Raw genomic sequence first — 109847 nt, 5'->3', positions numbered from 1 at the left:
CGGCTTGTTCTTCGCGCTGGGCGGCTACGGCATGGGCATGTATCTGATGCGGCAGATCGGCAGCGATGGCGTCTACCAGAGCGCGCTGCCGGATTTCATGGTGTCGCTGGACTGGCGGGCGCTGCCGTGGTTCTGGCAGGGCAGCGAGCACCTGGCCTGGGCCTTGTGCCTGGCGGTGGGCGCGCCGGGGCTGTTGGCGCTGGGCTTTGGCTGGCTGGCTTTTCGTTCCCGCATTCGCGGCGTGTATTTTTCCATCATCACCCAGGCGCTGACCTACGCGGCGATGCTGCTGTTCTTCCGCAACGAGACTGGTTTTGGCGGCAATAACGGCTTTACCGGTTTCAAGCGCATCCTGGGCTTCGGCATTGCCGAGCCGGCCACCCGCGCCTGGCTGTTCTTCCTCAGCGCGCTATTGCTGTCGCTGTCTTTGCTGGGGGCGTTCTGGCTGATGCGCGGCAAGTTCGGCCGCATTCTCACCGCGGTGCGCGACGCCGAATCGCGGCTGATGTTCTGCGGTTATCGGCCGCAAGATTACAAGCTGGCGATATGGGTGTTGTCCGCCATGCTTTGCGGGCTGGCGGGCGCCTTGTACGTGCCGCAGGCCGGCATCATCAATCCGGGCGAGATGTCGCCTGGCAATTCGATTGAGGCCGCCGTCTGGGTGGCGGTGGGCGGCCGCGGCACCTTGGTCGGACCGGTATTGGGGGCCGTCTTGGTCAATGCGGCCAAGAGCTGGTTCACCGTGGCCTTGCCGGAGTACTGGCTGTTCTTTCTGGGCGGCCTGTTCATCGCCGGCACCCTGTTGCTGCCGCGCGGCTTGATGGGTTTGCTGGCGCGAGGCCGCGGCGCGTGAAGCGGCCGCGCGTTTATTTATTTTCCGGATATGCGACATGAATGCAACAAGCGAAAATCCCGTTCCGCGCGGACAGTGGGAGGGAGAGACGGTGGGCTTGTCCCGTCCATTGACACCGGGGCTGGACATCCGGCACGGACAGATATTGTATCTTGACGATGTCATGGTTGATTTCGACGGTTACCGCGCTTTGAACCGCTTGACGTTGTCGATCGCCGTCGGCGAATTGCGGGTGGTGATCGGCCCCAACGGCGCCGGCAAGACCACGATGATGGATGTGATCACCGGCAAGACCCGGCCCGACGCCGGCAGCGTGTTCTTCGGCCAGACCATAGACCTGCGCCGGCACGACGAGGCCGAAATCGCCCAACTGGGGATAGGGCGCAAATTCCAGAAGCCCACGGTATTCGAGGCGATGACGGTGGCGGACAACCTGGAGCTGGCGCTGGCCGGGGACCGATCGGTGCGCGCCAGCCTGCGCGCGCGGCTGGGCGCGGCTCCGCGCCGCCGCATCGACGAGCTGCTGGAACGGGTGCGGCTGCAAGATCAGCGCGGCCGGCTGGCCGGCCTGCTGTCGCACGGCCAAAAGCAATGGTTGGAGATTGGCATGCTGCTTGCTCAGCAACCCAAGCTGCTCTTGCTGGACGAGCCGGTGGCCGGCATGAGCGACGCCGAAACCGAGCAGACCGCGGAGCTGCTGCTGAGCCTGAAGGGCGAGCACTCCCTGATGGTGGTGGAACACGATATGGATTTCGTCGCCAGCCTGGGCGGCAAGGTGACGGTGCTGGCCGAAGGCGCGGTGCTGGCGGAGGGGACGCTGCGGCAGGTGCAGGCGAACGAGCGGGTGATCGAAGTGTATCTGGGGCGCTGACATGCTGGAAATCGACGGACTGGAACAGTATTACGGCGGCAGCCGCATCCTGCGCGGTATCAGCCTGCGCGCCGAGACTGGGCAGATCACCTGCCTGCTGGGGCGCAACGGCGCGGGCAAGAGCACGCTGCTCAAATGCCTGAGCGGGCAATTGCCGATACGCGGCGGGCGCATGCTCTGGCGCGGCGAGGACATTGCCGCGCTGGCCCCGCATCAGCGCGCGGCGCGCGGCATCGCCTATGTGCCGCAGGGGCGCGAAATCTTTCCGAGGCTGACGGTGGAGGAAAATCTGCGTTTGGGGCTGGCTCGCTTCTCCGGCGCGGCGGGCCGGCGCTTGCCGGACAGCGTGTTCGAGATGTTTCCGGTGCTTGACGAGATGCGCGGCCGCCGGGGCGGCGACCTGTCCGGCGGTCAGCAGCAGCAATTGGCGATTGGCCGCGCGCTGGTAGGGCGGCCGTCGCTGCTGATGCTGGACGAGCCGACCGAGGGCATCCAGCCCTCCATCATCAAGCAGATCGGCGCGGCGATCCGCCAACTGGCGGCTGGACGCGAGATGGCCATTTTGCTGGTGGAGCAGTATTACGACTTTGCCGAAGCGCTGGCGGACCGCTATCTGGTGATGGCGCGCGGCGAGGTGGTGCGCAGCGGCCTGGGCGGCGACATGCAGGCGGACGGCGTGCGCGGACTGCTGGCGATCTAAGCGATGCGCCGAGACTCCGCCGCCGTCGGCCTGCCGCCGCCCTGGGCCGCCGAACTGGAGCTGGCTTACCAGCGCCGCGATGGACGCACTATTCCGGTGCGGCGCTGGCATTGCGGCCCTTTGAGGGTGCAACGCCACTTCATCGACGCCGCCGGCCAGTGCCAGCACATCATCGTGCATCCGCCGGGGGGCATGGCGGGCGGCGACAGTCTGAGCCTGACGGTGAGTTTGGAGGAGGGCGCGGACGCGCTGCTGACCAGCCCCGGCGCCGCCAAGTGGTACGACGGATTCGGCCGCCCGGCCAGCCAGCGGCTGGAGCTGAGCTTGGCCCCCGGCGCGCGGCTGGAATGGCTGCCGCTGGAAACCATTCTGTTCGCCGGCGCGAAGGTGAGCTTGCAAGGCCGCGTCCGGCTGCAGGGCGATGCCGCGCTGCTGTACGGCGACGTGCTCTGTCTGGGGCGTCCGGCCTGCGGCGAGCGCTTCGACCGCGGCCATTGGCGACAAAGCCTGGACATCGAACGCGACGGCCGGCTGATCTGGTGCGAGCGCGCCGCCTTGGCCGGCGGCGACCGCATGCTGGACGCGGCGGCGGGGATGGGCGGCCAGACCGTGGCCGGCCTGCTGCTGTGGGCCGGGCCGTCGCTGCCGGCGGACTTGCACCAGGCGGTATTGGCGCTGCCGCTGACGGGCCGCGCCGCCGCCAGCCAGCTGCCGGATGTCTGGCTGGCGCGCTTCATCGGCGACAGCGCCGAAGCCGCCCATCATTGGCTGCGGCGGGCGCGGCGTTTGCTTTACCCGTTCACCCACGGCCGCGCGGCGCAGGAGCCGCGCATCTGGGCGACTTGACCCTTCAATGAGAAATGGGACTTCACGATGGAATTGACGCCCAGAGAAAAAGACAAGCTGCTGATCTTCACCGCCGGCCTGCTGGCGGAGCGCCGCCGCGCGCGCGGCCTGAAGCTGAACTATCCGGAGGCGGTGGCTTACATCAGCGCCGCCATCATGGAGGGCGCGCGCGACGGAAGGAACGTGGCGGAGCTGATGCATTACGGCGCCACCTTGCTGGGCCGCGAGGAGGTGATGGACGGCGTGGCCGAGATGATCGCGGATATTCAGGTGGAAGCCACTTTTCCGGACGGCACCAAGCTGGTTACCGTCCACCAGCCCATTGTATGAGGACGCCGCGATGATTCCGGGACAGATCCAGGCCGCCGAAGGCGAGATTGAGCTCAACGCCGGCCGCCGCACCCTGACGCTGACGGTGGCCAATACCGGCGACCGGCCTATCCAGGTGGGCTCGCACTATCACTTTGCCGAAACCAACGACGCCTTGCAGTTCGACCGCGCCGCCGCCCGCGGCTGCCGGCTGAACATCGCGGCCGGCACCGCGGTGCGCTTTGAACCGGGACAGACCCGCAGCGTGGAACTGGTGGAACTGGCCGGCCTGAGGCGGGTGTTCGGCTTTCAGGGCCGGGTAATGGGGGGCTTATGAAAATCAGCAGGCAGGCCTATGCCGAGATGTTCGGCCCCACCGTCGGGGACCGGGTGCGCTTGGCCGACACCGAATTGTGGGTGGAGGTGGAGCGCGACTACACCGTGTACGGCGAGGAGGTGAAGTTTGGCGGCGGCAAGGTGATCCGCGACGGCATGGGCCAGGGCCAGGGACTGGCGGCGGAGGTGGCCGACACCGTGCTGACCAATGCGCTCATCCTGGACCACTGGGGCATCGTCAAGGCCGACATCGGCCTCAAGGACGGCCGCATCGCCGCCATCGGCAAGGCCGGCAACCCGGATATTCAGCCCGGCGTCGACATCGTCATCGGCGCCGCTACTGAAATCATCGCCGCCGAAGGCATGATCGTCACCGCCGGCGGCATCGACAGCCACATTCATTTCATCTGCCCGCAGCAGATCGAAGAAGCCTTGATGTCCGGCGTCACCACCATGATAGGCGGCGGCACCGGGCCGGCCACCGGCAGCAACGCCACCACCTGCACGCCGGGGCCATGGCATCTGGCGCGGATGCTGGAAGCGGCGGAGGCCTTTCCGATGAACCTGGGCTTCACCGGCAAGGGCAACGCCAGCCTGCCGGAGCCGCTGCGGGAGCAAGTGCGCGCCGGCGCCATCGGCCTCAAGCTGCACGAAGACTGGGGGAGCACCCCGGCGGCGATAGACAACTGCCTGACGGTGGCGGACGAGATGGACGTGCAAGTGGCGATCCATACCGACACCCTGAACGAATCTGGTTTCGTCGAAGCCACGCTGGCCGCGTTCAAGGGCCGCGCCATCCACACCTATCACACCGAGGGTGCCGGCGGCGGCCACGCGCCGGACATCATAAAAGCCTGCGGCTACGCCAATGTGCTGCCCAGCTCCACCAACCCCACCCGGCCGTTCACCGTCAACACCATAGACGAGCACCTGGACATGTTGATGGTGTGTCATCACCTGGACCCGGGCATCGCGGAGGACGTGGCCTTCGCCGAAAGCCGCATCCGGCGCGAGACCATCGCCGCCGAGGACATCCTGCACGACCTGGGCGCCTTCGCGATGATGTCCTCGGACAGCCAGGCGATGGGGCGGGTGGGAGAAACCATACTGCGCTGCTGGCAGACCGCGGACAAGATGCTGCGCCAGCGCGGCCCCTTGCCGGGCGACGGCCCCGGCCACAGCAATTTCCGGGTCAAGCGCTACCTGGCCAAGTACACCATCAACCCGGCCCTGACCCACGGCATCGCCCATGAGGTGGGCAGCGTCGAAGCCGGCAAGCTGGCCGATCTGGTGCTGTGGCGGCCTGCCTTCTTCGCGGTCAAGCCCAGCCTGATCCTCAAGGGCGGCATGATCGCCGCCGCCGCGATGGGCGACCCCAACGCCAGCATTCCGACGCCGCAGCCGGTGCACTACCGGCCGATGTTCGGCAGCTGCGGCGCGGCGGTGGCGCGCGGGAGCGTCACCTTTGTCTCGCAGGCGGCGCTGCAGGCCGACATCGGCGCGGAATTGGGCCTGCGCAAGCGCTTGGTGGCGGTGCGAGGCTGCCGCCATCTGCGCAAGACGGACCTGATCCACAACGATTATCTGCCGCATATCGAGGTGGACCCGCAAAACTATCAGGTGCGCGCCGACGGCCAACTGCTGTGGTGCGAACCGGCCGAGCGCCTGCCGCTGGCGCAGCGCTATTTCTTGTTTTGAGAGGACGCCATGTTGCTGCTGACACGCCGCGCCGACGATGCGAGCGCCTGGGACGATGAGCTGCTGATGAGTTGCGAACTGCGAGGCAAGCGCCGGCTTCGCACCCGCAGCGCCGCCGGAGAAGACTGCGGTCTGTTCCTGGAACCGGGGCCGCCGCTGGTCGACGGCGAAGTGCTGCAGGCCGAGGATGGCCGCCGGGTGCGGGTAGTGGCCGCGCCGGAGGCCTTGCTGCATGTCAGTTGCGCCGACGCCATGGCCTTGACCCGCGCCGCCTACCACCTGGGCAACCGCCATGTGCATCTGCAAGTGGGCGAGGGCTGGCTGCGGCTGTTGGACGACGAGGTGCTGGCGCGGATGCTGGAGCAGATGGGCGCGCAGGTGCGAAAAATCGACGCGCCGTTCCAGCCGGAGTCCGGCGCTTACGGCGGCGGCCACCATCACTCCCACGGCAAGGAGGCGGCTTTCCAGTATCCGCCGCGGCTGCATCAGTACGGCGCGGCATGAGCGCGCTGGCGCGGTTGCAACTGCTGCGGCTGGCCAGCCCGGGCCTGCCTATCGGCGCTTATAGCTACTCGCAAGGGCTGGAGAGCGCGCTGGAATTGGGCCTGGTGTGTGACGCCGCCAGCGCCGCCGCCTGGTTGGGCGATGTGCTGCAAGGGCCGCTGGCCCGTTTCGAGGCCGCGCTGCTGGCTCAGGCCTGGCGCGCGCTGGCCGCCGACGATCAACCGACGCTGGCGCGGATCAACCTGCAATTGCTGGCCAGCCGAGACAGCCGCGAATTGAGGCAGGAAACCGTGCAGATGGGGTATTCGCTGCGCCGCTTGCTGCAAGCGCTGCCGGAGTGCGCCGCTTTGCCGTGGCCGGCCGGCCTGGAGCAGCCGGAGTTGGCGCTGCCGGCGGTTTGGGCGCAGGCGGCGCGCGCCTTGGGCGTGGACGAGGCCGGCGCGGTGGACGCGTATCTATGGGGCTGGCTGGAAAACCAGGTCACGGTTCTGCTCAAGGCGATGCCGATGGGGCAGACGGCCGGCCAGCAATTGTTGTCGGCGCTGTTGCCGGCCGTGGCCGCGGCCGGCGCGGAGGCGAGACGGATGCCGGCGGACCAACTGAGCAATTTCGCCCCTGGCCTCGCCTGGGCGGCGATGAAGCATGAAACCCAGTACAGCAGGCTGTTCCGGTCTTGAGCCGGCGGCCGCGATCTCAAGGAGAAAGCGATGAACACAACAGGACTCACCAAGGGCCGCGGGCCGTTGCGGGTGGGCATAGGCGGGCCGGTGGGCTCCGGCAAGACCCACCTGACCTGGGCGCTGTGCGCGGCGCTGCGCGATAAATACAATGTTGCCGCCGTGACCAACGACATCTACACCCAGGAAGACGCGCAATTCCTGGTCCAGCATCAAGCGCTGGAGGCGGACCGCATCATCGGAGTGGAAACCGGCGGCTGCCCGCACACCGCCATCCGCGAAGACGCGTCGATCAACCTGGAGGCGGTGGCGCGGCTGAACGCCCGCCATCCGGGCCTGGATCTCATCTTTATCGAAAGCGGCGGCGACAACCTGGCCGCCACTTTCAGCCCGGAGCTGTCGGATCTGACGCTGTACGTGATCGATGTGTCCGCCGGCGACAAGATTCCGCGCAAGGGCGGGCCGGGCATCTGCAAATCGGACCTGTTGGTGATCAACAAGATCGATCTGGCGCCGTTGGTGGGGGCCTCGCTGGACGTGATGGCGCGCGACGCCGGCCGCATGCGCGGTGAGCGGCCCTTCGTGTTCTCCAATCTCAAGCTTGGCCAGGGGCTGGCCGACATCATCGCCTTCGTCGAAACCCAGGGCATGCTGCAACTTGACGTCTCGGGAGCTGAAAATGACCATCTTGCGTAAACCTCTGTCGGCCGCGCTGGCGCTATTGCTGGCCAGCGGGCTGGCCCAGGCCCACCCCGGCCACGCCGTCGCCGGCTTTTCCAGCGGCCTGGCGCATCCGCTTGGCGGGTTGGACCACCTCTTGGCCATGTTGGCGGTGGGCTTGTGGTCGTGGCGGCTGGGCGGCGCGGCTCGCTGGCAAGGCCCGTTGACCTTCATGGCCTTGTTGGCCGTTGGCAGCGTCCTGGGCTGGCTGGGCGTGAGCGCGGCGGCGCTGGAAAGCGGCATCGCCGCCAGCGTGATTGCGCTGGGCCTGCTGCTGGCCTTCGCTTTGCAGCCGCGGCGCGGTCTGGCCTTGTCAGCCATTGCCGGCTTTGCTTTGCTGCACGGCATCGCTCATGGTCAGGAGATGCCGCACGACGCCTCCGGCCTGGCTTACGCCGCCGGTTTCGTGCTGGCTTCCGGCCTGTTGCACGCGGCCGGCTTGTTGTTGGGGCGAACGGAAGCGCATTTTGCGCTGGGCGAACGGCTGGGCCGCCTTGTCGGCGGCGGCATCGCCCTGTGCGGAGCGCTGATGCTGGGCGGCTGGGTCTAGCGGCGCGGCAAGGCGGGCGGCGGCGGGTAAGCGGCCATCTTGCCAATGAAAAAACGCCGGCTTGCCGGCGTTTTGCGCTGAGACGGCCAGAGGCCGGTTCAGACCTCCGCGTTGCTGTGGGCGACTACGTTGAAGCCTTCCTGAGGGCTGGGCGGCACGAAGTAGCGGGTGATGTGGTCGAATTCCGCCTCGCTGACGCTGAACGGGTGGGCGCCCTTGGCGTTGCGCTGACGCAGCCGCGCCTTGCAGGCTTCGTCGCTGACGTCCAGAAGATGCAACTCATGGGCGGCGCCGCTGGCGTCGATCAGCTCGCGCATCCAGCGGCGGCTTTCCAAGGTGTTGGCCGGCATGTCCAGCACCACGGACAGGCCTTGGCGCAGCAGGGCGGCGACGTGGGCGGTCAGCGCCTGTTTCAGCGACTGCGAGCGGCGCACGTAGTCGGTCATGGTGCGGATCTCGCCCGGGTAGAGCTGGGCTAGCCATTCGTCCTCGCTGATCAGGACGGTGCGAGCTTGTTTGGCCAGGTTGCGGGTTAAGGTGGACTTGCCTGCGGCGATTTTGCCGCAAACCAGATGCAGCGTCGCCGCGGCCGTGTCTTTGGATTGTTCATTGCTAGGCATGGCAGTCTCCTGGTGGTGGCTCATATGAAAAAACCCGCCGTGCGGGCGGGTTGCCGGGCTTCGTCTGGCCGCGCGCTAACCCGCCCCGAAACGGGCGTCAATCCAATCTTGGCTGGCATAGGGGACGAAACGGCGCATAGTGGGCTTATGGTCGCCGCTTGAGGCGGGCTTGTCAAACCGAGGAGGCGGGCCGGCCGCCGCAATATCCGGTAGACTGCGCCGATGTGCGTCAATTATCTATGCCCCCATCCCGATCAACTGCCGCTGTTCGGCGTGGAGGCCGGCGAGCTGGTTTGGCAGGAAGAAGCCTGGCAGGACTACGCCGCTCCCTTCGTCGTGGCCGGCCGCCAGGGCCTGGAACTGCGGCTGGGCAATTACGGGCTGGTGCCCAAGCGCCATCAACCGGACGGCATGCGGCTGTCCACCACCAACGCGCGCTCGGAAACCGTGGCCGAGCTGAAAAACTTCCGCTACCCGTGGCGGGCCGGCCAGCGTTGCCTGGTGCCGATGCGGGCCTTCTTCGAACCCTCGTATGAAACCGGCCGCGCGGTGCGCTGGCGAATCGGCCTGGCCGACGATGCGCCGTTCGCGGTGGCCGGGTTATGGCGGGCGTGGTCGGAGCCGGATGGCTCGATCAGTCACGCCTTCACTCAGTTGACGGTAAACGCCGAGGCGCACGCGCTGATGCGCCGCACCCACAAGCCGGAGGACGAAAAGCGTTCGCTGGTGATTGTGCGGCCGGAGGATTATCTAGCCTGGCTGACGGCGCGTCGCCCGGACGACGCGCATCGCTTGCTGCGTTTGTTTCCGGCGGAGGAGATGCGCGCGGAGGATGCGCCGCTGGCGCCGCGCCAGGGCGGGCCCAAGCCGACGCCGCAGCCGCTGCCGCGTACCTTGGGTTTGTTCGACTGAGCGACTACCGCCTGTTCATGCTCTTCGCCGCGAGCATCCGCGAGGAAGAGCGTGAACCGGTGTTTAGATCATCGCCTTCGGATCCACCCACTGATCAAACTGTTCCGCCGTCACATAGCCCAGCTCCAGCGCCGCCTGCTTGAGGGTGCCGCCGTTGGCGTGGGCCAGCTTGGCGATGGCGGCGGCCTTGTCGTAGCCAATGTGCGGATTGAGAGCAGTGACCAGCATCAGCGATTGCTCCAGCAATTGCTCGATGCGAGGGCGGTTTGCCTGCATGCCGCGCACGCAATGATGGTTGAGGCTGTCCATGCCGTCGGCGAGCAGGCGCACGCTTTGCTGGAAGTTGTGCGCGATCAGCGGCTTGAACACGTTCAGCTCGAAGTTGCCCGACGCCGCGCCGATGGACAAGGCCACATCGTTGCCCAGCACCTGGCAGCACAGCATGGTCATTGCCTCGCACTGGGTGGGGTTGACCTTGCCCGGCATGATGGAACTGCCCGGCTCGTTTTCCGGAATCAGCAGTTCGCCCAGGCCGCTGCGCGGACCGGACGCCAGCCAGCGGATGTCGTTGGCGATCTTGATCAAGGCGGTGGCCAGTTGCTTGAGCGCGCCGTGCGAGTGCACCAGCGCGTCGTGCCCGGCCAGCGCGGCGAATTTATTGCCGGCGCTGACAAAGGGCAGGCCGCAAGCGCGGTTGAGTTCGGCCGCCACGCGCGGGCCGAACTCCGGGTGGGTATTGAGGCCGGTGCCCACGGCGGTGCCCCCCACGGCCAGTTGGTAGAGGCCGGGCAACGCGGCGCGGACGGCGTGTTCCGCTTGCTCCAGCTGATCCACCCAACCGGACAACTCCTGCCCCAAGGTCAGGGGGGTGGCGTCCTGCAAGTGAGTGCGGCCGATCTTGACGATGTCGGCGAAGGCGGCCGTTTTGTCCAGCAGCGCGGCGCGCAGCCGGCTCAGCGCCGGCAGCAACCGGTCGTGTACCGCGCGCGCGGCGGCCACATGCATGGCGGTGGGATAGATGTCGTTGGAGGATTGGCCGCGGTTGACGTCGTCGTTGGGGTGGACGAGCCGGCCGGGGCCGCGCTCGCCGCCCAGCAGTTCCGAGGCGCGGTTGGCCAGCACCTCGTTCATGTTCATATTGGTTTGCGTGCCGGAGCCGGTTTGCCATACCGACAAGGGGAAGGCGTCCGGGTGTTTGCCGGCCAGCACTTCGTCGGCGGCGGCGACGACGGCGTCGGCCTTGTTCGCCGGCAGCTTGCCCAGCTCGCGGTTGGCCAGCGCGGCGGCGCGCTTGACCTGGGCCAGCGCCAGGATCAGTTCCGGCGGCATGGTTTCGTTGGAGATGGCGAAGTGGCCGAGCGAACGCTGGGTTTGCGCGCCCCACAGCGCATTGGCGGGGACTTCGATGTCGCCGAAGGAATCGTGTTCTATTCTGTGTGTCATGGCATGCCTTTCGCACGGGAATGAGGTTTCGATTGTATGCTAAATGCAAGTTAAGGGCTGAACCATTGACCTGTTTTAGGGTCTGAATACGAGGCGGAGCACCTCGGACAGGCCGCTTTTCGAGGTGCTCCCATCGTTTTCGTCTTTGAGAGCGTGTTTACGGTCTTGCGAGAAAGAGCGAGACAGGGCGAAAACAGCTGAGAAAGCGGAATGTACATGGGGTACATGAGCATTTCGAGGCTGTACTCGCCGCGTCAGATCTGACGAGTCGCATCAGATCGTAAACAGGTTCTTGGCTTGCATCTTGGCTTTCAACAGGAGTCCACCATGTCGCTTCGTTCCGAATCCACTTTGCGTTCCTTTACCCTGGCCTCGGGCCAGTCCTGTCAATTCCATTCGCTGCCGGCGCTGGCGGAGCTGGGCGTCGGCGATGTCGGCCGGCTGCCGGTGTCGCTGCGCATCGTGCTGGAGTCCTTGCTGCGCCATCTGGACGGCCAGCGCGTCAGCGAGGAGCATGTGCGCCAATTGGCCGGCTGGCGGCCGCAGGCGCCGCGCAGCGAGGAGATCCCCTTCGTGGTGGCGCGCATCGTGCTGCAGGATTTCACCGGGGTGCCGCTGCTGTGCGATCTGGCGGCGATGCGCTCGGTAGCCGAGCGCTTCGGCAAGCCACCCAAGCGCATCGAGCCGCTGGTGCCGGTGGACCTGGTGGTGGACCACTCGGTACAGGTCGACCACTTCCGCGAGAACAACGCTTTGGACCTTAACATGAAACTGGAATTCCGCCGCAACGCGGAGCGCTACCGTTTCATCAAATGGGGGATGCAGGCCTTTGACACCTTCAAGGTGGTGCCGCCGGGCATAGGCATTGTGCACCAAGTGAACCTGGAATATCTGGCGCGCGGGGTGTTGAGCAAGGATGGGGTGTATTACCCGGACAGCCTGGTGGGCACGGATTCGCACACCACCATGATCAACGGCCTGGGCGTGGTGGGCTGGGGCGTGGGCGGCATCGAGGCGGAGGCCGGCATGCTGGGTCAGCCGGTGTATTTCCTGACGCCGGACGTGGTGGGCGTGCATTTGAAAGGCAGGCTGCGCGAGGGCGTGACCGCCACCGACTTGGTGCTGACCGTGACCGAGCTGCTGCGCAAGGCGCAGGTGGTGGGCAAGTTCGTGGAATTCTACGGCGCCGGCGCGGCCTCGCTGACCTTGCAGGACCGGGCCACGCTGGCGAATATGGCGCCGGAGTACGGCGCCACCATGGGCTTCTTCCCGCCGGACGAGCAGACCGCAACCTATCTGACCGCCACCGGACGCAGCGAAGCGGAGGTGGACGCGTTCCGTCGCTATTTCCAGGCGCAGCAGATGTTCGGCATGCCGCAAGAGGGCGACATCGATTACAGCAGCGTGCTGGAACTGGACCTGGCCACGGTGGCGCCCAGCGTGGCCGGGCCACGTCGTCCGCAGGACCGCATCGCCTTGCCGGAGCTGAAGCAGCGTTTCACTGAGCTCTTGCATCAGCCGGCCAAGGCCGGCGGCTACGGCAAGAACGAGGCCGGCGGTTTCAGCGGCAAGCTGCGCCACGGCTCAGTGCTGATCGCGGCGATCACCTCCTGCACCAACACCTCCAACCCAGGGGTGATGCTGGCCGCCGGCCTGCTGGCGCAGAAGGCGGCGGCGCGAGGGCTGAGCGTGGCCGGCCATATCAAGACTTCGCTGGCGCCCGGCTCGCGGGTGGTGACGGACTACCTGGGCAAGGCGCATTTGCTGGCGCCGCTGGAGCAACTGGGTTTCCGCGTGGCCGCCTACGGCTGCACCACTTGCATCGGCAACGCCGGCCCGCTGGAGCCGGAGTTGGAGAACGAGGTCAGCGGCCAGGATTTGATCTGCGCGTCGGTCTTGTCCGGCAACCGCAACTTCGAGGCGCGCATCCATCCGGCGATCAAGGCCAACTTTCTGATGAGCCCGCCGCTGGTGGTGGCCTTCGCCATCGCCGGCCGGGTGGATATCGATCTGGAGCATGAACCGCTGGGCGTTGGCGTGGATGGCAAGCCGGTGTATCTGCGCGATGTCTGGCCCAGCCAGCAGGAAGTGGGCGAGGCTTTGCTGCAAGCTACGGACGCGGCCACTTACCGCCGGCTGTACCAGGATTTCGCCAGCGGCAACCCCTTGTGGAACGATATCGCCGCCAGCGTGGGCGAGGTCTACGGTTGGGAGCCGTCCAGCTATATCGCGGAGCCGCCGTTCTTCCAGGATTTCGCGATGCAGCCCACGGCGCAGCCGCCCATCCGCGGCGCGCGCGCCTTGGCGATCTTCGGCGATTCGGTGACCACCGACCACATCAGCCCGGCCGGCTCGATCAAGCCCAGCTCGCCGGCCGGCCTCTATCTGCAGGCGCAGGGCATCACGCCCGGCGATTTCAACAGTTACGGCTCGCGGCGCGGCCATCACGAGGTGATGATGCGCGGCACTTTCGCCAATGTGCGCATCCGCAACCTGATGCTGGCGCCGGATGCGGACGGCAAGCCGGTGGAGGGTGGCCTGACCCTGCTGCAGCCGGACGGCGAGCAGATGTCGATTTACGACGCGGCGATGGCCTATGTGCGCGCCGGCACGCCGACGCTGATTTTCGCCGGCGAGGAGTACGGCACCGGTTCCAGCCGCGACTGGGCGGCCAAGGGCACGCGCTTGCTGGGCGTGCGCGCGGTGGTGGCCAAGAGCTTCGAACGCATTCACCGTTCCAATCTGGTGGGCATGGGAGTGTTGCCGCTGCAGTTCCTGGACGGCGACAGCGCCGCCGGTCTCAAGGGCGACGAAACCTTTGAGCTGCGCGGGCTGGAGGAGGGCATCGCGCCGCAGCAGCGGGTGCGCCTGCTGATCCGCGACGCCGCCGGAGGCGAACGCGAACTGCCCTTGCTGCTGCGTATCGATACGCCGGTGGAGGTGGATTACTACCAACATGGCGGCATTCTGCCTTACGTGCTGAGGCAGTTGCTGGCCTGAGCGTCGTATTTTGAACGGCGCTTAATGAACAACAGCCGCTTTGAGCGGCTGTTGTTCATTGGCGGAGCAGCGGGATTCAGCTGCGGCCCAGCTTGAAGTTCTGCCACAGCCGGCCGTAGATGCGCAGGGTGTCCTGGCCGACGCTGCGCTGGATGAAGCTGTTTTTCAGGTCTTCGGCATTAGGGAAGATCGAGCGCTCATTCAGGTATTGTTTGCCGACGAATTGCCGCGCCGGCAGGCTGCCGGGGGCGAAGGTCACGGTATTGGCGTTGTCCGCGGCGATCTTGGGGTCCAGGCTGTAATTGATGAAGGCCAGCGCGTTGGCCACATTCTTGGCGTCCTTGGGAATGGTCATGCTGTCCACCCAGATCGCCACGCCCTGTTTGGGCATCAGCGGCAGCACCTTGACGCCGTTCTTGGAATCCGCCGCGCGGCGTTTGGCGATGTTGAGGTCGCCGCCGTAGCCCATGGCCAGACAGACTTCGCCACTGGCCATGTCGTTGATGTAGCCGGAGGAGGAGAAGCGGGTGACGCTGGCGCGGATGGCGTTGAGCTGCGGCATGATGGCGCGGTAATCGGCTTCCTTGGTGCTGCCCGGGTCCTTGCCGAAGTAGTGCAGTGCCATCGGGAAGAATTCGGACGGGGAGTCCAGAATGCTGACGCCGCAGGATTTGAGCTTGGACACGTATTCCGGTTTGAACAGCAGGTCCCACTCATTGGCCGGCAATTTGCCGCCCAGCGCCTTTTTCACTTTTTCCTCATTGATGCCCAGGGTGATCACGCCCCAGAAATACGGCACCGCGTATTTGTTGCCCGGGTCCGACACTTCCATCATTTTCAGCAGCGCCGGATCTATGTTCTTGTAATTGGGAAGCTTGCTCTTGTCCAGCGGCTGAAACAGGCCGGCCTTGATGCCCAGGCCTAGCACATTGTTGGACGGCACCACCAGGTCGAAACCGGAGCGACCGGTCATCAGCTTGGCGTTGAGGGTTTCCATGCTGTCGTAGACGTTGTAATTGACCTTGATGCCGGTTTGCTTGCTGAAGGCCGGCACGGTGGTGGGGGCGATGTAGTCGGACCAGTTGTAGACGTTGACGGTATTGGCCTGAGCGAGGCCGGCGCCGGTCAGGCCGAGCGCGAGCAGGCCGTGCTTCCAAGTGTTCATGCTCTCTTCCTTCTCTCTCTTTGCGTGGTTCTTGCGATGCGTGTGGCCGGTGGGCCCGGCTCTAGCGCAAGACGCCGGCGCGGGCCGAATCTTGCCGAGCCAGCATATCGCCCCAAGCGGGTGGCGTCTATTATTTTTGCCATTTGATGTTTTTGTGTTAATTATCTGCGTACTCCATGCAACCCCGCCTGACGCGCGCGGTCCTGCCATAAGCGGGGCCGGCCGGCGGACACGGTGGGACGCGCGCATTCGCGTTGGTGCTTGAGCGCCGACGCGGACAAAGATAACAAGGCGAGGGCCGACGTTGCGACGCGGTCCCGACAAAGGAGATGCACCATGCGTAATGTTGACAACGCGCTGCCGGCCCCGGACGGGGGTGGCTTGAGCGCCAAGGGTTTGCCCGCCGGCTCCATCGGCATTCTCGGGCTGGTGGTGATTGGGATTTCCGTATGCGCGCCGGCGTACACGCTGACCGCGTCCCTGGGGCCGGCAGCCACCCAGGTGGGCAAGCAGATGCCGGCAGTGTTTTTCGTCAGCTTCATTCCCATGCTGTTGGTGGCCATAGGCTACCGCGAGCTGAACCGCGAGATGCCGGACGCCGGGACGTCCTTCACCTGGGCCACGCGGGCCTTTGGGCCATGGATAGGCTGGATCGCCGGCTGGGGGCTGGTGGTGTCCACGGTGCTGGTGCTGTCCAACACCGCCGCGGTGGCGGTGGACTTCATGTATCTGGCGCTGGGCCAGGCCTTGGCGCGGGCGGACATTGCGGCGCTGCCTGACGACGCGGTGGTGAACATCGCCTCCTGCCTCAGCTTCATGGCGGTGGCCACCTGGATTTCCTGTCGCGGTCTGCAATCCACCAAGCGGGTGCAATATGTGTTGGTGTCGTTTCAGGTGTTGGTGCTGGCCTGGTTCGCTTGGGCGGCGTTCAGCGCCGCCGCCGACGGCGGCCATCCGTATTCCATACCGGTGGAGTGGAGCTGGTTCAATCCCTTCGCGGTGGAGAGCTTTTCCCAATTCGCCGCCGGGGTGGCGGTGTCCATCTTCGCCTATTGGGGCTGGGACACGGTAGTGACCATCAGCGAGGAAACCACGGGCGACAAACGCGCCAATCTGTCCGGCAAGGCCGCCACGCTGGTGATGGTGCTGCTGGTGGGCTCTTACGTGCTGATCAGCGCGGCGGTAGTGTCTTTCGCCGGCGTGGGCACCGACGCCACGGGTCTAGCCAACCCGGCCATCGCGGCCAATGTGTTCACCGCGCTGGCCGGGCCGGTGATGGGGCCGGCGGCCATCTTGCTGTCGCTGGCGGTGATGTCCAGCTCCGCCGCGTCCTTGCAATCCACCTTTATGTCGCCGGCGCGCACCATGCTGGCGATGGGCCATTATCAAGCTCTGCCGGCCAAGTACGCGGTGGTGGAGTCCCGCTTCAAGGCGCCGGCTTACGCCACCGTGGTGTCCGCGCTGGTGGCCTCTGTGTTTTACGCGGTGATGCGGGTGGTCAGCGAGAACGTACTGTCCGATACCATTACCGCTCTGGGCATGATGGTGTGCTTCTATTACGGCCTGACGGCCTTTGCCTGCGTCTGGTATTTCCGCAAACAGGCGCTGACTTCGGCGCGCCATTTCCTGTTGCGCGGCCTGTGCCCGGGCTTGGGCGGCATCCTGCTGTTCGTCGCGCTGATCCGCACCACGTTAGACAGCATGGACCCGGCCTTCGGCAGCGGCTCTCATATCGGCGGCCTGGGCCTGGTGTTCATTCTGGGCGTGACGGTGGCGCTGGCGGGCTTGCTGGTCATGTTGTACATGTGTCGTCAATATCCGGCCTTCTTCCGCGGCGAGGTGTTGAAGAAGGGCACGCCGGTATTCAGCTTCGACGAAAAAATCTGAGCGCCGGTTTCGAGCGCGAGCAAATGAAAAAGCCGCCCGGAAGGGCGGCTTCGACATGGTTGGTGAGATGGTTCAGATGCGGAAGAAGCGCACCGCTTGATGCAAACGCTGGGCAATGTCGGACATGGAGTGAGAGCTGTCCGCCACATTGCTGACGATGGCGGTGTTTTCCTCGGCCATCTGCGCCACTTTTTCCATATTCTGCGCGATCTCGGTGCTGGCCAGCTTCTGCTCCTGCACGGCGCTGACGATGGTGCCGGTGCTGTCGGTGGACTTGGCCACCGCTTGTTCGCCCTCCTGCAAGGCGTTCTCCACGGTGGAGACAAAGGCCTGGCTGCTGCTTAGCGAAGCAAGGCTGCTGGTGATGGCGTCTTCCAGCTCCACCGACTGGGTGCCCAGCACGTGAGTGACCTGGTCGATTTCCTTGGCGGATTCCGCCGAGCGCTCGGCCAGTACGCGCACTTCGTCGGCCACCACGGCGAAGCCGCGGCCCAGTTCGCCGGCGCGGGCGGCTTCGATGGCGGCGTTGAGCGCTAGCAAGTTAGTTTGGTCGGCGATGTCGCGCACCTGGCTGGTCATGCTGGTGATCTTGCGGGTGTTGGCGACGAAGTTCTTCACCGCTTCGGCAATGCCGTTGACGGCTTTCTCGACATTGTTGACTTCCTTGATCAGCAAGCTGAGTTGGGCGGTGCCGTTCTTGGCGGTGACCAGGCTGGTTTGCGCGTGTTCGCGCACTTCCTGGGCGGCCTCGGCCACGTGGCTGATGCTGACGGTCAGTTCCTCCACCGCGGCGGCGGAACTGGCGGCGGCCTGGCTTTGCTGGTGGGAGGCGGTCAACACTTGCTCGGCGGATTCGGACAACTGGCTGGCCACGCTATTGGCTTCTTCCGCACCTTGCTGGACGTTGCCGATGGCTTGCACCAGTTGTTTACGCATATCGGCCAGCGCCGCGATGACCTGGGCGGGCTCGTCTTTGCCGTCCGGCGTCAACTCGATGCGCAGATTGCCGGCGGCCACTTCGCGAGCGGCCTCCACCGCGCTGTTCAGCGGGCGGGTGATGGAGCGGGTCAGCAGCCAGCCTATCAGCGCGGCCGCGGCCAGGCAGATGGCGGTGATGGTTAGCGCGGTGGCGCGCACGGCGGTGGCGCTGGCCTCTGCTTCCTTGCGGCTGTCTTGGGCGCGGTCGGCCAGCGCCTTGCTGAGGGCTTCCACCTTTTGTTCCAACTGGTGGATCAGCGGGCGGTGCTCCCCAACCATGAAGGCTTCTGCCTCCTTGTTCTGGTTGGCCATCGCCAGCGCCATCAACTTTTTAGTGGGCGCGTCCAGCGCTTCCTGGGCCTGGCCCACGTCTTTGAGCAGGGCGGCGGTGGCCGGTATTGGCGGAAACTTGGTGAAGTGGTCTTCCAGCGCCTTTTCCGCGTTGTTGAAGGCCTTGATGGTTTGGTCGGTCTGCGCCTTGATCTCGGCCATCTTGGCCGGGTCGGTTTCAATGATCAGATCGCGAGCGCCGATGCGTTGCTGCTGCAGGTGGTGGTCCAGTTGAGCGACTATCAGCAAGGATTCCAGCCGGTTGTCGGTAATGTCCTCCATGCCGTCGCTGATGGAGGAGAGTCCGTTGAGCATGACCACACTCATGATCAGCACCAGGGCGATCAGCGCGCCGAAGGCGAGGGCGAGTCTTTGTCCAATGCGCAGGTTTTTCATCAGTTTGTCCCGTGGTGACTTTATTGTGGTGCTTCCAATTTAATATATTTATGAAGTGATCAAAAAGTGAATAATTACTTATAGGACAGCGGATAAAACTTTTGGAGACGTTTTTGCGATCTTGCGGAAAAACCATGGGCATGAGGCGGTGCGACGGCAAGGCGGGCAGGGGCGCGGCCTGGCGGCGTCGCTTATGCGAGAGGTATGAAAAAAGCGGACCGGGGTCCGCTTGGTCTGCTTTGCCGCGGCGCGCGGCTTACTTCTGGATTTGCGCCTTGGCTTTGAGCTCGGCGATCAGCTTTTCCACGCGGCCGCCCATGATGCGCTGGGTCAGTTGCGGGCGGATGTCGTCCAGCGCCGGCACATTGCGTTGCACGCGGGCGTCGTCCAGCTTGATCACGTGCCAGCCGAACTCGGTTTTCACCGGTTTGGCGGTCACTTCGCCCTTGGACAGCTTGGTCATGGCTTCGGAGAACGGCGCTACGAAGGAGCCGGCTTCCTGCCAGTCCAGATCGCCGCCCTTGTCCTTGCTGCCCGGATCCTGGGACTTCTCCTTGGCAAGCTTGTCGAAGGACTTGCCTTTCTTCAGCGCGTCGATCACCGCCTTGGCTTCGGCTTCGGTTTTCACCAGGATATGGCGAGCGTGGTATTGCTTGGTTTCCGGCACGCTGGCCACCAGCTTGTCGTATTCGGCTTTCAGGTCGGCGTCGCTGACCGGGTTGGACTTTTCATAGTCCTTGATCAGGCGGTTGGCCAGCGCCATTGCTTGCATATTGGCCAGTTCGGCGGCGAATTCCGGCGACTTGTCCAGACCCTTCTTCACGGCTTCCTGGCGCAGCACTTCGGCGGTGACCAGTTGATCCTTGACCATGTCGCGCGCTTGCGGGTTGGCCGGCTGGCCCTGGGCTTCCATCATCTTGACCACGGCGTCGATGCGGGCGTCGGAGATGGCCTGGCCGTTGACGACCGGGCCGGCAACCACGATGGCGCTGCCGGCGAAGGCGGCGACGAGGGCGCTGGTCAGCAGGAGTTTACGCATATTCTTAGGTGTCCTGAAGGTTTGGTTTATTGGATCTTGGCCTTGGCGCGCAGGTCTTCCACTGCCTTGGCGATGGCTTCTTCTTGCAGTTGGCGGCCGATTTGCGGCTTGGCCTCATCCAGCGACGGAAGCTTGGCGTCACGAATGTCTTCCACCTTGAACACGTGCCAGCCCAGCGGGGACTGGTACGGCTTGCTGCTGGTCTGGCCTTTGCGGATGTCTTTCAGCGCGGCGGCCAGCGGCGGGTCCATGCGGTTGAGGTTGCCCCAGCCCATTTCGCCGTTGCTTTGCTTGGCGTTGGGGTCGATGGAGCGGGTTTTCACCAGTTCGTCGAACTTGGCGCCTTTTTTCAGATCGGCGATCGCTTTTTGCGCGTCGGCCTCGCTCTTCAGCGTGATCTGGCGCGCGTGGATCTCCTTGCTGCCGGCCTGTTGGGCGGCGAGTTTGTCGTAGACGCTCTTGATCTGGGTCTCGCTCACCGGCGCTTGTTTGGCGATGTCGGCGAACAGCGCTTCGCGCAGCATTTCATTGCGGATGTCGTCCAGGCGCTGGGTGAACAGCGGCTGCTTGTCCAGCTGGCGCTTGCGGGCTTCCTGCAGGATGACTTCGCGGGTGATCAGCGATGTTTTCAACTGCTCGCGCAATTCCGGGTTGTCCTGGGCCTTGCCGCCGCTGCTTTGCACGATGTTGGCGACTGCGGCGTCCAGTTCTTTCTTGTCGATGGCTGCGCCGTTGACCACGGCGATGGATTCCGCGGCGGCGGGCAGGGCGATGGTGGCGGCCAGCACGACGGCGGCGATGCGGGAAAGCTTCATGGGGTACCCCTTGGATGGAATCAAGTCAGATTTCTTCAGGCGTGAACGCTCTGATGGCCAGAGCGTGCACCTTGGTTTGCATCAAGTCGCCCAGCGTTTCGTAGATCAGCCGGTGGCGATGCACGCGGCTCAGCCCCTGAAAACGGGCGCTGACGATGGTTAGCGTGTAATGCCCGCCGCCGTCGCGCGCGCCGGCGTGGCCGGCGTGCAGCGCGCTGTCGTCCTGAATGTCCAGGTGTTCCGGCGTTAAGGCTTGCAAGGCGGCGCTGAGGAGTTCAACCGTGGCGCTCATTGCGGAAACACCTTGAGGAAGGGTTTGACGCTGACGCCGGCGTAGACGCCGGCCGCCACGTAGGGATCCGCGTCGGCCCAGGCCTGGGCGGCGTCCAGCGATTCGAACTCGGCGACGATCAGGCTGCCGCTGAAACCGGCGGGGCCGGGGCTGACGCTGTCGATGGCGGGACAGGGGCCGGCCAGCACTAGGCGGCCGGCGTCCTGCAGCGCCTGCAAGCGGGCCAGATGGGCCGGGCGGGCCTCCAGCCGGCGCGGCAGCGAATCTTCATGATCTTGGCCGATGATGGCGTAAAGCATTATTTCTTTTCCTCAATGTATTTGGAGAGGAACAGGCTTTGGGCGATGACGAAGCCGAGCATCAGGCCCAGGCCGCCAAACAGTTTGAAATTGACCCATACGTCTTCGCTGAAGCGATAGGCGACGAATAGATTGAGCGCGCCCATGAAGGCGAAGAAGCCCACCCAGGCCCAGGTCAGCTTGCGCCATACCGGCGCCGGGAGCTGCAACTGTTGGCCCATCATCAGCTTCAGGCCGTTTTTGCCCAGGAAGTCGCTGATCAGCAGGCCGGCGCCCATCACCCAGTACAGCACGGTGGGCTTCCACATGATGAAGTGCTTGTCGTGCAGCAGCAGGGTGGCGCCGCCCAGCACCACGATCAGGCCCAGGCTGACCCACTGCATGGTGTCTACCTTGCGGTGGCGCAGCCAGGCCCAGCCCACCAGCAAGGTGGTGGCGACGATGGCGACGCCGGTGGCGATGAACATGTCGCGGCTCAGCCAGTAAGTGGCGAAGAACAGGACGACGGGAAATAGATCAGTGAAGAATTTCATGCGCACGATTATGGGGGCGGCCCGGCGGATATTCAAGCCGGGCAAGGGTTGAAGAGTTCAATGTGAAACGGAGGCTCGCCCGGCGTTCGCGCGCGGGGCGAGCCTGTTGCAAGGCAGCGCCTTCAGCGCTGGGTCTGCTTGACCACGCTCATCGCGCTGGCTACCAGCGAGCTTACGTCGGCCACGTTGGCCGGCAGGATGATGGTGTTGTTTTCCTTGGCCAGCTTGCCGAAGGCGGCTACGTATTGCTCGGCCACTTTCAGGTTGACCGCTTCCAGGCCGCCCTCGGTGTGGATGGAGCTGGCCACGCGCTTGATCGCGTCGGCGGTGGCGTCCGCCACCAGGCGCAGCGCTTCGGCCTCGCCCAGCGCTTTGTTGATGGCGGCCTGTTTGTCGCCCTCGGAGTTGTTGATGGTGGCTTGCATCTCGCCCTGGGATTTTTGGATCGCGGCCTCGCGCGCGCCGTTGGCCAGGTTGATCTGCTCCATTTTTAAGCCCTCGGACTGGGCAATGCGCGCGCGCTTTTCCCGTTCCGCGGTGATTTGCGCCTGCATCGCATGCAGGATGTCCTGCGGCGGCACCAGGTCCTTGATCTCATAGCGCAGCACTTTGACGCCCCAGTTGATCGCGGCCTCGTCCAGAGCGGCCACCACGGTCTGGTTGATCTCGTCGCGTTCCTCGAAGGTCTTGTCCAGTTCCATCTTGCCGATCACCGAGCGCAGCGTGGTTTGCGACAGCTGGGTGATGGCGATGATGAAATTGCTGGTGCCGTAGGAGGCGCGCTGGGCGTCGGTCACCTGAAAGTAGAGAATGCCGTCCACTTTCAGCTGAGTGTTGTCGCGGGTGATGCAGACCTGGCTGGGCACGTCCAGCGGCACTTCCTTCAGGCTGTGCTTGTAGGCGATGCGGTCGATGAAGGGAATGATGATGTTGAGGCCGGGCGCGAGGGTGCCGTGATAGCGGCCGAGGCGTTCGACGATGAAGGCGTTCTGTTGCGGCACCACCGCCAGCGATTTGAACACGAAGACGATGACGGCGGCGAGCAGGATCAGGGGCAGGAGTTCCATGGGTCTTATTGTTCCGGTTGGGTTGAACTGATTTTGAGCAGATTGCCGTCGCGGCCGACGATGTAGGCGGTGGCGCCGTCTTCCAGCGCGGCGCCGTCGACGGGAGACGCGTCCCAGGCCGCGCCGCGGTATTGCACGCGGACATGGCCGGCGGGGGAGGCGTGGAGGATTTGCACCGGCTGGCCCAGGTCCGGGTCGTCGGCCTGCGGCTGGGCGGGGAGGGACGGATGCCGGCGTTTGTAGCCGTATACCAGCGCTACGCCGGCTACACCGGCGATGCTGGCGATCACGTATTGGCTGGCTTCGGGCGCGCCCAACCAGGCGGAGGCGCCGCCGCACAACATGGCGACGGCGACGACCAGCAGGTAAAAGGTGCCGGAGTAGAACTCGGCGATCAGCGCGATCAGCGCGCTGGCAATCCAGATGGCGGTTAGCGGCAAAACAATGCCCTTGTCAAATTGAAGCGCTCATTTTCATGCCATCGCCGCGGAATGACAAGCGAGCGGGCGTCGACCGTCAAAAAAACAGGCGAACGCCTAGAACCGGTTTACGGCCTCGCTCTTGCTCGCGAGACCCTGAACCGGTTCTCAGACATGATCCTTGTCCGGCAGATAATGGGACAGGCGAGCCTCTTCCTCATCATCCAGCCAGAATTTGTCCAGCATGACCCAGATTACGGCAAGCAGCGATGCAAGCACGACGAGCAGGATGATCATGGCTTTGGCTCCTTTAAGGTGAACAAGGCGCATTCCCGTTTTCATTGTAGTGCTTGCCCCGGTGCTTTGCCGGCGATAGGGGTACAATCCACCCCTTCAGACAGCCAGAGGGATGGAATGTTCCATTTGCAAGCGTTGGCGCAGGCCGAGGTTGAAATCAAGAAGAGCCGTTTCATCGGCATCGTGCAAGCGGTGAGCAGCCGGGAGGAGGCGCTGGCCCGGCTGGCGGAGATTCGCGCCCAATGGCCGGACGCGCGTCATTACTGCGCGGTGCTGCTGTGCGGCGCGGACTCCATGCTGGACGACGACGGCGAACCTTCCGGCACCGCGGCGCGGCCAATGTACAACGTGCTTAGGCACAAGGACGTCTGCGATGTGCTGGCGGTGGTGGTGCGTTATTTCGGCGGAATTAAATTGGGTGCGGGCGGCTTGGTCAGAGCCTACACTCAAGCTGTTAACGCCGCGATGGACGCGGCCTGCCTGGTGGCGGTGGTGCCGCGCGGAGATTACGAGGCGACGGTGGATTTCGCCGGCGAGGCGCGGCTGCGCCATTTATGCCAGGAACTGGGGGTGCCGGTGTCGGCCCCCTGTTACGGCGAGCGGGTGAGCTTGAGGCTGAGCTTGCCCCTTGCCGAGGCGGAGGCCCTGTTGGCGGCGTTGACGGACGGGATGGCCGGCGCGCTGGAGGTGTCGCCGGCCGACTGAGGCGCCGTACGGCGCGGGCGGGGCCGCGCCGGCCCTTTACGCTGGAGAGAGGGAACTCATGTCGCAACAGCAATATCGCCTGGTGACGCGCAGCGATTTCGACGGACTGGTGTGCGCGGTGCTGCTCAACGAGCTGAATCTGATCAACGAGATCAAGTTTGCCCACCCCAAGGACATGCAGGACGGCAAGGTGGAGATCACCGAGAACGACATCACCACCAACCTGCCGTACTTGGCGGCGGCGCATCTGGTCGTCGATCACCATCTTTCCGAAACCCTGCGCAACTCCAGCGCGGACAATTACGTGATAGACCCCAAGGCGCCGTCGGCGGCGCGGGTGGTGTACAACCATTTCGGCGGCAAGCAGGCGTTTCCCAAGATCAGCGACGAAATGATGGAGGCGGTGGACAAGGCCGATTCCGCGCAGTACTCCTTGCAGGAAGTGCTGCACCCCTCTGGCTGGGTGCTGCTCAATTACCTGATGGACGCGCGCACGGGCCTGGGACGCTTCAAGGAGTTCCGCATCAGCAATTATCAGCTGATGCTGGACTTGATCCGTTATTGCCGCGATCACAGCATCGATCAGATTCTGGCCCTGCCGGACGTGCAGGAGCGCGTGGAGTTGTACGCCAAACACGAGGCGCTGGCCAAGGAGCAGATCCGGCGCTGTTCCCGCGTCTATGGCAACCTGGTGGTGTTGAATCTGCTGCATGAAGATGTGATTCACCCGACCAACCGCTTCATGATTTACGCGCTGTTCCCGGACTGCAACATCTCCATTCATCAGCTATGGGGCGTCAATCGCCAGAACACGGTGTTCGCGGTGGGCAAGTCCATCATTAACCGCAGCTCGCGCACCAATGTCGGCGCGCTGATGCTGCAGTACGGCGGAGGCGGTCACGAGGCGGCCGGCACTTGCCAGGTGGGCAATGACCAGGCTGATGACGTGCGCGACGAGCTGGTCGCGCGCATCCGCGGTCACGGCTGAGAAAACAGGCTCTAGAACCCATTAACGATCTCGCGGGCCAGCGCGAGGCCGCGCAAGATCGTGAACAGGCGCTAAACGTCGGCCAACTGTCGCAGCACGTCCAGGGCCTGATGCAGGTCCTGGCACACCGCCAGCGCGTGATGGGTCTGGTCCGCCGGCGGGGTGACCAGGTCCGGCACCAGAATCACGCGCATGCCGGCGGCAACGCCGGCATGCAGGCCGTAGATCGAGTCCTCAAGCACTACGCAGCGCAGGGGGTCGACGCCTAGCTTGCGCGCGGCGGCCAGGTAGACGTCCGGCGCCGGCTTGGTGTGGGCCACTTCGTCGCCGGCCACCACGGTGTCGAAATAACGCGAGAGCCCGGTGCGGCCCAGCTTGATGTCCGCCAGTTGGCGCTGGGTGGACGTGGCCACCGCGCGCGGCAGGCCCTGCGCGAGCGCCCAGTTCAACAGTGCCTCGATGCCGCGCTTCAGCGGAATCTCTTCATGCTCCAGCATCTGCCAGTAATGCCTGCGGCCCACGTTCTGCAGCGCGACGGCGTCCTCTTGGCTGCCCAGCCTTTCGCTGAGGAATTCGGTGCAGCGGCGCATGGACAGGCCCACCATGTCCAGCAGCAGCTGATCGCTGAGCGTCATGTCCAGTTCATCGGCGGCGCGGCGCCAGGACTCCATGGAAATTCTTTCGGTGTCTATCATCAAACCATCCATGTCGAACAGAATGGCGTCATAGTTTTGCGGCATGCGGGCTCCTTTTCCGGGCTTCGACCTTACCCCGATAGCCCGGCTGCGGCAAGCGCTCCCCCTCTGGTATAGTGTGCCATCGCAAACGGCAGAGGAGGCGGATGTGCAATCGGTATTGGTAGCCAATCCCAAGGGCGGCAGCGGCAAATCGACCTTGGCGACCAATCTGGCCGGCTATTACGCCGCGCTCGGTAAACGCGTGATGCTGGGCGATGTGGACCGGCAGCAATCCTCGCTGGGCTGGCTGGCGCAACGCGACGCCGCGCTGCCCTCCATCGCCGGCTGGGAGGTCAAGGCCGGCGAGGCGGCGCGGCCGCCCAAGGGCACCGAGGTGGTGGTGCTGGACAGCGCGGCGGGTCTGCGCGGCAAGAAGCTGGCGGCCCTGGTGTCCCGGGTGAGCCGCATCCTGGTGCCTATTCAGCCGTCGCCGTTCGATATGTGGGCGAGCGAGGCTTTTTTCGAGCAACTGCTGGAAGAGAAGGCCATCCGGAAGAACAAGGCCTTCATGGCGGTGGTGGGCATGCGGGTGGACCCGCGGACCCGCTCCGCGCGCGAGCTGGAGAAATTTCTGGCGGACCACGAAGTGCCGGTATTGACCTGGCTGCGCGACACCCAACTTTACGTTCAGGCGGCTTCCAGCGGGCTGTCTCTGTTCGACCTGCCGGCGTCGCGCACCCAGCGCGACCGCGAAGCCTGGCAGCCGCTGCTCAACTGGCTGGGCGAGGAAGACGAAAGCTGGTGCGACAAGTGAAAAGTTTTGTCTTGATCTGAAATAAAATGGCTTGACGTGAAGAAACCGGCGGCGTAAGGTGTGCCGGTAAGTGCGTGCGAGCCAAGCGAGGCGTCGCAGGGGACACTGTAAACGGGAGCCGTCGGGGCTCCCGTTTATATTTGGGGCCCCTCGTTTTTTGACTCTATTTCCGCTTTGGGAGCAAACGCATGATCAAGACAGAACTCAATTACGGCGACGTTTACCTGGTGCCGAAAAAGACCGTAGTGGACAGCCGCAAGGAGTGCGACACCTCGGTGCAATTCGGCCCGCGCCGTTTCGACATGCCGATCTACGCGTCGAATATGAAGTCGGTGGTCTGCGCCGAGACCAGCGAGCTCTTCGCCGCTCAGAACTGGTTCTACACCATGCACCGCTTCAATGTGGACGCGGTGGCTTTCACCCGCGCCATGCAGGAAAAAGGTCTGTTCGCCTCCATCAGTGTAGGCGTCAACGAAGACACCCTCGAACAGCTGGACGCGCTCAAGCAAGCGGGACTCACCCCTGAATACATGACGCTCGACATCGCCAACGCCTGGTGCGTGAAGGCGGAGCGCATGATCAAGCACATCAAGCAGCTCTTCCCCGGTACTTTCCTGATCGGCGGCAACATCGCCACCGCAGAGGCCGCGCGCGACCTGGAAAGCTGGGGCTGCGACGCGATCAAGGCTGGCATCGCCGGCGGCCGCGTCTGCATCACCAAGAACAAGACCGGCTTCCATCGCCCGATGATTTCCACGGTGCAGGACTGCGTGGCCGCGGTCAAAGTGCCGGTGATCGCCGACGGCGGCATCGTCGAGCACGGCGATATCGCCAAGGCATTGGCCTGCGGCGCCAGCATGGTCATGGCGGGCTCGCTGTTCGCCGGTTACGACGAATCCGCCGGCGAGATCGTCGAGATCAACGGCAAACACTACAAGGAATACTTCGGCAGCGCCTCTCAGTTCAATAAGGGCGCCTACGTCAACGTCGAAGGCAAGAAAATCCTGGTGGAGTACAAGGGCAGCATCGGCAAGCTATTGCGCGAACTGAAGGAAGACCTGCAGTCCTCGATCAGCTACGCCGGCGGCAACACCCTGCAGGCCTTGCGCGACGCCGAGCTGATCCAGGTTCGTCGCTGATCCGGGCCGCTCGGCTCAGGCGTGCTGCGTCGCCGGACGGGGCGCGCCCTCTTGCGGCTGGGCGCGGCATTGCGCCCAGATCGAGCACTCCAGTTGCATGGCCACCTCGTCGCGTTGATTGAGGGTGGTCCAGCGCACTTTCACCACGCCGAAGCCAGGCTGGCTGTTGGAGCGGCGCTTGTCCAGCACCTCCACAGCGACGCGCAAGGCGTCGCCGGCGCGGGTGGGCTGCGGCCAGCGCATCTTGTCGATCTGCATGCCGATCAAGCCGTTGGCCATCTTGCCAAGCTCGGTCTGGGTCACTAGCCGCATGCTCAGGCTGCTGGTCTGCCAGCCGCTGGCGGCCAGGCCGCCGAACAGGCTGTCCGCGGCGCTTTGCGGGTTGGTATGGAAATGCTGCGGATCATACTGCCGGGCAAAGCCGATCAGCTCCTCCTCGCTTAGCACGTGGGTGGGGCTGTGGAACAATTGTCCCGCTTTCAAATCTTCAAAATAGAGCATATCGACTTACGTTGGCGTCATCTCGAGCGCGCAGCTTAACGCGGCCGGCGAAACGGGTCAAAATCCGCAAGGCATTCAGCCGAGCAAGGGGGATATTTTGTCGCAAGATAGACAGTTGGAAGTGTGCGCCGGCTCGCTGGCGTCCTGCCTGGCCGCCGCGCGGGGCGGCGCGGCCAGGGTGGAATTGTGGGCCAGCCTGGAAACCGGCGGAGTCACGCCGTCGCCGGGCATGATTGCGCTGGCGCGGCAGAGGCTGGACATCGGCCTGCAAGTGATCGTGCGTCCGCGCGGCGGCGATTTTCTGTATTCCAACGACGAATTCGAAGTCATGCGCCGCGACGTGTTGGCCTGCCGCGAACAGGGAGCGGACGGGGTGGTGCTGGGCCTGTTGACCGCGGACGGCGACGTGGATGCGGAGCGCACCCGCGAGCTGGTGCTGCTGGCCGGGCCGATGACGACCACCTTCCACCGCGCCTTCGACATGGCGCGAGATCCCGAGCGGGCGTTGGAGCAGATCATCGCCAGCGGCTGCCGGCGCGTGTTGACCTCCGGCCAGGCGCCGGACGCGCTGCGGGGCGCGGCTTTGATCGACCGCTTGCGTCGTCAGGCGGGAGAGCGGTTGATTCTGATGCCGGGGGGCGGCGTGCGGCCGGACACGCTGGCCGAGCTGGCGCGGGCCACCGGCTGCCGTGAATTCCACGCCTCTGCCCGGGTTCGGGCGGCCAGCGCGATGCGCCATCGCCAAGCCGGGGTGAGCATGGGGGCGGCGGGCATGGACGAGTACGACAGGATGGAAACCTGTGTCGAAACGGTGAGAGCCATGGCGGATTTGCTGCGCGGCTTGGATTGACGCTTGTCGGGCGGAACGGATTTGCAGGATGATGCTGACATTTCCCGGCGGCGGGCCATTATGAGGCGGAGAACCTGAACCAAGGCGCGCCGACGCAGGCCGTGCTTGAGTACGACAAGAAGGCGCAATGCAGGGGCAGGGGTTTTGTTAGCGGTTTTAAGGAGCGCAAGATGAGCAAGCCGTCGCATGTGGTCAATATTGATCAGGTGGAAGCCGTGGACTACCGGGACGGGGAAGGATGGGGCGGCAGCTATCAGCCGCTGACGCCGGCGCTGGACGCCTTGCCCGGCCGGCTGGGCGCCAATCTGACCCGTCTGCCGCCGGGGCGCGCGGGCTGTCCCTTTCACTCCCATGCCCGAGAGGACGAGATCTTCTATGTGCTGTCTGGACGCGGGGTGCTGCGCCTGGGCGACAGCCTGCAGGAAATCGGTCCGGGAGACTGTATTTCCTGTCCTGCGGGCACCGGCGTCGCGCATCAGATCGCCAACCCTTTCGATCAGGACCTGGTCTATCTCGGCATCGGCGTCAACGATCCGCACGAGGTCTGCGTCTATCCGGACAGCGGCAAGGTGCTGGTGCGCCATCTGAAACAAGTGGGGCGATTGGAAAGCGCGCCGTATTACGACGGCGAGCCGGCGCGCCCCGGCATTTTCGACTTGCTGGAGCGGGAGCAGGCCTTGGCCCGGAAATAGGCGGCTTGGCATGCGGCGGCGGCATGAGCGATAACGGAACCATCGTTCATCAATGGACAAGGCAATGAAGAGGCTGGCATTAAGTCTTGCGACGGCATTGGCGATGGCCTGGCCGCTGAGCGCGGCGGCGGCCGAGCCCTTGCTGCTCTGCTACGAGGACCAGGCCTCCTATCCCTGGCTGGACGGCCGCGGCGGCGGGCTGGACATTCAACTGATCAAACACCTGCAGGGCGCGTTGAAACGGGAGCTGTCCCTGCATCCAATGCCGTGGCGGCGCTGCATCAATATGCTGCGCCAAGGCAAGATGGACGGCGCCTTCGCCGCCAGTTTCGTGCCGGAGCGCTTGCAATGGGGGGTGTACCCCCTGTTGTCGGACGGCGCGCCGGACGCCAGTCAGCGGCTGCATAGCGCCAGTTATTCCTTGTATCGGCTCAAGGGCACCACGGTGGACTGGGATGGCGCGCGCCTGTCCAGCGGCATGGCGCCGATAGGCATGCAGACCGATTTTTCCATCGGTGTTTTTCTGCGCAAGCAGCAGGTGGCGATAGACGACAGCAACCGCGATCCGCTGGCCATTCTGCAGATGTTGCGTTTGCGGCGCTTGAGCGGCGCGGCGCTGCAAACGCCGCGCGCGGAGCAGATTCTGCACGACCATCCCGAGCTGGCGGAGGCGATAGAGCGCTGCCGGCTGCCCTTGGAAGAGAAATCTTATTTCCTGATACTGTCTCGCCAATTGGCGTACCGCGAACCGAGCCTGCCGGGCAGGATCTGGGCGGAACTGGAACGGCAACGGGAAGCGCCGGCTTTTCTCGCCCAGTTGCGGGCGGCGGGAGCGCACCGGGAAGCGGGCGGGACTGCGCGCAAATGAAGACAGAATATTCAGAGACTACTTGCTATCAAACTTAAAGTTTTTGCTTTATTATTTTCCGCTCCATGATTGACTTGGGAATCCCAATGCATAAAAAAACACTTCTGGCCGCAGGCTGTTTGTGGCTGGCCGCCGGACCGGTTTTGGCGGAGGCCTGGTCCTATCCCGGTTGGCAGGACAGCCGCGACACCCGCGTCAAGGCGCTGGCCCTGTTGCAGACCTTGAACGCCACCTTGCTGAGCAATAGCAGCGCCACCCGCACTTTGCAGCAATGGTGCGCCGATCACCGGATGGCGTCGCCGGCGCAGATCCGCGCCTTGCGCAACCCGGCGGATCACAAGGAAGCCAGCGCGGAAGTGCGCGCCCAATTGCAGGCGCGGCCGGGAGAACGCATCGCCTACCGCCGCGTGCAACTGGCCTGCGGCGAGCACGTGTTGTCCGAGGCCGACAACTGGTATCTGCCGTCCAAGCTGAGCGAGGAAATGAACCGCCTGCTGGACAGCAGCGACGTGCCGTTTGGCCGCGCGGTGGCGGCGCTGAATTTCCGCAGGCAGACCGAGGAGGTCAAACTGCTGTGGTCGCCGTTGCCGACGGGCTGGGAAATGAAGGCCGCTGCTCCGGAGACCGCCGCCGCCGGGCTGGACATTGCCCAGCAAGTACTGCAACACCGCGCCGTGTTGTATCGCGGCAGCGATAACGCGCCGTTCAGCGTGGTGGTGGAAACCTATCAGCGCGAAGTCTTCGCTTTCCCGCTGGCCTATTGAAGAATCGGTTCACGATCTGCTGCGCGTCAGCGGATAGCTCGAGCCGGGCGCTGGCAGCGTCCGACGAGTAAACATCACAAGAAAAAAGCAACCATGATGAAGCAAAAACCAATACTGGGCTGCCTGTTGTTGGGCGGCCTGATCGCCGGCCAGCCGGCGCTGGCGGACCGCCTGGACGACATCCTGCAACGCGGCAGCGTGCGCGTGGGCACCACCGGAGATTACCGCCCGTTCAGCGAACGCGACTCCGGCGGCGAATACCGCGGCCTGGATATCGAAATGGCGCAGAGCCTGGCGCGGGCGCTGGGCGTCAAGCTGGAGCTGGTGGCCACCAGCTGGCCGACGCTGATGCGCGACCACGCTGCCGGCAAGTTCGATATCGCGATGAGCGGGGTGTCGATCAATCTGGAGCGGCAGAAGCGGGCGCTGTATTCGCAGCCCTATCTGAACGACGGCAAGACGCCGATCACCCGCTGCGAAAACGTCCAGCGTTTTCAAACCATCGCCCAGATCAACCAGCCTCAGGTCAAGCTGATCGTCAATCCGGGCGGCACCAATGAAAAGTTCGCCCGCGCTCGCCTGCCGGCGGCCGCGCTGACCGTGCATCCGGACAACGTCACCATTTTCCGGCAGATCATAGACGGCAAGGCCGATCTGATGGTGACCGACGCGGTGGAAACCCGTTATCAGCAGAAGCTGCATCCGGAGCTGTGTGCGGTGCACCCGGAGAAGCCGTTCGACTTTTCGCAAAAAGCCTATCTGCTGCCCAACGACTGGCGCTGGAAAGCCTGGGTGGATCAATGGCTGAGCCAGAGCCTGCAAAACGGCGAATTCGCCGGCCTGTCGGCCAAGTGGCTGGGAAACTAAGCGGGATCTAAGAATGTGTTTACGATCTCGCGAGCCAGGGCGAGACAAGGCGAAAACCGCTGAGAAAGCGGAATGGTCAAGAGCTACATCAGCATTTCGAAGGGGTACTCACCGTGTCACGTCTCATAACGCGCGGCAGATCGTGAACAGGTCCTAAGTTTCACTGCCGCGTAGTTGCTCGATATAGCAATTGAACAACTCGGCGTGGCTGGCCACGCCGAGCTTCAGATACAGATTGCGGCGGTGAACCTTGACCGTTTCCGGCGAAATGGCCAGTTGTTGGGCGATGGCCTTGCTGGACAGGCCGCACAGCGTCAGCCGCGCCACTTCGGCTTCGCGCTCGGACAGCCTGCCGTGGCCAAAATGACTCAGCGTCTGCGTCAGTTGGTCTGACAGGCTGGCCGAAGGAGGTGTGGGTGCGGAGCACAACTGCCAATGGCGCCGCATCGCGGACAGCAGCCAGGGCTGCATCACGCGCAGCTTGCCGATGTCGGCCGGCTCGAACTCGCTGGCCTTGCCCAGCGACAATGACAAGACCTGCCCCGCATCGACGCGCAGCAGCACCTGAACCTCGTCCACGCCGACTTCGCCGCTCATGTAACGTTGGAAATATTCGCTTTGGCGGAAGTGGTCCGGCGCGATGTCGGGCAGGTGGTGGATGCCGTCGACAAAAGGCCGTTGCGTGTACTGATAGAAGGGGTCCAGCAGGTACAGCCCCTGGCAGTAAAGCGCCATCGGCGACGCCACGGCCTGATGCTGAAAATCACACTCCTCAAGAATCCGCGGCGGCGCGTCCGCGTGGTAGCAGGCGGCCAGCGCATTGTCCAGCGGCACGCCGCCGCGCAACAGCAGGACCATCTGGCGCCAAAACCCGGGCAGGCCGATTTGCGCCATCAACTGAGCCAGATGATGGTGCAGCGGCAGTTCCTTCAACAAAGCTTCCATCCGGCAATCCCCGCTTGGGGTAACCCATCACGGTGATTGGGCACCTTCCCGCGTCAAAATACACTGTCTTCCGCAAGTCTGACTACAAGACCATAGCGACAAGAGGAGAACAGAATGAGCCAGCCAGCAAGCCGCCCCGGATTGCGCCGCTCGTTGAGCGTGACGGATGTCGTGTTGATTACCGTGTCCGGCGTGACGCCGGCCAGTTCCATTTTCGTGATCGCGCCGTTTGCGCTGCAAGGCGCCGGCAGCGGGGCCTTTCTGGCCTTTGTACTGGCGGCGGCGTTGGCCGTCGTGTTTGCGCTCTGCTACGCCGAGCTGGGCGCGGCCCATCCCAACGCCGGCGGAGAATACGTGATCATCGAGCGGGTGTTCGGCCGCGCGCTCAGCCTGCAAATGTATCTGCTGATTTTATGTCTGTTGTTGTTCATCCCCGCGGTGCTGGCCACCGGCGCCGCGCCCTATCTGAACTCCGCGCTGGGCGCCCGCCTGGACGGCGCCGAAGTGGCGCTGGCCATGATTGTGCTGTGTTTCGGCATTGCAGTGCTGGACATCAAGGTGAACGCCTGGCTGACCGGTTCTTTTCTGCTGCTGGAGCTGGCCGCCTTGGCCTTGATCGCCTGGCTGGGCTTCAGCGAAGCGCAGCAGCCGGCTGCCGTGCTGTGGCAGCCGGTAAAGGCGGCGGCCGACGGAGGCCTCGCCGCGGTGTCCGCCGCGACAATCTTCGCCATGGTGGGGACTGCCGTGTTCGCTTACAACGGTTTTGGCGGGGCGGTGTACTTTGCTGAGGACATGCGAGAAAGCGGGCGGCCGGTGGCGCGAGCGGTGCTGGCGGCGCTGTCCATCGTGGTGCTGGTGGAACTGATACCGGTGACCGCCCTGATCCTGGGAGCGCCCTCGCTGGCGGAAATGAGCCGGCAGGCCGATCCGATCAACTACGTGCTCAGCCATTTGAGCAGCCCGGGGCTGGCGCGGGTGATCAGCGGCGGCATCTTTCTATCGGTGTTCAACGCCATCATCGCCATCGTGGTGCAAAGCGGCCGCTTCTTGTACTCCAGCGGCCGGGACGGCTTGTGGCCGGCGCCGGCGAGCCGGGCGCTGCAACGCATCCATCCGCGCTTCGGCACGCCTTGGGTGGCCACGCTGGCGCTGGCCGTCCCGTCCGCCTTGCTGACCTTTCATTCCAGCCTGGGCGCTCTGGCGTCCTTCACCGTAATCATCCTGATGCTGAACTACTTATTGTTGGCGTTGGCGGCCTTGCGCAGCCGCCTGGGCCGGCACCATCACCCTTATCGCATGCCGGGCTGGCCGTGGCCGCCCTTGTTGGCGGGGGTTGGCAGCCTGGCGCTGTTGTGGGCGGTGCTGCGGGACGCGCCCGCGCGGGATTGGTGGATTATCGGCGGCATCGCGCTGACCGGGCTCTTGCTGGCGGGCCGTAAGCAGCCCGCCGTCGTATTGATCGTTGAAGAACAGAAAGAGAGGTGAGTATGTTGAAACGAGCCAGAGCATTGGGCATTCGCATCGGCCAGGGCGAGCCCGGCCCCTTGAACGCGATTACGGACGTGCCCGGGGTGAGGGTGGGGCACGCCGCCGCCTGGGCGGATTTCGACGACGGCCGCCGCGCGCGCACCGGGGTCACGGTGATCGAGCCGCGGCCGGGCCTGGCGCGGCGCACGCCGTGCTTTGCCGGCGTGCATGTCTTGAACGGCAACGGCGACGCCGCCGGCCTGGAGTGGTTGCGCGAGGCCGGCGTGTTGAGCACGCCGATCGCGCTGACCAATACCCACAGCGTGGGCGTGGTGCGGGACGCCTTGATCGCCGGCGAGCGCGAGGCGGTGGCCGGCGAGCCGCAGCTGTATTGGACCATGCCGGTGGTGCTGGAAACCTTCGACGGCCTGCTCAACGACATCAACGGCTTCCACGTGAGGGCGGAGCACGCGCGCGCCGCGCAAAGCGCTGCCAGCGGCGGCTTGCCGGCCGAGGGCAGCGTGGGCGGCGGCAGCGGCATGATCTGCCACGAATTCAAAGGCGGCATCGGCACCGCCTCGCGGCGGCTGCCGGCGGAGGCGGGGGGCTGGACCGTGGGAGCGTTGGTGCAGGCCAATCACGGCAAGCGAGGCTCGCTATTGGTGGAGGGCTACCCGGTGGGCCGTCATCTGAGCTGCGCGGAGATTCCCTCTCCGTTTGAGACTGGACGGCTGCCGCAGCCCGGCATGGGCTCCATTGTGGCGGTGCTGGCCACCGACGCGCCCTTGCTGCCGGATCAATGCCGGCGGCTGGCGCAGCGCGCCGGCATCGGCATCGCCCGCACCGGCGGCGGCACCGAGGACTCCAGCGGCGACATCTTCGTGGCCTTCGCCACCGGCAATCAGGGCTTGCCGATGACCGATTACGCCAGCAAGGGCGCGCTGACCTGCGCGGTGGAAATGGTGAACGCGGACCATCTCTCGCCCTTGTTCGAGGCGGCGGCGGAAGCGGTGGAAGAGGCCATCGTCAACGCCTTGCTGGCGGCGGGCGATCTGACGGGCAACCACGGTCACGCGGCGCATGGACTTAAGGCCGAGCGCTTGCTAAGCGCGCTGACGGAAAGCGGCTGGCGTCCGCGTTAAGCCGCAGGCCCGCCCGGCTCCGGCGTTGGGTTCGCGCCATGCGATGCAATTATCATTGTGTGGCCGCGCAGGCGGCGAACCGACGTGCTGGAGGCGGGCATGAAAACACCGGATATTTCAGTGGACGAACCGCGGCGTTTGGCGACCCTGCGCGCGCTGGGCGTGCTGGATACCGCAGCGGAGGAGCGTTTCGACCGGTTGACCCGGATGGCCAAGCGCTTGTTTCGGGTGCCCATCGCCCTGGTCAGCCTGGTGGGCGAAAACCGCCAGTGGTTCAAATCCTGCGTTGGGCTGCCGGAGGCGGAAACCGGGCGCGACATTTCCTTTTGCGGCCACGCCGCCTCGGTGTTGGCGGTGACCACGGCGGACGCGCTGAATCTGCGGCAGATGGTGGAGGTGGCGCGTACCTTGAACCCGGAGTTGCGCATCGCGCTGCGCGCGCGCAATGCGGAGGAAGCCGAACTATTGCGCGGGGAAGGCTTGGGCGCGGTGTTTCTGGCGGACGAGGAATTGGCGGGCAGCATAGGCCGGCACGTGCTGCACTGCTTCACCGCCGAAGCGGCGCGGGCGGCGCATTGAACGCGGCCGCTCAGTTCCGTTCCAGCCAGGCTTTGGCCGCGGCCAGATCGCGCGTCACCCAGTCGGCGTCGGCCTCGAATTGCGCGTCGTCGACGCCGGGCTGGCGGAACAGCGTCAACAGCAGCTCGCAACCCTCATCGCGCGCCAGCAGGCGCAAGGGGACGTAGACCTCCGCCTGCCCGGGCGGCGACACCCAGTGATCCAGCACGCCGTAGTCATTGGTCGGCGAAAAGCGCAAGGGCATCACGCCGTGAGGCGTGTCCGCCAGCCAGCCGTCGCCGTCGCGGCGCAGCGCGCCGGCCAAGCCGGACGCCCAGCGCGGGAAGTTTTCCGGCGGCGCCAGCAAGGCGTAGGCGCGGGCGAAAGGGCAGGCAATACTGATGCTGAGATGGCGCGGCGGCGTGGACATGGGATTCTCCAATACGGCGATGCTACTTGAGTGTAGCCGACGTCGGACCATGTGCCGTTGACATGGTCAGCGCCAACGGGCTATGGTCATTCCCGGTGCTCAAAACACCAAACAAACATACAGCGGCTACCGCACCCGTAAGATTCGCGGATTTTTTGCGTCCATGGTTTTGGCAAACTCCCACTTGTGGGACAATGCGCGTCCATGGCCGGGTGTGCGGCTAATACAATACCCGCAAGGGGAATACGCCCGCCGTCTGTATGCGGTTTTGAGCACCCGGCCGCCCTCTCAAAAGGGGCAGAACTCAAAACGACATACAGGAGGCCGCCATGGCCAAGACCGACACCCTCCGCGAGGCGCGTCGCGCCCTCAGGCATATTCGTGCCGCCCAATCCCATTTCAAACAATTGCCCGAGGCGCTGCGCCGGGAGATGTCCCGTCAACCGCCGCGTCAAACCCCGTTCATCGTAGAACTGTCCCCAGAGGTTTTGTGGAGCCTGCTGGAGGCGAGGTATGGCGTGGAATGCGCGTGCGACCGGTTGCGGCTGGTGATTGCTGCGATGCAGGGCAGCACAGCCAAGTAGATTGCCCGGAGACAAGGCGAAAAAGACAAAAGCCCGGACATATGTCCGGGCTTTTGATATTGGCGGAGGCTGTGGGATTCGAACCCACGGACGGTTGCCCGTCGGCAGTTTTCAAGACTGCTGGTTTAAACCACTCACCCAAACCTCCAGCGTCTGGTCATAGCCGAGACGAGCGGAGCGCAAGATCACGGCATGAATCCGGCCTGCTGCACTTCCCGAATCGGTAAGAGGGCGCAATTCTAGCGGGTCTTAGTCGCTTTGGCTAGAGGGCCGGCGCATTTGACGCCAGCATTTCCGCCGCGTGCTCGCGCGTGGTCTGGGTCAGCTCCACGCCGCCCAGCATGCGGGCGATTTCCAGCACCCGTTGTTCGCTGTCCAGCGGCTCGATGCGGCTCTTGACCCGGCCCTTGTGTTCGCTCTTGCTGACCTGCCAGTGATGGCTGCCGCAGGAGGCCACTTGGGGCAGGTGGGTGATGCACAGCACTTGGTAGCGCTGGCCCAGCTGTCGCAGCATGTGGCCGATGACTTCGGCGACGCGGCCGCCGATACCGACGTCCACCTCGTCGAAGATCAGCGTGGGCACGCTGGCCACCTGGCTGATCACCACCTGCATGGCCAGGCTGATGCGGGATAGTTCGCCGCCGGAAGCCACTTTGGCTAGCGGACGCAGGCTGGTGCCGGCGTTGGCGGCCACCAGGTATTCGATGGATTCCAGACCGTGGGCGCCGGGTTCGGGCTGGGGCGCCAGTTCGATGGCGAAGCGCGCGCCGCTCATCGCTAGGTGCTGCATTTCCGCGCCGATGCGCGCGGACAGCTCGCTGGCGGCCTGGCGGCGTTTGCCGGACAGCGCTTCGGCCTGCGTGCGGTAGCGCGCCAACGCGGAGGTTTCCGCCAGGGACAGCGCTTCGATGTCGGCGGAGGCTTCCAGCGCTTGCAGCTGTTGCTGCCAGTCGTCCAGTTTTTCCTGCAGGTCTTGCGGCTGTACCCGGTATTTGCGCGCGGTGCTCATCAGCGCTTCCAGCCGGCCTTCCACTTCGGCCAGCTGGCCGGGGTTTTCGTCGATGTCGCTGGCGTAGTCGCGCAGGCTGTAGACCACTTCGCGCAGTTCGGCGTCCACGGAGTCGAGCAACGACAGGGTGTCCGCCAGCCGCGGGTCCAGATTGGCCAGCTTGCTGAGCCGGGTTTGCACCTGGGACAACATGGTCAGGCAGCTATTGTCCATCTCGGACAGGGTGTCCACCGCCAGCTGGGCGCTTTGCGCCAGTTCGGCGGCGTTGGCCAGCCGGGAGTGGCTTTGGTTCAGCACGCTCCATTCGTCCGGCTGCAGATTGAGTTCGCTCAGTTCGTTGATCTGCCAGTTCAGCCTTTCGCGTTCGACTTCGGATTCGCGCGACAGCCGCTCGGCGTCGACGCGGGCGCGGCGGGCGGCTTGCCAGTCCTGCCAGGCTTTGTGCACGTCGCGGGCCAGCGCGACGGAGCCGGCGTAGGCGTCCAGCAGCTGGCGTTGGGCGTCGGCTTTCATCAGCGACTGGTGGGCGTGCTGGCCGTGGATGTCGACCAGGAATTCGCCCAGCTGCTTGAGTTGGCTGAGGGTGGCGGCCTGGCCGTTGACGAAGCTGCGCGAGCGGCCGGATTTATCCAGCAGCCGGCGCAGCAAGAGCACGTCGTCGTCGCCGTTGAGGCCGTTTTCTTCCAGCCATACGTCGATTTCCGGGCGGCAGCGGGTGTCGAATTCGGCGGTGATCTCGGCGCGTTCGGCGCCTTCGCGCACTTGAGCGCCTTCGGCGCGGTCGCCCAGCAGCAGGCTCAAGGCGTCCAGCAGTATGGACTTGCCGGCGCCGGTTTCGCCGGTGAGCACGGTGAAGCCGGCTTGGAAGTCCAGCGAGATGCTGTCGACGATGACGAAGTCTTTAACGGTCAGCGATAGGAGCATGGGTGTTCGCGTCAGGTGTCAGAGCAGGCGCTCGCCCCAGTGGAGCTTGTGGCGCAGCATGTCGTAGTAGTTGTAACCCACCGGGTGCAGGATGCGCAGCGGGTTGCGGTAGCGGCGGATCAGCACGCGGTCCATTTCCATCAGGTCGCAATGGGATTGGCCGTCGAAGTGCACGCGCGCGTCCAGGCCGCGGGTGAGCATGAATTCCACTTCGCAGGAGTCGTTGACCGCGATGGGGCGGTTGCTCAGCGATTGCGGGCAGATGGGCACCAGGGCGATTGCCTGCAGCGTGGGGTGCAGGATGGGGCCGCCCGAGGCCAGCGAGTAGGCGGTGGAGCCGGTGGGGGTAGAGACGATGAGGCCGTCCGAACGCTGGCTGTAGACGAACTGGTTATCGATGAAGACTTCGAACTCTATCATCGAGCCCATGGCGCCGCGGCTGAACACCACGTCGTTGAAGGCCAGCGCGTTGGCCACTTCGGCGTCTTCGCGTATCACCGCGGCCTGCAGCAGAATGCGGTCTTCCGGCACGAAATCGCCGCGCAGGATGGCGTCCACGGAGTCCAGCATCTCGTGCAGGGGGATGTCGGTCATGAAGCCCAGCCGGCCCTGGTTGATGCCGATCAGCGGCACGCGGTAGGGGGCCAGCAGCCGGGCGATGGACAGCATGGTGCCGTCGCCGCCCAGCACGATGACGATGTCGGCCAGCTTGCCCATGTCGTTGCGGTCTATCAGCGCGTGCGGGCCGGCTTCCTGCTGGGTGGCGCTGTCTTTGTCGATCAGCACGGTGGCGCCGGAGGCGGACAGGTGGTCGGCCAGCCGGCGCAGGGATTCAACGATGGCGGGCTTGCTGTGCCGCGCCACCAGGCAGACGTGTTTGAACAGTCGTTCCATGGCGTTGTTTCAGTAAGGGGTGGGCGTATCGTTCAAAAAACTGTCGTCGTTGGGTTTCTTGCCGGTGGCTTCCAGCGCTTTCAGGTAGAAGCGCACCAGGTCCGCCAGAGAGTCTACACCGAGTTTGTTGAACAGGTTGGCCCTATGTACTTCTATGGTGCGCGGTGACAGGTCCAGCACCCGGGCGATTTCCTTGCTGGACATGCCGTCCGCCACCAGTTCCAGTACTTCGCGCTCGCGGCCGCTGATGCGGGCGAGCAGGCCCATCACTTCCTGGGTTTCTTCTTCCTTGCGGTGTTGCAGGATGCTGAGGCGTATGCCCTTGCGCAGGCTTTCGATCAGCCGCGCTTGGTCTATCGGCTTGGTCAGAAAGTCGATGGCGCCGGTTTGGAAGGCGCGGCGGCATTGTTCGATGTCGCCGTGGCCGGTGATGAAAACGATGGGCAAGGTCACGTTTTTATTGATCAGTTGCTCCTGCAGCGCCAGGCCGTTGATTTGCGGCATGCGGATGTCCAGCACCAGGCAGGCGATGTCGTTGCCGCCGTAGTGGGCGAGAAATTCCATCGCGTTGGGGAAGGTGACGGTGCGCATGCCTTGCGCGGCGATGAGCATGGCCAGCGAATCCAGTACGGCCGGATCGTCGTCGACGATGTAGACGGTTGGCGTGGTGTTTTGCATTGTGTTTTTGACTCCTGCCGGTTACCCCGTTGACGGCGGCGCGTCCCTTTGCGGCAGTTCAATGATGAATTCCGCGCCGCCGGTTGATTTGTTGCGTGCGCTCAGCTTGCCGCCAAACGCTTCTATGGCGGTCTGGCAGATGGCCAGGCCCAATCCCATGCCGCTGGCTTTGGTGCTGAAGAAGGGCGCGAAGATGCGATCCAGCAATTCCGGCGCGATGCCGGCGCCGTTGTCGCCTATGCTGAGCCGGATCCAGCGGCCGTTCAGGCTAGTGGCGATGCTGAGCCGCCCCCAGGGGGCGACGGTTTCCATGGCGTCCAGCGCGTTGCGCATCAGGTTCAGCACCACTTGTTCCAGTTGTATGTTGTCAGCGTAGACCAAGGGCAGATCATGGCAAATATTCTGCTCAATATGAATATCGTGGGTTTTTAGTTCGTATTCCAGCAGGTTGAGCGCATTGTCCACCACCTGGTTCAGATCGATGGGGGTGAATTGCTGGGTTTTTTTGATCACGAATTCGCGCAGGCGCTGGATGATTTGACCGGCGCGGCTGGCTTGGGTGACGGAGGAATCCAGCGCGCGGCGCAGCATGGCCATGTCCGGCTCTTCGTCTTCCAGCAGGCTGAGGCCGGCCTGGCAGTAGCTCATGATGGCGGACAGCGGTTGGTTGATCTCGTGGGCGATGCCGGAGGCCATCTCGCCCATGGTGTTGATGCGGGCGACGCGGGCCAGCTCCATTTCGTGCTGGCGCAGGCGGGTTTCGCTGGCTTCCAGCGCGGCCAGCATGCGGCGGCGGATCGGCGCGGTATCGCGGAAGGTCAGCACCGCGCCCATCAGCCGGCCGTCGCGGCCGGGCAGCGGGGAAACCGAGCCTTCGATCAGCAGTTTTTCGCCGTCGCTGCGCATCAGATAGCAGTTTTGCGCCAGCAGCACGGTTTCGCGGCGCTGGATGGCCTTGTGCACCGGATCCTCCTCTACCTGGCGCGCAAACTCGTAGTTGAGCCTCACCACTTGATGCAGCTTGCGTTGCGCGGCGTCCCGGGCTTTGAGGCCAAGCAGGGTTTCCGCCGCCGGGTTGAGGTAGCGGATGCTCAGGTCGATGTCGATGCTGATCACAGCGTCGCTGATGCCGCTGAGCGCCACCATCGCGTATTCGCGCTCGCGGTGGAGCTTGTCTTGCGCCTGTTCCTGCGCCTGGCGGTTTTGCGCCCGCAGCGCCAGGATGACCAGCAACAGGTAGGCCGGCACCATGGAGAAGACGGCGTTGAGCAGGAGTTCCAGCGGAGCGGTGCGGTCGAAACTGAGCTGGCGGCGCACCGTCAGTTCATAGGGCAGGTAGGGCGTGTCCAGGCTCTTGCGGATTTCCAGGGCCGGCAGCAGCCAGTGCGCCAGCCAGCCGGGCTGGTCCTGTTGCTGATGGCGGTAGATGAGCGGGTCGTAGCCGCTGGGCGCGCTGTCCTTGCGCTGTAAGGCCACGCTGTAGCGCGTCGCCATATTGGGGGTCAGGCTGACCAGCTTGTCCAGCGCCAGCACCTGCACCACCATGCCCGCGGTCTGCTCGCTGCGCACCAGCGGCACTGGCGAGGGCGCTTCGGTATTGTAGATGGCGGAGAAGAAGGCCAGGGCCTGCTTGCCGTTGTTGAGGCGCAGCACCGGGGATACCGCCTCGCCCTGACCCATCGCGCGGTGGACGGAGGGCGCCAGTACGGTGTCGGCCAGCAGGTCCAGGCCCATTTCGCGCCAATCGTCGGAGGCCAGGCCGGGCTCGGCCATGCTAAGCGGCAGGTAGCGTGGCCGTTTAGCCGCCAGCCGCCAGGCTTGTTGCTGGTCCCAGGCGTTGTCCTGCTGGTGCTGGTAGTCGCGGATGCGGTAGGGCTGGCCTTGCAGCTGGCTGCGCATGCGTTCGAATTCGCGGCGGTAAGCGTGGCTGACCAGCGGCTGGTAGCCGATGAAGTAGAGCTGAGGCTGTTCGCGCGCCAGAGACTCCACCAATAGGCGGATGCGCGCTTCACGCAGGCTGTTTTCCTGATCGACGATGTCGACCACGCTTTGTTGCAGCATCTCGCTTTCCTGCAGGCGGGTCTGCAGGCCGGAGAGAATCAGGCTGTGCACCTGTTGGTGTTCTTGATGCTGCTGATTGAGGTCCAGCGCCACCGATTGGCCCAGCAACAGGGCGAAGGTGAGCAGCCACAACACGGCGCAGGCCAGGCGTCCGCGGGGGGAGGCGGTGCGCAACAGGTCCAGGTGACGGGTGAAGGCGGTGCGGAATGCAGTGATGATGCTGTGCTTGTCTGCCATGGGGAGGTTGGGTTCGTCCGGCGCGCAGCCAATCTGGGCATCGCCGCTACTGTGCCGGATTATAGCGGCGATGCCCGGGGCGCGCGAACCAAGCCGGGAGCTGGGTTCGCCCCTGGCAGGGTGTGGCTTATTTCTTCAAGTAAACAGAAAAATGTTGCTGAAACTTGGCCAATTTTGGCGCTACAACCATCTGGCAATAGGGCTCGTGGCCATGTTGATCAAAGTATTGCTGGTGATAGTCTTCCGCCGGATAAAAAGGCGCCGCTGCCTCCAGCCGAGTGACGATGGGCGCCGGGTAGTCGCCGGCCAGGTCCGCCAGCTTTCGTTCCGCCGCCTGACGCTGTTCTTCGTCGTGGTAAAACAGCACCGACGCGTATTGCGGGCCGATGTCGTTGCCCTGGCGGTTGAGGGTGGTGGGGTCGTGCAACGCGAAGAAGGCGCGTAGCAGGGTGTCGTAATCGATCTGGGCCGGGTCGTAGCGGATCTGCACCGCTTCCACGTGGCCGCTGCGGCCGCCGCAGACTTCCTTGTAACTGGGGTTGGCGCCGGGGCCGCCGGTATAGCCGGAAATGGCGCTGTGGACGCCGGCCAAGCGGTTGTAGGCGCTTTCGATGCACCAGAAGCAGCCGCCTGCGAAGGTTGCGGTTTTCATGTTTGGCTCCATTGACGGGTGGGATGAGTATGAGTCGTGTCGGGGAGAGGGATCTGTCCCTCGGCGCCGAAAATTTGCCAAGCCAGGCGCACGGTTTCGGTCTGGATCGCCACGGTGTCCTCAATTGGCACCGCGTAGCCGCCGCCCATGACGACGGCGACAGCGGCCTTGGCCTGGCGACAGGCTTCCAGCACCATGCGGTCTCGTGCGGCCAGGCCGTCGAAGCTCAGCGCCAGCTTGCCCAGGCGGTCGCCGGCGTAGGGGTCGGCGCCGGCCAGGTAGAACACCAGGTCCGGGTCCGCGGCGAACAGGCGCGGCAGTTGCTCGGCCAGAACGGCGAGGTAGGCTTCGTCGTCGGCGCCGTCCGGCAGTTCGATGTCCAGGTCGCCGGGCTCGCGGCGGAAGGGAAAGTTGCCGGCGCCGTGCATGGAGAAGGTGAAGATGCGGTCGTCGCCGCGGGTGATGGCGGCGGTGCCGTCGCCCTGGTGCACGTCCAGGTCCAGCACCAGCGCGCGGCGGGCCAGGCCTTCGTTCAGCATCAGCCGCGCGGCCACGGCGATGTCGTTGAACACGCAAAATCCGCTGCCCATCGCGCGGCCGGCGTGGTGGGTGCCGCCGGCCAGATTGACGCCGCAGCCCCGCGCCAGCGCCCAGCGGGCGGCGGCGATGGTGGCGCCCACCGAGCGGCGGCTGCGTTCCAGCAGTTGCGGGCTCCAGGGCAGGCCGATCTCGCGCTGTTCGGCGGCGCTGAGCGCGCCGTTGAACACCTTGTCCAGATAGGCGTCGTCGTGGGCCAGCGCCAGCTCGTAGCGGCTGGCCGCCGGCGCGGCGTCCATCGCCTCGGCGGCGAAGCTGGCCACCGCCTGCGCCAGCAAGGCGTACTTCTGCGCCGGGAAACGGTGTCCGGGCGGCAGCGGCAGCGGAAATTGATCGGTGCGGAAAATGCGCATGCGCGGGCGCTTAGAACGCTTTGACCAGGGCGAAGCGCGGCAGGGTCTGGCCCTCGTGCGCGACGCTTTCCTCGAACATGCCGGCCGGGCGCGCCCACAGGCCGAACTCGCCGTAGAGCGCGCGGTACATCACCAGCAACTCGCCGGTTTCGGAGTGGGTGGCGGTGCCCAGCACTTCATAGAGCGGGCCTTTGTAATGGCGATAAATGCCGGGAGCGATTTTCATGGGGCCTCCTTGGCTTACGGCAGATGGGCGAGGGCGTCGGCCATCAGTTGGAATAGGCCATCGGCGTCCACCTCGGTCAGGTAGAGCGCGTTGGGCTCGCGGCCGGATTCTCCGTGCCAGTCCACCACGGTGGCGCCGGTAGTGTAGTGGCCGGCCAGTTCCACTACCACGTTGACTTCGCGGCCGCTGAACAGATCGGGGCGCAACAGATAAGCGATCACGCAGGGATCGTGCACCGGCGCGCCGTCCTGGCCCAGCTTCTGCACGTCGTAGCGTTCCAGAGACGTCAGCAGCGAGGCCGCCAGCGGGCCGCAACGGTTGGGCAGCTTGCGCAGCAGCGCCACGCGCGCCGGCGTGGTGGTCGCCTGGTGAGTGACGTCCAGCGGCAACATTACGATGGGCGCGCCGCTGCGCAGCACAATGTCGGCCGCGTGCGGATCGGTATGGATGTTGAACTCCGCCGCCGGGGTCATATTGCCGCCGGCGAAATAGCCGCCGCCCATTAGTACGATGCGGTCGATGCGCGCGGCAATGTCCGGCGCCCGGCGCAGCGCCAGCGCGATATTGCTCAAGGGGCCCACCGGGCACAGAGTGACGCTGCCCGGCGGTTCGCGGCGCAGGGTGTTTACGATGAAGTCCACCGCATGTTCGGCGCGTACCTGCATGGCGGGTTCGTGCAGCGGCGCGCCGTCCAGACCGCTGGCGCCGTGCATGTGTTCGGCGCCTTGAAAGGGCTGGACCAGCGGCCGGTCTGCGCCGGCGTAGACCGGCACATCGTTGCGACCGGCCCATTCGCAGACGATGCGGGCATTGCGGGTGGTCAGTTCCACGCCGACGTTGCCGGCCACCGTGGTCAGGCCCAAGAGCTCGATGTCGGCGCGCGCGCCCAGCAGGAACAGGATGGCGACCGCATCGTCAAGGCCTGGGTCGGTGTCGAAGATGACGCGGTGCTGTTTCATGTCGGCTCCATTGGGCAATGTCATCAAGGGGGCGAAGGATGCCGCAGCGCTTGGCGGCGCGTCAAGGCGCGGCCGGCTGCGGCGAGGGCGCGCTCCATTCATAGACTCTGAATTCGGTATCCAGTTTAAACCCTGATCGTTCATACAGTCGCTGCGCGCTCAGGTTGTCGTGTGCGGTTTGCAGCGTGAGGCCGCCGCCCAGCGCGGCGACATGGGCCTGGCAATGTTCCAGCAATAGTTGGCCGACGCCGCCGCCGCGACAGGCCGGCGATACGAACAAGTCGTGCAGCAGCCAGTGCGGGCGCAGGGCGAGCGAGGAGAAGCCGGGATAGAGCAGGGCGAAGCCTTGGACGCCGGCCGCGTCTTCAGCTAGAAAAACCACCGCTTCGCCCATGCGCAGCCGCTGTTCCAGGAAGGCGGCGCAGGCTTCCGCCGGCTGCGCTGTCCGATAAAAATCGAGATAGGTCAGAAATATGGGCAGCCATGAGCGGACGGACTCCGCGTCGGCCTGGCGAACAGCGATTTGCATTGAATGCCTTTCCCCGCTTTGCGGTACAATATTTGCCTTTTTTCCGGCGATGTTTGCAATGAAATTGGTTCTTGCCCCGATGGAGGGCCTGGTGGACGAGGCGATGCGCGATGTGCTGACCCGGGTGGGCGGCATTGATCTGTGCGTCACCGAGTTTGTCCGCGTCACTTCGGCGCTCTTGCCCACCCGTACTTTCATGCGGCTGGCGCCGGAGCTGGCGCGCGCCGGCAAGACCCGCGCCGGCGTCACGGTGCGGGTGCAGTTGCTGGGTTCGGACCCGGCCTGTCTGGCCGAGAACGCGGCCAAGGCCGCCAGCCTGGGCGCGCCGGGCATAGATCTGAATTTCGGCTGCCCGGCGCCCACTGTCAACCGCCATCGCGGCGGCGCCATTCTGCTCAACGATCCCGAGCAGTTGTTCCAGATCGTGCAGGCGGTGCGCGCGGCGGTGCCGGCAGAAATACCGGTCACCGCCAAAATGCGGCTGGGCTATGAAGACAAGAGCCGGGCCTTGGAATGCGCGCGAGCTCTGGAGGCCGGCGGCGCGCAGGAGCTGGCGGTGCATGGCCGCACCAAGGTGGAGGGTTACCGGCCGCCGGCGCACTGGGACTGGATCGCCCGCATTCGCGAGAGCGTGGCGGTGCCGGTGGTGGCCAACGGCGAAGTGTGGACGCTGGACGATTACCGCGCCATCCGCGAGCAAAGCGGCTGCGACACGGTGATGATAGGCCGCGGCCTGGTAGCCTGTCCGGACCTGGCTTTGCGCATCAAGCGCCAGGACGGCGCCGAACCCATGCCCTGGAACGAGATGCAGCCCTGGGTGCTGGACTTGTTCCTGCAGTGCCGCGTTCAGTCCGAGGATGGACGCTACCCGGTGGCGCGCACCAAGCAATGGCTGGGGCAGCTCAAGCGAAGCTGGCCGGAGGCCGGCGCCTTGTTCGAGCGCATTCGCAGGCTGACCACGCCGGACGAAGTGGAGCCTGTACTGCGAGACATGCTTTCTAAGTAAATGTACTCATATCTAAATGCTATGGGGATGTGTAACATTCAATTGCGCGCTGCACTGGTATAGCAGGGCGCTGTGATTCCGGCGGCTCCCCAGCTCCGGCGATTACACTTCCCCGATACCTTGCAGCCCTCCCTATACGGGAGGGATTTTTTTTATCCGCTGCGATGGGCTATCAATGAAAAGCGGCCGGCCTGTTGTTTCCTCTTCCTTCCCTGCCGCAACGGCGCCGCCATCGGCGGTTTCCCATCAAGACTTCATCGCGGAGGCGGCATGGATACGGCCCCGACGGTTAGCTGGCTGGAAAAGCTGATCCCTCAGGCGTGGCACGATAGTTTGACGCTGTTTGTGGCGTTGACCGCCGCCTGTGCCGCCTTGCTTTATCTGTTGCGGCCGGAAACCCGCAAATCGACGCTGCGCTCCTTGTTGGCCGCCGCCCTTGCCTTGGTGGCGATCAATCTGGGGCCTCAGGACGGCCAGGCGGTGGCGGAGTGGGTCAAGCAGGTGGCCGTCATCGTGCTGGGGCTGGCCTTGATCCGGTTATGGGCGATGATGTTGATGCGTTTGTTCCTTCCCTTGCTGCGCCTGCATCCGCCGCGCATCCTGGAGGACATTCTGCTGGTACTGGGCTGCGTAGGCTGGGGTCTGGTGCTCTTGCGCCTGGCCGGCCTGGATCTGAGCCATATCGTCACCACTTCGGCGGTGATTACCGGCGTGCTGGCGTTCTCCATGCAGGATACGCTGGGCAATATTCTGGCCGGCCTGTCGTTGCAACTGGACAATTCGGTGGAGGTGGGCGACTGGATCAAGTCCGGCGAGTTGTCCGGCAGGGTGGTGGAAATCAATTGGCGGGCCACGCTGGTGGAAACCCGCAACTGGGAAACCGTGGTGATTCCCAACAGCCAGTTGATGAAGGGACAGTTCGCCATCCTGGGCAAGCACCAGGGCGCGCCGCTGCAATGGCGGCGCTGGGTGTGGTTCAACATTAATTGGGATACCTTGCCCAATCAGATCATCACCGTGGTGGAGCGCTCCTTGCGCGAAGCCCAGCTGCCCGGCGTGGCCTTGTCGCCGGAACCCAACTGCATTCTGATGGGCTTTGAGAACGGCTATAGCAAGTACGCGGTTCGCTATTGGCTGACCGATCTCGCCGCCGACGATCTGACCGATTCCGTGGTGCGTACCCATATCGACGCCGCCTTGCGCCGCCACAACCTGAAAATGTCTTCGCCGCACTACAATGTGCTGACCATCAAGGACAATGAAAAGTATATGGAAGCGCGGATGAAGAAGCACCTGGAAGAGCGGGTGCAGGCGCTGCGCAAGGTGGAGCTGCTGACCAGCCTCAACGACGAGGAAATGGTGGTGTTGGCCGATCAGCTCAAGTTCACGCCCTTCGTCACCGGCGACATCATCATGCATCAGGGCGCGGTGGCGCACTGGCTCTACATCATGCTTAGCGGCGAGGTGGAGGTGTGGGTGAACCTGCCGGACGGCAGCCGCAAGCTGGTGGATGTGCTGGAGGGCGGCAACTTCTTCGGCGAAATGGGCTTGATGACGGGCGAGGCGCGCAGCGGCACCGTGATCGCGCGTTCCAATGTGGAGTGCCTGCGGCTGGACAAGGAGTCTTTCCAGTCCATTCTGAGTTCGCGAAAAGAATTGGCGGAGGCGATCTCGTCGATTCTGGCGGAACGCTTGGCGGAGCGCACCCGCAAGCTGCCGCAGGATTGGCAGGAGGGCCATGGCGCGCCGCAGCGTGCGGAATTGGTGGACAAGATCCGGCGCTTCTTTGGCCTGGGCAAGCACTGACCGTGCTGAAGCGCAAGCCATACGCGGTTTTGTGTCGACTCGCCGCGCTAAATGAGGCGCCCACGGCGGCCCCAAGCAAGGGGCCGCGCGGCCTAACTTAATCCAGCGGGTGGAAGTGCTTTAGGATGCTGGAGAAATCCAGCTTGCCGAAGCCGGCCTGAGCGTGTTCCTCGTAGAGATTGCGCGCCAGCGAGCCCAACGGATTGGCCGCGTGGCTGTGCAGCGCGGTTTCCTCGGCCAGCCCCAGGTCTTTCAGCATCAGTTCGGTCATGAAGCCGCCGCTGTAGCCGCGGCTGGCCGGCGCGTTCTCCATCACGCCGGGCCAGGGGTTGTACAGCTCGGTGGCCCAGTTGCGGCCGGAGCTTTGGCTGATGATGTCGGACAGCACCTTGGGATCCAGCCCGTTTTTCACGCCTAGCGCCAGCGCCTCCGCGGTGCCGGCCATCAGGATGCCCAGCAGCATATTGTTGCAGATCTTGGCGGTCTGGCCGGCGCCGGCGGCACCGGCGTGGAAGATGTTCTTGCCCATGGCTTGCAGCAGAGGCCGCGCCCGTTCCAGCTCGGCGGCGGCGCCGCCGACGATGAAGGTCAGCGTGCCGGCGGCGGCGCCGGCGGTGCCGCCGGACACCGGCGCGTCCAGCATTTTGAGGCCGGCGGCGTCGGCCGCGGCGGCCACTTTCCGCGCGGTGGCGGCGTCTATGGTGCTGCAGTCCACCACCAGGGCGCCGGCCGGCAGCTGCGCGAACAGGCCGGACTCTCCCAGGTACAAGCCTTCCACGTGGCGGCCGGCCGGCAGCATGGAAATCACCGCGTCGGCGCCGCGAACGGCGTCGGCGGCGCTGGAGGCCGCGCGCGCGCCGGCGGCGGCCAGCTTGGCCAGCGCGTCGGCGGACAGGTCGAACACGTTCAACTGATAACCCTGCTTCAGCAGGTTGGCGGCCATGGGGCCGCCCATATTGCCCAGGCCAATGAAGGCGATGGTTTGCATCTTCTCTCTCCTCGATTGTTATTGGAGCGCGGCCAGCGGGTGGTCGGCCTCAGTCCACGGCGAATCGAAATGGCTGTCAACCCAGCCCGGCGGAATGTCGCCCAGCTCGCGGCAATGCCATTGCGGCGCGCGGTCCTTGTCCACCAGCAGCGCGCGCACGCCTTCGCGGAAGTCTGGCTTGGCGCAGAAGTTGACCGACAGCGCCAGCTCCATGCGCAGGACCTCGGCCAAGGACAGGTGTTTGGCGCGCTGGAAGATTTCCCAGCAGACGGCGGCCGATGTCGGGCAGCCGTGAGCGAAGCTCTTGGCGGCGGCGGCCAGCCACGGGTCTTCAAAGGCGGTGTCGCGCAGCGCGGCGGCCACCGCTTCCAGGCTGCCGCGGTTCATCAATTGGTGCACCGCCAGCAGATTGCGGCCGGCGTTGGCCTCCGGCAGCGCCACGTCGCGCTCCATCTCGTTGAGCAGGGCGCTGACCAGGCCGTGGTGGCGCTCCGCCGGCTGTTCCCAGGCCAGATCGCGCAGCGCGGTCAGCAGCGGGGCCTGGCCGTCGGCCGGCAGCACATGGTCGGCCAGATTGCACAGCAGCGCGTCGCCGGCGTTCAGCGGCGCGCCGGTCAGGCCCAAGAACAGGCCGAGCTTGGCCGGCATCCGTTGCAGGAACCAGCTGCCGGCCACGTCCGGGTACAGGCCTATGGTGATTTCCGGCATGGCGATGCGGGTGGCCGGGGTGGCCACGCGGTGGCTGGCGCCGGCCATCAGGCCCAGGCCACCGCCCATGACGATGCCGCCACCCCAGACGATCAGCGGCTTGCGGTAGCGGTGGATGTGGTAGTCGAGCCGATATTCCTCGCTGAAGAAGGCGACGGCGTGCGGGTTGGGATAGACGTCGCCGTCTTCCAGCAGCGCGGAGCGCAGCGAGCGCACGTCGCCGCCGGCGCAGAAGGCCTTGTCGCCGGCGCCGCGCAACAGCACGGCTACCACGGCGTCGTCGTTCGCCCAGGCGTTCAAGCGCGCGTCCAACAGCCGTATCATCTCCAGCGTCAGCGCGTTCAGCGATTTTTCCGCGTTCAGCGTGGCGATGGCGATGCGCTGGCCGCCGCGGACCGGCAGTTCTTCAAACAGTAGCGGGTGGGACATGGCGGATTCGTCCTTGGGTGAAGGTCAGGCGTTCTTCCACTGCGGCGCGCGTTTTTCCAGGAAGGCGCGGGTGCCTTCGCCCTGATCCTGGGTGTCGAACAGCTTGATGAAGCCTTCGCGTTCGTGGATCAGATTGTGCGCCGGCGGCTGCAGCCGCGCGCGTTGCACCAGCTGCTTGCACACCGTTACCGACGACGGCGATTGGCGGTCGACTTTTGCCGCCAGCGTGAGCGCGGCGTCCAGCGCCTGGCCCTTGGCCACCACTTCTTCCACCAGGCCGATGCGCTCGGCGGTGCGCGCGTCGATGCGCTCGCCGCACAGAATCATGCGCTTGGCCCAGCCTTCGCCCACCAGCCAGGGCAGGTTCTGGGTGCCGCCGGCGCAGGGCAGCAGGCCGACGCCGGCTTCCGGCAGCGCCATTTGCGCCTGTTCTTCGGCGATGCGGATGTCGCAGGCCAGCGCGCACTCCAAGCCGCCGCCCATCGCATAGCCGTTGACGGCGGCGATGCTGACGCCGCGGAAGGCGGACAAGGCCTCGAAGGCCTCGCCGAACAGCATGGTCATCTCGGTGGCCACCTTTTTGTCGCCGTCGGCGAACAGCTTGAGGTCGGCGCCGGCGGAGAAGAACTTCTCACCCTGGCCGGTGATCACCAGCGCGTAGATGTCGCGGTCCGCGTTCAGGTCCGCCACCAGTCGTTTCAGTGAGCTCAGGCTGTCGCGGTTCCAGGTGTTGGCCGGCGGGTTGTCTATGGTGACCACGGCGGTGTGGCCGCGTTTTTCCACGTTCAGGTGGGCGTAGTTGTTCATAGCGTTTGCCTTTATGGATTCGGTTTTGATTGAGCGAGGCCGGAAAAGTCCAGCAAAGCGGCTGGGGCAAGGCGACGCAAGGCCGCATCTTGGATTTTCCGGCTTCGCTCAGCGCAGGGTTTCCAGCGCGCCGTCTTGCAGCAGTTTGCGCGCCACGATCATCCGCATGACTTCATTGGTGCCTTCCAGAATCTGGTGCACGCGCAGGTCGCGGACATGGCGTTCCAGCGGAAAGTCCTTCAGATAGCCGTAGCCGCCGAACAGTTGCAGCGCGTTGTTGGCCACATTGAAACTCAAATCCGTGGCCAGCCGCTTTGCCATGGCGCAATAAGCGCTGGCGTCCGGGCTGGCCTGGTCCAGTTTCCATGCCGCCAGGCGCACCATCTGCCGCGCGGCCACCAGCTCGGTCAGCATGTCCGCCAGCCGGAATTGCACGCTTTGCAGCTCGGCCAGCGGCTGGCCGAATTGCTGGCGCTCCTGCACATAGCGCTGGGCGGCGGCCAACGCGGCTTGAGCAGTGCCCACCGCGCAGGTGGCGATGTTGATGCGGCCGCCGTCCAGGCCCTTCATCGCGAAGGCGAAGCCCTGGCCTTCCTCGCCCAGGCGGTTGGCGGCGGGGATTTCCACATTGTCGAAAGTGATGGCGCGGGTGGGCTGGCTGTTCCAGCCCATTTTTTTCTCTTTCTTGCCGTATTGCACGCCGGCCGCGTCCGCCGGCACCACGAAGGCGGATACGCCTTTGGGACCAGGGCCGCCGGTGCGCGCCATCACCACCAGCACCTGGGTGCTGCCGGCGCCGGAGATGAACATCTTGGAGCCGTTGAGCACGTAGTGCTCGCCCTTGCGCTCGGCGCGAGTCTTCAGCGCGGCGGCGTCGGAGCCGGCGCCGGGCTCGGTCAGACAGTAGCTGCCCAGCAGCTCGCCGCTGACCATGCGCGGCACCCAGCGCTCGGCCAGCTCCTGGCTGCCGAAGCTGGCTATCATCCAGGTCACCATATTGTGGATGGTCAGATAGGCGGCGGTGGAGGTGCAACCGGCGGCCAGCTCTTCGAAGATGATGGCGGAGTCCAGCCGCGGCAGGCCCAGGCCGCCGTAGGCTTCCGGCGTGTAAAGGCCGAGAAAGCCCATTTCGCCACCGCGGCGGATCACGTCCAGCGGAAAGGTTTCCTCTTCGTCCCATTCGGCGGCGCGCGGCGCGAGCTCGCTGGCGGCGAAGTCGCGGGCGCTGTCCTGAAAGGCGATTTGTTCTTCGGTCAGTGCGAAATCCATGGCGGGCTCCCGGTCAGCGCAGCGAAATGGTGGTGTTGACCTTGCCGCCGCTGGCGGCGTCGTCGAACCAGCGGCTGGTGACGGTCTTGGTCTGGGTGTAGAACAGCACGACCTGCTTGCCGTAAGGACCGAGGTCGCCCAGCTTGGAGCCGCGCGAGCCGGTGAAGCTGAACAGCGGCACCGGCACCGGGATGGGCACATTGACGCCCACCTGACCGACGTCGATCTCCTCCTGGAATTTGCGCGCTGCCGCGCCGCTCTGGGTGAACACCGCGGTGCCGTTGCCGTTGGGGTTGGCGTTGACGATGGCGATGGCGTCGTCCAGCGAGTCCGCCGCCATCAGGCACAGCACCGGGCCGAAGATTTCCTGGTGGTAGATGCTCATTTCCGGTTTGACGCCGGAGAAGATGGTTGGGCCGACGAAGTTGCCGCGCTCGTAGCCGGCCACCTGGATGTCGCGGCCGTCCAGCTCCAGGCGCGCGCCTTCTTCCACGCCGCGGCCGATCAGGCCGGCCACGCGTTCGCGGGCGGCGCAGGAGATCAGCGGGCCCAGGTCCGGGTTGTCCTTGCCGGCGCCCACGCTCAGGCCGCGCGCCTTGGCCACCAGCTCCGGAATCCACTGCTGGGCCTCGCCCACCAGCACCGCCACCGACAGCGCCATGCAGCGCTGGCCGGCGGCGCCGAAAGCGGCCCCGGCCAGCTGGTTCAGCGCCTGTTCCTTATTGGCGTCCGGCAACACGATGGCGTGGTTCTTGGCGCCCATCATGCACTGGGTGCGCTTGCCGTTGAGGCTGGCGCGCTGGTGCACATGGGTGCCCACCTTGGTGGAGCCGACGAAGGACACCGCCTTGATGTCGCGGTGGTCGCACAGGGCGTTGACCACCTGTTCGCCGCCGTGCACCACATTGAGCACGCCGGGCGGGATGCCGGCTTCCAGCGCCAGTTCCACCAGGCGCATGGTTACCATCGGGTCTTGTTCCGAGGGCTTGAGCACAAAGGTGTTGCCGGTGGCGATGGCCATCGGGAACATCCACAGCGGGATCATCGCCGGGAAGTTGAACGGGGTGATGCCGGCGCAGACGCCCAGCGGCTGCAGCACGGTATAGGTGTCGACGCCGCCGGCGACGTTCTCCGCGTATTCGCCCAGTTGCAGATTGCCGATGGCGGACGCGTGCTCCACCACTTCCAGGCCGCGGAAGATGTCGCCCTCGGCGTCGGCCAGGGTCTTGCCTTGCTCGGCGGTCAGCAGCGCCGCCAGCTCCTTCATGTGCTCGCGGATCAGCTGCTGGTATTTCAGGAAGATGCGCGCGCGCGCGCCGATGGCGGTTTTCTTCCAGCCGGCGAAGGCGGTCTTGGCGGCGCTGACGGCGGCGTCGACTTCGTCCTGGGTGGCCATAGGCACCCGCGCCAGCACTTCCTGGGTGGCCGGGTTGACGATGTCACGCCATTCGGCGCTGCGGGATTCGACGAATTCGCCGCCGATCAGCAATTTGATGGTGGGGACTGCCTGGGTCATGGTGCTGCCTCCGTCTGATCTTGATAAAGCCCGTTGCCGGCGGCGCCGGCTCAGGCGTAGCTGTAAAAGCCCTTGCCGCTCTTGCGGCCCAGGTGGCCGGCCTGCACCAGTTGGGCCAGCAGCGGGCAGGCGCGGTATTTGCTGTCGCGGAATTCGGTGTAGAGGATGTCCATGATGGACAAGCAGGTGTCCAGGCCGATCAGGTCCGCCAAGGCCAGCGGGCCGATGGGGTGGTTCATGCCCAGCTTCATCACGGTGTCGATGTCCTCGGCGCTGGCCAGGTTTTCGTACAGCGTGAAGGCGGCCTCGTTGATCATCGGCATCAGCACCCGGTTGGAAACGAAGCCGGCGGCGTCCTTGACCGTGACCGGGGTCTTGCCCAGCGCCTGGCTCAATTCGTAGACCAGCCGGTAGGCGGCTTCGCCGGTTTGCAGCGCGCGGATGATTTCCACCAGCTGCATCACCGGCACCGGGTTCATGAAATGCATGCCCACCACGCGCTCCGGCTGGCTGACCCAGCTGGCGATGCGGGTTAGCGAAATCGACGAGGTGTTGGACGCCAGCACCGCGTCCGGACGCACCACGGCGGCCAGTTCGCGGAAGATGCTTTCCTTGACGGCGGCGTTCTCGGTGGCGGCTTCCACCACTAGGTCGCGGTCGGCCAGGTCGGCAAGGCGGGTCGTGGTCTGGATGCGGGCGAGAATGGCGGGGACATCGGCTTCGGCCAGTTGGCCTTTCTTCACCAGCCGCGCCAGGCTGGAGGCGACGGCGGCCAGGCCCTTGTCCAGCGCGGCCTGGCTGACGTCGGCCAGGCGCACGTCGTAACCATGGGCGGCGAAGACCTGGGCGATGCCGTTGCCCATGGTGCCGGCGCCCACCACTGCGATTTTGGCTTGCATGTTGTTTCCTCGACTATTTGCTCTATGCTGTATTCAAGATAGCTTGACGTTTACGTTAACGTCAATCAACAATGACAAGCGCAACGGGGAATGTTGCGCGAATGGTCCGGCGGCGCCGGGGAGGGCGGGAGAGGAAGATGGCGGAGCAGACTTACAGCATTACCGAGTTGGCGCAGGAGTTCGACGTGACCACGCGCACCATCCGCTTTTACGAAGATCAGCAGTTGCTGGAACCGTTGCGGGCAGGGCAGCGCCGCATCTACAGCCGGCGCGACCGGGTGAGGCTGATGCTGATTCTGCGCGGCAAGCGCATCGGCTTGTCCCTGCAGGAAATCCGCGAGCTCTTCGCGCTCTACGACGCGGCCAGCGACGACGCGCCCCAACTACACGAATTTATCCGCATCCTGCAGCGCAAGGAGCAGCAGTTGCAGGAGCAGATGGAAGACATCAAGGTGGTATTGAGCGAAATTTCCCAATTGCGGCATCAGTGCGAGAAAACGCTGGACAAGCGCGGCGCGGATGCCCCGCAATCGACTTGAGGAGTGAGCAATGCAACAGCAAGACATCGTGATCGTGGGCATGGCGCGCACCGCCATGGGCGGCTTCCAGGGCGCTTTGGCGGCCAAGACGGCGGCGGAGCTGGGCGCGGCGGCGATCCAGGCCGCGGTGGAGCGCGCCGGCGTGCCGGCGGCCGACATCGACGAAGCCATCGTCGGCTGCGTGCTGCCGGCCGGCCAGGGCCAGGCGCCGGCGCGTCAGGCGGCGCTGGGCGCGGGCCTGCCGCTGGCGGTGAACTGCACCACGGTCAACAAGATGTGCGGTTCCGGCATGAAGGCGGCGATGCTGGCCCATGATCTCTTGCGCGCCGGCAGCGCGCGGGTGATGGTGGCCGGCGGCATGGAGAGCATGAGCAACGCGCCCTATCTGATGACCAAGGCGCGGGCCGGTCTGCGCCTGGGCCATGGCGAGATCAAGGACCATATGTTCCTGGACGGCCTGGAGGACGCTTACGACAAGGGCAAGCTGATGGGAGTGTTCGCCGAATGGTGCGCGGAGAAGTACGGCTTCAGCCGCGAGGCCCAGGACGCCTTCGCCATCGCCTCGCTGAACCGCGCCCAGGCAGCCATCCGCGACGGCCTGTTCCGCGAGGAGATCGCGCCGGTGACGGTGAGCGGCCGCGGTGGCGAGCAGGTGGTGGATACCGACGAGCAGCCCTTGAAGGCCAACGTCGACAAGATCCCGACGCTGAAGCCGGCGTTCAAGAAGGACGGCACGGTGACGCCGGCCAACGCCAGCTCCATTTCCGACGGCGCCGCCGCGCTGGTGTTGATGACGGCGGAGGAGGCGGCGCGCCGCAGCCTGCGCCCGCTGGCCCGCATCGTCGGCCACGCCACCCACGCCCAGGAACCAGGCTGGTTCACCACCGCGCCGGTGGAGGCTATCCGCAAGTTGCTAGCCCAGGCGGGCTGGAGCGCCGGCGATGTGGATCTCTACGAGATCAACGAAGCCTTCGCCGTGGTGACCATGGCGGCGATGCAGGACTTGGGCCTGCCGCACGACAAGGTCAACGTCCACGGCGGCGCCTGCGCGCTGGGCCATCCCATCGGCGCCTCCGGCGCGCGCATCATCATCACCCTGCTGTCGGCGTTGCGCCAGCGCGGCGGCAAGCGCGGCGTGGCCAGCTTGTGCATAGGTGGCGGCGAGGCCACCGCGATGGCGCTGGAACTGCTCTGAAACGTAGGCGAGCCGGCATTCGGCTTTGATGAAACGGTCCTGTCGGCTGCCGCGCCGCCAGGACCGTTTGTCGTGAGGGCAGGTGAGACCGGCAATGGATTTTTTCTTGCTAAACACAGAAGCGACCGCACTTTATTACGTTAGGATAATTGCGTTAGCATGGTTCGATAACCCAACCATAAGAGAATTCTGCGATGAAGCTTACCTTGATCTCGCTGGCTTTTGTCGCCGCCAGCCTGGCCTTGCCGGCGCAGGCGGCCTCCGCTCCGGTTGACGGCCACGCGCTGCCGCCCGGCATTGCCTGGCTGCAGGGCGATGTGCCGGCCGCTTTTGCCAAGGCCAAATCGGAAAACAAGCCGCTGTTCCTGTACTGGGGCGCGGTATGGTGCCCGCCGTGCAACCAGGTCAAGGCCACCATTTTCAACCGACAGGACTTCATCGCCCGCACCCGCCAGTTCGTGCCGGTCTATCTGGACGGCGACAGCCCGGACGCGCAAAAGCTGGGCAGCGAGTTCAAAGTACGCGGCTACCCAACCATGATTCTGTTTCGGCCGGACGGCACGGAGATCACCCGCCTGCCGGGCGAGGTGGACCCGGAGCGCTATCTGCGTACGCTGGAACTGGGCTTGGCGGCGGCGCGGCCGGTGAAAATCTTGCTGCAGTCGGCCCTGGCCGGCGACGCGTTGGCGGACGGGGACTGGCAATTGCTGGCGGACTATTCCTGGGATACGGACCAGGCGCAGATCGTGCCTGAGAAACAAGTGGCGGCAACTTTGGCGCGGCTGGCGGACAAGGCGCCGGCGCGACCGGCGGGCACCGCCTTGCGGCTGAAGTTGAAAGCGCTAGCCGCCGCGGCCGGCGAGGAGACGCCGGTGACGGACCGCGCGCAAGGGCTGGCCGTCGCGCGCGCCGCCTTGGCCCAGCCGCGCGTCAACGCCGACATCCTGATCAACAGCGCCGCCGACATCGTCAAGGTGCTGAGCGCGGACGAGGCGGAGCGTCAGGCGTTGACGGCGCAATGGGACGCCGCCCTGGACAAACTAGCTGTGGACGCGGGCTTGTCCACCGCGGATCGCCTGGGCGCCTTGTCGTCGCGGCTGGCGCTGGCGCGTTTGAACCAGCCCAAGGGCGAGCTGCCGCGGTCCTTGCGCGAGGAGGTCAAACAGCGAGTGGCGGCGGCGGACAAGGCCACTGGAAATCCCTACGAACGCCAAGCGGTGATCACCGCCGGCGCGGACCTGCTGACGCAAGCGGGCTGGCTGGACGAGTCCGACGCGCTGCTGAAGGCAGAGTTGGGCCGCTCCCACGCGCCGTATTACCACATGCTGATCCTGGCTTCCAACGCCAAGCAGCGAGGGGACAAGGCCGCGGCGCTGGATTGGTATCGTCAGGCCTATGAAGCCGCCAACGGTCCGGCCACGCGCCTGCAATGGGGCGTCAGCTATCTGAGCGGGGCGATTGAGTTGGCTCCGGGGGACGAGAAACGGATAGAGAGCACCGCCAGCGCCATTTTCAAGGAAGCGGGCGGCACGCCCAGCGCCTTCTACGAGCGCAATCGGCGCTCGCTGGAAAAAGCGGTGAATCGGCTCAAGGGCTGGAGCCGGCAGCAACAGCAGGCGGCGGCGCTGGCGCGGCTGGCCGGACAGCTGGACGAGGTGTGCGGCAAGCTGCCGGCAGGCGATCCGCAAAAGCCTGTTTGCGAGGGCCTGGCGCAGTCCGCTCGCTCTTGAGTCAGCCGGCGACCGGCAGCGCCGACAGCATCACCTTGTCGCGGCCATGATGCTTGGCTTGGTAGAGCATGGCGTCGGCCTCGCAGAACAGGCTTTCCAGCGAGGCGTGGCTGCTGTTCAGGCAGGCCACGCCCAGGCTGGCGGTGAAGCGCAGCCGCGCGCCGGCGTCCGGCAGCGGCAATTCGATGCGGGCGATGGCGGCGCGCAGCCGCTCCGCCACCTGGCCCGCCTGTTCTCGGCCGGTATCCGGCAGCAGAATGCAGAACTCTTCGCCGCCGTGGCGGCCGATCAGGTCCGTCTGCCGCGCTTGTCGGCGCAGACAGTCCGCCAGCGCGGTCAGCGCCTGGTCGCCGGCCAGGTGGCCGTGGCGGTCGTTGATGCTTTTGAAATGGTCCAGATCCAGCACGATCAGCGACAAGGCGCGCCGCTCGCGCTGGGCTAGACGGAACGCGGCTACCGCCTCTTCGTCGAAGCTGCGCCGGTTCAACAAACGGGTCAGGCTGTCGCTGCGCGATTGTTGCAACAACTGATCCATCGCCCGTTCGTACACCAGATAGAGCTGGCACACCACCACGCCGTAGCCAGACCACTGCGTCATCAGCAGCAGCAGGTTCTGACGCTGGCCAACCACTTCGATGTCCGGCTGCATGGCGGACAGCGCCAGCGCCAGCCGCGTCAGTTCCAGCAGCAGGGTCAGCACCGCCAGCGCCGAAGCCAGCGACTTGCCGGCGCGCGGTGAATCCTGTTCCGCCTGCCACAATCGCCAGGCGATCAAGCCCCATAGCAGACAAGCGCCCAGCGAGAAGATGGCGTGGCGGGCCAGCGCCGAATGCGCGAGGCCGTCGTGGATGAACAGCAGCAGAGGAATGAAGACCAGGGCTAGGCCCAAGGGCAGGCTGTAGTGGCTGGAGTGCTTGTAAAAACGCTCGATGCTGATCAGCACGTGCAGCGCCGCCAACTGGATCAGCAGCTTGGCGCTGATGGAGATCAAGGCGGGGTCCAGCTCCAGCGGCGCCAGGTAGAGCATGCCGGCCGCCGCGTCCAGCAAACCGCCGATGGCGAGCGCCAGCACCGCGGGTTGGCGTTGGCTGCGCTGCCAGAACAGGAAGGTGACCAGGGAGATGACCAGGCTGTAGCCGGCGGTGCAAGCCAGTGTTGTCCGAGGGTCGAGAAAAAATGACATCGTGTTCTATGGGCAAAGAGCGTCTGGCAGGGTATCGGCCAGGCAAGCGCACGACAATAGCAGTCTATTGATATCCATACAATTTCACTCTGAAATAAAACGCCGCCCCATGCCAAGGTATGCGGCGCGTGCGCTACAATTATCTCTTTTGACTGTTGGTCTGCATCATGGACAAGCCGCGGTATCCGATCAGCGAGCGCGAAGTGGAATTCAGCGCGATGCGCGCGCAAGGCGCGGGCGGGCAAAACGTCAACAAAGTGTCGTCGGCGGTGCATCTGCGCTTCGACGTGCGGGCTTCCTCGCTGCCGGAATGGCTGCGGGAGCGGCTGCTGGCCCAGCCGGACCAACGCTTGAACAAGGATGGGGTTCTGGTGATCAAGGCGCAGCAGCATCGCACCCAGGAATTGAACCGCGCGGACGCGCTGCAGCGCCTGCAGGCCTGGGTCGATGCCGCCAGTCACATCCCCAAGGCGCGCCGCGCCACCAAACCCACTTACGGCTCCAAGCAGCGGCGGCTGGCCGGCAAGACGCGGCGCGGCGAGGTCAAGTCCCTACGCGGCAAAGTGGATCTATAGCCGGCCCAATTGCTTCGGCGGAATCCCTGGAATGTATTAGTGTTAATGCTGTGGGCATTAATATTGAGGCAAGGGGGCCGCGATGCAAGGCTTGACGATTAGGGCGCAGCTGCAGCTGCTGGCTTTCGGCGTAGTGGTGTCCTGTCTGCTGATCGGCGCGGTTGACTACCAAAGCACGGCGCATCTGGTGCGCAGCATCAACGAGTTGCTGGACAGCCAGGGCGCGGTGCGGCGGCAGATGGATGCCGACATGATGCACGACGCGGTGCACGGCGACGTTCTGGCGCTGATGTTGGCGCAGAAAAACGGCGATCGCGCCGCGCTGACCGAAATCCGCAAGGACGTGGACGAGCACAGCAAGCGCTTTCTCGGCGCGATGAAGGAAAACCAGGACAAGATCAGCGATCCCGAAGCCCGTTCCTTGCTGCAGCAGATACTGCCGGTGGTGGAACGCTATACCGGAGCGGCCGCCGCCATCGTAGCCGCCGGCTTTGACCAGCCGGAGCAGGCCACGGCCAAGTTGAAGGACTTCCAGCAGGACTTTGCGCTGTTGGAGGACAAGATGGAAAAACTGGCCGACGCCATCGACAGCGGTTCGAGGCGGCAGAACGATAGCACGGTGGCGCAGGTTGGCGTGGCTGCCGTGATCATCATTGTGGCGGCGCTGGTTGCGGCTTTGCTGATGGCCCTGCTGTGCTGGTGGGTAGCGCGGTCGGTGCTGCCTCCCATCGAGCGTTTCAAGGACACGGCGCAGCGCATCGAACGCAGCGGCGATCTGTCCATCCGTGCTCAAGTGGGACGGCGCAATGAGCTGGGCGCGGCCATCGGCGAATTCAATACCCTGATGGACACTCTGCAGGGCATTGTGGGCAAAGTGGGCCAGACTTCGGGCGCGCTTGGGGGTTCGGTCGACGAGATCGCCCAACTCACCCAAAACGTGGAACAGGCCAGCCGGCTGCAAACCGATTCGGCGCAGTTCATGGCCGGCGCCATTCAGCAACTGGCCGACCATCTGGCCAGCGTGGCCGAGCACGCCGACAGCACTTTGCGCATCGCCGGCGAAGTGGGGCAATGCTCGAGCGAAGGCAGCAAGGCGGTGCAGCAGACCGTGGGCAATATCGGCAACCTGGCCCAAACCATTCATCATAGCGCCAACAGCGTGCAACTGCTGGAAGGCGACATCCGCAAGATAGGCGGCATGGTGGATTCAATCCGCAGCATCGCCGATCAGACCAATCTTTTGGCCTTGAACGCGGCCATCGAAGCCGCGCGCGCAGGCGAATCCGGCCGCGGCTTCGCCGTGGTGGCGGACGAGGTGCGCGCGCTGGCGGAACGCACCGCGCAGGCGACGGCGGACATCGTCAACGTCATTTCCCAGTTGCAGGCCACCTCGGTGCAAGTGGTCAGCGGCATGGAAAACGGCGTGGGCCAGGTGGAGCAGGGCGTGGAACTGGTGAAGCAGCTGGGCGGCATGGTGGGCCAGATCGGCCGCCAGGCCGGCGTGGCGGAGGAGCGCATCCGCAATATCTCTCGGCTGCTGGACAATCAGAAGGCGGCCGGCGCGCAAATTCTGGCCAACGTCGACGAAGTGACCCAGCACGCCGGCACCACCAGCCGTTCGGTTGAGCTGGTGCAAGACGAGTTGGTGCAGCTGCGCGGCCATTTCGGCGAGCTGAGCGAATCCATCCGCCATATGCGGGTGTGAGCGGTTTGGCCGCCGCGGCTTGCGCGGGTAGAATGCGCAGTTTTCGGCACGCGGAAGCGATGTGAGGATACGGCCATGGCCAAGAAGCAAAAACAAGACGAGTTGGACGAGGAAACCCGCGCGCTGCTGGAGTGGTGCGCCGAGGTGGAAACTCACCTGGTGGCGGCCGGCGCCACCGTGGCGGAGGCGCAGGAGCATATCGAGGAACAGGCGGAGTGGTACACCGATCAGTACTACGACGGCCTGAGCCCGGAAGAGGCGGCGCGGGCGGCGCTGAAATGAGTAGACGCATCGCCGTCATCGACTTTGAAACCAACGGCGCGTCTCCGGGGCGCGATTGCCGCGCCACCGAAATCGGCGTGGCGCTGCTGGAGGACGGCCGCATCGTCGGCCGCTATCAAAGCCTGATCAACGCCGGCGTGTGGATTCCGCCGATGATCGAGCGCCTGACAGGCATCAGCAACGCGATGTTGCGCGACGCGCCGCCGCCGGCGGTGGCGATGGCCGAAGCGGCGCGCTTCGTCGGCGACACGCCGCTGGCCGCTCACAACGCCAGCTTCGACCGCAAGTTTTGGGATTACGAGCTGGCCCAATTGGGCCTGGGGCGCCAGCAGGACTTCGCCTGCACCCTGTTGTTGTCGCGCCGGGTGTTGCCGCAGGCGCCGGACCACAAGCTGGGCACTTTGGCGCGCTGGCTGAGCTTGCCGGACACCGGCCGCGCCCACCGGGCGCTGGCCGACGCGGAAATGGCCGCGCAACTGTTGTGCCATTTGCAGGGCGAGCTCAGCCGCCGTTACGGCGCGCGGCTGGCCGATCACGGCCAGTTGTGCGGCATGCAGAAGATCAGCGCGGCCAAGATAAGTCAGTATCTGCAAGCCCAGGCCGGCTGAGCCGCTGTCGCGCGTCGCGAGACGCGGTGGAAGTCTCATCAGCCTTCGTCGGGCGCGCCGACGCCAAACGCGGGCCTGGCCGTGAACCAGTCCAGCGCCCGTTCGCGCAGCGCGGCGACGGCCGGCGTTTCCGCCCGCTCGCGCAGGCAGGCCAGCACGATGCGTTGTTCCGGCAGCGGCTCGGCGATGGGACGCAGCGTCAGCGGCCGGCCGTCGTAGCTGTGATCGCCGCTGGGGCGGGTGTAAGCGATGGCCACGCCCAGGCCGTGGGCCACCATGCCGCGCTGTAGTTCAAAACTGCGGACCGACTCCAGCCGCGCCGGCCGTAACCCGTGCATGCGTAGCAAGTCCAGAAAATGCGAGCCGCTGTGCGCTTGTTCGGTCAGCAACAGCGGCCATTCGCACAACTCCTTCAACATTACCCGCTCTGTCCGCGCCAGCGGATGATCGACCGCCAGCAGCGCGTGAGGCGCCAGCGTGCGCAGTTCGGTCAAGGCCAGCGTGGGCGGCAGCGCCAGATCATAGCTGATGGCGGCGTCCAGCCCGCCCTGAAGCAGCTGCGGGCCGATCAGGTCGAACCCACATTCGCGCACCTCCACGCGTAGAGACGGATGACGTTCGCGCAGCGCGCGCAACACAGGCGGCAAGCAGTAGGGCGCCAAGTCCTCAAAGCAGCCCAGCGCCAACTCCCCGGCTAGCGCGTCCGCGCCGTCGGCCAGCCCCTCCAGCGCCATTGCGGCTTCCACGGTCCATCGCGCTTGCGCCAAAGCCTGCCTGCCAAACGGCGTCGTCGCCATTCCGGCGCCGCGGGTGCGGATAAACAGGGCCTGGCCCAAGATGTTTTCCAGCTCGCCTACGGCGGCGGACACAGCCGGCTGAGACACGTTCAGTCGTTCGGCCGCCGCGCTGATGCCGCCGTGACGGGCCACGGCCAGCGCGTAGCGTAATTGGCGCAGGGTTAACTTCATCGTTTTTTCCGAGGAGAACAATCAAAACATATTATTTTATTTTGGCATGGATTTGCGGCGATAGTGAGGGCAGCCGCCCACAGTGGCGGCGCCCACCCGCATCAATCGAGAGGAGAACGTCATGCTTGCCTGTCCCGAGATTTCCGCCGCCGACGTCGCCGCCTTCCAGCGCGACGGCGCAGTCTGCCTGCGCGGCCTGTTTCGCGATTGGGTGGACGTCATCGCCGCCGGCATCGAGCGCAATCTGCGCGCGCCCGGCTCCTACGCCGGCAATGTGGTGGCGGCAGGCGAGCCGGGGTCCTTTTTTGAGGATTATTGCAATTGGCGGCAGATTCCCGAATTCGAAGCGGTGGTGAGGGAGTCGCCGTCCGCGGCCTGCGCCGCTGCCTTGATGCGTTCGGCCAGCGCGCAATTCTTCCACGAGCATGTGCTGGTCAAGGAGCCCGGTACTCACAAGCCCACGCCCTGGCATCAGGACATCCCGTATTACTTCGTCGACGGCGAACAGACCGTCAGTTTCTGGATTCCGGTGGACCCGGTGGATGAGGCGACGCTGCGCCTGATCGCCGGTTCGCACCGCTGGGAGGAATGGGTGCGGCCGCTGCGCTGGAAAGATGAATCCAGTTTTTATCAAGGCGACGCGCGCCGATATCGAGACGCGCCGGACCCGGATCGCGAGCCGGGCATGGAGGTGTTGGAATGGGCTTTGGAGCCGGGCGACGCAGTAGTTTTCGACTTCCGGACTGTGCACGGCGCGCGGGGCAATCCCGGCGGAGGTAGGCGGCGCGCCTTGTCCTTGCGTTGGCTGGGCGACGACGCGCGCTACGCCGAGCGTCCGGGCCGCACTTCGCCGCCCTATCCGGAACATGGCATGCGGCCGGGCCAGCGCTTGCGCGAGGATTGGTTTCCGGTGCTGTGGCCGGCGGCCTGAGCAAGAAGCTGTTGAATGCCAAACGGCCCGCCAGGGCGGACCGTTTGACCGGATCAGGCGTCCAGCCCCTGCTGGGCCAGCGCCGCGGCGCGCAGCACTGCGCGCGCCTTGTTCTGGGTTTCCTGCCATTCCATTTCCGGCGAGGAATCGGCGACGATGCCGGCGCCGGCCTGCACGTAGAGCATGCGGTTTTTCAATACCGCGGTGCGGATGGCGATGCACAGATCCATATCGCCGTTAAAGCCGAGATAGCCGACTGCGCCGCCGTAGATGCCGCGCTTGCTGGGCTCGAACTGGTCGATGATTTCCATCGCCCTTACCTTGGGCGCGCCGGACAGGGTGCCGGCCGGAAAAGTGGCCTTGAGCACGTCGATGTTCGACACCTCGGGGCCGACCTTGCCCTCCACGCTGGACACGATGTGCATCACATGGGAATAGCGTTCGATGGCCATATTGTCGGTGACGCGCACGCTGCCGGTGGCGGCGACGCGGCCCACGTCGTTGCGGCCCAGGTCCATCAGCATCACGTGTTCGGCGATTTCCTTGGGGTCGGCCAGCAACTCGGCGGCCAGCGCCTCGTCCTGCTCGCGGGTTTGGCCGCGCGGGCGGGTGCCGGCGATAGGACGCACGGTGACGGTGTCTTGCTCGCGGCGCACCAGGATTTCCGGCGAGGCGCCCACCACGTGGAAGTCGTCGAAGTGATAGAGGAACATATAGGGCGAGGGGTTCAGGCTGCGCAGGGCGCGGTAGAGGCTGAGCGGGGTCTCTGCGAACGGCATTTGCATGCGTTGCGACAGCACCACCTGCATGATGTCGCCGTCGTGGATATAGCGCTTGCAGGCGGATACCGCGTCTTTGAAGGCCTGTTCGCCGTACTCGGACGCCGATTGCGTGCCTTGGGCAGGCAAGGACAAGGGCGCTTCCAGCGGCTCGCGCAGGCGGGCGCGCAGTTGCGCCAGCCGCGCTTCGGCTTTGAGCAGCGCGTTGGGCACTTCCGGATCGGCGTAGACGATCAGATAAAGCTTGCCGGACAGGTTGTCCACCACGGCCAATTCCTCGGACACCATCAGCAGCATGTCCGGCGTGCCTATGGTGTCGGGCTTGCTGGTTTCGGACAGCCGCTTTTCGATGTGGCGGATGGTGTCGTAGCCGAAATAGCCCACCAGGCCGCCGGTGAAGCGGGGCAAGCCGGGTTGAGACGGAGTGTGGAAGCGTTGTTGAAAGGCTTCGATGAAGGCAAGCGGGTCGCCGCTGTGGCGCTCGATGACTTTGTCGCCGTATTCCACCTGTACCTGCTGGCCGTTGACTCGCAGCCGGGTGGTGGACGGCAGGCCGATGAAGGAGTAGCGGCCAAAGCGTTCGCCGCCGACAACGGACTCCAGCAGATAGGAATAGGGCTGGTTGGCCAGTTTCAGGTAGACCGACATCGGGGTGTCGAGGTCGGCGAACAACTCCAGGCTGACCGGGATGCGGTTGTAGCCGGCGGTGGCGAGGCGGTTGAATTCTTCATGAGTCATGGCGGGTCCTGCGCTTTTGTGGTCGTGGTGAGGTCGAATGCGGCTTGTTAAACAGGCATTGAGCGACGCCATCGGCATCCAAGCCGGTATCCTTGCTTGTTCATGAAGTTGTCATCCGTAAAAGAAGTTATCAGCTGATCAGCTATTCTTCATCAAATCGTATAGTTCGGCAATATTAGCCACGACCAAGTCGGCGCCCAGGCTCGCCGCATCGGCATAGCCGTAGCTGACGGCGATGGCGGCGCAGCCGGCATTGCGAGCGGCCAGCACATCGTTGGCGGAGTCGCCTACCATCGCCATCTGTTCCGGGGCGATGCCCAGCACTTGGCAGACATGTTGCAGCGGCAGCGCCGACGGCTTCTTTTCCGCCAGGGTATCGCCGCCGATGAGCAGGCTGAAGTGGTCGCGCAGGCCCAGTTGCTCCAATAACGGCAGCGCCAGCCGTTCGGACTTGTTGGTGATGACCGTCAGCGGCAGTTGCAGCGCGCGCAACAGGCCCAAGCCCTCGCTAACGCCGGGGTAGATAGTGGTGTGGTCGCTCAGGTGTTCGCGGTAGTACTGGATGAAGAAGACGTAGCCGCGCTCCCACAGCGCCGGATCGGCCTGACCGTCGCGTTCATTGGTCAGCGCGCGGTGCACCAGGCTGGCGATGCCGTCGCCGACATGCTCCTGAATGCGCAGGGCCGGCAGCGGCGGCAGGTCCAGGTGTTCGCGCATGGCGTTGGCGGCGGCGGCCAGATCGGGGATGGAATCAACCAGGGTGCCGTCCAGATCGAAGGCGACGGCTTTGATGTGTTTCAGGTTCATAGGCGTTTCAGTGCGGCGGCCTTGGCCGCCGCCGGTTTGGTTTAGTTTAAGGCGGGCTTGCCGTGTCGCGCCTCGCTACGCGCGGCAGGTTTTGAACCGCTTCTCAGAACGTGTTTACGATCTCGCGAGCTAAGGCGAGACAAGGCGAAAACGGTTGAAGAAGCGGAATGTACAGGTGGTACATGAGCATTCTGAAAGCGTTTTCAACGCCGTATCGCCGACGCGCAGCAGATCGTAAACAGGTTCTCAGCCCAGGTTGCGGATGTCCACCACGGCTTGCAGGCCAAAGGCCGGCGACAGCAGGTGATCGACGATGCGGCGCGCGGCGGCGGCCGGGGTGCTCAGTTCGCCGTCCGTTTTCAGCGCGTCGAAACGCGATTTTTGCGGAAACTGTTCGGCGTCGCTGCCGCGTATGCTGGCCTGCATGTCGGTGTCGACCACGCCGGGATAGAGCGAGACGATTTGCGCGGCCTTGTCCTGGCCGGCCTGTTCCGCGGCCACGCTGCGGCTGAAGTGGTCCAGCCCGGCCTTGGTGGTGCAATACACGCTCCAGCCCGGGTAGGGTTTGGCGGCGGCGCCTGAGGAAATGTTCAGGATGCGGCGGCGGGCCTTGAGGCCGGCGCTGGCGCGCAGCAGCGCGTCCGTGGCCAGCATCGGCGCCGCCAGATTGATCGCCAGCGCGCGGACCAGGTCTTCGGCCGGGTAATGGCCGGCCTGGGCGATGGGCGTCACCACGCCGGCGTTGTTGATCAGGTTGAGGCTGGCGCAATCGGCCGGCTTCAATTGTTCCACCGCGGCGACGATGGCCGGGGCCACCGCGGCGGCGTCGGAGAGGTCGACGTCTAGGGCGATCAGGCGTTCCGGATAGCGGCGCGCCAGCGGGGCCAGCGCGTCCACGGCGCCGCGCGCCAGGCCGGCGACACGGTAGCCGTCGGCAAGCAGGGCTTCGGTCAGCGCCAAGCCGAGGCCGCGGGAGGCGCCGGTCACGATGAAGGCATGCATAGTCTGTGCTCCTGGGAAGAGGGCCGGCTTCAGCGGAGCTGGGCCAGCTCGGCGCGCATCGCGTCGATCACGGTTTTATAGTTGGCCTGGCCGTAGATGGCGGAGCCGGCGACGAAGGTGTCGGCGCCAGCCTCGGCCACCGCGCGGATATTGTCGGCCTTGATGCCGCCGTCCACTTCCAGCCAGATTTCGCCGCCGTGCTTGGCGGTGTATTCATCGATGCGGCGGCGCGCCTCGCGCACTTTGTCCAGCGCGTGCGGGATGAACTTTTGGCCGCCGAAGCCCGGGTTCACCGACATGATCAGCACCATGTCTATCTTGTCCATCACATGGTCAAGGTAGGACAGCGAGGTGGCGGGGTTGAACACCAGGCCGGCCTTGCAGCCAGCATCCTTGATCAGGCCCAGCGTGCGGTCCACACGCTCGGAGGCTTCTGGGTGGAAAGTGATGATGTCCGCGCCGGCTTTGGCGAAGGCGGCGGCCAGGCTGTCCACCGGCTTCACCATCAGATGGACATCGATGGGCGCGGCGCTGTGCGGGCGGATGGCTTCGCACACCATGGGCCCTATGGTCAGGTTGGGCACATAGTGATTGTCCATCACATCGAAATGGATGATGTCGGCGCCGGCGGAGATGACATCGCGAACCTCTTGACCAAGACAGGAAAAATCGGCGGAAAGAATGCTGGGAGCGATACGGAAAGTGCGCATAGGGCGTTGCTTTGGGCAAGGATGAACACGGGATGGCCACATTCTACCGCGCCAAAAGCGTCCCGGCGGGATAAAATGAAGCACAAACAACAAAAGGAGCGCTGAACATGGCGGAAAAAACCTACCGTGTCGAAGTGGAAGCCGAACCGCATTACATCGAAGAACAGTCCAATATGGCCAACGACATTTATGTGTTCGGCTATCGCATCCGCATCACCAACACCGGCAGCGAACCGGCGCAACTGGTCAGCCGCCACTGGATTATCGCCGACGCCAACGAGCAGGTGCAGGAAGTGCGAGGCATGGGCGTGGTGGGCGAGCAGCCGCGCATCGAGCCGGGGCAGTCTTTCGACTATTCCAGCGCCACCCATCTGAAAACGCCCTACGGCTCAATGAAGGGCAGCTATCAGTTCCTGGCCGACGACGGCAAGCGTTTCGAGGCGGAAATCCCCGAGATGAATCTGGTGGCGCCGCGCGTGCTGCATTGATGGCCCCTTCGAATGTCCGTTACGCGTTGGCGAGGCGGCGTTGAAACCGGCTCCGGCATGCTCATGCGTCGCTTGACCATGCCGTTTCCGCCAGCCGCAACGCCTTGCCTTGCTCCATGCCGCTAGGCTTTGAACAGGCTCCGGGACTTCACAAAGCCGGCGGCGTTATTTTTCCCTTGGCCAGGTCCACCATACGATGAAGGTGGCCAATCCGCCGGCAATCGCCGCTTCCAGCAATAATATCCACATGTCCGCGCCCCCTGGCGAGCGTTGATGATGTTTGCAAAACAGCTCAACTCTCACTTTGGAACAGCTTGACGCAACAGGCAATCCCAAATATGCGTTTTACCCATTCCGGCCCGGCTCCGGCCCGTCGCAACGATGTCGCCACCCTCAAGACGCTTGTGCCCTATTTATGGGTGTTCAAGTGGCGGGTGCTGCTGGCGCTGTCCTGTATGATTTTGGCTAAGGTGGCTGCGGTCAGCGTGCCCTTGTACCTGAAGGACATTGTCGATCAACTCTCGGTGCCGGCCACTCTCTTGGCCTTGCCGGTGCTGGCTCTGGCCGGCTACGGCTGTGCCCGCTTGCTGTCAAGCGTGCTGGGCGAGCTGCGCGACGCGGTGTTCGCGCGGGTGATCCAGGGCGCGGTGCGCAGCGTGGCCCGCGGCGTGTTCCAGCACCTGCTGCGGCTGTCGCTGCGCTTTCATCTGGAGCGCCAGACGGGGGGCATGAGCCGCGACATCGAACGCGGGACCAAGGGCATAGGCTTTTTGCTGAACTTCACCGTGTTCAACATCCTGCCCACGCTGCTGGAAATCGGCATGGTCACCGCCATCCTGCTGCACCGTTACGCCTGGCCGTTTGCGTTGGTGACCTTCGGCACCATCGCCGTCTACATCGCGTTTACCCTGGTGGTGACAGAGTGGCGCACCGTTTACCGCCGCAGCATGAACGACCTGGATTCCAAGGCCAACGCCAAGGCGATAGACGCGCTGCTCAATTACGAGACGGTTAAATACTTCAACAACGAAGCTTATGAGGCGGAGCGCTACGACAAGAACCTGGCGGCTTGGGAGGCTTCTGCGATCAAGAACCAGGTGTCGCTGTCCATGCTCAACGCCGGTCAGGGGCTGATCATCGCCAGCGGCGTCACTTTGATCATGGTGTTGTCCGCGCGGGAGGTGGTGGCCGGGCGGATGACGGTGGGCGACGTGGTGCTGGTGGCCACTTTCATTACCCAGTTGTACGCGCCCTTGAACTTCCTGGGCTTTGTCTATCGCGAGATCAAGCATTCGTTGGCCGACATCGAGCGCATGTTTGTGCTGCTGGGCGCCAACGAGGAGGTGGCGGACGCGCCGGAGGCTGCGGTCTTGGCCGCGCCGGCGGCCGGGGTGCGCTTTGAACAGGTGGGCTTCGCTTACGAGAGCAAGCGGCGGATTCTGAACGAGGTCAGCTTCGATATTCCGGCCGGCAAGACGCTGGCGGTGGTCGGCGCCAGCGGCGCGGGCAAGTCGACGCTGTCGCGCTTGCTGTTCCGCTATTACGATGTTGGACAGGGGCGGATTCTGGTCAACGGCCGCGACATACGCGAACTGACTCAGGACAGCCTGCGCGCCCATATCGGCATCGTGCCGCAGGACACCGTGCTGTTCAACGACACGGTGTATTACAACATCGCTTACGGCCGGCCGGGAGCCAGCCGCGAGGAGGTGATAGAGGCGGCCAAATCGGCGCACATCCACGATTTTGTCAGCAGTCTGCCGGACGGTTACGACACTATGGTGGGCGAGCGAGGCCTCAAGCTGTCCGGCGGAGAAAAGCAAAGAGTGGCGATTGCGCGCACCATTCTGAAAAATCCGCCCATTCTGATTTTCGACGAGGCCACCAGCGCGCTGGACTCCCGCACCGAGAAGGCGATCCAGCGTGAACTGGCAGAAATATCCGCCAATCGCACTACCTTGATCATCGCCCACCGGCTGTCCACCATCGTCGACGCCGACCAAATCCTGGTGATGGAGGCCGGGCGCGTATTGGAGCAGGGCGCGCACCGCGAACTGCTGGAGCGCGGCGGCCGCTACGCCGAGATGTGGCGCTTGCAGCAGACAGAGCAGCCGGCGGCCGACGAGGCCTGAGAACCTGTTCAGAGTCTGCTGCGCTTCGGCGCTACGGCCTTGAACAGACTCAGGGCTGGCGGCGACCGGCGGCCTTCAACTCGCTCATCGCCGCCAAGACGCCGTCGGCCAGCGCCAGCATGCGCTGGCAGTCGGCCGCCTGCGGCAGGGAGGCGAAGTCCAGCGTTGGAGCCAAGGCCTGCAAGGCGCGGCGTGCGCTGGCGGCCACGTCGGCGGCCAGATTGAAGTCGCCGGGGGACAGCACCCGGCCATTGCGGATTTTCTTGTAGTACACGGCCGCCATCTGCGCGTATTGGACCGAGGTTTGCTGCGCGGCCAGGCTGGGCTCCAAAGCCTCCAGCAAGCTCATGATTTCGCGGCAAGCCTGTTCCGCAGCGTTCCAGCGCTTGTCCTGTTGCTGGCGTTGCTGCGCCTGGGGCTTGGTCGCGGCTTTCTTGCTGGCCATCTTGAACTCCTGGGATAAAAGACAGAGCGCCGCATTCTAGCCATCCCGGCCGCGGCGCGCCACCATCGCGCTATTCGTGCAGGTGGAAGCCTAGCAGGGCGTCATCTTCGCTGGGCAGCGACAGTTCGACGAAGTCGTTCAGGCAGAACAGGGTCAGTTTGCCGCCGTAGACGGCGCCGGTATCCAGGTTCAGCACATTGTCGAAGCGGGTGGCGCTGGTTTGCGGGGTATGGCCCACCAGCAGCAGATCCACGCCGCGCACGACGCCGCCGCGGCCATGCCGCGCGCGTTCCCGCGACCATAAGGTGACGTTGCGGCCTGTCTCCGGCAGCGTGCCGTTCGCGAGGCCGGAGGTCAGCGCCTCCCAGTCGTTGTCCGGGCAGTCGGCGTGCACCACGCCGATTTTGCCGCCATCCGCGGCGGCGATTTCAATGGCGTATGGCAGGCGCTGAAAAGCGGTCAGGCAGGCTTGCCGCTGAGGAGCCGGCAGCGTCAGCAACCAGGAGCCTCCGTTGTTGACGTGGCGGACTTCGGCTTGTTTGTCGCCCAGCAACGAGTCGATCGCCAGCTGTTCGTGATTGCCGCGCACCGCGTAGAACCATGGTTGCGCCAACCACTCCAGCACTGCTGCGCTGTCGGCGCCGCGATCTATCATGTCGCCAACCGACAGCAGGCGATCGCACTCGGGATTGAAGGCGGCCATTTTCAGCAGGCGCGATAATTGGCGGAAGCAACCGTGAATGTCGCCAACCGCCCAGTCTCGGCCTTGGATATTGCGTTGCAGCTTCAGAATCATGCTTGAACTCGGGGGTGGGGAGCGTTTATTTTGCGCCATGCCCATGGTTTTGTCATTGTGTTGATAGTTTCAAAACTAGAATTGTTTTGGTTTGACTATCAATGGCTTACCGAGTTCGGCATCGTCCGGGCTTAGCCGGTTCGCCAATCCTGGCAAAACTGCCGGCGGAAGTCGCGCAACCATTGTAGCCGCAGTTCCGCCATCTTTCTGCCGGCTTCTGTCTGCATCATGGCCGGCAATTTGGCGAGCTTGACCTCGATGTGGTCCAGCGCCCAGCGACGGTCATCCAGCTCGCGGGCCTCGCCCAGAGGGTCCAGCGGGTGGGCCAGCGCGGAGTCCATGCGCCCGGCGGTGTAGAACAGCCGCGCCAAGCCGACGGCGCCCAGCGCGTCCATGCGGTCGGCGTCCTGCACGATGCGAGCTTCCAGGCTTTGCGGCGGGATGGCGGCGCTGAAGCTGTGCGCCTCGATGGCGTGGGCGACGCCGTCCAGCCGGTCCGCCGGAAAGTCGCTGGCGGCCAGCAGCGCGCGGGCGCGCGCGGCGGCCTGGCGCGAGGCCAGATGGCGTTCCGGGTGGTTTTTCGGCAAGTTGACCAGATCGTGCAGATAACAGGCGGCCAGCACGGTCAGCGCGTCGGCGCCGGGGTGGGCGTCCAGCAACTGCCGGGCGCAAGCCCAGACGCGGTGGAAATGGTTCAGGTCGTGGGCGCCGTCGTCGTCGCCAGGCTGTTGTTGCAGCAGGTCGATCAGGCGGGCGCGCCAGACATCGATAGTCGCATTGGGGAGGGTGGCGTTCATGGCGGCGGCAAGGATTGGGGCAGGGGATTACAGCCCCAATCCGCGTTGCCGTCAAGCCGGCCATTTAACAGGTGTTTAGCCTGCGTTCATCTCGCAGTAGCGCGCGGCGATCGCCGAGGCCAGGCGGGCGTTGTTCAGCACCAGCTGGATGTTGGCGGCCAGGCTGTTGCCTCCGGTCAGCTCGCAGACGCGGGCCAGCAGAAAAGGGGTGGACTCCTTGCCGGCTACGCCTTGCTCCTCGGCTTCGCTCAGCGCCTGCTCAATGGCGGCGTCGATCTTGTCGCGCGGCATCGCGTACTGTTCCGGAATCGGGTTGGCCACCACCACGCCGCCGCGCAGTTCCAGGCTCCACTTGGCCTGCATCGCGGCAGCGATGTCGGCTGCCTCGTCCAGACGGTGGTCCAGTTTGAAGGCGCTGTCGCGGGTGAAGAAGGCCGGCAGATGGTCGCAGCGGTGGCCGATGACCGGCACGCCGTGGGTTTCCAGGTATTCCAGCGTCAGGCCCAGGTCCAGGATGGACTTGGCGCCGGCGCAAACCACGGCCACCGGAGTTTGCGCCAGCTCCTGCAGGTCGGCGGACACGTCGAAGCTGCGCTCGGCGCCGCGGTGCACGCCGCCGATGCCCCCGGTGGCGAACACGCGGATGCCGGCCATCGCGGCGATGATCATGGTGGAGGCCACGGTGGTGGCGCCGCTGCGCTTGCCGGCGACGATGAAGGGCAGGTCGCGGCGGCTGACCTTGGCGATGTCGCGGCCGCCCTTGCCCAGGTATTCGATCTCATCCGCGCTCAGGCCGGCTTTCAGACGGCCGTCTATGATGGCGATGGTGGCCGGCACCGCACCGTGGGCGCGAATTTCCGCTTCCACCTGCAACGCGGTTTCCACGTTCTGCGGATAGGGCATGCCGTGGGAGATGATGGTGGATTCCAGCGCCACCACCGGACGGTTGGCGGCGAGGGCGGCGGCAACTTCGGGATGGATGTCGAGATGGGCGTTGTGCATTGCGTGCTCCTTGTTGATGACGAGATCAGGCGTTCAGATAGGCGTCCACCGCCGCGCGCGACAGCGAGGGATTATTGGTGGCGGCGCAGGACAGCGTCAGCGCGGCGCAGCCGCGGGCAAAGCGCACGCTGTCCGCCAGCGACAATTCATTGAGCCAGCCCCAGGCGAGGCCGGCCATCAGCGCGTCGCCGGAGCCGGTGGTGTTGACGATGGCGCAGTCCGGCGCTTCCAGCCAGCCGTCTCCGGCTTCGCCGCTGTAATAGATGCCGGCGCCGGCCATGCTCAACACCACGCGGCACACGCCCTGGCCATGGAACCAGCGCGCCGCCTCCGGCGCGTGCTCCGCCCGCTCCAGCGGCAGGCCGGACAGCGCGGCGGCTTCCAGGCGATTGGGTTTCAGCGTGTGAATGCGGGGCAGCCAGGGGCGGATGCGTTCGGCCTTGAACGCGGACACCGGGTCGACGAACAGCGGCTTGTCGCCGCTTTCGGCGATCAGCCAGGCCAGCGCGTCCGAGCTCAGATTGGTGTCGGCCACCACCGCGCCGGCATGGCGCACCAGCTCGCGCTGCGCCTGCAAGCGCTCCGGCGTCAGCCGGTTGAGGATGTCCATGTCGTTGATGGCCAGCGCCATGTCGCCGTCGGCCTGCTGGATGGACAGATAGGTGGAGGTGGCGGCGTCCGGCAGCGTCAGACAGCCGCGGACGTCGACGCCGGCGCGCTGGGTGGCCTCCAGCAGCGAGCGACCGTGAATGTCGTCGCCCACCACCGATATCAGCCGGCAGTCGGCGCCCAGCCGCGCCAGGTTTTCCGCGACGTTGCGCGCCACACCGCCGGGCGAACAGCGCACCCGGCCGGGATTGGAGTCGCCGTGGCGCAGCGCGGCGGCGGCGCTGCCAACGATGTCCATATTGGCGCCGCCGACGGCGGCGATATAGCGCTGCTCGGCCAGGATGTAACCTTTGCCGCGGATGTGTCCCTTTTGCACCAGGTTCATGATGTGCCCGGCCACCGCCGAGCGGCTGATGCCCAGTTGATCCGCCAGCTCCTGCTGCGGGATCAGCGGATCCAGGCGCAGCAGTGAGAGGATTTGTTGCTCCCGCTCAGTCATCAAACATTTGTCCGTTTTGCAAACATTTGTTTGATGTTACGGCTTTGGCATGTTGCGGGTCAAGGGGGTCGCATTTCCCATTGCGATAACCACAGCTTAGCGCCGCAAGAATGCAGCAGACCGGCGCCGGCGGCGTCGTCTGAGTCGAGATTGTTGACGGCCAGCGCGGGAGCGGAGGTTTCCCGCTGCACGGCGGCCAGCAGCGAGCGGGCGACGCCTCGGCGCCGATGCGGCGGAGCCACCGCCAGTTCCGCGATATCGCCAGCGTCGGAATAAAGCGCGTAGCCCAGCAAATCGCCATCCTGTTTCGCCGCCAGCAATAGCAGCGGCGGCTGTGCGCGCTCAAGGCTGTCGCGGCTGTTGGGCACGGCGGGTTCGCTATGCAAAGGCCAGCGAGGCCAGAGCGAGCGATCCGTCGGCGCGCAGCGCCAGCCGGGCGCGGCATCCACGGCCAGTGCCTGTTCTATGCGGTAACAATCCAGTCGCCGGTGCGGGCGATAGCCGAGCCGTAGATAAGCAGCCATGGCCGCGGCGTTGTCGCTGATGACTTCCAGCCGCTGACGCTGGATGCCCCGGCTGGCCAGTCTTTGCTTGATTGCGGCGGCCATGGCCTGCAGCACGCCCTGGCGGCGCGCGTCGGGCCTGACGCCGGTGGCGATGCAATAGCCGATCGGGCCGGCCTCGTCGCAGTGCACGCCGGTCAGCCACAGACCGACGAGCGCGCCGTCACGCCAGGCGCCGACGCTCAGTTCCGGACGCCAGCCGCGTCGATGCAGCATGGCGGACAGTTGTTCTTCGTCTATTTTCATGGGCAGCAGATAGTCGCTGAACGCCAGCGTGAAGGCTTGATGGATGAGGGGAAAATCGATCAGGGACAGGCTGTGCAGGCGCATGGACGGGCTCGGGTAAATAGGGGTTGGGCTGATTATGCGCGGCGACGACGCGGCGTGGTCGGCGCTGTCGTGAATTGGATACAAAAGACAGAATTCAGCAATGACAGCTGACGACGATGCGACTAGACTATAGCCATGCGCATTGTGCGTGTTTCAAAGGGAGGCGAAGTATGGATGGATTGAGTCAGATCAGCGGGCAGGGCGTGTCCAACAGCATCCAGATCTACGCATTGAAAAAAGCCATGTCGGCGCAGTCGCAGTCGGCTTTGAGCTTGGTGCAAGGCGCGTCCGACACTATGGCGCAGGCCCAGGCCAGCAATCCGGCCCATCTGGGGCAGAACATCGATACCCGCGCTTGATCCGGCGCGGGAACTGAAAAAGCGGCCTAGGCCGCTTTTTTTATTGCGAGGTTTCAGAACCTGCTCACGATCTAGCGAGCTAAGGCGAAAAAAGCTGAGAAAGCCGAATGGTCAAGTGGTACATGCGCATTTCGAAGCTGTACTCACCATGCCGCGTCTCATGATGCGCAGCAGATAGTAAACTGGTTCTCAGGCGCTGAGCGCCTGATCCGAGTCTTCCGGGAATTGCCGCTCCAGCCAGTTAGCCAGCCATTCCGCCGCGCTCTCCCAGCGCGTGTCCAGCATCATCATATGGCCAAGATGGGGCAGGATGTCCGCCGCCACGTCCAGACGCCGCGCGGTGGCCACCACGTCTTCCGGCCCCACCAGTCGGTCTTCCGCCGCGCCCAGCACCAGCGCCGGCAGCCGCGCCAGCGGCCGGTTGGCCAGCGGGTTGACCAGGGTCATGTCCATCAGTGCGCGCTGACTTTCCTGTTGGCAACGGCTGATCAGCAGTTCCACCGCCGATTCGGGCGCGTCCGGCGACAGCAGCATGTCTTTCAGCTCGATGAACTCCGGATCGTACAGGCCGTGCTGGTACATATTGAGCTTGAGAAACAGCGCCGGCGCCTGCGTCAGCAACCGCAGGCTGGAGGAGGCGAGCCCGCCGGGCGGCACTGAGGCGAGCAAAGCCACGCCGGGCAGTTTGTGGCGGCTCAGATATTGCTGCGCCACGTAGCCGCCCATCGAATGGCCCACCATCACCGGCGCTGTCGACAATTGTTTGAGCGCGAAGTCCAGATTGCGCACATAGTCGTCGACGCCGATGGCGGCCAGGTAATCCCGACCCTCGCTGTCGCCGTGGCCTTCCAGGCTCAGCGCCCAGCAATCGTAGCCTTGCTGGGAGAACCAGGGCATGAAGTTTTCCCGCCAGCACCAGGCGCCGCAAAAGGCGCCGTGAACGAACAACAACGGCGGCGCAAGGCGCGCCGCCGTTGTGGCCGGGGCTTGATGAAGCAGCTCCAGGCGCGGGTGCATCACAGGACTTCTGCAGCGTGGTCGGCCAGCCGCGAGCGTTCGCCGCGCTGCAGGGTGATGTGGCCGGAATGGCCCCAGCCCTTGAAGCGGTCCACCACATAAGTCAGGCCGGAACTGCCCTCGGTCAGGTAAGGGGTGTCGATTTGCGAGATATTGCCCAGGCAGACCACCTTGGTGCCGGGGCCGGCGCGGGTGATTAGCGTCTTCATCTGCTTGGGCGTCAGGTTCTGCGCCTCGTCTATGATCAGGTATTTGTTGAGGAAGGTGCGACCGCGCATGAAGTTCAGCGATTTGACCTTGATGCGGGAGCGGATCAGGTCGCGGGTGGCGGCTCGGCCCCAGTCGCCGCCGTCGTCGTCGCTTTTGTTGAGCACGTCCAGATTGTCCTCCAGTGCGCCCATCCAGGGCGCCATCTTTTCCTCTTCGGTGCCCGGCAGGAAGCCGATGTCCTCGCCCACCGGCACGGTGACCCGGGTCATGATGATTTCGGAGTACAGCTTCTGCTCCAGCGTCATCGCCAGGCCGGCGGCCAGCGTCAGCAGCGTCTTGCCGGTGCCGGCCTGACCCAGCAGGGTGATGAAGTCCACCTCCGGATCCATCAGCAGGTTGAGGGCGAAGTTCTGCTCGCGGTTGCGAGCGGTGATGCCCCAGACATTGTTTTTGTGGTGGCTGTAGTCCTTCAACGTCTGCAGCACCGCGGTCTTGCCTTCCACCTGGGTTACCCGCGCTTGCAGCGGCTGGGCGCCCTCCTGCCACAGCATCTGGTTGACGTAGAGGTTCTGGCCGTCCGGGCCCTTGACCTGGTAGTAACTGCGGCCCTGTTCCTGCCAGGATTTCATGTCCTTGCCGTTGCGCTCCCAGAAGCTCTCGTCGATCTCGCGGGTGCCGGTGTAGAGCAGGTCGGTGTCTTCCAGCACCTTGTCGTTGAAATAGTCTTCCGCGTCCAGGCCCAGCGCGCGGGCCTTGATGCGCATATTGATGTCTTTGGATACCAGGATCACCGAGCGGCCCTGCTGCAGTTCCTTCAGCGCCATCACGATGCCGAGGATCTGATTGTCGGCCTTGCCCACCGGCAGCGACGGCGGCAGCACGCTGTGTATCGCCTGAGTCTGCAGGATCAGCTTGCCGGTGGCGGCGTCGCGGCTGGCGTTCTTCAGCGGAATGCCGGATTCGATTTTGGCTTCGGCGCCGCTGACGATCTCATCGAGGAAACGGCTGGCTTGGCGCGCATTGCGCGCCACTTCGGACATGCCCTTCTTGTGGGTGTCCAATTCTTCCAGCGTGATGATGGGGATGAACACATCGTGTTCTTCGAAACGATACAAGCAGGTGGGGTCGTGCAGCAGCACGTTGGTGTCGAGAACAAACAGCTTGCTGGCGCTGATTTTTTTGCGGCTGGCCATAATGATCCCCTGGTTTTATCGCGGGGCGGTCCGGTGGCCGGCCGCCCCGACGCGGTTTTAGAGCGTCTTAACGAAGTCCAGCACCGCCGCGGCGTGGCCGGGCACTTTGACGCCGCGCCATTCGCGCGCGATGTCGCCGTTCCCGTCAATCACGAAGGTGCTGCGTTCAATGCCTCTGACTTGTTTGCCATACATATTCTTCATCTTGATGACGCCAAACAAATTGCAGATGGTCTCCTCTGTGTCGGACAGCAGTTCAAACGGCAGCTCCAACTTGGCCTTGAAATTTTCATGGGATTTCAGGCCGTCGCGGGAAATGCCGACGATGGCGGCCCCGGCGGCGGCGAATTCGGCATGGAGGTCGCGGAAGTCTATGCTTTCATTGGTGCAGCCGGGGGTGTTGTCTTTGGGGTAGAAGTAGATCACCAGCGGTTTGGGGCTGGAGGACAGCTGAAACGAGGCGCCGGCGGTGCCGGGCAGGGTGAAGTCGGGGCAAGCAGTGCCGGACATGCAGTAACTCCTGTGGTGGAACTGGGTGGTGCGTCCGCCTTATTTTGAGATTAGCGGATTCCCGCCCGGTTAGACAATGGGAATGGGTAACGAAATTTTCACGGCGCGTGTTCGCGCCGCAGCAGCACCAGAAGCGCGCCGGCGCCGCCCATGGTTTCGCCGGCCTCGCAGAAGGCCAGTACGTCGGGGTGGTGCTTGAGCCAGGCGCGCACCATGCGTTTGAGCACCGGCTGGCCGTTGGAGCCGAAACCCTTGCCGTGTATCACCCGCACGCAGGGGCCGTGGCGCCGCGCCTGGTGCAGGAACAAGGCCAGCGCATCCTGTGCCTGGTAGCGGTCGCAGCCGTGCAGGTCGAGCTGGCGGCAGACCGGCCAGAAGCCTGCGCGCAGCTTTTTCAGCGTGGCGGAGGGCATGCCGGGCCGGGCGAAATGGGCGTCGATCTCGGCTGGTTCGAACCAGCCCACCATCTGCTGCAGCAAGGCCTGTTGCACCGCTTCCGATGTCTGGCCGTGCTGATGGCGCCGGCGCGGATGTGGGCTGGGCTTGGGGCGAGGGCTGGCATGTCGGTCGTCCGGCTTCACGGGCTTGACGTCGCGGAACAACTGGCGGAAATCCGGTTCTGGTTCGGCCGGCGGCGCGGCGGAAACGGAAGCGCCAGCAGGCGCGCGTGAGTCGCGCACCTGCTGGCGCAGGCCTTGCAAGGCTTTCTTGAAGGCTTTCAAGCGTTTACTTCAGGCTGTCCAGATAGCGTTCCGCGTCCAGGGCGGCCTGGCAGCCGGAGGCCGCGCTGGTCACCGCCTGGCGGTAGATGTGGTCCTGCACGTCGCCGGCGGCGAACACGCCCGCCGCGCTGGTGGCGGTGGCGTTGCCCTCGCGGCCGCTCTTGGTGATCAGGTAGCCGGTGCCGTCCATTTCCAGCTGGCCTTTGAAGATTTCGGTGTTGGGCTGATGGCCGATGGCGACAAACAGGCCCATCACCTTGATCTCTTCCGTGGCGCCGTCCTGCATCGATTTCAGGCGCAGGCCGGTGACGCCGGAGTTGTCGCCCAGCACTTCGTCCAGGGTGGCGTTCAGCTTCAGGCTGATCTTGCCTTCCTTGACGCGGTCCATCAGCTTGTCGATCAGGATTTTCTCGGCGCGGAAGGTGTCGCGGCGATGGATCAGGGTTACGTGCTTGGCGATATTGGCCAGGTACAGCGCCTCTTCCACCGCGGTGTTGCCGCCGCCGATCACCGCCACGTCCTGGTTGCGATAGAAGAAGCCGTCGCAGGTGGCGCAGGCGGACACGCCCTTGCCCTTGAAGGCCTCTTCGGACGCCAGGCCCAGGTATTTGGCCGAAGCGCCGGTGGCGATGATCAACGCGTCGCAGGTGTATTCGCCGGCGTCGCCCACCAGGCGGATCGGCTTTTCGTGCAGATGGGTGGTGTGGATGTGGTCGAACAGGATTTCGGTGCCGAAGCGCTCAGCGTGTTGCTGAAAGCGCTGCATCAATTCCGGGCCCATCACGCCGGCGGCGTCCGCGGGCCAGTTGTCCACGTCGGTGGTGGTCATCAGCTGGCCGCCTTGCGCCAGGCCGGTGACCAGCACAGGCTTCAGGTTGGCGCGCGCCGCGTAAACGGCGGCGGTGTAGCCGGCGGGGCCGGAGCCAAGAATCAGCAGGGGGCTGTGGCGAGTCGTGGTCATGATGTTTTCCTGTGTGAGAAGCGGTAAGAGAGCCGATGGCGTCGGTCCGGGGCGGAGTGCTTGGAGCCGCGAATGCGCCGTTCAGTTCTGAAGTATGGAGCCAAGCCGACGGAATCCAAGTTCCGGACACCCGCCGACGTCGGCCGCGCCTGCGCGGCGACGACCGTTTCGGCTGACAATATACAAGAGCGGAGGGGCAAGGTTAAGGGTCGGCGTGATTGGAATATTCAACATTGCTGATTGAAATCCTTTATCACCCGTCCAGACCGTCCTATCGGCCGGGCTTGGTTCAGATCAAAATCATTTGCGCATTCACGCGTTGATTCAAAAGCTTGCCGTTTTTCGGGGCGCAGTCATGCCGGAATCCGCGGCGGGGCTAGGCCCGCTTGGCCTGCAGCGGCCGCGTGGCGGCTACTTGCCAGCGCCGGCTGCGTGCTATACTGTCCGCTTTCGCGTTGGGTGCGTGGTGTAACTCCGCGCAGCGCCACTCAAGGTGAGGCAATGTCCGTCGAGTCTGCCAATCCGTGGCGTCGTACCGTCCCAGATGACTAAACCTGTCACACACTTAAGGATTTAACATGCAAGTACAGCTGGAAACATTGAGCAATCTTGAGCGCCGCATGAATATCGCCCTGCCGATGGCGGCTATCGATACGCAAGTGGCCGAGCGCCTGAAGCGCGTAGCCCGCAACGCCAAGATTCAAGGTTTCCGCCCGGGCAAGGCTCCGCTGAAGATCGTGGAAATGAACTACGGCGCCCAGGTGCGTGAAGAAGTGATGGGTGAACAGGTTCAACAGGGTTTCTACTCCGCCGTGAGCGAGCAGAAGCTGCGCGTTGCAGGTTACCCGCGCTTCGAGCCGGTAGCCGCCGGCGACGACAAGGAAAACTTCAAGTTCGCAGCCACTTTCGAGATTTACCCGGAAGTGAAGGTAGGCGAACTGGCCGGCAAGGAAGTGGAAAAGCCGCTGACTCCGGTGACCGACGCCGAAATCGAGAAAACCATCGATATCCTGCGCAAGCAGCGCACCCGCTACAACCGCGTTGAGCGCGAAGCCGCCACCGGCGACCGCGTGATCATCGACTTCAAGGGCGCCATCGATGGCGTGGCCTTCGAAGGCGGCTCTTCCGAGAACTTCCCGTTCGTGCTGGGCCAAGGCCAGATGCTGGCCGAGTTTGAAGCGGGCGTTGCCGGCATGAAGGAAGGCGACATCAAGAGCGTGGAAGTGAGCTTCCCCGAGGATTACCACGGCAAGGACGTAGCCGGCAAAACCGCCGTGTTCGAAATCCTGCTGAAGAATGTGGCTGAAGCCGTGCTGCCGGAAGTGAACGAAGAGTTCGCCAAGCTGCTGGGCATCGCCGACGGCGACGTTGAGAAAATGCGCGCTGAAATCCGCAAGAACGTGGAACGCGAAGTGAAGCGCCGTCTGCAGGCCCGCACCAAGGAAAACGTGATGCAGGCGCTGTTGGACTCCACCGAAATCGAACTGCCGAAAGCCCTGGTCAGCCTGGAAATCGGCCGTCTGGTCGAGCAAGCTCGTCGCGACATGCAGCAACGCGGCATGAACGTCAAAGACATGCCGTTCCCGCCGGAACTGTTTGCTCAGCAAGCCGAGCGCCGCGTGGCTCTGGGCCTGATTCTGTCCGAAGTCGTGGAATCCAACAAGCTGGAAGCCAAGCAGGACCAAGTCAAGGCCATGATCACCGAGTTTGCCGACAGCTACGAAGATCCGGCTGAAGTGCTGACCTGGTACTACGCCAGCCCGGACCGCCTGGAAGGCCCGACTTCCATGGTGCTGGAAGATAATGTGGTTGAATTTGTGCTGTCCAAGGCCAATGTTGTAGAGAAAGAACTGTCCTTCGACGCCCTGATGGGCAACAACGCCTGATAACAGCTGGAGTGGCCGATGAAATCGATGATGGAACCTCAAAGTCTGGGCCTTGTGCCCATGGTGGTGGAACAAAGCGGCCGCGGCGAGCGCGCGTATGACATCTACTCGCGTCTGCTGAAGGAGCGCATCGTGTTCCTGGTGGGCCCTGTCACGGATGAGTCGGCCAACCTGGTTGTGGCGCAGATGTTGTTCCTTGAATCGGAAAATCCGGACAAGGATATTCACTTCTACATCAACTCGCCGGGTGGGTCGATTACCGCGGGCATGTCCATTTACGACACGATGAACTTCATCAAGCCGGATGTTTCCACCTTGTGCATCGGCCAGGCCGCCAGCATGGGCGCCTTCCTGCTCGCCGCTGGCGCGCCGGGCAAGCGCTTCGCGCTGGCCAACAGCCGGGTGATGATTCACCAGCCGCTGCTGTACGGCGGCGGCCTGTCCGGCCAGGTCACCGATATTGAGATTCACGCTCGCGAACTGGTCAAGGTCAAGGCCAAGATGAACGAGTTGCTGGCCAAACACAGCGGTCAGCAGCTGGAGCGGGTGATGGCCGACACCGAGCGCGACAACTTCATGTCCGCCGACGAGGCACAGGCCTACGGCTTGATCGATAAAGTGCTGACGTCCCACAAGGACGTGAAAGCTTAAGGAGTGATGGAATCCGCAAATGGCTGACAAGAACAGCAATGAAAAGCTTCTCTACTGCTCTTTCTGCGGCAAGAGCCAGCATGAAGTCCAACGCCTGATCGCCGGGCCGCAGGTCTTCATCTGCAACGAATGCGTCGAGTTGTGCAACGATATCATTCGCGAGGAGCTGGAGAAGGGCGTCGGCGATGTCGCGTCCGCCTCCGAAGACAGTCCGCTGCCTACGCCTCAGGAAATCCGGGCGGATCTCGACCAATACATCATTGGTCAGGATTTCGCTAAGAAAACCCTGTCGGTGGCGGTGTACAACCACTACAAGCGCCTGAGCAGCCCGGCAAGCAAGAGCGACGTCGAGCTGGCCAAGAGCAATATCCTGCTGATCGGTCCGACCGGTTCCGGCAAGACCTTGCTCGCCCAGTCGCTGGCTCGTCTGCTGGACGTGCCCTTCGTCATCGCCGACGCCACCACGCTGACCGAAGCGGGTTACGTGGGCGAGGATGTCGAGCACATCATCCAGAAGCTGCTGCAAAAATGTGACTACGACGTGGACAAGGCCCAGCGCGGCATCGTCTACATCGACGAGATCGACAAGATTTCGCGCAAGTCGGAAAACCCGTCCATCACCCGCGACGTATCGGGCGAGGGCGTGCAGCAGGCGTTGCTGAAGTTGATCGAGGGCACCGTGGCCTCGATTCCGCCGCAGGGCGGCCGCAAGCATCCGAATCAGGAATTCATTCAGGTGGACACCACCAACATCCTGTTCATTTGCGGCGGCGCTTTCGACGGCCTGGAGAAGATTATTCGCCAGCGCTCGGAGAAAGGCGGCATCGGTTTCGGCGCCGACATCAGCTCCAAGGACGACGGCAAGAGCTTGTCCGTGTTGTTCCAGGAAGTGGAGCCGCAGGATCTGATCCGTTTCGGTCTTATTCCCGAACTGATTGGCCGACTGCCGGTGGCGGCCACGCTGGAAGAGCTGGACGAGGAAGCGCTGGTCACCATCCTGACCCAGCCGAAGAACGCGCTGATCAAGCAGTATCAGAAGCTGTTCTCGATGGAGTCGGTGGAGCTGGAGGTTCGTCCGTCCGCCTTGCGCGTGATCGCCAAACAGGCGCTGATCCGCAAGACCGGCGCGCGCGGTCTGCGCTCCATTCTGGAACGGGCGCTGCTCGACACCATGTACGAACTGCCGTCCATGGCCGATGTGGAAAAAGTGGTTGTGGATGAAAAGGTTATCGACAAGGGCGACAAACCGTTGTTCATCTATCGCGACAAGGACGACAAGGCGCAATCGGCCTGATTGTTCGCCGCGACTCCGGAGACCGCCCAAACCGGGCGGTTTTTTATTTGTAGAGCCGGAAATCTGATTTAGTATGGGGGTGTTGAATTTTACTGTCCGCCCCCCATCTCCCAAGCATTGTTTCACAAGCAAGGTTAGGTGATATGCCGCAACCCGCAGAACTCAAAGAAGAAGCCACGCTGCCATTGCTGCCGTTGCGCGACGTGGTGGTCTTCCCCCATATGGTCATCCCGTTGTTCGTCGGCCGCGCCAAGTCCATCCGCGCGCTGGAACTGGCGATGGACGAGGGCAAGCAAATCCTCTTGGTGGCGCAGCGTTCCGCCTCTAAGGACGAACCGTCCGCCGACGATCTGTACCAAGTCGGCACCATCGCTTCGGTATTGCAGATGCTCAAGCTGCCGGACGGCACCGTTAAGGTGCTGGTCGAAGGCCGGCAGCGCGCGATGATCGAATCCGTAGGCGAGGAAAACGAGTGCTTCGTCGGCGCCTTCAAGCCGCTGAGCCCGGAAGCCGAGGAATCGACCGAGACCGAGGCGATGCGCCGCGCGCTGCTCGCTCAGTTTGAGCAGTACGTCAAACTGAACAAGAAAATTCCGCCCGAGGTCTTGAACTCGCTGGCCGGCATTGACCGCGCCGGCCGCATGGCCGACACCATCATCGCGCACCTGCCGTTGAAGCTGGAGCAGAAGCAGGAAGTGCTGGAGATGTTCGACGTGCAGCAGCGCCTCGAGCACCTGATGTCTCAGCTGGAAGGCGAAATCGACATCCTGCAGGTGGAAAAGCGCATCCGCGGCCGCGTCAAGCGGCAGATGGAAAAGAGCCAGCGCGAGTACTATCTGAACGAGCAGGTCAAGGCGATTCAGAAAGAGCTGGGCGAGATGGACGAGGTCAGCGACCTCGATGAGCTGGAAAACAAGATCAAGGTCGCCGGCATGAGCAAGGAGGGTCGCGAGAAGGCGATGTCCGAGCTCAAGAAGCTGCGCATGATGTCGCCGATGTCGGCGGAAGCCACTGTGGTGCGCAACTACATCGACACCCTGCTCGAGCTGCCGTGGAAGAAGAAGACCAAGATCAGCAAGGACGTGGCCAAGGCCGAGGAAGTGCTGGACGAGGATCACTTCGGCCTGGAGAAGGTCAAGGAGCGGATTCTGGAGTACCTGGCGGTGCAACAGCGCGTCGACAAGCTCAAGGCGCCCATTCTGTGCCTGGTGGGGCCGCCGGGCGTAGGCAAGACCTCGCTGGGCCAGTCCCTGGCGCGCGCCACCAACCGCAAGTTCGTGCGCATGGCGCTGGGCGGGGTGCGCGACGAGTCCGAGATCCGCGGCCATCGCCGCACCTATATCGGCTCCATGCCGGGCAAGGTGCTGCAGAACATGAGCAAGGCGGCGGTGAAGAACCCGCTGTTCCTGCTGGACGAAGTGGACAAGATGGGCGCGGATTTCCGCGGCGATCCGTCGTCGGCGCTGTTGGAGGTGCTGGACCCGGAGCAGAACCACTCCTTCATCGACCACTACGCCGAAGTCGAGTTCGACTTGTCCGACGTGATGTTCGTGGCCACCGCCAACTCGCTGAACATTCCGCCCGCGCTGCTGGACCGGATGGAGATCATCCGTCTGGCCGGCTATACGGAGGACGAGAAGGTCAATATCGCCATCAAATACCTGCTGCCCAAGCAAATGAAGGCCAACGGCGTGCAGGAGGGCGAGCTGGCGGTGCAGGAGTCCGCCTTGCGCGACATCGTGCGCTATTACACCCGCGAGGCCGGCGTGCGCAGCCTGGATCGCGAGATCGCCAAGATCTGCCGCAAGGTGGTGACCAGCGCCTCGCTGAAGGCGGGCAAGGCGGCCAAGGTGACGGTTAGCGGCCGCAATCTGGACAAATACCTGGGTGTGCGCCGCTTCGACTACGGCATCGCCGAGGACGAGAACCGCATCGGCCAGGTCACCGGCCTGGCCTGGACCGAGGTGGGCGGCGAACTGCTGACCATTGAGGCGGTGTCGCTGCCGGGCAAGGGCAATATCATCCGTACCGGCCAGCTGGGCGAGGTGATGCAGGAGTCCATCACCGCGGCGATGAGCGTGGTGCGCAGCCGCGCGCGTTCGCTGGGCATCAAGCCGGACTTCTACGAGAAGAGCGATATGCACATCCACGTGCCGGAAGGCGCGACGCCCAAGGACGGGCCCAGCGCCGGTATCGCGATGACCACGGCCCTGGTGTCCATCCTGACAGGCATTCCGGTGCGCGCCGATGTGGCGATGACTGGCGAGATCACGCTGCGAGGCGAGGTGTTGCCCATCGGCGGTCTGAAAGAGAAGCTGCTGGCGGCCCATCGCGGCGGGATCAAGCATGTGTTGATCCCCAAAGGCAACGAAAAAGATTTGGTTGAAATTCCCGCCAATATCAAGCATAAAATCGAAATCCATGCCGTTAAGTGGATAGACGAAGTCTTGGCCTTGGCGTTGGAGCGGCAGCCGGAGCCTTTGTCGGAAGAAGAAAAGCCGGCGGAGGAGTTGCGAGCGACGCAGGAGGCTGGGCAGGGCGTGTCCGTGATGAAGCATTAAGAATCATGGCCTTAGCCAAACGTTGAATAACTTGTGTTCATGCGGCTTTTCAGCATGCTTGCGAAATGGCAAAATGCCCGTCAAAGCCGCTTGACACAAGGATTTCGCCCTTGCTATAAAGCAAGCGGTTTTTATCCGAATTACGTAGACCGAGAACGACGAAAGGGGACTTACGTGAACAAGTCTGAACTGATTGACGCTATTGCCGCTGAGGCCGATATCTCCAAAGCCGCCGCCGCCAAGGCGCTGGATGGCATGGTGGCCGCTGTAACCGACGCTCTGAAAAAGGGCGACACCGTGACGCTGGTGGGCTTCGGCACCTTCTACGTTGGCGAGCGCGCAGAACGCAGCGGCCGCAACCCGAAGACCGGCGCCACCATCAAGATCCCGGCAGCTCGTTCGCCGAAGTTCCGTGCTGGCAAGGCACTGAAAGACGCGCTATAATTAGCGGCCTTGGCAGCCCTAGCGGCTGGCAAGGTGTTTCGAGGGGCGTTTAGCTCAGTTGGTAGAGCGTCTGCCTTACAAGCAGAATGTCGGCGGTTCGACTCCGTCAACGCCCACCACAGTCCGGAGCGGTAGTTCAGTTGGTTAGAATACCGGCCTGTCACGCCGGGGGTCGCGGGTTCGAGTCCCGTCCGCTCCGCCAGAACTCACAAAAAGGTGAACGAAATACAGCGTTCACCTTTTTTTTTGACAAGGGTGGCTCAAGCCAATCGCCATGTTCGAGTTTGTCCAGAACAATAAAGTCTTCATTCAGGTTGTATTGGGAGCTGTTGCGTTGACCTTCGTGGGCTTCGGCGTGGGCAGCTATGAAGCAGCTTCCGACGACCCTTATCTCGCCAAGGTAGGTTCCGCCAAGATTTACAAGCGCGATCTGGATCGAGCCTTGGAGGGCCAGCCCACCGATCCGGCCAACCGTCAGGCCGCGCTGGAAAACCTGATCCGTCAAGAACTGCTGCTGTCCGACGCCCACGACCGCGGCGTCACCGTCAGCCCCGAGCAGTTGCGCAAAGTCATCGCCTCCATTCCGGCCTTCCAGGACAACGGCAAGTTCAGCCCGGAACGCTATCGCGAATTCCTGCAAAACCGTTACCCGTCGCCTGAAGCATTCGAAATCCAGGTCAAGCGCGACCTCGTGCTGCAAAGCCAGCTGACCGGCATCGCCGGGACCGAGTTCGTCGCGGGCACGGTGGTTAACCGCTTGGCCGGCTTGTTGGGCGAGGGCCGCGAAGTGCGCTCCCTGCTGTTGAAGCCGGCGGACTTCGCCGCCGAAGTCAAGACCGACGACGCATCGCTCAAGGCCTTCTACGACGCCAATTTGAAGCGTTTCCGCGTACCGGAGCGGGTCAAGCTCGACTATGTGCTGCTGTCTCAGGACGCCTTGGCTCAGGGCGTCAAGCCCAGCGACGCCGAGCTGCAGAAGTACTATGAAGAACATAAGGCCGAGTTCAGCAATGAGCAGCGCCGCGCTTCCCACATCTTGCTGACGGTGGCCAAGGACGCCAAACCGGAGCAGAAGGCCAAGATCAAGGCTGAAGCCGAAGCGTTGCTGAAGGATGTGCGCGCCAATCCGGCTCGTTTCGCGGAACTGGCCAAGGCCAAGTCGCAAGACCCGGGTTCCGCGGCTAATGGCGGCGATTTGGGCTTCTTCGGCCATGGCATGATGGTGAAGCCTTTCGACGACGCGGTGTTCCGCATGAAGCCGGGCCAGATCAGCGAAGTGATCGAGACCGAGTTTGGTTATCACATCATCAAGCTGGATGAAGTCAAGGCGCAGGACTTTGCTGAAGTGAAGGCGGCTATTGCCGAGAAGCTGCAGCGTCAGCTGGCGGGCAGCCTGTTCCGCAGCCAGGCCGACAAGCTGACCGAACTGGCCTACCAGCAGGGCGATTCGCTGAAGGCGCTGCAAGAGCAGCTGAAGCTGCAGCCGCAGCATTCCGATTGGCTGAGTCGCGGCAAGCCGGCGGCGGACCCTCTGCTCAACAGCCCCAAGGTGCTGGAGGCGGCGTTCAGCGAGGACGTGCTGAAGAAGAAGCACAATAGCGAGCCTGTGGACATCGGCAACAACCGCCTGTTGGTGGTGCGCGTGGCCGAACATCAGCCGGAGCGTCAGCAGACGATGGACGAGGTGCGTGAGGTGATCAAGGCCGAGCTGGTGGCCAAGGAAGGCGCCAAGCTAGCCGAGAAGAAGGGCCAGGCGCTGTTGGCCGAGCTCAAGGCGGGCAAGGGCGAGGGCAAGGCTTGGAGCGAAGCCAAGACCCTGCTGCGCCGTGATCCGGGCGGGTTGCCGATCGCCGATGCGCGCGCCGTGTTCGCCGCTCAGGCGGGCAAGCTGCCGGCCTTTGCCGGGGCCAAGCGCGATAACGGAGAATACGCGCTCTATCGCATCGACAAGGTGATTCCTGCGCCGGCGGCCAGCGAGGCCGAACGCGGCCAGCTGAGCGCCATTCTGGGCGAGATGAACGCCAATGCTCAGTTGTCCAGCTATCTTGACACGCTGCGTCAGAAGTACAGTGTGACGATGGGCAAGCAGGGTTTGTCCGACGCTCAATAAACCCGCGTTGATTCTGTCAGATCGCCGCCGCCAGCGTTTGCTGGCGGCGGTTTTTCATATGCTTTTTGCTGATTTGTTTATGGCTATTCTCTCTAAGAGAGGTTGATTTTTGAACTGGATAAGACAATTTCAATGTTTTTTTGGGTGGAGCTATTGACTGAAAACGAAAAAAGATATTCAATCATAAACAAATTTAGTCGCCGATTTGAACACAGCTTGCGGGCGTAAAACAGCTAAAGCGTGGGTGAGCAGACCCAGGAAGCAATTCAGCATCTGCTTACAGTAATCTCGATTCAGCAGTGATTCCGAAGATTCCCATGCAAGGCCCGCCAAGTTCATTGGCGGGCCTTGTGTTTTTGGAGTATTTGGAATGATTCATCTGCAAAATGTTCGTAAGCGTTTCCGTCATCCCGAGGGTGGCTGGTTCAACGCGGTCACGGACACCTCTCTTACCATTCGTCCGGGTGAAGTCTTCGGACTGATCGGCTTTTCCGGCGCCGGCAAGTCCACTTTGCTGCGCCTGATCAATTTGCTGGAGCGCCCGGACCACGGCGCGGTCATCGTCGACGGCGAAGACCTGACCAGCTTGTCCGCCAAGGCTTTGCGCCGCGCGCGCCAGAATATCGGCATGGTGTTCCAGCAATTCAATTTGATGGCCAACCGCACGGTGGCCGGCAATGTGGCCTTCCCGCTGGAAGTGGCTGGCTGGGCCAAGGCGGACATCGACAAGCGCGTCAAGGAATGCCTGGAAGTGGTGGGCTTGCTGGACCGCGCCAATCACTATCCGGCGCAGTTGTCCGGCGGCCAGAAGCAGCGCGTCGGCATTGCCCGCGCACTGGCGCCCAATCCCAAGGTGATTCTGGCCGACGAGCCCACTTCGGCCCTGGACCCGAAAACCACTCAAGCCGTGTTGGAGTGTCTGAAAGACATTAATCAACGCTTTGGCGTCACCATCGTCATCGTCACCCATGAGATGGGCGTGGTGCGGGCGATCTGCCATCGCGCGGCGGCCTTGGACGCCGGCCGGGTGGTGGAAGTGGTGGATGTGTCGAATAACGAGGTGGCGGCGGATTCCGATCTGGCGCGCTCGCTGCTGGAGGCCGCGTAATGGATGCCGCAACCTTGAATGAAGCATTGCAAAACCTGGTGAGCATGGGGCCAGAAATCTGGCAGGCCTTTCAGGAAACGCTGGTGATGCTGGGCATAGGCCTGAGCGCGGCCATTTTGCTGGGCGGCCCGCTCGGCATTGTGCTCTACCTGACCCAGCCGGGCCAGCAGTTCGCCAACCGCGCGCTGAACGGCGTGCTGGGCTGGGTGGTGAACCTGGTTCGTTCCTTCCCTTTCATTATTCTGATGGTGTCTTTGGTGCCGCTGACGCGGGTGCTGGTGGGCAGCACCATTGGTCCGGTGGCCGCTTCGGTGCCGCTGGCCTTCGCGGCGATTCCATATTTCGGCCGTCTGGTCGAGCAGACCCTGCGCGAGATTCCGCGCGGCGTGGTGGAGGCGGCCGAAGCGATGGGCGCCAGCCCCTTGCAGATCATCTGCAAAGTATTGCTCAACGAGGCTCGCTCCGGTCTGATTTCCAGCCTGACCATCCTGACCATCAGCTTCCTGAGCTATACCGCGGTGGCGGGGGTGGTGGGCGGCGGCGGCATCGGCGACCTGGCCATCCGCTACGGCTACTACCGTTATCAGACCGATGTGATGGTGGCCATGGTGCTGATGCTGGTGGCGCTGGTGCAAGTCATTCAGCTGCTGGGCAATCGCCTGGCGGCCAAGCTGGACAAGCGTTGACATTTGCCGGCGCTTGGCGCCGGCATGGCGGACCTTTTACCTATCAATGGACAAGCAGGAGAAATAAATGCGCAGATTCGTGATCAAGGCAGTGGCGGCTTCGGTATTGGGATTGGCGGCGGCGGGCGCGGCGCTGGCGGCGGACCCGGCCAAGAAGGACATCGTGATCGGCACCACCGTCGGCGATTTCGGCGACATGGTCAAGCAGTCGATCAAGCCCATCCTGGAAAAGCAGGGTTACAAGGTTAAGCTGGTGGAGTTCACCGACTATGTCCGCCCGAACCTGGCCTTGCAGGAAGGCGCGCTGGATGTGAATGTATTCCAGCACAAGCCCTATCTGGACAACTTCGTCAAAGAGCACAAGCTGAATCTGAAAGAGGCTTTCCAAGTGCCGACCGCACCGCTGGGCATTTACGCCGGCAAGATCAAGGCGCTGAAAGACGTCAAAGTGGGGTCCACCGTGGCAGCCCCCAATGATCCGTCCAACTTTGCCCGCGCGCTGGTGATGCTGGCCGATCTGGGCTGGGTCAAGCTGAAGCCGGGCATCAATCCGCTGACCGCTTCCGAGCGCGACATCGCCGTCAATGTGAAGAAGATCAAGATCATTCCGCTGGAAGCCGCGCAACTGCCGCGTTCGCGCAGCGATGTGGACTTCTCGGTGATCAACGGCAATTACGCCACCAGCTCCGGCATCAAGCTGACCGAGGCGATCTATCAGGAAAAGAGCTACGCCTACGTCAACTGGGGCGCGGTGCGCACGGCGGACCTGGCCAAGCCCTGGGCCAAGGACGTGGTGGCGGCTTACAACTCGCCGGCGTTCAAGGCTTTCGCCAAGCAGAAGTACGCGGGCTACAAGCTGCCGCAGAACTGGAACTAAGCGCAGGCGCTTATTCGCGCGCCGGCAGACGGCCGGCGGCGCAGGATTTCTTGTAACACTCCTGGCTACAAGACTTGATGGGAGGGCTTAGCCCTCCCAATTTTTTTGCGCGCTTAGAATGTGTTTACGATTTCGCGAGCTAAGGTGAGGCAAGGCGAAAACAGCTGAGAAAGCGGAGTGTACACACGGTACATGAGCATTTTGAAGCGGCACTCACCGTGTGACGTCTCACGACGCGCAGCAGATCGTAAACAGGTTTCTCAGGCCCGCTAACAAAACCCCTGATCCTGCGTTGCGCCTCCTTGTCGTACTGGTGCTGTCTGCGTCGGCGCGCCTTGGCTCAGGTGCGCTGCGCGGTTTTGTTAGGGGCCCTTATTTCAGATAGGAGCGCAGCACGCCTGTCACCTGCTCCAAGTCCTTGCTGCGCTGTGCGGGATCGACGGCCTCCGGGCCCAGATGCTCGCGCAGATGGCCTTCTATCACCTCCATCATCAGCCCATTGACGGCGCCGCGCACCGCGGCGATCTGTTGCAGCACGGCCGAGCAATCGACTTCCTGTTCCAGCGCGCGTTCCAGCGCTTCCGCCTGGCCCTTGATGCGGCGGACGCGGGTCAATAACTTTTTCTTGTCTTTCACGGTATGTGGCATGCGAGTGGACGTTCCTTATTGCAGATAATATACTGGGGTATAGTATATGGACGCAGCTTTGCTGCGGTGGCGCCGGTTTGCCCCTCCGTTGGCTGGGGAGGCCGGCATGAACGTATTGTAAAAGAAGGCTGAAGATGCCGCCAATCGCTGAACTGATTCAACAAGGAAGCATTAATCTCTGGTTGTTCATTCCTTCCGCCATCCTGCTGGGAGCGCTGCACGGGTTGGAGCCCGGGCACTCCAAGACCATGATGGCCTCTTTCATCATCGCCATCCGCGGCAGCATCGGCCAGGCGGTGCTGCTTGGCCTGTGCGCGGCCTTGTCGCACTCGCTGATCGTCTGGCTGTTGGCTGCGCTGGCGCTCAAATACGGGAATCAGTTGATTGCCGAGCAGGCGGAGCCTTATCTGATGTTGTTTTCGGCCGCCGTGGTCATGGTGGTGGCTGCCTGGATGCTATGGCGAACATGGCGGGACAATCTAGCCGCGTGGGCCATGCGGAAGCCGCCGCAGGGTGGCCGCATGATAGACACCGGCCATGGCCTGATGGAGGCGCTGCCCTTGCGGGAGGAGGGCCTGCGCGTGGCCTTGTACCAGTACGACGCCGGTTTGCGTCGGCTGAAGCCTGATGGTCGTGGTTTATCGCTGGCATGGCGGCGCGGCGAAGAGGAAGGGGAGCTAGGTTTTAAAACTGGAGGGGAGTATCTAATCAGCTCGTATTTGCCCGCCGGAGCGCTTGTAAGCGCTTTGCTGTTGAGTCACGGCGGTCACGCTCATCGCTACCCTTTGCAGCTGGCGGCAGTGGGCGGCGCTGAACGCGTCGGAGCCTACCGTCGGGCTGAGGCCGCGGGGCCGGCAAAGCGAGCTTGTCGAGCGCCGGCGGCGTTGCCCGTTTATCAGGACGCGCATGAACGCGCGCACGCGGAACAGATTCAGCGGCGTTTCGCCGGCAAGGAGGTAGGCAACGCGCAGATTGCGCTGTTTGGCCTGACTGGGGGCTTGATACCGTGTCCGGCCTCGGTAACCATTTTGCTGCTGTGTCTGCACCTGAAGCGCTTCTCCCTGGGGGCCACCATGGTGGCTTCCTTCAGTCTGGGGTTGGCCTTGGCTCTGGTCAGCGTTGGCGTGTTGGCGGCCTGGGGCGTGCGCCAGGCGAGCGCCCGCTTTGGCGGGCTGGGCGAATGGGCGCGGCGCGCGCCCTATCTCTCGGCCGGTTTGATGTTGCTGGTTGGGCTGGCGATGGCCGCGCAAGCAGCGCGCGGCCTGGCCGCTTAGAGCCTGTTTACGATCTGCTGCGCATCTGCGATACGGCGTTGAAACCCGCTTCGAAATGCTCATGTGTCCCATGTTGATTCCGCTTTCTCAGCCGCAACGTCTTGTCTCGCTTTTGCCCGCGAGAGTTTGAAGGGCCCCTAGGATGGCTGCCGCGCGGCGCCGGCGCGGCCCAGGTATCGCCCCAGCCAGCGGTCCTGTTCCCACAGCATGTGCAGGATGGATTCGCGCGCGCGGTAGCCATGGCTCTCCGCCGGCAGGGTGACCAGCCGCGCCGTGGCGCCTAGCCCCTGCAGCGCTTGATACAGCCGTTCGCTCTGTAGCGGGAAGGTGCCGGGGTTATTGTCCATCTCGCCATGAATCAGCAAGAGCGGGTCTTTGATCTGATTGGCGAAGTTAAACGGCGACATGGCTTGATAGACCTCTTTTGCCTGCCAGAAATTGCGTTCCTCCGATTGGAAGCCAAAGGGCGTCAGCGTGCGGTTGTAGGCGCCGGAGCGAGCGATGCCGGCATGGAACAGCCTAGTGTGAGCCAGCAGGTTGGCGGTCATGAAGGCGCCGTAGGAATGACCGCCGACGGCGATGCGGGCAGGGTCCGCCACGCCCAGTCGCACCACTTCGTCCACGGCGGCCTGGGCGTTCATTTTCAGCTGCGGCAGATAGCTGTCGTTCGGTTCTTTGTCGCCTTCGCCGACGATGGGCATGCCTGGGTCGTCCAGCACCGCGTAGCCGCGCGCCAGCATGGCTAGCGGTCCCCAATAGCTGACGCGGTTGAAGCGGTAAGGCGACTCCGTCACCTGGCTGGCCGCGGCGGCGGTTTTGAACTCGGTGGGATAGGCCCACATCAGCAGCGGCAGCGGACCATCGCGTTTGGCCTCGTAGCCCGGAGGTAGGTAGAGGGTGGCGCTCAGCTTCACGCCGTCGGCGCGTTGGTAGCGCAGCAGCTTTTTGGAGACATTTTTCAGCTGTGGGGTTGGGTGGAGCATATGCGTTAGCGCAAGCGCTTCGGCGGCGTGCCCCAGCGTCAGACGGTAGAGATTGGGCGGCTGGTCGACGGATTCGCGGCTGAGCAGAAGCTCTTGGCCGGCGTCGTCCAGCAGCGCCGCCGGCTGTTCGAACCAGGGCGCTTGCGATTGCCACAGCCGCGTGGCGCGTTTATCGGCCAGGGCGTAGCGGTCGACGAAGGGACGGTCGCCATCGGGGCCGGCGCCTTCGCCCAGTAGATAAACGGACTTGCCGTCCGGCGTGGTTTGCAGCACGGATTGGCCGTTGGCGTTGCTGACCATGGCCGCCTCGCCTGGGTCGCTGTAGCGGTCTTCCGATTTGCGGCTGCTCAACAACTCCGGTGCGACGTCCTGATCGGGACGGGCGCGCCAGACTTTCAGTTCGCGGGTTTTCCACCAGTGTTCGCGCACCAAGGCCAGGTCGCTGCGGCCCCAGCGGACATCGGCGAAGCGGCTGGCCAGCCGCAGCAGCTGCCGCGGCGCTTGCTGAAACGGCGCGGCTTGCAGATAGAGCGCGTCGCGTTCGGCGGCGGCGCGGCCGGGGTCGCCTCCGTCCAGCGCTTCCACCCAAAACAGGGTGGCCGGCGCGTCGGCGCGCCAGGCGACTTCGCGAGGACCGGCCTCCACCGCGTCGTTGCCGGACGGCATGCGCTCTAGCAGCGGCCGCTGGGCCACGGTGTGGGCAATGCGGCCTTGCCGGTCCAGCACGTCGATGCGTTTAGGAAAGCGGGATATCGGCACCAGGCCGGAGTAGGGGCGCTGCAGGCGGGTGGCCAGCAGGTATTGGCGATTGGGTGAGCCGCTGACGCTAAGATAGCGGTCGGCTTGGCCGATCGGGCTGAGCTTGCCGTCCAGGCCGACCAGCGCCAATTGGCTTTGCAACTGATAGTCGAGCAAGTCGGCGTCGTACGGGGTCTTGAGCAGGTCGGGATAGGTCCGGGTTTGGGACAGGATGCCGCCTTCGCTTTGCTGGATGTTGGGGCCGCTGGGCGCCTGGGGTTGCCGTGGCGCGAGGCCTTGCTTCGCGGGTACGCGCTTGATCAGCAATTGTTCGCCGAACCAGGCGAAGCCGGGGCCGGTGGAGGCGTTGAGGTGGAAATCGCCCAGCCGGTGGGCACGGGCGCCGGCGACATCCAGCAGCCACAGTTCCACGCCCTTGGCGCCCCACAGGCTGAAGGCCACTCGGCTTTCGTCGGCGGACCAGGCGCTGTCCGCGATGCGGGCTCCGGCCGGCAGACCGCGCACCGTGCGGGCGCGGCCTTGTTTCACGTCCAGCAGGGTCAGCGCGTTGCCGAAGTCGAAACGGCTGGCGGCGCGCATCGAGGGGTTCAGGCGCAGGCCGGCCAGCTTGAGTTCAGGTTGAGCGACGTCGGCGATGCCGGGCAGTCCGGGGCGGTGGATTTGCAGCAAGGTCCGGCGTTTGGGGCCCAGATTTTGCAAGGGCGGACGCGGCGCGTCCACTAGCGCTTGCAGTTCCGCGGGCGGGGTCTGATAGCCGTGCTCGGCGGCGCTAAGCGGCGCCGCGGCCAACAGGCCGACAATCAGCGGCGCGCCGATCAACAGCGGGGAACGAAGGGACATGCGGGACTCCTGGCGAAGAATGGCGGGCAAGTCAAAAAACTTGCCCTAGTCTCGCCGGAGCGTCAAGGCGCGCCGCGCGCGGGCGGCGGCGGCCGAGTGCGCGCTAGAGCGGCGCGGCGGCGCTAAGCAGTTCTTTTTGCTGCGGATTGGCCGGTGTCACCGGGTAGTCGAAGAACTGCAGCGTCAGGCCGCCGCCGTCGGCGCTGAAGCGGGCCGGGAAGCCCAGCGGCAGCGTGGTCTTGTCGTGGACATGACCAAAAGGAATGCCAGTCAGTACCGGAAGGCCGGTCAGGCGGCGGATTTCCGCCAGCACCGCCTCCAGGTTGTAGCCGGGATCGTAGATGTCGATCTGACGATTCATATTGAAGTCGCCGATGAAGATGGCGCGTTGCTTGGCCAGCACGCCGGCTTGATGAAGCTGCTGCAACATGCGTTCGATGCGGTAGGGCTGTTCGGCGACATCCTCCAGGAACAGCAGGCCGCCCTTGATGTCCGGCAGGTAGGGGGTGCCGACCAGGCTGCTGAGCACGCTGAGGTTGCCGCCCCAGAAAATGCCCTCGCCGCTGGCGTTGTGGCGCTGTGGCGCGTCGATGCGCAACTGGCGGTTGGCGGTGGTGGTGGTGGTGAGGAATTCAGTCAGGGTGAAGGCGCTGGGCTGCTTGGCGCCGAAGTCGCTGACCATGGGGCCGGCGAAGCTGCCCAGCCCGCCCTTGGCCAGCAAGGCCAGCTGGATGGCGGTGAAGTCGCTGTAGCCTATCAGCTGGCTGCCGGATTCGCGCAGCAGAGGGCAGAGCCGGCCGTAGTCGATATGCGGCAGCAGGCGGGTAGCGCCGTAGCCGCCGCGGCCGGCCACCAAGAGTTGCGGCGCGCGGCGGCGCGCAATCAGCTGGTTGAGATCGCTCAGCCTTTGCGCGTCGCTGCCGGCGAAGCGCTGATCGCGGCGGTCCAGCGCCTGGACGTTATCCAGTTGGTAACCGGCCTGGCGCAGCCGCTCCACCGCCAGCTGCTTTTGGCGCGCGTCAGGCAAGGGGCCGGAGCAGGCGGTGAAATAGAGGCTGCTGCCGGCGGAGACCGGAGCGGGAAGGGTTTGGTCAACCATGGTGCGACATCCTTGCAAGAGGCCAAGGCCGGCGCTGAGCGCGCCCATTTGGAGTAGTTGGCGACGAGAGTATTGAATGCGGGCAGTCATTGAATCCGGGGCCGATAAGGGCTGGTGCAAACGAGGTTCGACAGCGCGAGGCTGCGTGAGTTGCGCCAGTATACGGCAAACGCGGCGACGATGCTGAGCGCCGCCGCCGTAGTGAACTTGGAACAGTTTACGATCTCGCGAGCTAGAGCGAGACAGGGCGTTGCGGCTGAGAAAGCGGAATGTACACGTGGTACATGAGCATTTCGAGGCCGGTTTCAACGCCGTGTCGCCGACGCGCAGCAGATCGTAAATAGGTTTTTAGGCCAGTAGATTGGCCAGGCTGGAAGTGGACTGCTGCATGGCGGACAGTTCGCTGTTCAGCGTGGTGTACTGGTTCAGTAGCGAGCTCTTCTCATTGGCCAACTGGTTGTTGAGCCGGGACTGGAGGTTGTTCTCGTCGCTGATCTTGGTGTTGATGTCGCCTTGTTCGGTGGTGATCATGCCGTTGGGCCCCAGCAAATTGTTGATGGCGGTATTGAAGGCGTTGGCGTAGCCGTTGTTCTGGGCGTTGCCGAACAGATTGGCCACGGCGCCGGGGTCGGCGTTCAGCGCGGTGGTGAAGGCGGTGGAGTCCAGTTTCAGTGTGCCGTCCGCCTGCTGGGTGATGCCGACCTGGGCCAGATAAGCGTAAGAGGAGGAGGCGTTGACGCCCGGCACCGGGGTGCTGAGCAGGCCGGCTAATTGCTCTTGCAGGCCGATGACGTCGCTGCTGTTCTTCATGCTGCCGCCCAGCGCGGAGTTGCTGGCGCTTATCACCTGGTTGTAGGCGCTGACGAAGTTTTGCAGCGTCGAGGTGACATTGGCGGTGTTCTGGCTCATGTTGAGCGTTGCCTGGCCCAGTTTGTTGAGGTTGACTGTGGCGCCGTTGATTACATTGTTCAGGGTGTTGCTGCTGCTGGACACGTTGACGCCGTTGACGGTAAGCAGCGCGTCCTGAGCCGCCGCGGATTCGCTGGCGGCCGCGCTGCTCTGGCCCAGGCCGGCCAGGGTGTTGCCGGAGGTGGCGCCGCTGTCGCTGCCACCGGCGGAAATGCTGAAGGCGTTGGCGGGGCCGGATTGCGAGGAGGCCAGCACCAGCGAGTAATGGTTGTTGTACTCCACCACCGACGCGTTGACGCCGATGCCGGCGCTGTTGATATTGTCGGCGATGGAGGACAGCGAGATGGTGGAGCCGTTCTGGCCCAGTTGCACGGTACTGGTGGTGCCGTTGACGGTGAAGCTCAGCGCGCTGGGGGCGCCGGCCAGCGCCGCGTTCTGGTCGGTGATGGCTTGTCCGCCGGAAGTTTGGTCGAACACCAATTGCCGCGGCTGCGCCAGTTGGGTGACGTTAAGCGCGTAATTGCCGGCCACGCCGCCGGAGGTGGTGCTAGCGGTGGCGATGGTGTTGTCGGTGGAGGTGACCTGGAATTGTTGCAGGAAACTGCCCGAGGCCATGGCGGTGACCGAGGTCTGCAAGCCGGACAGCGCCGAACTGATCTGGCCGATGGAACTGAGTTGGGACTGATAGTTGCTGACCCGGGTCTGGCTTTGGGTCAGCGGCTGGGACTCAATCGACATCAGCTGACTGACGATGCTTTGAACGTCCAGCGGTCCGACGCTGGTGGTAATGGATGCCATGACGACTTCTCCTCGCGCGATCCGCTGCCATGGGGCGCTGCAATGCTAGAGATTCAAAAATTTTGTTGTCGTAATGCGTCCATCACGGTCGCGGTTCCGGCTGCCAGGCCGAGGCGGGCTTGCGCCGCAGCTTCCATTGTAGAAGGCGGCGCGCAGTGCGCTGATGAATCGTTATCGACCACTCCCGTCCGGACTTTAGCGCGGCGCGCGCGAGTGTGTCGGCGGGTCGGTTTCCGTCATAACGCGGGCCGCGGCGGCGGGTTGACGTCGCCACGGCCCGAGCTGTCACGAACCGTTCTTGAGCTCGGCGGCTTCGCCGGTTTCGCCGCTGTCTTCCGGCGGCGGGCTCTTGGGGGGCAGGAAGAAGGACAGCGGCGCGCTGAGGAAGCGCTTGAGCAGCATGGGCACCAGCGGCCACAGCAGGCTGCCGGACAGCTTGCGCGAGCGCAGCGCTACCCATAGAGCCAGCGAGAAGCTGACCGCCAGATTGGTCAGGCCGATCAGCGCCACGCCGGCGCAGCCCAGCAGCACGGTGGCCAAGGGCAGCTGGAAGTCCTGCGCCACGGTGGCGAAAGCCAGGTTGGCGGCGGAAAAGGTGATGTGGCGGATGTCGATGGGCAGGCCGAGGATGAAGCCTATGGTACCGGTCAGGCCCAGGAACATGCCGAAGTAAAAGTTGCCGGCCAGCGCGCCCAGATTGTGCTCGATATAGCTGCCCAGTTTCCAGGCGCGGTGCTCGCCCAGCAGCCGCTTCAGCCCGGCATGGGAGGCGATGCGCTCAGGGATGCGGCGGTAGATCGCCTTGTTGTCGTAATAGCCGGCGATCAGGCCGGACAGAAACAGGAAGACGCCGGCGATGGCGGCGTGCGGCAGCGCCAGGCTATGGAGGGGGTCGATGTCGTGCATCAGGCTCTGGGCTTTGGCCACGTTCACCACCGGCGCGCCAAAGGCGGCTTGCCAGGCGAAGGCGATCAGGCCGGCGGTGGGGATGGCCAGCAACACGTTGCCGAGGATGGCGACGAACTGAGTGCGCATCACTTTGACCACCAGGTCGGCCAGGTCTTCCAGCTGTTTCTTCTGGCCGTGGTTTTCATGCAGCACCGCGGCGATGCGGGCGGCGGTCATCGCAGGCTGCTTGGTGGCGATGGTCAGGTGCAGGATCTGCACGATGATGAAGCCGATGGCGTAGTTGAGGCCGAAGGCGATGCCCTCCCACAGCGGCGGCAGATGGCCGCGGCTGAGCATCAGCTTGATCAGCGCCATGAAACCGACGATGAGGCCGGCGCCCATCGCCGCCTTGGCCATGGTTGACCATTCCTGGCGGCTCTCGGCGATATAGTGTTCGCCGTGGCGGCCGGCGTGCTCGGTGACTTGCAGCGCCAGCAGCTCCACATTGGACTTGAACAGATCGCGCAGGCTGTATTTGCGGTTTTCCGCGCGCGCGAAAGTGACGATGAGCTGGAACAAATGCGGTTCCGCGGCCGGGTCGTGCTCCGGATCCAGGATGGCCAGCAGCGCGCGGATGCGGGCTATGCTCTGCGCCAGTCGCAGGCCATGGTAGGTGAGGTTGACCGAGATGCCGAAGCGGCGCGCGTTCTTGCGCACTTTGTTGAGAATGCTTTCACACTGATCCAGCAGCACCAGCACGTGCTTGTCGTCCTCGGTGCGCGGCATGCTCTCCACCAGATCGCGGCGGTAGCCGTCTACATAGCGCTGAACCTCGGCGTTCAGGTTGAGGAACGGGGATTCGAAGCGTTCGATGTCCGGGTTGATGCGCACCAACTCCGGCTCCAGGCCGATAGCGGTGATCTGGGCCGACAGCACTTGCACCGACTCCAGCAATTGCAGACGGGTCTGCTGCCAGCCGTCGGCGTTGTCGTTCTCCTGCCAGGCCATCGCCCGCCACAGCGCGTGCCAGGTGGCGTTGGGGATAGCGGCCAGCCAGATGTAGTCCTGCTTCCAGCTGAACAGGCGGCTGAAACGGTCTTGCAGCGAGTCCGCCTTATAGGGCATGGGCAGGATGCGCTCGCCGACGCGGCGCAGCAAGGTGGAGCCGAAACCTTCGTTGGCCAGGATGCCGCATTCGGTGTACAGCGGAATTTGCCGGGTTTCGGTCAGTAATTGCAGCAAGGCCTTGCGCAAGGCCGCGCGGTAATCGGAGTGGTGCTCCAGCAGATAGGACAGCGCTTGCAGATTGACGACCGCTTGTTGCGGTTTGCCGGCGTCGTCGGGGCGTAGGCACTGCAGCAGGGCGGACAGGGCGTCGAGCTGGGCCGGTGCTTGGCTGATTTGGCGCAAGGCCTGTTCCAGGCTGGGAGACTGAATGTTTTCGCTCATCTAGGGTGCTGGTTTGGATGCAAGTGAGTGGTGGGGCGCGACTCCGGCCTACAACCTTAATGGTAGGCGCAAGCGGCTTGATTTTCCGGCGCGGCGCGAGCGCCTGCTTGGCGGCGCGTGGAATCGGCGTCAGGGTTTAGAGATGGGGACGATTGATTCAGTTTCCAGCTTTGCTTGCAAAATCGCGTAATTGACACCTTACTGACCAGTAAGTAAAGTGCTTTGCATGACTCAAAGCGCCGATCCCAAGACCGACACCCGCAAGCGCATTCTGGACATCGCGGAGCAACTGCTGCTCAGCCGGGGCTTCAACGCTTTCAGCTACCAGCACATCAGCTCGGAGCTGGGCGTGCGCAACGCCGCCATTCATTATCACTTTCCCAAGAAAAGCGATCTGGGCGTGGCCTTGATCCAGCGTTACCGCCGGCGTTTCCAACGCTTCATCGACCAGCAGGCGGCGCAGGATCCCAGGGCGCAGCTGGAGGCGTATTTCGGCTTGAGCGACAGCTATTACCGGCAGCACCGGCAGATCTGCCCCAGCGGCATTCTCAGCACAGAGTTCCTGACGCTGCCGGAGGACATGCAGCAAGAGGCGGCGGCCTTCATTGACGAGATGCGGCTATGGGCGGTGGACATCACCCGGCGGGGCGCGGCCTGCGGCCAGATGCGTTACGCCGGCACGCCGGAAGCCATCGGCATGATGTTGTTTTCCGCCTTACAAGGCGCGCTGCAACTGGCGCGCATCGATCCGCACGCGCTGGAGACCATCAAGCAGCAGGTGCGCGCGGTGCTGGGGCTGGACGGGCATTGAGTGTCGAAATCACGACAACAACAGAGGGGCGCTACATGGAGTACAAGAAAAACAGCATGAGCCGCATTGCCGACAAAGTGGGCAAGTTGCCGGCGGGAATGCGCAGCACGGTATTGAGTTTGATGTTCGGCAAGATCGTGCCGTTTCTGTCCACGGCCGGCCTGCGTTTCGAGGAGGTGGGCCATCAGCGCTTGACGGTGTCCATTCGCAACCGCAAGAAGGTGCAGAACCACATTCGCGGCGTGCACGCCGCGGCGATGGCCTTGCTGGCGGAGACTTCGACCGGCTTCGTCGTCGGCATGAACATGCCGGACGACAAGCTGATGCTGCTTAAGTCGATGAAGGTCAACTACGTACGTCGTTCGCAAGGGGATATGCGCGCGGTGGCCAGCCTGAACGCGGAGCAGATTCAGCTGATGCACGACACGGAAAAGGGCGAGGTGCTGGTGCCGGTGCTTGTCACCGACGAATCCGGCGAATCGCCGATCGAATGCGAAATGCTGTGGGCGTGGATTCCCAAGAAGCGCCCGGAACAAGGAGCGGCGGCATGATCAATCTGGAAACGATGCGGATCGAACTGAACGAGCATGTAGCGCTGATTCGCCTCAATCGCGCGGATAAGGCCAATGCCTTGAACCGGCAAATGTGGCAGGATTTGCGCGCCGCTTTCGAGTGGCTGGACGACACTCCCGAGGCGCGCGTGGGCGTACTGGCCGGCGAAGGCAGGCATTTCTGTTCCGGCATCGACCTGGGCATGCTGATGGGCGTGCAGGCGGAGATCGCCGACGATTGCGAGGCGCGCAAGCGCGAGAAGTTGCGTAGGCTGATCCTGGATCTGCAGGACTGCGTCAATAGTCTGGAGCATTGCCGTAAGCCGGTGATCGCCGCGGTGCACGGCGCTTGCGTCGGCGGCGGCCTGGATATCGCGCTGGCCGCGGATTTCCGCTTCGCCGCCGCGGACGCGGTGTTCTCCGTGAGGGAGATCGACGTGGGCATGGTGGCGGATGTGGGTTCGCTGCAACGGTTGCCGCGCGTGGTGGGCGAGGGCCTGGCGCGGGAACTGGCCTTGACCGGCCGCGACGTGGCCGCGGAAGAGGCGCTGGCGATGCGTCTGGTTAACCGCGTGTTGCCGGATGCGGAGGCGGTGCTGGCGGCGGCGCTGGAATCGGCGCGGTTGATCGCCGGCAAGTCGCCGTTGGCGATGCGCGGCTGCAAGGAAGTGCTCAACTACAGCCGCGACCATTCGGTGGCGGACGGCCTTAATTATGTGGCGAGCTGGAACGCGGCGATGCTGATCTCCGAGGATATCCAGAAGGCCGGCATGGCCATCCTGACCGGCCACGCGGCGCAGTTCCGCGACTGAGCGCGGTTTGTCTTTCCCAATGGCGCCTGCGGGCGCCATTGTCGTTGGCGGCGGGCAAAGAAAAAGAGGCGCGGAGCGCCTCTTTCGGTTCAAGCGGTAGGACTGGGCTTACTGGGCGGCGCTGGCGGCCGGCGCGGCGGCGGCTTCGCCGCCGACGGTGGACACCACTTCCCACTTGCCGCCCTTGACCTGATACACGGTGACCGCGCCGTTCTTGATGTCGCCCTTGTCGTCAAAGGCGATCTTGCCGGTCACGCCGGTGTAGCCGGTCTTGCCCACTTCGGCCAGATAGGTTTTGGGATCGGTGGATTTGGCGCGCTTCATCGCATCCACCAATACCATCACCGCGTCGTATTCATACGGCGCGTAGATCTGCACCTCGGTGTTGAACTGCTTCTTGAACTTGTCGTTGAACGCGGCGAAGCCGGGCATCTTGTCGCGCGGCACGCCGCAGCTGGACGCGTACTGGCCGTCGGAGGCCTCGCCGGCCAGCTTGATGAATTCCGGTGTCTGCCAGCCGTCGCCGCCCATCAGTTTGGCCTTGAGGCCCAGGCGCTGCATCTGCTTGGCCAGCGGGCCGGCTTGGGCGTCCATGCCGCCGTAGAAGATCAGGTCCGGCTTGCTGGCCTTGATCGAGGTCAGGATAGCGTTGAAATCGGTGGCGGTGTTGGTGGTGAACTCGCGCTTCACCACTTCGGCGCCCTTGCCCTTGACCGCAGCCTCGAACTGGTCGGCGAGGCCTTGGCCGTAAGCGGTGCGGTCGTCGATGATGGCGATCTTCTTGGCCTTCAGCCCGGTGGCGGCGAATTCGCCCAAGGCGCGGCCTTGCTGCACGTCGTTGGCGATCACGCGGAAAGTGGTCTTGAAGCCTTGCTTGGTGTAGTCCGGGTTGGTGGCGGAGGGGGAAATCTGCGGAATGCCGGCGTCGGAGTAAATCTTGGACGCGGGGATGGTGGTGCCGGAGTTCAGGTGGCCCACCACGCCTGCCACACCGGCGTCAACCAGGCGCTGCGCCACTTGGGTGCCGATCTTCGGATCGCCTTGGTCGTCTTCCGACACCAGTTCGAATTTGAGCTTCTTCCCGCCGATCTCCACGCCGGCGGCGTTCAGATCGGCGATGGCCAGCTTGGCGCCGTATTCGTTGTCCTTGCCCAAATGGGAAATGGGACCGGACATCGGCGATACCTGGCCGATCTTGACGACGGCGCCGTCGCCTGCGGCTTGAGCCGGGGCCGAAGCCGCCTGATTGGCGGCCGGTTGCTCTTGCTTGCCGCAGGCGGCCAGGGTCATGGCGGCAGCGGCAATGACGCTGAGGCGGACATATTTGTTCATGTGATGTATCCCCTGATTCTCTATTCTGTAGACTCTAGTCATCTCTTTGTGGCCAACGGCATTTTGGTGAAATGACCGTTGGTTGCGTTTGATTATGGGTAGCTGTTTGCGCGAGTGTCAATGTCAAAACCGGGGAGGGATGCAACTATTTGTAAACTTCTTCGCCGATGGTGTGTCTAAAGCGCAAACGCCCCCTGGAATAATTGCCAGGGGGCGTTTCTTGTATTTCAAGTTTTTGAATTTAAATGACTTGTTCGGATTCTTGCCGGCAGTCTTGTTTCAGGTCTTGGCGCCCAAAGCCTGGGCTCGCTGCTGGCGCAACGGGGCGTTTTCCTCCGGCGCCTCGCACCATCCCGACAGATTCTGTTTGATCATAGTCGAGATGGCGAGAATCCATTGCGGGTTTTCATTCAAACACGAAATGTATCGATATTCGCCGCCGCCGTGGCTGAGGAAGGTTTCCTTGCCTTCCATCGCGATTTCCTCCAGCGTTTCCAGGCAGTCGGCGATAAAACCGGGACAGAGAATATCCAGCTTGCCGGTCTTGTCCTTGCCTAGTTGAGTCAATACTTCGCTGGTATAAGGCTGCAACCATTCCGCGCGGCCGAATCGGCTTTGGAAGCACACTTGGTACTCCTGTTGCGTCAAGCCCAATTCTTCCGCCAATAAGCGGCCGGTTTTCTGGCATTCGCAGTGATAGGGGTCGCCCTTGTCGCGGGTGAGCCGCGGCACGCCGTGAAAACTCATCACCAGTTTGTCGCCGCGGCCGTGTTGGCGCCAATGCGCGCGCACTTGTTCCGCCAGCGCGCGGATATAGCCGGGATCATCGTGAAAATGACGAACGGTGCGCAGCTCCGGCATATTGCGCAGTTTCATCAGCGAGCGGAATACCTGATCCAGCGCAGTGGCGCTGGAAGAGGCCGCGTATTGAGGATACAAGGGCAGCACCAGCAGGCGTTCCACGCCTTGCTCGCGCATGCGGGCGATCACGTTTTCCACCGAGGGTTCGCCGTAGCGCATGGCGAAGTCCACGACTAAGTTGCGCAGCCCCATTTCACCCAGCTGGCCTTTGATCAACGCAGTTTGTTTGCGGGTATGGGTGTAAAGCGGCGAGCCGTCCTTTTCCCAGATCGCCGCGTATTTCTTGGCGGATTGGGCGGGGCGGGTGTTCAGGATGACGCCGTTGAGGATCAGCCACCAGAGCGCGCGCGGGATTTCGATCACGCGGCGGTCGGACAGAAACTCTTTCAGGTAGGGGCGCAGCGCCTTGGCGGTGGGAGCTTGCGGCGTGCCCAGATTCATCAGCAGCACGCCGGTCTTGGGCGCGTAATCGTGGCGAAAAGGGGGTTCGGGCTTGAAATCCGCCATGCGGGACCTCTTGGTTGAGGCCGGGCGGCATGGCGCCCGGCCGGGTTTGGGGGCGGCTGGCTTGTCTTAGTCTTCGCGGGACGGCGCCAGCACTGCGCGGTTGCCGTTGCTTTCCATCGCCGAAACCAGGCCGGCGGATTCCATCTGCTCAATCAGCCGCGCGGCGCGGTTGTAGCCTATGCGCAGATGGCGCTGCACAGAGGAGATCGACGCCTTGCGCGTCTTGAGCACAATGGCGACGGCTTCGTCGTAAAGCGGATCGGCTTCGCCGCCCGCCTCGCCGTCAAGGCCGGAGGGCGAGCCGTCTTCGCCGTCGCTCTGGCCGGTGAGAATGCCTTCCACATAGTCCGGCCCGCCGGTGCTTTTCAGGAACTCCACCACATGGTGCACTTCTTCGTCGGCGACGAAGGCACCATGAACCCGGACCGGATAGCCGGTGCCAGGCGGCAGATAGAGCATATCGCCTTGGCCGAGCAGGGTTTCCGCGCCCATCTGGTCCAGAATGGTGCGGCTGTCTATCTTGCTGGACACCTGGAAGGCGATTCGCGTCGGGATATTGGCCTTGATCAGGCCGGTGATCACGTCCACGGACGGCCGTTGGGTGGCCAGGACCAAGTGAATGCCGGCGGCGCGGGCTTTCTGCGCCAAGCGCGCGATCAGTTCTTCTATCTTCTTGCCGGCCACCATCATTAGGTCGGCCAGTTCGTCTATCACCACCACGATCAAGGACAGGGAGTCCAGCGGCTCCGGGGTTTCCGGGGACAGGCTGAAGGGGTTGGGGATTCTCTCGCCGGCCTTGTCCGCGTCCTTGATCTTCTGGTTGAAGCCGGCCAGATTGCGCACGCCCAGCTTGGACATCAGCTTGTAGCGGCGCTCCATCTCCGCCACGCACCAGTTCAGCGCGTTGGCCGCTTGTTTCATATCGGTGACCACCGGGGCCAGCAGATGCGGAATGCCTTCGTAGATCGACAGCTCCAGCATTTTGGGGTCGACCATGATCAGCCGTACTTCTTTGGGTGTGGACTTGTACAGCAGGGACAAGATCATCGCGTTGATGGCTACTGATTTGCCGGAGCCGGTGGTACCGGCCACCAGCACGTGCGGCATCTTGGCGAGGTCGGCGGACACGGGTTGTCCTGCAATGTCCTTGCCCAGCGCCATGGTCAGCTTGGAGGCCATGTTCTGGTAGCCGTCGGAGCCGACGATTTCCGACAGACGCACGATCTGGCG

General features: G+C 64.1%; 109 protein-coding genes and 3 tRNA genes (2 of these 112 running past the window's edge). 55 read left to right on the top strand and 57 right to left on the bottom strand.

From position 1 onward, the window contains the following. The 11 genes in view from urtC to B0T39_RS03320 are tightly spaced (at most 37 nt apart) and all read left to right on the top strand, a layout consistent with a single transcriptional unit that may run on beyond the window. On the top strand, positions 1-853 hold the 3' portion of the coding sequence (urtC, locus tag B0T39_RS03370) for an urea ABC transporter permease subunit UrtC (RefSeq protein WP_081544803.1). 248 nt of this gene lie to the left of the window's left edge; 853 of the gene's 1101 nt are visible here — the last part of the coding sequence; its start codon lies beyond the left edge, outside the window; its stop codon occupies positions 851-853. A 37-nt stretch (positions 854-890) separates the two neighbouring features. After that, the gene (gene urtD, locus B0T39_RS03365; RefSeq protein WP_081544802.1) at positions 891-1724 is read left to right on the top strand and encodes an urea ABC transporter ATP-binding protein UrtD; all 834 of its coding nucleotides are present in this window, start codon (positions 891-893) and stop codon (positions 1722-1724) included. Position 1725: 1 nt separating this feature from the next. Continuing rightward, positions 1726-2424, top strand: a complete 699-nt coding sequence (gene urtE, locus B0T39_RS03360) for an urea ABC transporter ATP-binding subunit UrtE (protein ID WP_043592229.1) — start codon at positions 1726-1728, stop codon at positions 2422-2424. A 3-nt stretch (positions 2425-2427) separates the two neighbouring features. After that, complete coding sequence (locus B0T39_RS03355; protein ID WP_081544801.1) at positions 2428-3270, top strand: urease accessory protein UreD; 843 nt, start codon at positions 2428-2430, stop codon at positions 3268-3270. 27 nt (positions 3271-3297) lie between these two features. After that, complete coding sequence (gene ureA, locus B0T39_RS03350) at positions 3298-3600, top strand: urease subunit gamma (RefSeq protein ID WP_081544800.1); 303 nt, start codon at positions 3298-3300, stop codon at positions 3598-3600. Between the two features lie 10 nt (positions 3601-3610). Next, a complete protein-coding gene (locus tag B0T39_RS03345) occupies positions 3611-3916 on the top strand; it encodes an urease subunit beta (protein ID WP_081544799.1) in 306 nt (101 codons plus the stop codon). Then, positions 3913-5613, top strand: a complete 1701-nt coding sequence (gene ureC, locus B0T39_RS03340; protein ID WP_081544798.1) for an urease subunit alpha — start codon at positions 3913-3915, stop codon at positions 5611-5613. Before B0T39_RS03345 ends, ureC begins: the two co-directional genes overlap by 4 nt. A 9-nt stretch (positions 5614-5622) precedes the next feature. Beyond that, entirely contained in the window at positions 5623-6117 is a 495-nt protein-coding gene (gene ureE / locus B0T39_RS03335; RefSeq protein WP_081544797.1) for an urease accessory protein UreE, read from the top strand. Next, positions 6114-6794 (top strand): urease accessory protein UreF, encoded by a 681-nt coding sequence (locus B0T39_RS03330; RefSeq protein ID WP_081544796.1) that lies wholly within the window; start codon positions 6114-6116, stop codon positions 6792-6794. Before ureE ends, B0T39_RS03330 begins: the two co-directional genes overlap by 4 nt. Positions 6795-6824: 30 nt before the next feature. Next, complete coding sequence (gene ureG / locus B0T39_RS03325) at positions 6825-7490, top strand: urease accessory protein UreG (RefSeq protein ID WP_081544795.1); 666 nt, start codon at positions 6825-6827, stop codon at positions 7488-7490. Next, positions 7474-8064 carry a HupE/UreJ family protein gene (locus B0T39_RS03320; RefSeq protein WP_081544794.1) on the top strand — a complete coding sequence of 197 codons (591 nt, stop codon included), beginning with the start codon at positions 7474-7476 and terminating at the stop codon, positions 8062-8064. The genes ureG and B0T39_RS03320 overlap by 17 nt, the downstream gene beginning before the upstream one ends. Before the next feature lie 98 nt (positions 8065-8162). Here B0T39_RS03320 and B0T39_RS03315 read toward each other — a convergent pair whose 3' ends face one another. Further along, complete coding sequence (locus B0T39_RS03315) at positions 8163-8684, bottom strand: AAA family ATPase (RefSeq protein ID WP_081544793.1); 522 nt, start codon at positions 8682-8684, stop codon at positions 8163-8165. A 222-nt stretch (positions 8685-8906) separates the two neighbouring features. Between B0T39_RS03315 and B0T39_RS03310 the strand changes: the two genes are divergently transcribed. After that, positions 8907-9596: an SOS response-associated peptidase gene (locus B0T39_RS03310; protein ID WP_081544792.1), complete on the top strand. Its 690-nt coding sequence runs from the start codon at positions 8907-8909 to the stop codon at positions 9594-9596. A 63-nt stretch (positions 9597-9659) separates the two neighbouring features. On the opposite strand, the gene fumC is transcribed toward B0T39_RS03310, so the two are convergent. Continuing rightward, on the bottom strand, positions 9660-11039 hold the full coding sequence (gene fumC, locus B0T39_RS03305; protein ID WP_081544791.1) for a class II fumarate hydratase: 1380 nt from the start codon (positions 11037-11039) through the stop codon (positions 9660-9662). 327 nt (positions 11040-11366) lie between these two features. Here fumC and acnA point away from each other — a divergent pair, with 327 nt between their 5' ends. Continuing rightward, positions 11367-14039: an aconitate hydratase AcnA gene (acnA, locus tag B0T39_RS03300; RefSeq protein ID WP_081544790.1), complete on the top strand. Its 2673-nt coding sequence runs from the start codon at positions 11367-11369 to the stop codon at positions 14037-14039. 76 nt (positions 14040-14115) lie between these two features. Here the strand turns inward: acnA and B0T39_RS03295 are convergent, their stop codons facing one another. After that, positions 14116-15204 carry a polyamine ABC transporter substrate-binding protein gene (locus tag B0T39_RS03295; protein WP_081544789.1) on the bottom strand — a complete coding sequence of 363 codons (1089 nt, stop codon included), beginning with the start codon at positions 15202-15204 and terminating at the stop codon, positions 14116-14118. Between the two features lie 336 nt (positions 15205-15540). On the opposite strand from B0T39_RS03295, the gene B0T39_RS03290 reads away from it, so the two are divergent. Next, positions 15541-17091, top strand: a complete 1551-nt coding sequence (locus tag B0T39_RS03290; RefSeq protein ID WP_081544788.1) for an APC family permease — start codon at positions 15541-15543, stop codon at positions 17089-17091. Positions 17092-17163: 72 nt separating this feature from the next. On the opposite strand, the gene B0T39_RS03285 is transcribed toward B0T39_RS03290, so the two are convergent. From B0T39_RS03285 to B0T39_RS26095, 9 genes are all read right to left on the bottom strand, one after another. Next, positions 17164-18795, bottom strand: coding sequence for a methyl-accepting chemotaxis protein (locus B0T39_RS03285; RefSeq protein WP_081544787.1), 1632 nt, complete (start codon positions 18793-18795; stop codon positions 17164-17166). Positions 18796-19051: 256 nt separating this feature from the next. After that, the gene (locus B0T39_RS03280; RefSeq protein ID WP_081544786.1) at positions 19052-19834 is read right to left on the bottom strand and encodes a peptidylprolyl isomerase; all 783 of its coding nucleotides are present in this window, start codon (positions 19832-19834) and stop codon (positions 19052-19054) included. 26 nt (positions 19835-19860) lie between these two features. Then, positions 19861-20649, bottom strand: a complete 789-nt coding sequence (locus B0T39_RS03275) for a peptidylprolyl isomerase (RefSeq protein ID WP_081544785.1) — start codon at positions 20647-20649, stop codon at positions 19861-19863. A gap of 25 nt (positions 20650-20674) precedes the next feature. Continuing rightward, positions 20675-20941: a BolA family protein gene (locus B0T39_RS03270; protein WP_081544784.1), complete on the bottom strand. Its 267-nt coding sequence runs from the start codon at positions 20939-20941 to the stop codon at positions 20675-20677. After that, entirely contained in the window at positions 20938-21240 is a 303-nt protein-coding gene (locus B0T39_RS03265) for a YciI family protein (protein WP_081544783.1), read from the bottom strand. Before B0T39_RS03265 ends, B0T39_RS03270 begins: the two co-directional genes overlap by 4 nt. Next, positions 21240-21773: a septation protein A gene (locus B0T39_RS03260; RefSeq protein WP_081544782.1), complete on the bottom strand. Its 534-nt coding sequence runs from the start codon at positions 21771-21773 to the stop codon at positions 21240-21242. The genes B0T39_RS03265 and B0T39_RS03260 overlap by 1 nt, the downstream gene beginning before the upstream one ends. Positions 21774-21895: 122 nt before the next feature. Continuing rightward, complete coding sequence (locus B0T39_RS03255; RefSeq protein WP_081544781.1) at positions 21896-22840, bottom strand: SPFH domain-containing protein; 945 nt, start codon at positions 22838-22840, stop codon at positions 21896-21898. Positions 22841-22845: 5 nt separating this feature from the next. Further along, positions 22846-23280 carry an NfeD family protein gene (locus B0T39_RS03250; protein ID WP_081544780.1) on the bottom strand — a complete coding sequence of 145 codons (435 nt, stop codon included), beginning with the start codon at positions 23278-23280 and terminating at the stop codon, positions 22846-22848. A gap of 147 nt (positions 23281-23427) precedes the next feature. Further along, positions 23428-23556 (bottom strand): hypothetical protein, encoded by a 129-nt coding sequence (locus tag B0T39_RS26095; protein WP_254894480.1) that lies wholly within the window; start codon positions 23554-23556, stop codon positions 23428-23430. A gap of 117 nt (positions 23557-23673) precedes the next feature. On the opposite strand from B0T39_RS26095, the gene B0T39_RS03245 reads away from it, so the two are divergent. Next, positions 23674-24261 carry an IMPACT family protein gene (locus B0T39_RS03245; RefSeq protein ID WP_081544779.1) on the top strand — a complete coding sequence of 196 codons (588 nt, stop codon included), beginning with the start codon at positions 23674-23676 and terminating at the stop codon, positions 24259-24261. Between the two features lie 58 nt (positions 24262-24319). Continuing rightward, positions 24320-25249, top strand: coding sequence for an exopolyphosphatase (locus B0T39_RS03240; RefSeq protein WP_081544778.1), 930 nt, complete (start codon positions 24320-24322; stop codon positions 25247-25249). Between the two features lie 71 nt (positions 25250-25320). Here B0T39_RS03240 and B0T39_RS03235 read toward each other — a convergent pair whose 3' ends face one another. Continuing rightward, a complete protein-coding gene (locus tag B0T39_RS03235) occupies positions 25321-25989 on the bottom strand; it encodes an HAD family hydrolase (RefSeq protein ID WP_081544777.1) in 669 nt (222 codons plus the stop codon). Between the two features lie 103 nt (positions 25990-26092). On the opposite strand from B0T39_RS03235, the gene B0T39_RS03230 reads away from it, so the two are divergent. Together B0T39_RS03230 and B0T39_RS03225 are read left to right on the top strand one after the other, a co-directional pair. After that, positions 26093-26740 (top strand): ParA family protein, encoded by a 648-nt coding sequence (locus B0T39_RS03230; protein WP_254894479.1) that lies wholly within the window; start codon positions 26093-26095, stop codon positions 26738-26740. 188 nt (positions 26741-26928) lie between these two features. Then, positions 26929-27879 (top strand): GMP reductase, encoded by a 951-nt coding sequence (locus B0T39_RS03225; RefSeq protein ID WP_081544775.1) that lies wholly within the window; start codon positions 26929-26931, stop codon positions 27877-27879. 15 nt (positions 27880-27894) lie between these two features. On the opposite strand, the gene B0T39_RS03220 is transcribed toward B0T39_RS03225, so the two are convergent. Continuing rightward, positions 27895-28380 (bottom strand): MaoC family dehydratase, encoded by a 486-nt coding sequence (locus B0T39_RS03220; RefSeq protein WP_081544774.1) that lies wholly within the window; start codon positions 28378-28380, stop codon positions 27895-27897. Between the two features lie 97 nt (positions 28381-28477). Between B0T39_RS03220 and B0T39_RS03215 the strand changes: the two genes are divergently transcribed. The 5 genes from B0T39_RS03215 (at position 28478) to B0T39_RS03195 (ending at position 32421) form a co-directional block, all read left to right on the top strand. Next, positions 28478-29230, top strand: coding sequence for a copper homeostasis protein CutC (locus B0T39_RS03215; protein WP_081544773.1), 753 nt, complete (start codon positions 28478-28480; stop codon positions 29228-29230). Positions 29231-29400: 170 nt separating this feature from the next. Further along, positions 29401-29922: a cupin domain-containing protein gene (locus B0T39_RS03210; protein ID WP_081544772.1), complete on the top strand. Its 522-nt coding sequence runs from the start codon at positions 29401-29403 to the stop codon at positions 29920-29922. A gap of 64 nt (positions 29923-29986) precedes the next feature. Beyond that, positions 29987-30790, top strand: a complete 804-nt coding sequence (locus tag B0T39_RS03205; protein WP_176219470.1) for a transporter substrate-binding domain-containing protein — start codon at positions 29987-29989, stop codon at positions 30788-30790. Positions 30791-30876: 86 nt separating this feature from the next. After that, positions 30877-31554 (top strand): hypothetical protein, encoded by a 678-nt coding sequence (locus tag B0T39_RS03200; RefSeq protein WP_081544770.1) that lies wholly within the window; start codon positions 30877-30879, stop codon positions 31552-31554. A 93-nt stretch (positions 31555-31647) separates the two neighbouring features. Further along, positions 31648-32421, top strand: a complete 774-nt coding sequence (locus B0T39_RS03195) for a transporter substrate-binding domain-containing protein (protein ID WP_303245575.1) — start codon at positions 31648-31650, stop codon at positions 32419-32421. Between the two features lie 153 nt (positions 32422-32574). Here the strand turns inward: B0T39_RS03195 and B0T39_RS03190 are convergent, their stop codons facing one another. Continuing rightward, entirely contained in the window at positions 32575-33366 is a 792-nt protein-coding gene (locus B0T39_RS03190) for a helix-turn-helix transcriptional regulator (protein ID WP_081544769.1), read from the bottom strand. Positions 33367-33480: 114 nt separating this feature from the next. On the opposite strand from B0T39_RS03190, the gene B0T39_RS03185 reads away from it, so the two are divergent. The 3 genes from B0T39_RS03185 to B0T39_RS25795 all read left to right on the top strand — a co-directional run bounded on the left by B0T39_RS03185 (position 33481) and on the right by B0T39_RS25795 (position 36554). Next, positions 33481-34851, top strand: a complete 1371-nt coding sequence (locus tag B0T39_RS03185) for an APC family permease (RefSeq protein WP_081544768.1) — start codon at positions 33481-33483, stop codon at positions 34849-34851. A gap of 2 nt (positions 34852-34853) precedes the next feature. Continuing rightward, positions 34854-35975, top strand: coding sequence for a DmpA family aminopeptidase (locus B0T39_RS03180; protein WP_081544767.1), 1122 nt, complete (start codon positions 34854-34856; stop codon positions 35973-35975). Positions 35976-36074: 99 nt separating this feature from the next. Further along, positions 36075-36554, top strand: a complete 480-nt coding sequence (locus B0T39_RS25795) for an NAD-binding protein (RefSeq protein ID WP_217806187.1) — start codon at positions 36075-36077, stop codon at positions 36552-36554. A 10-nt stretch (positions 36555-36564) separates the two neighbouring features. On the opposite strand, the gene B0T39_RS03170 is transcribed toward B0T39_RS25795, so the two are convergent. Continuing rightward, entirely contained in the window at positions 36565-36963 is a 399-nt protein-coding gene (locus B0T39_RS03170; RefSeq protein WP_081544766.1) for a polyketide cyclase, read from the bottom strand. Positions 36964-37292: 329 nt separating this feature from the next. On the opposite strand from B0T39_RS03170, the gene B0T39_RS25545 reads away from it, so the two are divergent. Next, positions 37293-37547 (top strand): hypothetical protein, encoded by a 255-nt coding sequence (locus B0T39_RS25545; RefSeq protein ID WP_081544765.1) that lies wholly within the window; start codon positions 37293-37295, stop codon positions 37545-37547. Between the two features lie 60 nt (positions 37548-37607). Here the strand turns inward: B0T39_RS25545 and B0T39_RS03160 are convergent. From B0T39_RS03160 to B0T39_RS03115, 10 genes are all read right to left on the bottom strand, one after another. After that, positions 37608-37695: transfer RNA gene (locus B0T39_RS03160), tRNA-Ser, on the bottom strand. A gap of 114 nt (positions 37696-37809) precedes the next feature. After that, positions 37810-39480 carry a DNA repair protein RecN gene (recN, locus tag B0T39_RS03155; RefSeq protein WP_081544764.1) on the bottom strand — a complete coding sequence of 557 codons (1671 nt, stop codon included), beginning with the start codon at positions 39478-39480 and terminating at the stop codon, positions 37810-37812. A gap of 18 nt (positions 39481-39498) precedes the next feature. Next, positions 39499-40374 (bottom strand): NAD kinase, encoded by an 876-nt coding sequence (locus B0T39_RS03150; RefSeq protein WP_019103054.1) that lies wholly within the window; start codon positions 40372-40374, stop codon positions 39499-39501. Positions 40375-40383: 9 nt separating this feature from the next. After that, on the bottom strand, positions 40384-41052 hold the full coding sequence (locus B0T39_RS03145; RefSeq protein ID WP_043641750.1) for a response regulator transcription factor: 669 nt from the start codon (positions 41050-41052) through the stop codon (positions 40384-40386). A 21-nt stretch (positions 41053-41073) separates the two neighbouring features. Next, positions 41074-43350, bottom strand: a complete 2277-nt coding sequence (locus B0T39_RS03140; RefSeq protein ID WP_081544763.1) for an ATP-binding protein — start codon at positions 43348-43350, stop codon at positions 41074-41076. Between the two features lie 127 nt (positions 43351-43477). Beyond that, positions 43478-44002, bottom strand: a complete 525-nt coding sequence (gene msrA / locus B0T39_RS03135; protein WP_081544762.1) for a peptide-methionine (S)-S-oxide reductase MsrA — start codon at positions 44000-44002, stop codon at positions 43478-43480. Next, complete coding sequence (locus tag B0T39_RS03130; RefSeq protein ID WP_081544761.1) at positions 43999-44952, bottom strand: histone deacetylase family protein; 954 nt, start codon at positions 44950-44952, stop codon at positions 43999-44001. The genes msrA and B0T39_RS03130 overlap by 4 nt, the downstream gene beginning before the upstream one ends. A 10-nt stretch (positions 44953-44962) precedes the next feature. Next, positions 44963-45178 carry a DUF1653 domain-containing protein gene (locus B0T39_RS03125; protein WP_043593565.1) on the bottom strand — a complete coding sequence of 72 codons (216 nt, stop codon included), beginning with the start codon at positions 45176-45178 and terminating at the stop codon, positions 44963-44965. A gap of 14 nt (positions 45179-45192) precedes the next feature. Further along, positions 45193-46137: a nucleoside hydrolase gene (locus B0T39_RS03120; protein WP_081544760.1), complete on the bottom strand. Its 945-nt coding sequence runs from the start codon at positions 46135-46137 to the stop codon at positions 45193-45195. A 61-nt stretch (positions 46138-46198) separates the two neighbouring features. Next, entirely contained in the window at positions 46199-46666 is a 468-nt protein-coding gene (locus B0T39_RS03115; protein WP_081544759.1) for a GNAT family N-acetyltransferase, read from the bottom strand. 58 nt (positions 46667-46724) lie between these two features. On the opposite strand from B0T39_RS03115, the gene B0T39_RS03110 reads away from it, so the two are divergent. Further along, the gene (locus B0T39_RS03110; protein ID WP_081544758.1) at positions 46725-47672 is read left to right on the top strand and encodes a tRNA dihydrouridine synthase; all 948 of its coding nucleotides are present in this window, start codon (positions 46725-46727) and stop codon (positions 47670-47672) included. 270 nt (positions 47673-47942) lie between these two features. Then, on the top strand, positions 47943-49478 hold the full coding sequence (locus B0T39_RS03105) for a mechanosensitive ion channel family protein (RefSeq protein ID WP_081544757.1): 1536 nt from the start codon (positions 47943-47945) through the stop codon (positions 49476-49478). 97 nt (positions 49479-49575) lie between these two features. On the opposite strand, the gene mmsB is transcribed toward B0T39_RS03105, so the two are convergent. The 6 genes from mmsB to B0T39_RS03075 form a co-directional block, all read right to left on the bottom strand. Continuing rightward, on the bottom strand, positions 49576-50466 hold the full coding sequence (gene mmsB / locus B0T39_RS03100) for a 3-hydroxyisobutyrate dehydrogenase (protein ID WP_081544756.1): 891 nt from the start codon (positions 50464-50466) through the stop codon (positions 49576-49578). 18 nt (positions 50467-50484) lie between these two features. After that, the gene (locus B0T39_RS03095; protein ID WP_081544755.1) at positions 50485-51603 is read right to left on the bottom strand and encodes an enoyl-CoA hydratase/isomerase family protein; all 1119 of its coding nucleotides are present in this window, start codon (positions 51601-51603) and stop codon (positions 50485-50487) included. A 24-nt stretch (positions 51604-51627) separates the two neighbouring features. Then, positions 51628-52410, bottom strand: a complete 783-nt coding sequence (locus B0T39_RS03090) for an enoyl-CoA hydratase (protein WP_081544754.1) — start codon at positions 52408-52410, stop codon at positions 51628-51630. Positions 52411-52518: 108 nt separating this feature from the next. Continuing rightward, on the bottom strand, positions 52519-53679 hold the full coding sequence (locus tag B0T39_RS03085) for an acyl-CoA dehydrogenase family protein (RefSeq protein ID WP_081544753.1): 1161 nt from the start codon (positions 53677-53679) through the stop codon (positions 52519-52521). Between the two features lie 13 nt (positions 53680-53692). Then, the gene (locus B0T39_RS03080) at positions 53693-55195 is read right to left on the bottom strand and encodes a CoA-acylating methylmalonate-semialdehyde dehydrogenase (protein WP_081544752.1); all 1503 of its coding nucleotides are present in this window, start codon (positions 55193-55195) and stop codon (positions 53693-53695) included. Between the two features lie 50 nt (positions 55196-55245). Continuing rightward, positions 55246-56094, bottom strand: a complete 849-nt coding sequence (locus B0T39_RS03075) for a 3-hydroxybutyryl-CoA dehydrogenase (RefSeq protein WP_081544751.1) — start codon at positions 56092-56094, stop codon at positions 55246-55248. A gap of 137 nt (positions 56095-56231) precedes the next feature. Between B0T39_RS03075 and B0T39_RS03070 the strand changes: the two genes are divergently transcribed. The 3 genes from B0T39_RS03070 (at position 56232) to B0T39_RS03060 (ending at position 59558) form a co-directional block, all read left to right on the top strand. Then, entirely contained in the window at positions 56232-56633 is a 402-nt protein-coding gene (locus B0T39_RS03070; RefSeq protein WP_081544750.1) for a MerR family transcriptional regulator, read from the top strand. Positions 56634-56643: 10 nt separating this feature from the next. Further along, positions 56644-57828: an acetyl-CoA C-acyltransferase gene (locus B0T39_RS03065; protein ID WP_081544749.1), complete on the top strand. Its 1185-nt coding sequence runs from the start codon at positions 56644-56646 to the stop codon at positions 57826-57828. Between the two features lie 194 nt (positions 57829-58022). Further along, positions 58023-59558: a thioredoxin family protein gene (locus tag B0T39_RS03060; RefSeq protein ID WP_081544748.1), complete on the top strand. Its 1536-nt coding sequence runs from the start codon at positions 58023-58025 to the stop codon at positions 59556-59558. Between the two features lies 1 nt (position 59559). On the opposite strand, the gene B0T39_RS03055 is transcribed toward B0T39_RS03060, so the two are convergent. After that, on the bottom strand, positions 59560-60741 hold the full coding sequence (locus tag B0T39_RS03055) for a GGDEF domain-containing protein (RefSeq protein WP_081544747.1): 1182 nt from the start codon (positions 60739-60741) through the stop codon (positions 59560-59562). Between the two features lie 167 nt (positions 60742-60908). Here B0T39_RS03055 and arfB point away from each other — a divergent pair, with 167 nt between their 5' ends. From arfB to B0T39_RS03035, 4 genes are all read left to right on the top strand, one after another. Further along, positions 60909-61316 carry an alternative ribosome rescue aminoacyl-tRNA hydrolase ArfB gene (gene arfB / locus B0T39_RS03050; RefSeq protein WP_081544746.1) on the top strand — a complete coding sequence of 136 codons (408 nt, stop codon included), beginning with the start codon at positions 60909-60911 and terminating at the stop codon, positions 61314-61316. Positions 61317-61398: 82 nt separating this feature from the next. After that, complete coding sequence (locus B0T39_RS25540; protein ID WP_081544745.1) at positions 61399-63021, top strand: methyl-accepting chemotaxis protein; 1623 nt, start codon at positions 61399-61401, stop codon at positions 63019-63021. 75 nt (positions 63022-63096) lie between these two features. Then, the gene (locus B0T39_RS03040; protein ID WP_019101381.1) at positions 63097-63303 is read left to right on the top strand and encodes a hypothetical protein; all 207 of its coding nucleotides are present in this window, start codon (positions 63097-63099) and stop codon (positions 63301-63303) included. After that, positions 63300-63911 (top strand): 3'-5' exonuclease, encoded by a 612-nt coding sequence (locus B0T39_RS03035; RefSeq protein ID WP_081544744.1) that lies wholly within the window; start codon positions 63300-63302, stop codon positions 63909-63911. The genes B0T39_RS03040 and B0T39_RS03035 overlap by 4 nt, the downstream gene beginning before the upstream one ends. Before the next feature lie 38 nt (positions 63912-63949). Here B0T39_RS03035 and B0T39_RS03030 read toward each other — a convergent pair whose 3' ends face one another. Continuing rightward, on the bottom strand, positions 63950-64879 hold the full coding sequence (locus B0T39_RS03030; protein WP_081544743.1) for a LysR family transcriptional regulator: 930 nt from the start codon (positions 64877-64879) through the stop codon (positions 63950-63952). A 121-nt stretch (positions 64880-65000) separates the two neighbouring features. Here B0T39_RS03030 and B0T39_RS03025 point away from each other — a divergent pair, with 121 nt between their 5' ends. Further along, a complete protein-coding gene (locus B0T39_RS03025; protein ID WP_081544742.1) occupies positions 65001-65810 on the top strand; it encodes a phytanoyl-CoA dioxygenase family protein in 810 nt (269 codons plus the stop codon). A gap of 53 nt (positions 65811-65863) precedes the next feature. Here the strand turns inward: B0T39_RS03025 and trpE are convergent, their stop codons facing one another. From trpE to rpe, 4 genes are all read right to left on the bottom strand, one after another. Continuing rightward, positions 65864-67327 carry an anthranilate synthase component I gene (trpE, locus tag B0T39_RS03020; RefSeq protein ID WP_081544741.1) on the bottom strand — a complete coding sequence of 488 codons (1464 nt, stop codon included), beginning with the start codon at positions 67325-67327 and terminating at the stop codon, positions 65864-65866. 138 nt (positions 67328-67465) lie between these two features. Further along, on the bottom strand, positions 67466-68134 hold the full coding sequence (locus tag B0T39_RS03015) for a phosphoglycolate phosphatase (protein WP_081544740.1): 669 nt from the start codon (positions 68132-68134) through the stop codon (positions 67466-67468). Between the two features lie 246 nt (positions 68135-68380). Then, positions 68381-69136 (bottom strand): SDR family oxidoreductase, encoded by a 756-nt coding sequence (locus tag B0T39_RS03010; RefSeq protein WP_081544739.1) that lies wholly within the window; start codon positions 69134-69136, stop codon positions 68381-68383. Positions 69137-69165: 29 nt separating this feature from the next. Then, positions 69166-69846, bottom strand: coding sequence for a ribulose-phosphate 3-epimerase (gene rpe / locus B0T39_RS03005; protein ID WP_081544738.1), 681 nt, complete (start codon positions 69844-69846; stop codon positions 69166-69168). Between the two features lie 107 nt (positions 69847-69953). Between rpe and apaG the strand changes: the two genes are divergently transcribed. Both apaG and B0T39_RS02995 read left to right on the top strand, forming a co-directional pair. After that, complete coding sequence (apaG, locus tag B0T39_RS03000; RefSeq protein ID WP_019101389.1) at positions 69954-70334, top strand: Co2+/Mg2+ efflux protein ApaG; 381 nt, start codon at positions 69954-69956, stop codon at positions 70332-70334. Positions 70335-70672: 338 nt separating this feature from the next. Beyond that, positions 70673-72466: an ABCB family ABC transporter ATP-binding protein/permease gene (locus B0T39_RS02995; RefSeq protein ID WP_081544737.1), complete on the top strand. Its 1794-nt coding sequence runs from the start codon at positions 70673-70675 to the stop codon at positions 72464-72466. Between the two features lie 49 nt (positions 72467-72515). Here B0T39_RS02995 and B0T39_RS02990 read toward each other — a convergent pair whose 3' ends face one another. From B0T39_RS02990 to B0T39_RS02965, 6 genes are all read right to left on the bottom strand, one after another. Then, the gene (locus B0T39_RS02990; RefSeq protein WP_081544736.1) at positions 72516-72911 is read right to left on the bottom strand and encodes a hypothetical protein; all 396 of its coding nucleotides are present in this window, start codon (positions 72909-72911) and stop codon (positions 72516-72518) included. A gap of 70 nt (positions 72912-72981) precedes the next feature. Then, entirely contained in the window at positions 72982-73707 is a 726-nt protein-coding gene (locus tag B0T39_RS02985) for a metallophosphoesterase (protein ID WP_176219469.1), read from the bottom strand. 131 nt (positions 73708-73838) lie between these two features. Beyond that, positions 73839-74504, bottom strand: a complete 666-nt coding sequence (locus B0T39_RS02980; protein WP_081544734.1) for an HD domain-containing protein — start codon at positions 74502-74504, stop codon at positions 73839-73841. A 75-nt stretch (positions 74505-74579) separates the two neighbouring features. Beyond that, on the bottom strand, positions 74580-75506 hold the full coding sequence (locus B0T39_RS02975) for a pseudouridine-5'-phosphate glycosidase (protein WP_081544733.1): 927 nt from the start codon (positions 75504-75506) through the stop codon (positions 74580-74582). 25 nt (positions 75507-75531) lie between these two features. Continuing rightward, on the bottom strand, positions 75532-76614 hold the full coding sequence (locus B0T39_RS02970; RefSeq protein ID WP_081544732.1) for a PfkB family carbohydrate kinase: 1083 nt from the start codon (positions 76612-76614) through the stop codon (positions 75532-75534). A gap of 59 nt (positions 76615-76673) precedes the next feature. After that, positions 76674-77507, bottom strand: coding sequence for a GNAT family N-acetyltransferase (locus tag B0T39_RS02965; RefSeq protein ID WP_081544731.1), 834 nt, complete (start codon positions 77505-77507; stop codon positions 76674-76676). 170 nt (positions 77508-77677) lie between these two features. On the opposite strand from B0T39_RS02965, the gene B0T39_RS02960 reads away from it, so the two are divergent. Beyond that, complete coding sequence (locus B0T39_RS02960) at positions 77678-77866, top strand: putative motility protein (protein WP_166450753.1); 189 nt, start codon at positions 77678-77680, stop codon at positions 77864-77866. A 189-nt stretch (positions 77867-78055) separates the two neighbouring features. On the opposite strand, the gene B0T39_RS02955 is transcribed toward B0T39_RS02960, so the two are convergent. From B0T39_RS02955 to trxB, 5 genes are all read right to left on the bottom strand, one after another. Then, complete coding sequence (locus tag B0T39_RS02955; protein ID WP_254894478.1) at positions 78056-78883, bottom strand: alpha/beta hydrolase; 828 nt, start codon at positions 78881-78883, stop codon at positions 78056-78058. After that, the gene (locus tag B0T39_RS02950) at positions 78883-80286 is read right to left on the bottom strand and encodes a PhoH family protein (protein WP_043593601.1); all 1404 of its coding nucleotides are present in this window, start codon (positions 80284-80286) and stop codon (positions 78883-78885) included. Before B0T39_RS02950 ends, B0T39_RS02955 begins: the two co-directional genes overlap by 1 nt. Before the next feature lie 57 nt (positions 80287-80343). Beyond that, positions 80344-80796, bottom strand: a complete 453-nt coding sequence (locus B0T39_RS02945; RefSeq protein ID WP_081544728.1) for a peroxiredoxin — start codon at positions 80794-80796, stop codon at positions 80344-80346. A 98-nt stretch (positions 80797-80894) separates the two neighbouring features. Continuing rightward, positions 80895-81518, bottom strand: a complete 624-nt coding sequence (locus B0T39_RS02940; protein WP_081544727.1) for a Smr/MutS family protein — start codon at positions 81516-81518, stop codon at positions 80895-80897. Positions 81519-81522: 4 nt separating this feature from the next. Continuing rightward, entirely contained in the window at positions 81523-82479 is a 957-nt protein-coding gene (trxB, locus tag B0T39_RS02935) for a thioredoxin-disulfide reductase (RefSeq protein ID WP_081544726.1), read from the bottom strand. Between the two features lie 578 nt (positions 82480-83057). Here trxB and tig point away from each other — a divergent pair. The 11 genes from tig to B0T39_RS02880 all read left to right on the top strand — a co-directional run bounded on the left by tig (position 83058) and on the right by B0T39_RS02880 (position 94096). Then, a complete protein-coding gene (tig, locus tag B0T39_RS02930; protein ID WP_081544725.1) occupies positions 83058-84365 on the top strand; it encodes a trigger factor in 1308 nt (435 codons plus the stop codon). Positions 84366-84383: 18 nt separating this feature from the next. After that, a complete protein-coding gene (clpP, locus tag B0T39_RS02925) occupies positions 84384-85016 on the top strand; it encodes an ATP-dependent Clp endopeptidase proteolytic subunit ClpP (RefSeq protein ID WP_081544724.1) in 633 nt (210 codons plus the stop codon). 19 nt (positions 85017-85035) lie between these two features. Then, a complete protein-coding gene (clpX, locus tag B0T39_RS02920) occupies positions 85036-86310 on the top strand; it encodes an ATP-dependent Clp protease ATP-binding subunit ClpX (RefSeq protein WP_081544723.1) in 1275 nt (424 codons plus the stop codon). A 143-nt stretch (positions 86311-86453) separates the two neighbouring features. Continuing rightward, on the top strand, positions 86454-88871 hold the full coding sequence (gene lon / locus B0T39_RS02915) for an endopeptidase La (protein ID WP_081544722.1): 2418 nt from the start codon (positions 86454-86456) through the stop codon (positions 88869-88871). Between the two features lie 174 nt (positions 88872-89045). Then, positions 89046-89315 (top strand): HU family DNA-binding protein, encoded by a 270-nt coding sequence (locus tag B0T39_RS02910; RefSeq protein WP_019101406.1) that lies wholly within the window; start codon positions 89046-89048, stop codon positions 89313-89315. A gap of 43 nt (positions 89316-89358) precedes the next feature. Further along, a tRNA-Val gene (locus tag B0T39_RS02905) sits at positions 89359-89434 on the top strand. 6 nt (positions 89435-89440) lie between these two features. After that, positions 89441-89517 (top strand) — tRNA-Asp (locus B0T39_RS02900). Between the two features lie 72 nt (positions 89518-89589). Continuing rightward, positions 89590-91425, top strand: a complete 1836-nt coding sequence (locus tag B0T39_RS02895; protein ID WP_081544721.1) for a SurA N-terminal domain-containing protein — start codon at positions 89590-89592, stop codon at positions 91423-91425. Positions 91426-91795: 370 nt separating this feature from the next. Further along, positions 91796-92533: a methionine ABC transporter ATP-binding protein gene (locus B0T39_RS02890; protein WP_081544720.1), complete on the top strand. Its 738-nt coding sequence runs from the start codon at positions 91796-91798 to the stop codon at positions 92531-92533. After that, positions 92533-93219 carry a methionine ABC transporter permease gene (locus tag B0T39_RS02885; protein WP_081544719.1) on the top strand — a complete coding sequence of 229 codons (687 nt, stop codon included), beginning with the start codon at positions 92533-92535 and terminating at the stop codon, positions 93217-93219. The genes B0T39_RS02890 and B0T39_RS02885 overlap by 1 nt, the downstream gene beginning before the upstream one ends. Before the next feature lie 67 nt (positions 93220-93286). Continuing rightward, on the top strand, positions 93287-94096 hold the full coding sequence (locus tag B0T39_RS02880) for a MetQ/NlpA family ABC transporter substrate-binding protein (RefSeq protein ID WP_081544718.1): 810 nt from the start codon (positions 93287-93289) through the stop codon (positions 94094-94096). Between the two features lie 372 nt (positions 94097-94468). Here the strand turns inward: B0T39_RS02880 and B0T39_RS02875 are convergent, their stop codons facing one another. After that, positions 94469-94744: a metal/formaldehyde-sensitive transcriptional repressor gene (locus B0T39_RS02875; RefSeq protein WP_081544717.1), complete on the bottom strand. Its 276-nt coding sequence runs from the start codon at positions 94742-94744 to the stop codon at positions 94469-94471. A gap of 134 nt (positions 94745-94878) precedes the next feature. Between B0T39_RS02875 and B0T39_RS02870 the strand changes: the two genes are divergently transcribed. Next, the gene (locus B0T39_RS02870) at positions 94879-96018 is read left to right on the top strand and encodes a sulfite exporter TauE/SafE family protein (protein ID WP_081544716.1); all 1140 of its coding nucleotides are present in this window, start codon (positions 94879-94881) and stop codon (positions 96016-96018) included. A gap of 137 nt (positions 96019-96155) precedes the next feature. On the opposite strand, the gene B0T39_RS02865 is transcribed toward B0T39_RS02870, so the two are convergent. From B0T39_RS02865 to B0T39_RS02850, 4 genes are all read right to left on the bottom strand, one after another. Next, positions 96156-98600, bottom strand: coding sequence for a S9 family peptidase (locus B0T39_RS02865; RefSeq protein WP_081544715.1), 2445 nt, complete (start codon positions 98598-98600; stop codon positions 96156-96158). A gap of 103 nt (positions 98601-98703) precedes the next feature. Beyond that, positions 98704-99699, bottom strand: a complete 996-nt coding sequence (locus B0T39_RS02860) for an LD-carboxypeptidase (protein ID WP_254894477.1) — start codon at positions 99697-99699, stop codon at positions 98704-98706. A gap of 348 nt (positions 99700-100047) precedes the next feature. Then, positions 100048-101406 (bottom strand): flagellar filament capping protein FliD, encoded by a 1359-nt coding sequence (gene fliD / locus B0T39_RS02855; protein WP_081544713.1) that lies wholly within the window; start codon positions 101404-101406, stop codon positions 100048-100050. Between the two features lie 285 nt (positions 101407-101691). Continuing rightward, the gene (locus B0T39_RS02850) at positions 101692-103743 is read right to left on the bottom strand and encodes a site-specific recombinase (protein WP_141111059.1); all 2052 of its coding nucleotides are present in this window, start codon (positions 103741-103743) and stop codon (positions 101692-101694) included. Positions 103744-103969: 226 nt separating this feature from the next. Between B0T39_RS02850 and B0T39_RS02845 the strand changes: the two genes are divergently transcribed. The 3 genes from B0T39_RS02845 to B0T39_RS02835 are packed head-to-tail and all read left to right on the top strand — an operon-like array spanning position 103970 to position 105917. Next, positions 103970-104554 carry a TetR/AcrR family transcriptional regulator gene (locus tag B0T39_RS02845; protein WP_081544712.1) on the top strand — a complete coding sequence of 195 codons (585 nt, stop codon included), beginning with the start codon at positions 103970-103972 and terminating at the stop codon, positions 104552-104554. A 56-nt stretch (positions 104555-104610) separates the two neighbouring features. Further along, positions 104611-105105, top strand: a complete 495-nt coding sequence (locus B0T39_RS02840; RefSeq protein ID WP_254894476.1) for a DUF4442 domain-containing protein — start codon at positions 104611-104613, stop codon at positions 105103-105105. Next, a complete protein-coding gene (locus B0T39_RS02835; RefSeq protein WP_176219468.1) occupies positions 105102-105917 on the top strand; it encodes a crotonase/enoyl-CoA hydratase family protein in 816 nt (271 codons plus the stop codon). Before B0T39_RS02840 ends, B0T39_RS02835 begins: the two co-directional genes overlap by 4 nt. Before the next feature lie 108 nt (positions 105918-106025). On the opposite strand, the gene B0T39_RS02830 is transcribed toward B0T39_RS02835, so the two are convergent. The 3 genes from B0T39_RS02830 to B0T39_RS02820 all read right to left on the bottom strand — a co-directional run. Further along, positions 106026-107249, bottom strand: coding sequence for a branched-chain amino acid ABC transporter substrate-binding protein (locus tag B0T39_RS02830; protein WP_019101420.1), 1224 nt, complete (start codon positions 107247-107249; stop codon positions 106026-106028). Positions 107250-107528: 279 nt separating this feature from the next. Then, complete coding sequence (gene hemH / locus B0T39_RS02825; protein ID WP_081544710.1) at positions 107529-108617, bottom strand: ferrochelatase; 1089 nt, start codon at positions 108615-108617, stop codon at positions 107529-107531. A gap of 66 nt (positions 108618-108683) precedes the next feature. Next, on the bottom strand, positions 108684-109847 hold the 3' portion of the coding sequence (locus tag B0T39_RS02820) for a DNA translocase FtsK (RefSeq protein ID WP_081544709.1). The gene runs 1134 nt beyond the window's last position; the window shows 1164 of its 2298 coding nt (coding positions 1135-2298); the start codon falls outside the window, past its right edge; it ends in the stop codon at positions 108684-108686.

It is taken from the genome of Chromobacterium haemolyticum, assembly GCF_002081825.1.
GTDB classification, from domain to species: domain Bacteria; phylum Pseudomonadota; class Gammaproteobacteria; order Burkholderiales; family Chromobacteriaceae; genus Chromobacterium; species Chromobacterium fluminis.
Note: the sequence above shows the minus strand (reverse complement) of the source record. Positions and strands in the feature narration are given on the sequence as shown.

Excerpts from the sequence above, each read along its gene's own strand:
- urtD (WP_081544802.1), top strand. The coding sequence starts at position 891 with ATGAATGCAACAAGCGAAAATCCCGTTCCGCGCGGACAGTGGGAGGGA.
- urtE (WP_043592229.1), top strand. The coding sequence starts at position 1,726 with ATGCTGGAAATCGACGGACTGGAACAGTATTACGGCGGCAGCCGCATC.
- B0T39_RS03355 (WP_081544801.1), top strand. The coding sequence starts at position 2,428 with ATGCGCCGAGACTCCGCCGCCGTCGGCCTGCCGCCGCCCTGGGCCGCC.
- ureA (WP_081544800.1), top strand. The coding sequence starts at position 3,298 with ATGGAATTGACGCCCAGAGAAAAAGACAAGCTGCTGATCTTCACCGCC.
- B0T39_RS03345 (WP_081544799.1), top strand. The coding sequence starts at position 3,611 with ATGATTCCGGGACAGATCCAGGCCGCCGAAGGCGAGATTGAGCTCAAC.
- ureC (WP_081544798.1), top strand. The coding sequence starts at position 3,913 with ATGAAAATCAGCAGGCAGGCCTATGCCGAGATGTTCGGCCCCACCGTC.
- ureE (WP_081544797.1), top strand. The coding sequence starts at position 5,623 with ATGTTGCTGCTGACACGCCGCGCCGACGATGCGAGCGCCTGGGACGAT.
- B0T39_RS03330 (WP_081544796.1), top strand. The coding sequence starts at position 6,114 with ATGAGCGCGCTGGCGCGGTTGCAACTGCTGCGGCTGGCCAGCCCGGGC.
- ureG (WP_081544795.1), top strand. The coding sequence starts at position 6,825 with ATGAACACAACAGGACTCACCAAGGGCCGCGGGCCGTTGCGGGTGGGC.
- B0T39_RS03320 (WP_081544794.1), top strand. The coding sequence starts at position 7,474 with ATGACCATCTTGCGTAAACCTCTGTCGGCCGCGCTGGCGCTATTGCTG.
- B0T39_RS03315 (WP_081544793.1), bottom strand. The coding sequence starts at position 8,684 with ATGCCTAGCAATGAACAATCCAAAGACACGGCCGCGGCGACGCTGCAT.
- B0T39_RS03310 (WP_081544792.1), top strand. The coding sequence starts at position 8,907 with ATGTGCGTCAATTATCTATGCCCCCATCCCGATCAACTGCCGCTGTTC.
- fumC (WP_081544791.1), bottom strand. The coding sequence starts at position 11,039 with ATGACACACAGAATAGAACACGATTCCTTCGGCGACATCGAAGTCCCC.
- acnA (WP_081544790.1), top strand. The coding sequence starts at position 11,367 with ATGTCGCTTCGTTCCGAATCCACTTTGCGTTCCTTTACCCTGGCCTCG.
- B0T39_RS03295 (WP_081544789.1), bottom strand. The coding sequence starts at position 15,204 with ATGAACACTTGGAAGCACGGCCTGCTCGCGCTCGGCCTGACCGGCGCC.
- B0T39_RS03290 (WP_081544788.1), top strand. The coding sequence starts at position 15,541 with ATGCGTAATGTTGACAACGCGCTGCCGGCCCCGGACGGGGGTGGCTTG.
- B0T39_RS03285 (WP_081544787.1), bottom strand. The coding sequence starts at position 18,795 with ATGAAAAACCTGCGCATTGGACAAAGACTCGCCCTCGCCTTCGGCGCG.
- B0T39_RS03280 (WP_081544786.1), bottom strand. The coding sequence starts at position 19,834 with ATGCGTAAACTCCTGCTGACCAGCGCCCTCGTCGCCGCCTTCGCCGGC.
- B0T39_RS03275 (WP_081544785.1), bottom strand. The coding sequence starts at position 20,649 with ATGAAGCTTTCCCGCATCGCCGCCGTCGTGCTGGCCGCCACCATCGCC.
- B0T39_RS03270 (WP_081544784.1), bottom strand. The coding sequence starts at position 20,941 with ATGAGCGCCACGGTTGAACTCCTCAGCGCCGCCTTGCAAGCCTTAACG.
- B0T39_RS03265 (WP_081544783.1), bottom strand. The coding sequence starts at position 21,240 with ATGCTTTACGCCATCATCGGCCAAGATCATGAAGATTCGCTGCCGCGC.
- B0T39_RS03260 (WP_081544782.1), bottom strand. The coding sequence starts at position 21,773 with ATGAAATTCTTCACTGATCTATTTCCCGTCGTCCTGTTCTTCGCCACT.
- B0T39_RS03255 (WP_081544781.1), bottom strand. The coding sequence starts at position 22,840 with ATGGAACTCCTGCCCCTGATCCTGCTCGCCGCCGTCATCGTCTTCGTG.
- B0T39_RS26095 (WP_254894480.1), bottom strand. The coding sequence starts at position 23,556 with ATGATCATCCTGCTCGTCGTGCTTGCATCGCTGCTTGCCGTAATCTGG.
- B0T39_RS03245 (WP_081544779.1), top strand. The coding sequence starts at position 23,674 with ATGTTCCATTTGCAAGCGTTGGCGCAGGCCGAGGTTGAAATCAAGAAG.
- B0T39_RS03240 (WP_081544778.1), top strand. The coding sequence starts at position 24,320 with ATGTCGCAACAGCAATATCGCCTGGTGACGCGCAGCGATTTCGACGGA.
- B0T39_RS03235 (WP_081544777.1), bottom strand. The coding sequence starts at position 25,989 with ATGCCGCAAAACTATGACGCCATTCTGTTCGACATGGATGGTTTGATG.
- B0T39_RS03225 (WP_081544775.1), top strand. The coding sequence starts at position 26,929 with ATGATCAAGACAGAACTCAATTACGGCGACGTTTACCTGGTGCCGAAA.
- B0T39_RS03220 (WP_081544774.1), bottom strand. The coding sequence starts at position 28,380 with ATGCTCTATTTTGAAGATTTGAAAGCGGGACAATTGTTCCACAGCCCC.
- B0T39_RS03210 (WP_081544772.1), top strand. The coding sequence starts at position 29,401 with ATGAGCAAGCCGTCGCATGTGGTCAATATTGATCAGGTGGAAGCCGTG.
- B0T39_RS03205 (WP_176219470.1), top strand. The coding sequence starts at position 29,987 with ATGAAGAGGCTGGCATTAAGTCTTGCGACGGCATTGGCGATGGCCTGG.
- B0T39_RS03200 (WP_081544770.1), top strand. The coding sequence starts at position 30,877 with ATGCATAAAAAAACACTTCTGGCCGCAGGCTGTTTGTGGCTGGCCGCC.
- B0T39_RS03195 (WP_303245575.1), top strand. The coding sequence starts at position 31,648 with ATGATGAAGCAAAAACCAATACTGGGCTGCCTGTTGTTGGGCGGCCTG.
- B0T39_RS03190 (WP_081544769.1), bottom strand. The coding sequence starts at position 33,366 with ATGGAAGCTTTGTTGAAGGAACTGCCGCTGCACCATCATCTGGCTCAG.
- B0T39_RS03185 (WP_081544768.1), top strand. The coding sequence starts at position 33,481 with ATGAGCCAGCCAGCAAGCCGCCCCGGATTGCGCCGCTCGTTGAGCGTG.
- B0T39_RS03180 (WP_081544767.1), top strand. The coding sequence starts at position 34,854 with ATGTTGAAACGAGCCAGAGCATTGGGCATTCGCATCGGCCAGGGCGAG.
- B0T39_RS25795 (WP_217806187.1), top strand. The coding sequence starts at position 36,075 with ATGAAAACACCGGATATTTCAGTGGACGAACCGCGGCGTTTGGCGACC.
- B0T39_RS03170 (WP_081544766.1), bottom strand. The coding sequence starts at position 36,963 with ATGTCCACGCCGCCGCGCCATCTCAGCATCAGTATTGCCTGCCCTTTC.
- B0T39_RS25545 (WP_081544765.1), top strand. The coding sequence starts at position 37,293 with ATGGCCAAGACCGACACCCTCCGCGAGGCGCGTCGCGCCCTCAGGCAT.
- recN (WP_081544764.1), bottom strand. The coding sequence starts at position 39,480 with ATGCTCCTATCGCTGACCGTTAAAGACTTCGTCATCGTCGACAGCATC.
- B0T39_RS03150 (WP_019103054.1), bottom strand. The coding sequence starts at position 40,374 with ATGGAACGACTGTTCAAACACGTCTGCCTGGTGGCGCGGCACAGCAAG.
- B0T39_RS03145 (WP_043641750.1), bottom strand. The coding sequence starts at position 41,052 with ATGCAAAACACCACGCCAACCGTCTACATCGTCGACGACGATCCGGCC.
- B0T39_RS03140 (WP_081544763.1), bottom strand. The coding sequence starts at position 43,350 with ATGGCAGACAAGCACAGCATCATCACTGCATTCCGCACCGCCTTCACC.
- msrA (WP_081544762.1), bottom strand. The coding sequence starts at position 44,002 with ATGAAAACCGCAACCTTCGCAGGCGGCTGCTTCTGGTGCATCGAAAGC.
- B0T39_RS03130 (WP_081544761.1), bottom strand. The coding sequence starts at position 44,952 with ATGCGCATTTTCCGCACCGATCAATTTCCGCTGCCGCTGCCGCCCGGA.
- B0T39_RS03125 (WP_043593565.1), bottom strand. The coding sequence starts at position 45,178 with ATGAAAATCGCTCCCGGCATTTATCGCCATTACAAAGGCCCGCTCTAT.
- B0T39_RS03120 (WP_081544760.1), bottom strand. The coding sequence starts at position 46,137 with ATGAAACAGCACCGCGTCATCTTCGACACCGACCCAGGCCTTGACGAT.
- B0T39_RS03115 (WP_081544759.1), bottom strand. The coding sequence starts at position 46,666 with ATGCAAATCGCTGTTCGCCAGGCCGACGCGGAGTCCGTCCGCTCATGG.
- B0T39_RS03110 (WP_081544758.1), top strand. The coding sequence starts at position 46,725 with ATGAAATTGGTTCTTGCCCCGATGGAGGGCCTGGTGGACGAGGCGATG.
- B0T39_RS03105 (WP_081544757.1), top strand. The coding sequence starts at position 47,943 with ATGGATACGGCCCCGACGGTTAGCTGGCTGGAAAAGCTGATCCCTCAG.
- mmsB (WP_081544756.1), bottom strand. The coding sequence starts at position 50,466 with ATGCAAACCATCGCCTTCATTGGCCTGGGCAATATGGGCGGCCCCATG.
- B0T39_RS03095 (WP_081544755.1), bottom strand. The coding sequence starts at position 51,603 with ATGTCCCACCCGCTACTGTTTGAAGAACTGCCGGTCCGCGGCGGCCAG.
- B0T39_RS03090 (WP_081544754.1), bottom strand. The coding sequence starts at position 52,410 with ATGAACAACTACGCCCACCTGAACGTGGAAAAACGCGGCCACACCGCC.
- B0T39_RS03085 (WP_081544753.1), bottom strand. The coding sequence starts at position 53,679 with ATGGATTTCGCACTGACCGAAGAACAAATCGCCTTTCAGGACAGCGCC.
- B0T39_RS03080 (WP_081544752.1), bottom strand. The coding sequence starts at position 55,195 with ATGACCCAGGCAGTCCCCACCATCAAATTGCTGATCGGCGGCGAATTC.
- B0T39_RS03075 (WP_081544751.1), bottom strand. The coding sequence starts at position 56,094 with ATGCAAGCCAAAATCGCAGTGGTGGGCGCCGGCACCATGGGCAACGGC.
- B0T39_RS03070 (WP_081544750.1), top strand. The coding sequence starts at position 56,232 with ATGGCGGAGCAGACTTACAGCATTACCGAGTTGGCGCAGGAGTTCGAC.
- B0T39_RS03065 (WP_081544749.1), top strand. The coding sequence starts at position 56,644 with ATGCAACAGCAAGACATCGTGATCGTGGGCATGGCGCGCACCGCCATG.
- B0T39_RS03060 (WP_081544748.1), top strand. The coding sequence starts at position 58,023 with ATGAAGCTTACCTTGATCTCGCTGGCTTTTGTCGCCGCCAGCCTGGCC.
- B0T39_RS03055 (WP_081544747.1), bottom strand. The coding sequence starts at position 60,741 with ATGTCATTTTTTCTCGACCCTCGGACAACACTGGCTTGCACCGCCGGC.
- arfB (WP_081544746.1), top strand. The coding sequence starts at position 60,909 with ATGGACAAGCCGCGGTATCCGATCAGCGAGCGCGAAGTGGAATTCAGC.
- B0T39_RS25540 (WP_081544745.1), top strand. The coding sequence starts at position 61,399 with ATGCAAGGCTTGACGATTAGGGCGCAGCTGCAGCTGCTGGCTTTCGGC.
- B0T39_RS03040 (WP_019101381.1), top strand. The coding sequence starts at position 63,097 with ATGGCCAAGAAGCAAAAACAAGACGAGTTGGACGAGGAAACCCGCGCG.
- B0T39_RS03035 (WP_081544744.1), top strand. The coding sequence starts at position 63,300 with ATGAGTAGACGCATCGCCGTCATCGACTTTGAAACCAACGGCGCGTCT.
- B0T39_RS03030 (WP_081544743.1), bottom strand. The coding sequence starts at position 64,879 with ATGAAGTTAACCCTGCGCCAATTACGCTACGCGCTGGCCGTGGCCCGT.
- B0T39_RS03025 (WP_081544742.1), top strand. The coding sequence starts at position 65,001 with ATGCTTGCCTGTCCCGAGATTTCCGCCGCCGACGTCGCCGCCTTCCAG.
- trpE (WP_081544741.1), bottom strand. The coding sequence starts at position 67,327 with ATGACTCATGAAGAATTCAACCGCCTCGCCACCGCCGGCTACAACCGC.
- B0T39_RS03015 (WP_081544740.1), bottom strand. The coding sequence starts at position 68,134 with ATGAACCTGAAACACATCAAAGCCGTCGCCTTCGATCTGGACGGCACC.
- B0T39_RS03010 (WP_081544739.1), bottom strand. The coding sequence starts at position 69,136 with ATGCATGCCTTCATCGTGACCGGCGCCTCCCGCGGCCTCGGCTTGGCG.
- rpe (WP_081544738.1), bottom strand. The coding sequence starts at position 69,846 with ATGCGCACTTTCCGTATCGCTCCCAGCATTCTTTCCGCCGATTTTTCC.
- apaG (WP_019101389.1), top strand. The coding sequence starts at position 69,954 with ATGGCGGAAAAAACCTACCGTGTCGAAGTGGAAGCCGAACCGCATTAC.
- B0T39_RS02995 (WP_081544737.1), top strand. The coding sequence starts at position 70,673 with ATGCGTTTTACCCATTCCGGCCCGGCTCCGGCCCGTCGCAACGATGTC.
- B0T39_RS02990 (WP_081544736.1), bottom strand. The coding sequence starts at position 72,911 with ATGGCCAGCAAGAAAGCCGCGACCAAGCCCCAGGCGCAGCAACGCCAG.
- B0T39_RS02985 (WP_176219469.1), bottom strand. The coding sequence starts at position 73,707 with ATGATTCTGAAGCTGCAACGCAATATCCAAGGCCGAGACTGGGCGGTT.
- B0T39_RS02980 (WP_081544734.1), bottom strand. The coding sequence starts at position 74,504 with ATGAACGCCACCCTCCCCAATGCGACTATCGATGTCTGGCGCGCCCGC.
- B0T39_RS02975 (WP_081544733.1), bottom strand. The coding sequence starts at position 75,506 with ATGCACAACGCCCATCTCGACATCCATCCCGAAGTTGCCGCCGCCCTC.
- B0T39_RS02970 (WP_081544732.1), bottom strand. The coding sequence starts at position 76,614 with ATGACTGAGCGGGAGCAACAAATCCTCTCACTGCTGCGCCTGGATCCG.
- B0T39_RS02965 (WP_081544731.1), bottom strand. The coding sequence starts at position 77,507 with ATGCGCCTGCACAGCCTGTCCCTGATCGATTTTCCCCTCATCCATCAA.
- B0T39_RS02960 (WP_166450753.1), top strand. The coding sequence starts at position 77,678 with ATGGATGGATTGAGTCAGATCAGCGGGCAGGGCGTGTCCAACAGCATC.
- B0T39_RS02955 (WP_254894478.1), bottom strand. The coding sequence starts at position 78,883 with ATGCACCCGCGCCTGGAGCTGCTTCATCAAGCCCCGGCCACAACGGCG.
- B0T39_RS02950 (WP_043593601.1), bottom strand. The coding sequence starts at position 80,286 with ATGGCCAGCCGCAAAAAAATCAGCGCCAGCAAGCTGTTTGTTCTCGAC.
- B0T39_RS02945 (WP_081544728.1), bottom strand. The coding sequence starts at position 80,796 with ATGTCCGGCACTGCTTGCCCCGACTTCACCCTGCCCGGCACCGCCGGC.
- trxB (WP_081544726.1), bottom strand. The coding sequence starts at position 82,479 with ATGACCACGACTCGCCACAGCCCCCTGCTGATTCTTGGCTCCGGCCCC.
- tig (WP_081544725.1), top strand. The coding sequence starts at position 83,058 with ATGCAAGTACAGCTGGAAACATTGAGCAATCTTGAGCGCCGCATGAAT.
- clpP (WP_081544724.1), top strand. The coding sequence starts at position 84,384 with ATGAAATCGATGATGGAACCTCAAAGTCTGGGCCTTGTGCCCATGGTG.
- clpX (WP_081544723.1), top strand. The coding sequence starts at position 85,036 with ATGGCTGACAAGAACAGCAATGAAAAGCTTCTCTACTGCTCTTTCTGC.
- lon (WP_081544722.1), top strand. The coding sequence starts at position 86,454 with ATGCCGCAACCCGCAGAACTCAAAGAAGAAGCCACGCTGCCATTGCTG.
- B0T39_RS02895 (WP_081544721.1), top strand. The coding sequence starts at position 89,590 with ATGTTCGAGTTTGTCCAGAACAATAAAGTCTTCATTCAGGTTGTATTG.
- B0T39_RS02890 (WP_081544720.1), top strand. The coding sequence starts at position 91,796 with ATGATTCATCTGCAAAATGTTCGTAAGCGTTTCCGTCATCCCGAGGGT.
- B0T39_RS02885 (WP_081544719.1), top strand. The coding sequence starts at position 92,533 with ATGGATGCCGCAACCTTGAATGAAGCATTGCAAAACCTGGTGAGCATG.
- B0T39_RS02880 (WP_081544718.1), top strand. The coding sequence starts at position 93,287 with ATGCGCAGATTCGTGATCAAGGCAGTGGCGGCTTCGGTATTGGGATTG.
- B0T39_RS02875 (WP_081544717.1), bottom strand. The coding sequence starts at position 94,744 with ATGCCACATACCGTGAAAGACAAGAAAAAGTTATTGACCCGCGTCCGC.
- B0T39_RS02870 (WP_081544716.1), top strand. The coding sequence starts at position 94,879 with ATGCCGCCAATCGCTGAACTGATTCAACAAGGAAGCATTAATCTCTGG.
- B0T39_RS02865 (WP_081544715.1), bottom strand. The coding sequence starts at position 98,600 with ATGTCCCTTCGTTCCCCGCTGTTGATCGGCGCGCCGCTGATTGTCGGC.
- B0T39_RS02860 (WP_254894477.1), bottom strand. The coding sequence starts at position 99,699 with ATGGTTGACCAAACCCTTCCCGCTCCGGTCTCCGCCGGCAGCAGCCTC.
- fliD (WP_081544713.1), bottom strand. The coding sequence starts at position 101,406 with ATGGCATCCATTACCACCAGCGTCGGACCGCTGGACGTTCAAAGCATC.
- B0T39_RS02850 (WP_141111059.1), bottom strand. The coding sequence starts at position 103,743 with ATGAGCGAAAACATTCAGTCTCCCAGCCTGGAACAGGCCTTGCGCCAA.
- B0T39_RS02845 (WP_081544712.1), top strand. The coding sequence starts at position 103,970 with ATGACTCAAAGCGCCGATCCCAAGACCGACACCCGCAAGCGCATTCTG.
- B0T39_RS02840 (WP_254894476.1), top strand. The coding sequence starts at position 104,611 with ATGAGCCGCATTGCCGACAAAGTGGGCAAGTTGCCGGCGGGAATGCGC.
- B0T39_RS02835 (WP_176219468.1), top strand. The coding sequence starts at position 105,102 with ATGATCAATCTGGAAACGATGCGGATCGAACTGAACGAGCATGTAGCG.
- B0T39_RS02830 (WP_019101420.1), bottom strand. The coding sequence starts at position 107,249 with ATGAACAAATATGTCCGCCTCAGCGTCATTGCCGCTGCCGCCATGACC.
- hemH (WP_081544710.1), bottom strand. The coding sequence starts at position 108,617 with ATGGCGGATTTCAAGCCCGAACCCCCTTTTCGCCACGATTACGCGCCC.